The sequence below is a fragment of the Ignavibacteriales bacterium genome (genome assembly GCA_026390795.1).
Taxonomy (GTDB): domain Bacteria; phylum Bacteroidota; class Ignavibacteria; order Ignavibacteriales; family Melioribacteraceae; genus Fen-1258.
In genome coordinates this window covers 749728-865070 of sequence record JAPLFG010000003.1, presented here as the reverse complement: position 1 = coordinate 865070, position 115343 = coordinate 749728, and the positions used below count along the sequence as shown (strand labels likewise).

The window sequence follows — 115343 nt, the reverse complement described above, 5'->3', positions numbered from 1 at the left end:
GGATCAGGCAAAAAGTTGTAATCTCATCTGCGCCGTTATGCCCGCCGGCTTCAACACCTTCTCCGACTATTGCATCACATCCAACACTTTCCGCTTTGAGTGCAAACTTAACTGAAGGCACGACATGAACGACAGTAATATCATTCTTTTTTAACTCATCAATAAATTTTCCGGGATGACCCGCAGACGAAAAAACTATTTTGACATTTTCTTCAATAACAACCTTAATCAAATCAGCAGCATCACTTCGCAATAATGGAATGTTTACGCCGAAAGGTTTATTGGTTACTGCCTTACATTTCTGAATATGTTCACGCAAAAGATCAGGTTTCATCGAACCGGAACCGATCAATCCCAATCCGCCATTGTTTGATACTGCCGATGCAAGTTTCCAACCACTCACCCAAACCATTCCTGCCTGAATGATCGGATATGTAATTCCGAAAAGCTCCGTAATTCGATTTCTAACTTTCATTTTAATCCATTAAATGATTGTAAACTTTTTCAGCATACCCAAAATGGAAAATTCAAAAGTCAAAATCCAAGACATGTATTTAAAAGTTGTAAATCATGTGTATAGTTTGATAAACGTACACCTATTAATTAAATTGCCACCGCTTATTTTAATAAAGAGGAAAAGATTGAGAGCCGTCATTCCTGCAGCCGGATTTGGCACAAGATTAAAGCCGCATACATATTCACTTCCGAAAGTTCTACTCAATGTAGGCGGGAAGCCGATTCTTGGGCATATCATTGAAAAGCTGCTTGATGAAAAAATTAACAAAGCAACTTTTATAACCGGGTATTTGGGCGAGCAGATTGTTGAGTATGTTGAAAACAATTACCCTGCTCTTCAGGCCGACTTTGTACACCAAGAAGAGATGCTGGGACTTGGCCACGCGATACAGATTGCGGTTCCGACATTTAAGGGTGAAGACATTTTCATTATTCTCGGCGATACAATATTCGATGTTGATTTGAAACCCGTTCTTAAAAAAAAAGTAAGTTCACTTGGCGTAAAAACAGTTGATGATCCTTCCCGTTTTGGTGTTGCTGTTTGCGAAGACGGAAAAATTATTAGACTAGTTGAAAAACCGAAAGAATTGATTTCCAAACTTGCTCTTGTCGGTTTGTATTACATCGCGAATACAAAATTATTAGTGGACTCATTAAACGAGCTTTTTTCGAAGAATATTAAAACAAAGGACGAATACCAGCTTACGGATGCACTTCAAATTATGATAGAGAAAGGGGAACAGATTACTACATTTCCGGTTGAAGGTTGGTACGATTGCGGAAAACCCGAAACGCTCCTATCCACGAATCAATATTTATTGACTAAACGTGGAACGAATCGGATGATAGATAATGTTGTTATAAACGATCCGGTATTTATAGCCGAGAGTGCAAATGTTAAAAACTCTGTGATCGGACCATACACAACAATTTCTGAAAATTGTGAAATTTGCGACGCGATCATTCGTAACTCGATTGTTAGTCCCGGCGCAAAGATTGGGAGAGTTATTTTAGAAGACTCTATAATTGGAAGCAATGCGATTGTAAATAGTAATTATAAAAAATTGAATACCGGTGATTCATCCGAAATAGAATTTAATTAAAACTAAATAGAGGAATAAATGTCTTACCTATTTACATCCGAATCCGTTTCTGAAGGGCATCCCGATAAAGTTTGCGATGCGATTTCCGACGGTGTATTAGATGCAATCTTTACCAAAGATCCTAAAGCCCGTGTAGCGTGCGAAACCTTTGTTACTACAGGACTAGTTGTAGTAGGCGGCGAAGTTACAACAAACGCTTACGTTGACGTTCAGGAAGTTGTTAGAACTACAATTCGGAAAATTGGTTATACAAAAGCCGAATATAAATTTGATGCTGATTCATGCGGTATATTAAATGCGATCCACTCTCAATCCCCGGATATTGCAATGGGTGTTGATACCGGCGGCGCCGGCGACCAAGGAATTATGTTTGGATTTGCTTGTGATCAAACGCCGGAATATATGCCCATGCCAATAGTATATGCGCATAAACTTATGAAACGTCTTGCTGATATTCGTAAGAAAAATTTAAAATTGATGCCGTATTTAAGACCTGATTCTAAATCTCAAGTAACAATTGAATACGATGATAATCATAAACCATTACGAGTTGACGCTGTTGTTATTTCAACTCAGCATGACGGAGATGTGAGCCAGAGAAAAATTAAAGATGATGTCATTAAACACGTTATTAAAAAAGTTATACCTGGAAAATATTTAGACAGCAAAACGAAATATTTTGTAAATCCGACCGGAAGATTTGAAATTGGGGGACCTCATGGTGACAGCGGTTTGACCGGCAGAAAAATTATTGTTGATACTTACGGCGGATGGGCTCCACACGGAGGCGGCGCATTCTCCGGTAAAGATCCTTCAAAAGTTGATCGAAGCGCTACATACGCAGCCAGACATATTGCAAAGAATGTTGTTGCAGCCCGTCTTGCAAAAGAATGTCTTGTTCAAGTCGCTTATGCAATTGGTGTTGCAGAACCGGTTTCAATTTTTGTCGATACAAGGGGCACGGGAAAAATTTCCGACAAACAAATTGCGAACATGATAAAAAAAGAAGTTGATTTAACACCGCGCGGAATTATTGAGCGTCTTAAACTTCGAAGACCAATCTATCAAAAAACATCTGCGTACGGTCACTTTGGACGTAATGATAAAGATTTCACTTGGGAACAATTAGATCTTGTGCCTACGTTCAAAAAATATTTATAATAAAAAAAGGGAACAAAATGAGTCAAGCAGCGGAAACGAAGTCTTTAAATTATAAAGTAAAAGATATTTCACTGGCAGAATGGGGAAGAAAAGAAATTCAATTAGCAGAAGCAGAAATGCCGGGACTAATGTCGTTAAGAAAACAATACGGTAAAATAAAGCCTCTCAAAAATGCAAGAATTGCCGGCTGTCTCCATATGACAATTCAAACCGCAGTTCTGATAGAAACATTAATTGAACTGGGTGCTGAAGTTCAGTGGTCTTCTTGCAATATATTTTCAACTCAAGATCATGCAGCTGCCGCAATTGCCGCTGCGGGTGTTCCGGTATTTGCTTGGAAAGGAATGAGTCTTGAAGAATTTGATTGGTGCATAGAACAAACATTATTTTTTGGCGATGATAAAAAACCATTAAACATGATTCTAGATGACGGCGGTGATTTAACAAATATGGTTCTCGATAAATTTCCGGAACTTGTCGGCGGCATCAAAGGAATTTCTGAAGAGACTACAACCGGTGTTCATCGTTTATACGATAGAGTAAAAGAGGGAACTCTTCCAATTCCTGCGTTCAACGTTAATGACTCGGTTACAAAATCAAAATTTGATAACAAGTATGGCTGCCGTGAATCATTGGTTGATGCAATCCGCAGAGCAACCGATCTTATGATGGCTGGGAAAGTTGCAGTAGTTGCCGGTTATGGCGATGTTGGAAAAGGTTCCGCTCAATCATTAAGAAGTGCGGGCGTGCGCGTAATTGTTACTGAAATTGATCCGATCTGTGCTTTGCAGGCAGCGATGGATGGTTATGAGGTTAAGAAAATTAAAAATGCAATCCCGCGTGCACAATTGATTGTTACCGCTACAGGCAATGTTGATATTATTACCGAAGAACATTTCCGGTTGATGAAAGATAAAACGGTTGTTTGCAATATCGGTCATTTCGATAATGAAATTGATATGGCCTGGTTGAATGGAAATTATGGAAAGACAAAAGACACTATCAAACCGCAGGTGGATAAATACACAATTGATGGAAAAGATATAATTGTTCTAGCCGAAGGAAGATTAGTTAACCTTGGCTGTGCAACAGGTCATCCTTCTTTTGTAATGTCTAATTCATTTACAAATCAAGTCCTTGCTCAACTCGAGCTCTGGAATAATTCCGATAAGTACGAGCATAAAGTTTATATGCTTCCTAAACATCTTGATGAACAAGTTGCAAGATTGCATTTGGATAAAATAGGTGTTGAGTTAGATGTTCTGAATGAGAAGCAGGCAAACTATATTGGAGTAAAAGTTGAAGGTCCTTATAAAGCTGATTATTACAGATACTAGGAAATAGTGTAGAGATGAAAATAAAAAACCTCCGCGTGAAGCGGAGGTTTTTTTGTATTAAGTAGTAGCAAAATTCTGAGAAGCACTTGATCCTAAAAAGTATTTACCTCTCAATTTCAACAAATCAAAAAGTGCATTTAGGAGGGTGTGAATATCCGATGGTTTGCTCAAATAAATATCACAGCCTGCGTCAAGTGCATTTATTCTGTCTTTATTAAAAGCATGGGCTGTGTAGCAAATCACCGGAATCTGTGAGTAATCCGGATTGCTCTTCATCTCTCTCGTTAAGTCGAGACCGTTTTTATCTCCCTTGATAGAAATATCCATCAAGATGATATCGTATTTTTCTCTACCCATTAAATCATAGAAAGACTCAGAGGAATCACAAATATCAACTATGAAATATTTCTTGAGAAATAGTTGAAGAAATTTTTGGTTCTCGAAATCATCTTCAGTAATAAGAAGTTTCGGTTTTATGTCCGTGGTGTTCCCCATCTTTTTTCTCCATTCAAGATTACTGTGAAAGTTGTTCCGTGATTTATTTCACTTTTTACTTTTATTTTAGCTTTGTTAATATCTATAAAGCTTTTAATCATGGAAAGACCCAGACCGGTACCGTCGTAACGTCTGGTATATCCCATTTCCTCTTGAGTAAAAGGAATAAATAGCTTGTCAATATATTCTTTTGATATTCCTTTCCCCGAATCTGAAACATCAACACAAACAGATGGACCGCTCTGGTAAATGTTCACTTTGATCCATCCTTTATCTGTGTATTTAATTGCATTATCAAACAAATTCATAAAAATTTGAGCTAATGCGTAATGATCCACAATTACTGAAACTTCTTCATTGATTGAATTGGTTAATTCTAAAGAGAGATTTTTTTCTTCCGCCATCGACAAGAATTCATTTTGAAGAGTCTTCAATAGCGAATGAAGATCTACCAATTCAAAGCGGGCATCATACCTGCCGGTTTGAAGCTGGGATACATTAAGCAGAAGATCAAAAGTTCTGTAGAGACGTTTGCTGTTATTCTTCATCGAACGCAGAATATTCGTATACTCATCCTTCTTCTCATCTTTTAATTCATCTGCTAATAAATCCGAATAGCCAACTATAACATTTAAAGGAGATCGAATTTCATGAGAGATTTGTGCGAGGAAAAATTCTTTCATCCGTTTGGCGTCTTCAGCTCTTATCAATGCTTCCTTAAGATCGCGTTCGGTATTTTTTAGATCGGTAATATCACGTCCGTAAACCTGGCAGACCTGAAATTTTGAGACACCTTCAATAATGAATTGAAAATATCTTCCGCCTAAGAGTGCAGTATCGCTGATTGTAAGGTTATTTGAAATAACTTCTTTTATATCGTGATCGTTTACAAATGGGAGTACTTTTTGAGCTTGGTCTCCCACAAGATTCTTACCCGGTAAAATATTGTGTGCGGAATTGTTTGCAAGTATAATTAATCCACTCGGGTCAAATCTGAAAACCGGGTCGGGGGAAAGTGATGCGAAAAGAGCCATCAGTTCAGCTTGTTCCAGCTTTAGGTTTTTTTCTTCTTCAAGGTGCTTCTTCTTCATTGGTATAATTATATAGCGGTAATAAATAAACGTTACCGCCATAACAATTATTATCATCAATAACGAAAGCAAAAGCGGATTCTCTATACTAAACAGAGACTCCGGTTTTATCGCTTTCGGTATAGACTGAAAAGAAGAGTCCAAAGATGATCTGGACGATTGTTGTAAGTATATAAAAAGCAAAGGCATCAGCAAACCCGAATAAAAGATTTGAAAATTTTGCAATATTTGTGAATTCAAAAGAGAGAAAAACAACAAGAAACAAACTTAACCTACCAGTCGAAACATAGTTAGTAATTAAATTTTTGAGAATGATCAATGTAATGCCTACTTCCAATAATATTCGGACCAATGTTATCTCATTTCCCTTAAGATGTAATATGGTTGGTGAGAACAAAGCCGGAGTAATTAAAAGAACCCAGATCCAATACTTTCTAAGTAATTTTTTTTCGATTAATGAAAGTAGTAAACAGTAATCAAGCAAAATTGAAATTTGACTTTGCAGTGGGGATTTTAAAACAAAAAAAAACAATAAGTTGATAGGATCCATGAATGCTAAGATTAAAAAATAAAGGAAATACTTTCCTTTAAATTGTTTAAACGGCGGTAGGAGCCAGACAATTATACTTGTAAAAAACAGTACTTTCGAAACGTCAACCGTCGTCATTCGTTAGGACACCATGGTGGACAGTCCATTGCTCTTTCAAGCGTTGCATCACCATAAGATAACGAAATTACAGAAGCTCGTACTTCTACCGTAATAAGGTCTGAAGCAGTTGCAGAAGTACTCATTGTATTTGCACCTAATTCAGAAGTCCCATGCTTACCCGTTTTTTTAGCTTTTAATAAATCTCGTATCATGCTTTTACTGAACATATACATTTTTTCATCTCTACCCATATCAACACGTTCTCTGGATAAAAAGTCCCTCTTTTCGTTTCGTATAACAACCTGGTTATTTTTTACAGTTATTAAGATATAATCTTTTCCTTTATCAAGTGCGGCTTGCAAATCAGCTACGCTTATTGTAAGCGAACCGATAACTTTACCGAATAAGATATTCGCTTCTCTTTTATCGAACATTGCTCCAATTACGCCTAATTTGCCTTGTGCGTTAGAAACTGAAGAGAACAGTATTAATAGAAGTAAAAGAGGGATAAATGACAATAATAATTTTTTCATACAATCTCCTGGCTGTTATTTTTGACATTCGCCATAATTACCCAATTATAGCGTTTATAATATATAGATTTACCACCATTCAACAAATTATTTTTTAAAAAAAACCGGGAATTTGAGCTTTACAGTAGGGGCATCTATTCTCTGTCACATTATTGGTTAATATTGAGTGCCAATCCCGGGTAATTAGAGCTTTCCCGCAACTTTGGCAATACGTGGTTTGTGCTCTCTTATCATGAATGTTTCCGACATAACAATATTTAATCCCGATATTTGAAGCGATCTTTCTTGCGTTTAATAATGTTGCCGCCGGAGTATTTTTTTTTTCAATCATTTTAAAATCGGGATGGAACGCTGTGAAGTGAATCGGAACTTCATCTCCGAGATTATTTAGAATCCATTCGCACATTAATTTAGTTTCTTCTTCAGAATCGTTTTCTCCGGGAATCATTAAATTGGTTATTTCAAACCATACATTTGTTTCGTTTTTAAGCCAGACTAGAGTATCTAAAACATCGGAGAGATGTGAGAAAGTTAACTTGTGATAAAAATTTTCTGAGAATGCTTTCAGATCAACATTAGCGGCATCAATATATTTATAAACATCTTTCCGAGCTTCTTTATCAATGTAACCGGCGGTTACCATTACTGATTTAATTCCTTCTTCACGAGCAAGTTTTGAAATATCAATAACGTACTCGCCAAAAATTACCGGGTCATTATATGTGTAAGCTATTGAAGGGACTTTGTGTTTTTTAGCAAGGGCTACAACATCTTCAGGAGATGCAGTGAGTGAGCGGACACTATCCAATTTTGATTTAGAGATCGACCAGTTCTGACAGAATTTGCAGCCGAGATTACAGCCTGCAGTTCCAAAACTTAATATTTCTGTACCGGGCAGAAAATGGTTAAGAGGTTTCTTCTCAATCGGATCGATTGCAAATCCTGTAGGTTTGCCATAACCGATTGAGTAAAGTTTGCCGTCAATATTTTGGCGGATGAAACAAAAACCAGCTTGTCCTTCACCGATTGTGCAATAACGCGGGCAAAGTGTGCAAAGAATTTTTCCATTATCTGCTTCTTTCCACCAAAGTGCGGAATGATATTTTTCTGTTTGTAAATCCATAACACATCCAATCAAAAAATTCCATCAAATTACTTCGAATCGAATCCAGTTTTCACGTACATTTTTAATCTTAAGTCCGCCTTCTGTAAATATAACTAAATCGCCAGGTGCAACAATCTTTTCTTCAAGAATTTGTTTGCGGACAATCTCAGCGGCTATGTTTCTGTTGCTAATATCTTCACAATACAAAGAGAGCACTCCCCATTTTAAAGAGAGTTTATTCATTGTATCAAAACTATCCGACACGGCAATAATAATTGAGTGCGGTCTAAATTTCGAAAGACTATTTGGAGTATTCCCTTTAGCTGTAAATGCAACAATAGCCGTTGCATTAATTTGTTTGGAAATCGAACAGATTCCTTTGTTCATGGAATCGAATAGATTTGCCTCAATAAATTCGGGTTGAGCAAAATTTATTTCTCTATCAAATTCGTAAGCGCGTTCGGCGTTAAGAATTATTTCTCCCATTAATTTTACAGCTTGCATTGGAAATTTTCCGACGGATGTTTCAGCACTGAGCATTACAACATCGGTTCCATCCCAAACCGCATTCGCTACATCGGATGCTTCGGCTCTGGTCGGAACGGGATTACTCACCATCGATTCAAGCATCTGAGTCGCGGTTATAACAAGTTTTCCTAACTCGTTACATCTTTTAATAATTCTTTTTTGAATAATCGGAACATCATATGGTTTTAACTCAACACCAAGATCGCCCCTTGCAACCATTATTCCGTCAGCGGCAATTAGAATACTTTCAAAATTTGTTACTGCTTCCGGCTTTTCGATTTTTGCTATTATCGGTTTATCGAAACCGCGGTCTTTTAACCACTTCCTCAAATCATAAATATCCGATGCGTTTCTAACGAAAGAGAGAGCAATAAAATCAACACGATGCTTCAAAGCGAATTCAAGATTGACTAAATCTAGTTCGGTGACGGATGGAGAACTGAGTTTCATACCGGGAAGATTCATTCCCTTTTTGGGCTTTAAGATTCCGCCGTTAACTACTTCGCATATTACAGATGTTTTGGTTTTCGAAATAACTTTTAAATTAATCAGACCGTCATCAATTAAAATTCTATCTCCTATTTCCGCATCCGTCGGCAGTGGTAAATATGAAGTAGAAATCTTTTGCGCCGTTCCAATTACTTTTTCATTTGTTATTTCAATTTTGTTTCCGTCGAATATTTCTATCTCCGGTTTTTCTAACTCACCGATTCTAATTTTAGGTCCTTGTAAATCAATAAGAATAGGAATTGGAAGTGATTTTGAAATGCATAATTCATTTATAGAATTAAAAACCTTTTCGAAATATTCCAGATTACCGTGAGAAAAATTAAGTCTGAACGCGTTACATCCGGCATCTATTAATGCTTCTAATTTTTCCATTGAATCCGTCGCCGGTCCAATGGTAGCAAGTATTTTCGTCTTTGCGAATTTTGTTATCATTTTTTCTTTTTACTCTTGAGTGATTTTGACTCGCCGTTTTCTTTTGCGTTGGAATTATTTTTTTTCTTCTCGGCAGGACGTAATCTTTTTCTCATTGATGTAAGTTCTTTTTCAACTTCGCCAAAGACGGTATTCGGTTCATACTTACCATTCTTCAATTTTGTGCCCGCGCGAATTCCTGTTAATATTTCAACAGCTTCTTCAACTTTTCTTACGGCATAGATATGGAATTTATTTTTTTTCACCGCATCAACCACTTCATCATCGAGCATTAAATCTTTAACATTCTGTGCGGGAATTACCACGCCTTGTTTACCGGTTAATCCTTTCGATTTGCAGACATCGAAAAATCCTTCAACCTTTTCATTCACACCACCGATCGGTTGAATTTCTCCTTTTTGATTTACAGATCCCGTAATTGCAAAAGATTGCTTGAGCGGAATATTGGAAAGGGCGGAAAGAAGAGCGCAGATTTCTGTAATTGATGCGCTGTCTCCGTCAATCATTCCATATCCTTGTTCAAAAACCAAACTTGCCGTAAATGAAAGAGGAATGCGTGTACCGAAATTTTCTCTGAAGTAGCCGGAAATTATTAACACACCTTTGTTGTGAGTGTTTCCGCTTAATCCGGATTCCCGTTCAACATTTATAATATTTCCGGTACCAAGTGAAACAGACGCAGTAATTCGTGTTGGTTTTCCAAATGCAAATTTTCCGCTTTCGTAAACAGCGAGTCCATTGATTGTTCCCACACGCATTCCATCTGTATCTATGAGTATTGTTCCATCATTAATCATTTCAGAAAGTTTGGATTCATAAAGCCCGTGCCGTTCTTTTGAGGAATTGAATGCTTCATCAACATGAAAACTTGATACCATTTTTTGTTTGTTGTCGCGCGCCCAAAAACAAGCTTCGCGTACTAGATCCGCGATGTATGCAAAACGAGTAGTCAGTTTATTTTTCTCACCTGCATAACGAGCGCCATATTCAATAATTTTTGCTATTGCAGATTTATCGAACTCTAAGAGTTTTTCCATCTGAATTAATTTCTTAATGACCATCGCGTATTCGGTCATAGTAGATTCCGAACGTTTCATCTCATAATCAAAATCGGCTTTAACCTTAAAAATTTTATTAAAGTCATCTTCGTACGAAGAGAGCATTGAATAGATATAACTGTTTCCAATCAATATTACTTTTGTGTCAACGTCAATCGGTTCCGGTTTTAATATGCTGGGTGATAGTTGATAAAGATTGGCAACGTCTTGGATTTCTAATTGTCCAAATAGTAAAACGCGTTTGAGAGTTTTCCAAACGCCCGGTTCTCCAAAAGCGTCCATAGCATTGATAATTATATATCCGCCGTTCGCACGAAGTAAGGAACCGGCTTTTATTTTTGTGAAGTCTGCGTACCAGCCGCCTTTTCCGTCACTATACTTTTCAATTGTTCCGAATAAGTTATTATATGTTGGCGATGTTTCAACAATTACCGGACATTTTTTTGTACGAGAATTATCGAGTATGATATTGAGCTCGTACTCTTTCAGATAATCAATTATAACTCCGCCGTCGGCTTCCTCGCGAGCCGGTTTCTGTCCTTTAAATACATCCAGATTAATAAGAATACTTTCGTGAACCTGGTCTAAATAATCCTTAACGGAATGAATTTTATATTTCTTCTTCAATTCCTCAAGTGTGAGTGCTATAAATTCATTAACAAACTCACCCTCAAGTTTTGCTACTCTTTCTTGGAAGTCCTGTGTGAGTTTTAAACTTTCTCTGAAAACTCTCTGAAGTTCATCCTGATAAGAAGCATATTTTGTAACAATCTCTTCTGCTTTTTCTTTTGTGATTTTTTCCGTGTGAATTAGTTCATCGAGCTGTTGAACAAAAACGGGCTGTTCATCAACCAGAGCTAAGATTTCGGGACGGGCAAGTTCACCCACTTTAACTTGACCGAGAGTGAATTTATCTTTTTTAAGTTTTTCTTCGAACTCCGTCATCATCCTCTGTTGTATTTTGCCGAATTCAGAGAATATTTGTTTCTTCTGTTTCGCAAATGGCTCGGCGGAGAGCAACTGCGGAATTTTTTCTTGTAAAAATTTAATTGAGCGCGATAAATCTTTTTTGAATTTGTTCGCCTGTCCGGCTGGAAACTGCAGCAGCATTGGTCTGTCTTCATCTTTAAAATTATTTACATATGCGTAATCATAAAGATTAGAACAATCCGGTGTTATTGATTCCAGCATCTGTTTTATTGCAGTGAATTTACCCGTGCCTGAAAGACCGGTAATAAAAATATTGTAGCCTGGGCTTTTCAATTCAACACCGAGCCGTAAGGCTTTCAACGCGCGTTCCTGTCCTACTATTCCCTCGATCGGTTTAACATTTTTTGTATTCTCAAAATCAAATACATCGGTATCGCAAGTCCATTTTAATTCTTCTGATTTTAACTCGTTCAAATTGCGGGCTTTAAGAAGTGTCATAAATAATTTCCTAGAATTAGTTGATGGAAATCCGTTTCTAAAATAATATAAAATTTATGAAAGGTGTAGGGATAACGGAAACAAATTGATTCGCCAGATTAATTTGATTTTATCGTTGCTGTAAGTTCTTGTATGCAATTTGAAGTGAAAGGTTTTATGTTTAGCTAGTTGTTTTTACGAAAAACCTTTTCCCTCGCGAGATAGAGAGAAAGGGATAACTGTATTTTAAAGAAAGAAAAAATGAAATCACCTGCTGAAATTATTATTGATTCGCTTCAATCTCTTAATGAATTAAAAGCAAAAATTATTGCCGGAACACCAAGAGAAAAAATCTATGTCTCGCCGTTTGCCGGCTCATCAAGATCTCTTTTTATAAAATCAATTTCTGAAAAAGCGAAGCAGATAGTCCTTTTGTGTCCGAGCATTCAATCCGTAAATGAAACAAAAGTTGAATTGAGCATTCTTGGCTTTGAAAATCTTGTTGTTGGCATTGATGATTTGAGTGCGGAAGTATTACAAGAAAAGCTAACTGATTTAAATGTACGGCAACACTTTATATTGGTCTCAACTTACGATCTGTTGAAAATAAAATTACCGTCGAAGAACGCGATAGATAAAAACACAACAAAAATTGAAATCGGCGGCAACTTAACGTACGATGACCTCATCGATTACTTTAATACAATTAATTACAACCGCGATAAGTATGTAGAAAATCCGGGCGATTTTGCAGTGCGCGGCTCAATAATTGATTTATGGTCTTACAGCGAAAAGCAGCCATGCCGGCTTGAATACGACGGTGATTTTCTTGAATCAATTCGGCACTTCGATCCGGAAACACAGCGCTCGCTCGATAAACTTACGTCGGTTACGGTGGCAGCTTCAATTATATCCGAAGAAGAAAATTCAAGCGATATTTTTGATTATCTCGACAATCCATTCGTCTTCGCTTCCAATTATGAATTGCAAAATCTTTTTGTAGAGAAAATCTCCGATGAAGTAGAAACAATCGAAGAAGAAATTGATGAAGATCTGAAAGAAGAGCTTTACGAAAATGATGAAAGGGAAAAGAGAAAAGAAGGAAAGAAGGAAGAAAGAAAAGAAGGAAAGAATAATTTATTAGAATCATTATTCGAGAAAAACGCGCGATGGTTGATAGAAGATGCAATTGGTCAATATGATGAACGGATAGAACTTCATTTAACTGAAGCCCCGGTGGTTAATTCTAATTTTGAATTACTCCATAATTTTCTTCAAGAATACGCAAACAAAAATTATCAAGTGATTATTGCAGTTGAAAACGAACTGCAAAGCTCACGTCTATATGAACTGCTCTCGGAATTTAAACCGGCTAATGCACCGGATAACAAAGCACTTACAGAACTTTTTGAATCGGGCAAAATTAAAATTGTAGAACTTGCTGTTAAGAATGGATTTATAGCAAAGAGCAGCAATATAGTTTTATTAACCGATTATCAAATTTTTAACAAACCGTACCGGACAAAACTTTCTTCGAAAGCGAAGTATAAAAAATCACGCGTTAAAGATTTTGCGTCAATTAAGAAAGGCGATTATGTAGTTCACGTAAATTTTGGAATTGGGCAGTACGTCGGTCTTGAAACAATTAAAATTGGTGAAGTTGAACAGGAGTCAATCAAAATTTTATATGCTGAAGGCGGAGTGGTTTATGTCAATCTGAACTATCTCTCTCTTGTAAAAAAATTCTCATCACAAGATAATGCTCCGCCAAAACTTACAGTTCTCGGAGGCGGTGAGTGGAAATCCACAAAGAAAAAAGTAAAAGCGAAAATAAAAGAAGCCGCAAAAGAGCTTATTACACTTTATGCAAAACGAAAATCCGCACAGGGCTTTTCATTCAGTGCCGATTCAATTTGGCAGAAAGAACTTGAAGCGTCATTCTTTTATGAAGATACTCCGGATCAAACAAAAGTAACGGAAGAAGTAAAACGGGATATGGAAAGTGAAAATCCGATGGACCGTTTGGTATGCGGTGATGTCGGTTTTGGTAAAACAGAAATTGCAGTGCGCGCGTCGTTCAAAGCAATCAATGATGGAAAACAAGTCGCTCTTTTAGTCCCCACAACAATTCTTGCTGAGCAACATTACAACACATTTAAAGATCGGCTCACGCAATTTCCGGTTAAAGTTGAAGCTCTATCACGGTTTCAGACAAAAGCAGAGCAAAAAGAAATTTCGAAAAAACTTGAGAATGGGCAAGTTGATTTGGTAATTGGAACTCACCGGCTTCTTTCAAAAGATATTCTCTTCAAAGATTTGGGATTACTTGTCATTGATGAAGAGCATCGTTTTGGCGTGATGGCAAAAGAAAAATTGCGTTCACTAAAAGCTAATGTTGATACATTAACATTGACAGCAACGCCGATACCCCGGACCCTAAACCTTTCGCTGCTAGGCGCACGCGATCTCTCAATCATTGCAACTCCGCCGCCAAACCGCCAGTCAATCTATACTAAGGTTGATGTGTTCGATATTCACAAGGTACGGGAGTGGGTTCTGAATGAAATTAAACGTAACGGACAAATATATTTTGTTCACGACCGAGTTCAATCAATTGAAAAAATTGCTGCCTATGTTCAAAAATATATTCCGGAAATAAAAATCGGTATTGCTCACGGGCAGATGAAACCATCTGAACTAGAAAGAGTGATTCACAATTTTCTAAATAAAAATTATCACATGCTTATCTCAACAAAAATAATTGAGTCCGGACTTGATATACCGAATGTAAATACAATCATTGTTAACCGTGCGGACCGTTTTGGTCTTGCGGAACTTCATCAACTCCGCGGAAGAGTTGGGAGAAGCGACAGGCAGGCGTATGCATATTTTCTTGTTCCGTCTCTAAATTCAATTACAAAAAAAGCAGTTAAGCGTTTGCAGGCTATTGAGGAATATACAGATGTTGGCGAAGGATTTAATTTATCAATGCGTGATCTTGAAATTCGCGGAGCGGGTAATCTACTTGGAACAGAACAAAGCGGATTCATTGATTCAATCGGGTTCGATATGTACCTCAAACTTCTTGATGAAGCAGTTGAAGAATTGAAACAGGACGAGTTTAAGGAGGTCTTTAAAGATTTGCCGCGTCAGGTGGAGCGTTCCGAACCCACAATTGATACATTCTTCGAAATTGGAATTCCAAAATTATTTATGCCGGATCAAGCAGACCGGTTAAGTTTTTACACTGCACTCTTCTCAATGATAAAAATTGAAGAGCTTGACGAAATCAAAGAAGAAATGATTGACCGCTTCGGCAAGCTTCCTCCCAACATTGAACGGCTAATACTTGCGGCGACTTTAAGATTCTATGCATCCTTTGCTCTCCTTGAACGGATTATTGTTCAGTACAACCGGATCATTATTATTCTTCCTAAAAATGAAAGAGAAAATTTCTATCAGAACAGATTTGTGCCGTTGTTGACATACATCAATTCGAATTACTCAAAAGAGATTAAATTTGTTCAGGTGAAAGAAGTTCTAAAACTGGAGATGAATAACAAATTTAATTCACCGGAAGCCGCAATGAATTTCTTAATTAAATTTTGCAAAGAAGTGATCGAAGTCATTTCATAAACTTTATCAATTTATTTCTGACTATTCTTTTTTATATTAAACTAATTAATTCAGGAAAGATATATGAGACGAATGATATTCAGAACAGTGTTTGTGGTACTTGTTCTCGCATTCATTGGAATTCAATATATAGAAGTTGACCGCACTAATCCTCCGGTGAAAGCAGATCTTGAAGCTCCAATGGAAATAAAAACTATTTTTAGAACATCTTGTTATGACTGTCATTCAAATCAAACCAAGTGGCCGTGGTACAGCAAGGTCGCGCCAATTTCCTGGATGATTATAGATGATGTGAACGACGGGAGGAAACATTTAAATTTTTCTGAATGGGGAACTCTCTTAAGTGATAAACGAGAAGAGCTAAAAAAGAAAATTTGGGAAGAGATAAGCCAAGATGAAATGCCTTTGAGTAAGTATGTTTATTTACATCCGGGTGCGTCTCTGGAAATAACTCAAAAAAATTCTCTTAAGAAGTGGCTGCAAAGCGCTAATTACTGATCGTGAAAGTATCTGCCGTATATTTTTAAGTAGATCCTTCTCGAATTGTTTTTGTTGTGATTCATTAAATAAACTTAGAAAGAAAAAATGTCCCGATTAAAAATTGGAACATGCAGTTGGAAATACGATTCATGGCGCGGAATAGTTTACTCACACGAGCCTAAAATCAACTATCTCAAAGAATATTCACAGCATTTCAACACAGTTGAAATTGATCAATGGTTTTGGTCTTTGCACGGAATTAATAAGGTTACACTTCCAAAACATGACGTTGTTAAGGCATACAGAATCTCTGTACCGAATGATTTTATATTCACAATCAAAATTCCGAATAGTATTTCGTTAACCCACCTTTACAAAGCCGAAAAATCTGATTCTCTGATTCCTAATCCTCATTTTCTTTCGCATGATCTCCTTTCTGAATTTATAAATATCATCAAGCCGATGAAAGATAATCTTGGACCGTTGATGTTTCAGTTCGAGTACTTGAACAAAGATAAAATGAAATCGCAATTCGAATTCCAAGGTTTAATGCGTGAGTTTGTTAAGCAGCTTCCGGAAGGATTTGATTTTTCGATTGAGATCAGAAATCCCGACTATCTTAACGAAGACTATTTCCGTTTTATAAGGGAACATAAACTGGGGCATGTTTTTCTGCAAGGGTATTTCATGCCGTCGATATTTGATATTTACAAACGATACAAAGATTATATAAAAGATTATGTAATTATCCGGTTGCACGGAACAGACCGTCATGGAATTGAAAACCGCTCGGGCGGAGAATGGAATAAAATTCTTGATCCGAAAGATAAAGAGCTTGAACAGGTTGTCCTGATGGTTCAAGAACTTCTGGAACGGAATGTGGATGTTTATTTGAACGTGAATAATCATTATGAGGGCTCTGCGCCGTTAACAATTCAAAAAATTAATTTTCTTTTAAATAACATATAAATCGGGAGCTCAAAATGGATCATTCTCTTATCACAACAACATTCACACTTGACGGATACAGAATTGTAAAACAACTTGGTGTTGTTAAAGGAATTGTCGTACGCTCGCGTTCTGTAATTGGAACGATAGGCGCCGGATTGCAAACAATTTTTGGAGGCAACATAACGCTATTCACAGAGCTCTGCGAAAAAACGCGCTCTGATGCTTTTGAATTAATGGTTCAGCACGGACAGGCAATTGGCGCTAATGCTCTTCTTGGTGTCCGTTACGATGCAACGGAGGTTATGGGCGGCGTTACGGAAGTTTTGTGTTACGGAACTGCAGTGGTTGTAGAACGTATATAATGAGATAAAGTTCTTAATTTGCTTTTAAAAAATTGATCGGTGACTTTAAATAAAAAGCGGTTTTTCTCATATCTAAAAACCACTCTCCAATAACCGAGAAATAATTGATCGCGATTTGGGAATTCAACTAAATAACGCACATTCCTTTGGCATAGAAGTTACTCCAATATAATCAAACAGTACAATTCAAAAATTTTGAATTATTTGGTTACTTCTATTTTTCCTTTGCAATGGGAATGGTTATGGATCATGCTAACAGTAATACCAAAACTCTTTCAGAAAAAGTAAAAGAACTCACCTCTCAGTCACCAATGATTTGTTATCAATGCGGAAAATGTTCTGCCGGATGTCCGGTTAGAGACTACATGCGTGAATCGCCCAATCATGTTTTAAGATTAGTTCAACTTGGATTTGATGAAGAAGCATTGAAGTCATCAACTTATTGGCTTTGTGCCGGATGTCTAACATGCAGTTCACGCTGCCCTCAAAATTTTGATCTCGCTAAATTTATGGATGCTATGAGGCAAATTGCATTAAAAGAGGGAATTGAAATTGGCGAGAAGGACACGGTTAAATTTCATAAAGTGTTTTTGAACCAGATTAAAAATCATGGTAAGATGTTTGAGTTTGGTTTGGCGCGTGATTACAAATTGACAACGCAAAATTTTATGCAGGATGTTGATGTTGCCCCCGAAATGTTTATCAAAGGGAAAATCAGTCTATTCCCTCACAATGTGAAAGACAAAAAGGGAATAAAAAAGATATTTGATAATATAGATTAAGAGGCAGCGAGTGAAAATTGGTTATTATCCCGGATGCTCGTTATCCGGAACAGGAAAAGAGTACGGCATTTCTTTGAGTAAAGTATTTTCTCTTCTTGATGTTCAACTTGAAGAGCTTGAAGATTGGTCATGCTGCGGTGCAACATCGGCACACGCAACAAATCATCTTCTCTCGGTGGCATTGCCAGCCCGCAATTTAATTATCGCCAAGAATCAAAAACTTTCGGAAGTAGTTGCGCCATGCGCCGCTTGCTATAATAGATTGATTGTTACACAACATGATCTCGAAACAAATCCTAAACTCGAAAAAGAAATCTCCGAAGTTCTTGGTGAGAGTGTAAACAATGGAATTTCAATAATAAATATTGTTGAATTGTTTGACCGGATCGGTAAGAATAAAATTATTGAGAAAAGAAAAAATGATTTGAAAGGAATTAAGGTCGCATGTTATTATGGATGTTTACTGGTCCGCCCATTTGAAATAACTCATTTTGATGACCCCGAAAGACCGTCATCAATGGAGGCAATAATTTCTGCAACAGGCGCAGAAACTGTTGATTGGAATTTTAAAATTGAATGCTGCGGTGGTGCGCATTCCTTTGCACATAAAGAAATTGTAGTTGATCTCTCTAAAAAAATTATTGATGATGCGCGGCTTCACTGTGCGGATGTAATTGTCGTCGCTTGTCCTATGTGCCACTCTAATCTTGATATGCGCCAGCGTGCAATGAAAAATCATCAAGAGATGCCGATACTTTATCTTACAGAGTTTCTTGGATTGGCTCTTGGCATTCACCCAAAAGAACTTGGAATTGAAATGCATTTTATTTCTAGTAATACAATGCTAGAAAAAATTGGCAAGGAGTAAATAATGAGGATTGGAGTTTTCATTTGTCATTGCGGTGAGAACATCGGTAGAACAGTTGATTGTCCGGCCGTTGCTGAAGCTGCGGGAAGATTTCCCGGAGTTGCATACGCGGTAGACAATAAATATATGTGTTCAGATCCCGGGCAGAATGTTATTAAGAATGCAATCAAAGAAAAAAATCTTGATGCCGTAGTTGTCGGTTCTTGTTCACCTCATATGCATGAAAAAACTTTTCGCAAAGCTTGTGCCGATGCTGGATTAAATCCGTATCTCTTCGAAATGGCAAACTTGCGCGAGCATTGTTCATGGGTTCATGAAGATATAATTGAAGCGACTAAGAAAGCAATTGATCTCACTCGTATTGCAGTTGAAAAAGTAAAACGTAACGCCTCTCTTGAACCAATCCGGGTTCCGGTTACAAAACGTGCGCTTGTAATTGGCGGAGGAATTTCCGGAATCCAAGCGGCTCTTGATATTGCAAATGCGGGATTCGAATGTATTCTTGTTGAGAAAGAACCGTCAATTGGCGGACACATGAGCCAGCTTTCCGAAACATTTCCAACTCTCGATTGCTCTCAATGTATTCTCACACCGCGAATGGTTGAAGTTTATCAGCATCCTAAAATAAAATTACTTACTTATTCGGAAGTTGAAAAAGTTGAAGGATTTATTGGCAACTTCAAAGTAACCATTCGTAAAAAAGCACGTTCAATAGATGAAACAAAATGTAATGGCTGTGGAAATTGTGCTCAGAAATGTCCAATCAAGAAAAAAGCTTTCAATGAATTTGATGAAGGATTATCATTCCGTTCTGCAATCTATGTTCCGTTTCCGCAAGCTGTTCCAAATATTCCGGTAATTGATAGAAGCGTTTGTACATATTATCAAACCGGAAAATGCCAGCTTTGTGTTAAAGTCTGTGGCAGAGAAGCAATCATGTTTGATCAAGAAGATGCTTTTGTTACCGAAGATGTGGGTTCGATTGTGGTTGCTACGGGCTACAAACTTTATACTATAGATAAGAAACCGGATGAGAGTGCAATTAAAGGTTATGGAGAATATGGTTACGGTAAATACAAAGATGTAATTGATGGTCTGCAGTTTGAACGAATCGCAAGCGCTTCAGGACCAACATCGGGAGAAATTCAAAGACCATCCGATAAAAAAACTCCAAAGAAAATTGTTTTCATACAGTGTGTCGGCTCACGGGATGAATCAAAAGGATTTTCATACTGCAGTAAAATATGCTGTATGTATACCGCTAAACATGCAATGCTCTACAAACACAAAGTTCATGATGGTGAAGCATATGTTTTCTATATGGACATCCGCGCCGGCGGAAAAGGTTACGATGAATTTGTAAGACGAGCAATTGAGGAAGATCATGTAAAATATATCCGCGGCAGAGTAAGCCGCATCTATGAAGAGAACGGAAAATATATTGTGAAAGGGGAAGACACACTTTTAGGTAAAGCGATTACTATTGATGCAGACATGGTTGTTCTGGCTACGGCAATGATTGCGCAGCCGAACGCTACTAAGTTAGCTCAAACAATAGGAATCTCTTATGATAAATATGGTTTCTATAATGAAGCTCATCCAAAACTTAGACCGGTAGAAGTAAGTACAGCAGGAATTTTTCTTGCCGGCGCTTGTCAATCTCCAAAAGATATTCCGGAATCTGTAGCTATGGCGTCCGCTGCCGCAGCAAAGTCGTTGGTACTATTTGGTTCAGATGTTTTAGAAAGGGAACCAACCGTTGCGCGCGTGAATGAATCAGTTTGTGCGGGATGTTTTTACTGCCAAAAAGCATGTGCATATAATGCAATTGAGAAGAAGGAAATTAGAGATAGACAAGGCAACTTGATTAAAACAATCGCATATGTTAATTCCGGATTGTGTCAAGGATGCGGTACTTGCAATGCGGTATGTCCATCGAAGGCAGTTGAACTGATCGGCTTTAATGATGAACAAATTTATGCAGAGATTAATGCGTTAGGTTAGTTATGGATGCTGCTCCTTCTTAATGCAATCAGCTAACTGCAAAGTTCGCGAAGAAGGCGCAAAGAACTCTAAGGAATTGCGTTGGATGAAAATGAGTTATCAAATACTGTAAGTTGATAAATCTCAATGTAGCAATCCTAAAAAACAGTATAAGAAGAGTTGTAAATAATTTTCAATTTTTTGCGACCTTTGCGAAAACTTAGCGTTCTTTGCGGTTTTCTTTTCAACCAATAAAGAACGTGAACAATAAAAATAAAAGTGAACAGCTATGGAAGAAAAAACTTTTGAACCGAAGATTACAGCATTTGTATGTAACTGGTGCACTTATACCGGCGCCGATCTTGCAGGTACGTCTAGGTTGAAGTATGCGACTAATATTAAAATGATTCGCGTACCATGCACGGGAAGAATTGATCCGGTTTTTATAATTAAAGCATTTGAAAAAGGCGCTGATGGAGTTTTAATCTCCGGCTGTCATCCAAACGATTGTCATTATAATACCGGAAATTTTCACGCACGGCGGCGTTGGATTCTTTTTAGTCAGCTTCTTGATTTCATCGGAATCGATTCATCGCGTTTGCATTTCTCCTGGGTTTCCGCATCAGAAGGGAAAAAGTTTGTTGACGTTGTTACTGAAGTAACAAATAAAATAAAAGAGAAAGGACCGTTTGTAAAATATGCCAAGATAAATGAGGAGTTTGTGATTCATGAATGAACTTAGAGAAAAAGCAAAAGAACTATTACAAGCAGGCACAGTAAAAGTAATTATCGGTTTTATTGAAAGCACAAATGGGACAAAACCATTCATCGCACGAACAGTTGAAGATGCAGACAAACTTGTGTTCAATAACTTTTGCGTGAACAATCTTGCAGTTTATCTTACTCGAAAAGAATATAAAAACAAAGGAACTATCGGAATAGTTGCCAAGGGCTGTGATGTAAAAGCTATAGTTCAACTCATCCAGGAAAATCAAATTAATAAAGATGATATCTATATTATTGGTATGAACTGTAACGGAGTTGTTTCGGAATTGGGAAATGAATTTAACGCCGAAACAATCGCAACTAAATGCTTGCGTTGCAGCGTCCGTACGCCACACCTTCATCATACATTACTCGGCAAGTTGGAAGATTTGCCTAAACGGGAAGACCGTAATTTTGAGACGATGCAAAAACTTGAAGCAATGACACCGGAAGAGAGATGGGATTTTTGGGAAGCGGAATTTGATAAATGCGTTAAATGTTATGCATGCCGTCAAGCTTGCCCTCTCTGTTATTGCGAAAGATGCATAGCAGATAAATCTCAACCACGATGGATCGAAAGCAGCGCCCATACGCGCGGAAATTTTTCTTGGAATATAATTCGAGCTTTTCATCTTGCAGGAAGATGCATCGGCTGCAACGAATGCGAAAGAGCATGCCCAGCGGAAATTCCGCTCTCACTTCTCAATAGAAAAATGGGAATGGTCGCCAAAAAGGAATTTGATTATACGGCGGGAATCGGTTTGGATACGCCGACACTCGTTGGAACATATAATATTAATGATAGAGAAGATTTTATAAAGTGACGAAGTCATCCCTGAAATCGAATGCTGAGTATGTCGAAGCATCGGGGGAAGGATCTGCAAATAAAATTTTTTGGATTCTTCGTCGTCCTAATAGAACTTCTCAGAATGACAAGGAGAAACTGTGGAAGAAAAGTTAATCAGCCACCAAAATTTAATTTCACTTGTGAGTGATCTGATAAAAGCTAATCACTTTGTTATCGGACAAGATGAGAAGTCTATCGGCTGGAAAAGACTTGCTGATGCTAATGAAATGAAAATCAATTACTCAGGTGTTCCATCAAACGTTTCATATAAAGAATTTATTTTTACCAAAACCGAACCGATCTTCTATTTCAAAAACAAAAAGGATGATTACGATCTCGTTGAACCGATACCAGATAACCAGAAAATAATTTTCATAGGTGCAAAACCATGTGATGCCCGCTCAATTGATATTATGAGCAAAGTTTTTAACTGGGATTACAAAGACAAATTTTTCAATCAGCGTGCGGATCGTTCGATTGTAATTGGCGTAGCGTGTAATTATCAAGATGAATTCTGTTTCTGTACTTCTGTAGGTTTAAGTCCAACAACAGAAAGTGGTTCGGATATTTTTCTAGTTCCTCTTGATGAAAATAAATATGGTTTGAGAATTATCAGCGACAAGGGGAAAGAATTCATTAAGCCGTATGAAAAATATTTGAACGATGGGAATTCTGAATTATCAAATGAAACACTTTCTAAGATTAAAAATCCCGAGGAAAGATTTGAAAGCGGAAATGTAAAAGAATGGATAACCAACAATTTTGAGAACAAATTATTTGATACAATCGGCGAAACATGTTTGGGATGCGGTCAATGTGCTTTTGTGTGTCCCGTATGCCATTGCTTCGATATAGTTGATGAAGAATGCAATTACAGCTGCGGGCGCAGAATGAAAAATTGGGATGCTTGTCAGTTCGGATTGTTCACGCTTCACGGATCCGGGCACAACCCGCGTGATAATCAAGGTAAACGGTATCGTCAACGAGTAGCTCACAAATTCAAATACTACCAAGATAAATTTGATGAAATACTTTGCACCGGATGCGGGCGATGTAGCCGCGGATGCCCTGTTGGAATTGATATTGCCGAAGTGGCAAGTGAAATAAATTTATTAGCAATGAATAAATAAACATTGTCCTATTGAGCGAGTGAAATATCCCTTAAGAAATAGTTTGGAGATTCTTTTTCCTCTCTAACGCTCGTCATCAGAATGACATAAAAGGAAATAATATGTGTGACTCAAATATTTACAAACCGGAACTGATGGAAATTACAGACATCATTGAAGAGACTTCAGATACAAAAACTTTCCGGTTGAAATTCAAAGACGAAGAGATTGCTAAAAATTTTAATTTCAAAGCGGGACAATTTGGCGAGTATTCTGTTTTTGGAGAAGGCGAATCAACATTTTGCATCGCCTCATCACCAACCCGCTCGCAATATATTGAGTGTTCATTCAAACAAATTGGGAAAGTCACTACAGCGTTAACAAGATTAAGCGTTGGTGATACAATCGGATTCCGCGGTCCTTATGGAAATTTCTTTCCTGTTGATGAGATGAAAGGGAAAAATGTTTTATTCATCGCCGGCGGAATCGGATTAGCACCGGTTAGGTGTGTGATATGGAATGTTCTGGATTTGCGAAACGAATTTAAAGATGTGACAATTGTCTATGGCGCACGTTCGTATAAAGATCTTGTTTACAAACGCGAACTAAAAGAATGGAAAAGCAGAACAGATATTAAAACAGTTGTTACTCTTGATCCCGGCGGAGAAGTTCCGGATTGGGATGGAGAAATTGGTTTTGTTCCCGCGATTGTTGAGAAGACCGCGCCTAAAGCAGAAAATACTGTTGCTATTGTTTGCGGTCCTCCGATAATGATAAAATTTACAATCCCGGTTCTGCAGAAACTCGGTTTCAAAGAAGAAAATATTATTACCACTCTAGAAAACAGAATGAAATGCGGACTAGGAAAATGCGGGCGGTGTAACGTCGGAAATGTTTACGTCTGCAAAGACGGTCCGGTATTCACATATGCTCAAATGAAAGAATTGCCTCAAGAATATTGATTAGAAAATTTCCGGTTTTTAAAACCGGAATTAAATCATTTATGATACTCCGCACAAAGTTTTATTCAAACTTTCCCCAAAAGTTTCGATAATCAAAGAAAAAGAAATTGCTAATGAAGCCTATTGATAATTCAATATCGATACTAAATATTTTTGATGAAAATCTTAAAAATGTAAAAAAAGCGAATCTAAATTCTCAATCGAAAGATTCAGTCGAGATTTCGAATACTGCCAAAGTTTACGACCGGATTGATAAATTTTTAAATTTGGGTAGACCGGACAGATTAGATGTAACGGACTTAAATGATGCAGAGAAAGAAGAATTTTTAAAGATGCTGGCTAATCTTTTAAAGCACGGAATAATTGGTTATGAAATACTGGATGTAAATGGAAAACCGGAAAAACATTTTATAGTTAATCAAATTGGAGACGAACGGATTTACGGAGCCAAACTTTACAAGAAAAATGGTTTCTACAAAAATTAGATAACAAGATTTACAAGTGTACCATGTTTCTTTGGGATACCGATTTGGTAGGTCGTATTAATTCTTTCCCGCCACCGGTCAATTGAATTCATTAATTTATTTTTTTTACCGGTGTCAGATTTCCGATCATTTATAACAATATAATATCCTTGTCCTTCAGATGAATTGCGGACTTTTTCGTAATCGTCAGTTTCAGTTAACTCAATGATATCATCAGAACTCTTCTCGTAATTGATCCTCTCTTTTTTTTGGGTTTCGTTAAATGTTTTAGTTGTATCAAACAATTTGGAGGTCGGAGTGTTTTGCTGCAAACGATAATTATAATCTTGAATTGTTTGATTCTGATCCGGTTTTTCTGAAACGATCCTATTTTTTACATCCTGAGCAGAGGATTCAAGAATTGTTTTTTTATCCAGATCAAATTTTAAAGAATTATTCTTACGGATGCCGTTAACACCTGCAATAATACTCGGGGTATTAAGAAAAGGGGAATTCGTATTTATTGAGTTAGAAATCATACATTCCAATAATTACTTATTCATAATAAGGCGAATTTTATATTAATTCAAATGATTTTTTGAATATGTGAGCTAAACCAATATTTGACGGTATTGTTTGGAAAATAGTTAAATTACTCAAGTATTTACGATAACTATGGAGAACTTTGTTGAATTCTTCCACGACAGCTTCCAAGGAAAAAAAATCAATCGCATTGACTTCTGTTATTGCCGCCGTTTTTCTTACCGGGTTCAAACTCATTATTGGATTTCTCACCGGAAGTCTTGGTATACTCTCTGAGGCACTACATTCAGCTTTGGACTTAGTGGCAGCAGTTATAACATTTTTTGCCGTAAAATTTTCCGATACACCGCCGGATGAAGATCATAACTTCGGACATGGAAAAATTGAAAACTATTCTGCACTAGTAGAAACATTGCTCCTTGTAATTACGTGTGTTTGGATTATCTATGAAGCTGTGAGAAGACTAGTTTCGCATGACGTTAAAATAGAAGTGACCATCTGGAGTTTTTTAGTTATAGTCACATCGATCGTTATTGATTTTTCCCGCTCGCGTGCGCTTTATCGAGTGGCTAAAAAACATGACAGCCAGGCTCTTGAAGCTGATGCATTGCATTTTTCAACTGATATCTGGAGTTCATCCGTTGTCTTAATCGGCTTAATCGGAGTTTCATTCAATTTTCAATATGCCGATCCAATTGCTGCATTGATTGTTGCAATAATTGTCCTCAGTGTAAGTTATCGTCTTGGCAAAAGATCATTCGATGCGCTTGTTGATAGGGCGCCGAAAGGTCTGCATGAAAGAGTAGAAGAAATTGTGAAAGAAATTCTAGAAGTAAAACAATTCCATGATTTAAAAGTACGCGAATCCGGACCCAATAAATTTGTTGAGTTAAACATTCATGTTGATCAAAATATGACGATTAATCAAGCACACGAAATTTCCCACCGCGTTGAAGAAGCAATAAGTAATAAAATAAAAAATGTCAAAGTGATGATTCACGCCGAACCGGAAAGCCATTAATAATTTTTTAGATTTATTGAACTTAGCTTATTAAGAGCACGTTAATTATTTGAGATATATCCTTAAGCAAGTGTAGGATAGTATTCTATCAACAGAATTCTTAAATTAATTATATCTTTTAAGTGGTTTGAAATTATATCTCTTATATCATTAGAAAAGAATTAAAGGAATTATAATGGACGAATTACATAATAACGGTTATGCTGAACTTGATGAAATCGAAGTCCGTGAATGGTTGGAATCTTTAGAAGCCGTTTTGCAATCCGGCGGACCGGAAAAAGTTAGAGCGCTCTTACATGATCTTGATACTTACGCTCACCAAGCGGGCGTTGATCTTCCATTCACAGCCAATACACCTTACATAAATACAATCCCGAAAGAAAAACAGCCACCGTTTCCCGGCGGAAGAGAAATGGAACGCCGTATCAAAAGTTTGGTTCGATGGAACGCAATGGCAATGGTTGTTCGTGCTAATAAAGAAGAAGCAGGAATCGGCGGACATATTTCAACTTATGCATCCGCCGCCACTCTGTATGAAATTGGTTTTAATCATTTTTTCAGAGGTAAGGACGAAAACCATGAGGCGGATATAATTTATTTTCAAGGTCATGCTTCACCCGGCATTTACGCGCGGGCATATCTTGAAGGAAGAATTTCGAAAGAACAATTGGAAAATTTTAGACGTGAACTCAAACCGGGCGGCGGACTTTCATCTTATCCACATCCTTGGCTTATGCCGGAATTCTGGCAGTTCCCAACTGTATCTATGGGACTCGGTCCACTTCAGGCAATTTATCAAGCGCGGTTCAACCGTTATTTAGAAGATCGGGGATTGAAGAAAGTAAGCGATCAAAAAGTATGGGCGTTTCTTGGTGATGGAGAAACAGATGAGCCGGAAGCGCTTGGTGCCATATCACTAGCGGCACGTGAGAAACTCGACAATTTAATTTTTGTTATAAACTGTAATTTGCAAAGACTTGATGGTCCCGTTCGTGGAAACGGAAATATTGTTCAAGAGCTTGAAGCAAATTTCCGCGGCGCAGGCTGGAATGTTATAAAAGTTATTTGGGGAAGTGATTGGGATCCTCTATTCAAAGCCGATAAAACCGGATTGCTTATTAAAAGGATGCAGGAAACACTCGATGGTGAATCTCAAAATCATGTTGTGAGAGGCGGAAAATATATCCGCGAACAATTTTTTGGTAAATATCCCGAACTTCTTAAACTGGTTGAAAAATATTCCGATGAACAGCTTGAAAAAATGAAACGCGGCGGGCACGATCCTGAAAAAGTTTATGCTGCATTCAAAGAAGCAGTTGAACACAAAGGCGCACCTACCGTTATTCTTGCAAAGACGGTAAAGGGTTACGGATTAGGAGAAGCCGGTGAAGGAAAAAACGTTACTCACTCGCAAAAAAAATTAAATGAAGATGAACTAAAAGAATTTAGATCGCGCTTTTCAATACCAATAAGCGATGACGAAATTGCAAATGCACCGTTTTTCCGTCCTGCAGATGATTCCCCTGAGATTAGATATTTACAGGAAAGAAGAAAAGTACTTGGCGGTTATGTTCCTACACGAACTGTCAACGGTCCTCCTTTTAAAACTCCTTCTGAAGAAATATTTGAAGAATTTTATTTGGGAACTGAGGGTCGCGAAGTTTCAACAACGATGGTATATGTAAAAATTCTTGCTAAACTTTTACGTGATAAAGAAATTGGGCCTTTGATTGTTCCAATCGTTCCGGATGAAGCCCGCACATTTGGCATGGAATCTTTATTTAGACAAGTCGGAATTTATTCGCACCCCGGTCAGTTATACGAACCGGTTGACCGCGATAGTTTACTATATTATAAAGAAGCAAAGAATGGACAAATTCTGGAAGAAGGAATAACTGAAGCAGGCTCAATCTCGTCTTTTATTGCCGCGGGAACTTCATATTCAACACACAGAATTAATACAATACCATTCTTTACTTTTTATTCAATGTTTGGAATGCAGCGCGTTGGAGATTTTGTTTGGGCTGCAGCAGACATGAGCTGCAAAGGATTTTTATTCGGCGCTACAGCCGGAAGAACAACTCTTGCCGGCGAAGGTCTTCAGCATCAAGACGGAAATTCTCATCTCCTTGCTTATCCCGTTCCTAATCTTGTTGCTTACGATCCGGCTTTTGCATTTGAGCTTGCTGTTATTATCCGTGACGGAATTTACCGCATGTATGAAATGCAGGAGAAAGTTTTCTATTATATAACAATAATGAATGAAAATTATCCGCAGCCGCACATGCCCGAGGGAGTGAAAGATGGAATTCTAAAAGGGATGTATAAATTTAGAGCGAGTGAACAAAAAGATCAAAAAGTAAAAGCGCATTTGCTGGGCAGCGGAACAATTCTAAATGAAGTAATTAAAGCAGCTGAGATTTTAGAGAAGGATTACAAAGTAGCAACCGATATTTGGAGTGTAACTAGTTATAAAAACTTGCATTTAGATGCTCAAGAAACAGAACGATGGAATATGTTCAATCCGGATAAAGAAAGGAAACTTCCTTATATCTCCGAGATTACGAAAAATGAAAAAGGAATATTTATTGCTGCGTCGGATTATGTCCAACTTTTGGAAGACGGGATTGCCAAATGGCTGCCAGGGCCTCTTCATTCGTTAGGTACATTTGGATTTGGAAGAAGCGAAGGAAGAAAATCTTTGCGGGATTTCTTTGAGGTGGATGCAAAGCATATTGTTTATGCAACACTTTATTCTTTGATGATTGATGGAAAGATAAAACCGGATGTGGTAAAAAAAGCTCAGAAAGAATTAAATATAAATCCGGATAAAATGAATCCGGCAAAATCATGAACAACAGAACGCTGATTTTTATGATGGTTATGATTTCTTAAGATTGATATTATGATTAATCATAAGAGATCATGATGATCTCTGTTCCATTTTTATTATTAACAATATTGGGAAGAAAATGATAGTAGATTTTAAATTACCACATCTCGGCGATGGCATCCACTCTGCGGATGTAATTAAAGTTAATGTAAAAGAGGGCGAAGAGATCAAACTGGATCAAGTTGTTATTGAGATAGAAACTGATAAAGCTACTGTTGAAGTGCCGAGTGATATCGAGGGTACCGTAAAAAAAATTTATGTGAAAGAGGGGACGAAAGCAAATGTCGGAGAACCGATTATCGGGATTGAAGTTGATAGTTCGAAATCTGAGTTGAGCACTGAAAAGAAAGAGCCTAGAGGCGAGAAGCTAGAGGTCGAACCTAGATCAAACGTTCAAGAAATGAAGATTGAAGCACCAACAATAATTAGCCAATCACTAACAACAAGCATGTATGAGTTTAGAATTCCGGTACTGGGAGAGAATATTTCATCAGCTCAAATCACAAAAGTTCTGTTAAAAGTTGGCGACCATGTTGAGCAAGATCAAATTGTTCTTGAGATAGAGACAGATAAGGCAACAGTAGAAGTGCCTTTGGAAGTTAGCGGCACGGTTAAAGAAGTAAAAGTTAAAGACGGTGATAAGGTTGCGGTTGGTTCGGTTGCTTTCGTTCTTGAAACAACTGAATTGCAAATTTCAAAAGAGGAAAAATCACCAATTGCTAAAAGTCAATCACCGACTATTGAACCCACAAAAGAACCATTTCAAAAAGTAGAACATTCACACGCTCCGTCAGTTGTTACTTTACCCCGTGATATTGTTCAAGTTGTTGTACCGGCCGCTCCTTCGGTCAGAAAATTTGCTAGAGAAATAGGCGTTAACGTTCATCTTGTTAAAGGAACAGGTGCCAATGGCAGGATTTCGATTGAAGATATTAAATCGTATGCTAAATCATTGAATCAACAAATTCAGTCGGGTGTGTTTACTGGCATACCAACGGGTTTTGTTAAAGAATCACTTCCCGATTTTAAAAAATGGGGTGAAATTGAACGGCAGCCGATGAGCAATATTCGCCGTAAAACATCTGAACATCTCTCTTATGCATGGAGTACAATTCCACACGTAACTCAATTTGATAAGGCAGATATTACTGAACTGGAAAAATTTAGAAAAGAAAATGCTCAGAAAGTTGTTGATGCAGGCGGAAAACTAACTGTTACGGCGATTCTTCTTAAAGTAATTTCATCTGCAATGAAAACTTTCCCGCAGTTCAACTCAAGCGTTGATACGGAGAAGAACGAAATTGTTTATAAAAAATTTATGAATATAGGTGTGGCTGTTGATACAGACCGCGGATTGTTGGTCCCGGTAATTCGTGATGTTGATAAAAAAAATATTATCGAAATAAGTATTGAGCTTGCCGGTTTATCCAAAAAAGCGCGTGATAAAAAACTTTCACTGGAAGAAATGCAGGGCGGATGTTTTACTATAAGTAACCTTGGCGGAATCGGTGGGACATATTTTGCACCGATTATTAATTCACCCGAAGTAGCTATACTCGGCGTTTCAAAATCAGCTTATGAGCCAGTTTATATCAACGGTAAATTTGAACCGCGCTTAATGATGCCTTTATCACTTTCTTACGATCACCGGATTATCGATGGAGCCGATGGAATTAGATTTTTGAAATGGGTTGTTGATGCTCTTGAAGATCTCGCGCTTTTGTCTTTGGAAGGATGATTTTACCTGAAGAATTATGTTTTGCTGCTTTTTTTTTGACTAAAAAATTTATTTCTTATAACAATTAAATTATTACAGCAATAACTTAATCCCTCCACAAGTAAGACATCTTGAAAAAGAAACCTCTATTCACCTCGTTAAAATTTTGGCTGCCGGTATATCTAGTCTCATACTGATTCCATTCAGTCTTTTGATAAAGTGAACCATAACCAAGATAAATTACCGTACCCGGTACGTAAGTAAATGATACTAGAAAGTCTGTGAGCAATTGCCGTAAATATCTGTTGTATTCAATAACACCGCGGAAGAAAAGATGCTTGTTATGCTGATAAGTTAATCTTTCTCTAAAGATCGGATACTCAAAAATCAATTCTGAATTTGAATCTCTATAAAAATCGGAATAGATAAAACTAGAGTAGGATTCTACATTATCAGAAACTTGATAAATCATAATCGCATTAATTTGGTTGCTGTAACCCTGGAATGGCTCTTGTGAATAATAAATAGCGTTTGTTCTTTTATAACCGACTGAAAAATTAATTTTATTCGAGATCAATCCTCCAAGAACAAATTGCAAACCGCCGGTTTTAAATTTTTCTCCTCCAAAAATTTCTGTAGAATATGAGTACTTTACTTTTGCGTTATATGAACCAAGAAAAAAACCTGTTGTAGAAAAATAATTGTATGTCTCCCACAAGGAACTCGGTTTATCATTTGTCTGGGCTGAGAATGCTTCTAAATCAATTCTCTGAATGATTGAAGACTCAGGATAAATTTTTGGTCCTATTAATCCGGTTAATCCAAATATTCCGGTACGTGTTATAAATCCGGTTTCAACATTAAAATCTTCGGAGACATCTTTGAGACTGAAATCGTAAGATAGATCTCTTGAATTATGATTGTAATTAAGTCCAATTGCGTGTCCGTATTTTTTCTCTGGACCGGTTGCAAATTTTGAACTTGAGTACAAACCGTTCCATTCAATTGTACTTGCGTCTGTCAATCTTATGTTGCCGTCAATTCCTAAAACATTGTTGTTACTATTTTTTGTTTCTCTACCGGTGAAAATTCCGCCCAGATAACTGTCGCCCGATAGTGCCCGTTTAAATCTAATAATTGGAATATGTGCATAATCACCATTAACAATTGATTCATCTTGAGGAAGCTCATCCATTGCGTACATTACCGCGATTGTACTTTTTGTACTTATTTTTCCGGAAAGTTTTATACCTGTCAACGGATTGACTATTGTTCTTGTGTGAACTAATGATATGATCGGATCAACTACTGAAGATTGTGTTGCAGCAAGATTGTAAATTTCATTTCCCTCAAGAAAAAAAGGTCTCTTTTCAGGGTAGTATAAAGCATATCTAAGGTTAACATCTACTTGACCCGCATCAGCTTCAATCTGACTGAAGTCAGGGTTGTAGGTACCATCAAGAATAAGGTCCGAAGTAATTCCATATTTTGCAGTAAGACTTAATTCTCCTTTATCTTCATATTTTGCTAACTGACTTTGATCCAGCTTGTATTTTTTACTGTAGGTAAAAGCCGGAAGAATTTCTAATAGAGTTGATTTTTTTAAATCATTGTAAACTACAGGACTCATCTGTGTAAGAAATGCCATTCCTTTTGCAGGATCTAGTTCCGGATAAGAATCATGTTCCGAAAATCTACTTATATATCGTTCAAAAAAGATGGACATGGTTACCGGCGATGTTCCCGAGTAACGAATACTTTTTAACGGAATACTAATCTCGATAGTATAACCGCCAGGCACTAGTTGACCGGCACTATACCAAACATAATCGGCGCTAAAATCTTCTTGTCCGGCTGCAAAACGGCTGTCCATTTGAATCCCACGCGGATTGACATAAAAAGCATAGAGAGATTGATGATCATTGAATGAATCAAGATTTATACAAACCCAGTCATCAGACCTAATGTTATCTCTATTGCCGACACTGGATTTAATTTTTGTAGGTTCACTATCATAACAATAGAAAGCGAAGTAGAGATTCTCGCTATCATAAGCGGCGTATGCAACAGTACGTTCGGTACCATCTTTACCGTAGTCGGGTGCAAATGTTTTGAACTCGGAAACAGCTAAAGCATTCTGCCAAATTAAATCATCAAGCTTCCCGTCAACTATAGGAGGTGTGTCTGTTCTAGTTGGTTTTAATTGTTCTTGAGCTTCGATTGAATAAGTAAAAGCCAGTTGTACAAAGAATAGAATCCAATTGAGCACATGAAATTTTTTCAAATAGTCACACTGCTGTTTGTGGTTGAATGATTATTCCCAATTTTTCTTTTAATCTTGAACTTAAATTTCTCAATTTATTTTGAAATACTCTAATAAAAAGAATTAATTTTTTATCTTATTTCTAAGATAAGATTATTGACCCCTTTTTACTATTTTTGTTTAGAAATATTAATAAAATGAAAGATAACCGGTAAAAATTTATGACAATAAATACACAACTAGCAATCATTGGCGGAGGACCCGGCGGATATGCAGCAGCGTTTCTTGCTGCCGATCTTGGCATGCAAGTTACTTTAATTGATCTTGAAAAGAACCCCGGCGGTGTTTGTCTTTACAGAGGATGCATTCCTTCAAAAGCTCTTCTTCATATTGCCAAGCTTATTAAAGAAGCTGAGGAAGCAAAAAAATGGGGCATCGAATTCGGCGAACCTAAAATTGATCTTGATAAACTTCGGGATTTTAAAAATGGGGTTGTTAATAAACTAACAGGCGGATTGGGGCAGCTTTCCAAACAACGCAAAGTCAATTTCATTCAAGGGAAAGCTTCGTTCATAAACTCAAACGCATTATTGGTAAATAAAATTGATGGAACAACCGACGAAGTTCAGTACGAAAAAGTTATTCTTGCAACAGGCTCTATTCCCGCAAAAGTACCGGGACTCTCAATCGATTCCCCGCGGGTTATGGATTCAACGTCAGCACTTGAATTGAATGATATTCCAAAACGATTGCTTGTAATTGGCGGAGGGTACATCGGTTTGGAATTAAGTACCGTATATGCTGCTCTGGGAAGTAAGGTTACTGTAGTTGAAATGCTTCCGGGATTATTGCCCGGAGCGGATCGAGATTTGGTAGCTGTATTAGATAAACGTGTAAAATCAATGATGGAAAATGTTTTCACGGAAACAAAAGTTGTCGAGTTAAAAGAATCCGCCAATGGAATTACTGTAAGGTTGGAAGGCGATAAAGTAACTGAGCCTGAACAAACTTTCGATAAAGTTCTAATTTCTGTCGGGCGCAAACCCGTTACAACGGGTCTTGGATTAGAAAATACAAAAGTTAAAATTGGTGAACGCGGATTTGTAACCGTTGATAAAACTTTAAAGACTGATGACCCGAGCATTTATGCAATCGGCGATATTGTTGGTAATCCCATGCTTGCGCACAAAGCTGCTGCAGAAGGTAAAGTTGCTGTCGAAGCTATTCTTGGGCACAAAGTCGCATTCGAACCAAATGCAATCCCTGCGGTTGTATTTACGGATCCGGAACTTGCATGGACCGGTATAACCGAAATTGAAGCTCGCGAAAAAGGAATTAAAGTTGAAGTCGCTAAATTTCCATGGGGTGCAAGCGGACGCGCAACTACATTGGATAGAAACGATGGAATGACTAAGTTAATCATCGAACCCGGAACAGAAAGAATTCTGGGCGTTGGAATTGTTGGTGTTGGAGCCGGTGATATGATTGCTGAGGGAACATTAGCAATTGAAATGGGCGCGGTTGTAAAAGATTTGGAATTGACAATTCATCCGCATCCAACATTATCTGAAACTATGATGGCTGCAGCGGAAGTATTTTATGGTCATGCTACGGATATGTACCGACCTAAAAGAAAGTAATTACTAAAAATTTTGGCTAAAACTTTGAAAACAAAATTTATACTTGCAATTTTTTTCTTGATCACAATTCGAATCTCGGCTCAAAATTATAATTGGGTTAAGCATGATTCTCTTGTTAAAACCGGAATAAATCAAATCTACGGTATCGAATTCGATAAAGCTGAAAAAACTTTCGACGTTGTAGTTAAAGAATATTCAACGCATCCTTCCGGAAAATTTTTTAAGGCAATGATTACTTGGTGGCGCATTCTGCTTGATATTGATAATGAAAGTTTGGATGAGAAATTTTTTAATCAGCTCGATGAATTAATTGACATGTGCGACGATATATTAGATAAGAATGAAAAAAATGTTGATGCAATGTTTTTCAAAGGTGGCGCACTTGGATTTCGCGGACAATTACGCGCCATACGGGAAAGCTGGTTCAAAGCCGCGCTTGACGGCAAAGATGGTTTGGGTTTAGTGTTTAAGTCTTACGAACTAAATCCAAAAAATGTTGATGTTCAGCTTGGTTTTGGTATATATCATTATTACGCCGATGTAATTCCCGGCCGCTATCCGGCTGTTAAACCGTTTATGGTATTCTTTCCGAAAGGAGATCGACTTAAAGGTTTGAAAGAACTTGAAAACGTCGCATGGAACGGAAGATATACCAGAATTGAATCTCGAAACTTTTTAATGAAATTAAATTTTCAGTTCGAAGAAAACATGGATGAATCAAGAAAGTGGGCAAAAATTTTGCTTAATGATTATCCGAACAATCCGTATTTTCAAAAATATTACGGTCTTACTTTTATTAAAGAGAATAATTATCATGAAGCAGCTAAAACATTTCATGATATTTATAATAAAGCCGGACACGGTATGCCTGGTTACAACAAACGATTTGATAGAGAAGCTTCTTATTATATCGGAATGGATTTTAAGCTGAAAGAAAAAGTTGATTCAGCCGCGTTTTATTTTGAAAAATCGGAAAAACTTTCCCGTGAAATGGACAAAGCAAAAGAATCCGGTTTTTTAATCAACACAGTTTTTTATCTTGGAATGTTATATGACCAGATGGGCAAGAGAGACAAAGCAATTGCTTATTACAAAGAGACGCTGGAATTAAAAGACCGTAATGATTCTCATAAATTTGCAGAGCAGTATTTAAAAACACCTTATAAAAGATAATTTAGAATTGCGAATTATCTATGCTGAATTAAATTTTCAATTATCAATTCGCAATTATCAATTGCATCTACAAACTTGTTGAAATTCCGAATCTGTGCAGTGCGCCAACAGAACCAAGCGATGAGAAGGAATAATCAACATTGTATTTATTTACAATGAATCCTAAACCGACACTAAATCCAGCCAGTCCGGCGCTTGTTGAACCGAGTTTCATCTCTTTTCTTTTTTCGTTATCGTAACCCAGACGCAGTTTTAAATTTTGTCCAACCCGTAATTCTCCGCCAAGTGTAATCTGTTTGAAACGTTCAAAGAAATTATCATATCTTTCATTTAAACGGTTGAACGACCAGAAAAATGTGAACGGAAGTTTCTCTAATCCTTTTGAAAAGCCGAGACGAATATCAAGTGGTAAATCTTCCTTTGTGTTAAAGTAATTTGAGATCTGTGAACCAAGATTCAGTACCGAAAAACCAAAATTCCATCTTAATTCCGGAATTGCATAATGTAAACCGAGATCAATAGCCGCGGCAGATGAAGAATAACTTTCAATTGATGAGTAAAGGAATTTTATATTAGCACCATAATAGAAATTTTTATCAAGCTGATTTCCATATCCAATAATAAACGCAATATCGCCGGCGCCAAAATTACCAAGCTTCATTCCATTTTCGTCTGCTCTGGTGAATGAACCGTAATTGATATATTGAATACCTGCAGCAAATCTGCCGATTCCTTCAATCTCTTTTGAGAAAGAAATACTTGCAGAATTAATATCCATCAAATGTTTTAAGAAAGAAAAAGAAACCGGTGTTCCGGTTAATAAATTTATTCCGGCAGGATTATAAAAGATTACATTTGGATCATCTCCGTTTGCTACATAACTGCCGGCAACGGCTGCTGCTCGCGGACTAGCATCTAAATGGAGAAAATCGAAAGATGACTGTGCGGATAAAATAGTTGATAACAATACAACACAAATTATTGCCCGAATGAAATGTTTATGCATAATTCTCTCAAATTGACGAGCGATTTTAAAGATTATTGACTATAAAGGCAAGGTAATACGAAACATCTTCTAGAATGATTTCTTTTGGGAACACCAATGAATTTGTTATTGTTAGAAATGTGTACAATCCGACCTTGACGGAAGGATTCTTTCACTATAAATTTCATTAGAAATAATTAGGAGTTTTGTATGAACGGTTTTAAGACTGTCATTTTGATGACTGTAATGATGGTATTGTTTATTCTTGTCGGAAGTCTTATTGGCGGCGAATCGGGTATGATGATTGCATTTGTAATCTCATTAGCAATGAATTTCGGTTCGTATTGGTTTTCGGACAAAATTGTTTTAAAAATGTACCGAGCTCAAGAAGTTACGCGCGAGCAATATCCGCAGCTTTATGATTCAGTTGAGAATTTAGCAACTCAAGCAGGCCTGCCGGTTCCAAAAGTCTACATTATGGAGAACCCGGCCCCTAATGCTTTTGCAACCGGGCGAAATCCGGAACACAGCGCGGTAGCAGTTACAACAGGTATTATGAAAATTCTTAACAAGGAAGAGCTTGAAGGAGTGATTGCACACGAATTAACACACGTTAAAAATAGAGATATACTTGTCGGCACTATAGCGGCAACTCTTGTTGGAACAATTACATTTATTGCGCGCATGGCTGGATGGGCGGCAATGTTTAGCAGCGGAAGAGGTGAAAGAGATAGAGGAAATATTTTTTCGGATTTAGCTCTGATGATTATCGCTCCGATTGCTGCGTTATTAATCCAGATGGCAATCTCAAGATCGCGCGAATATATGGCTGATGAAGGAAGTGCGCAAATTTCGGGTAAACCGCTCGCACTAGCATCAGCACTCAACAAATTGGAACGTGGAAATGAGCTTATTCCGATGACTAATGCAGGCACTTCATCTGCACACATGTTTATCGTTAATCCGTTAAACGGAAAATCTTTGATGAAACTATTTTCAACTCACCCGCCGATTGAACAGAGAATTGAACGGCTTCAAGAAATTGCCGCCGGAAGAAGATAGAATAAAATTTTATTCGAATTTAGAATGTAATGCCGGACATGTTCCGGCATCTGTTCTAAATAAATGAATACCCGATTTAGATTGGATAGCATTTTTTCCAACGCATCAAACAATTTTCTAATTGAAATTACTTTGACTAATCTCTAATTTGAAAACGGTACTAACAAAATTCATGTGATTAATTGAAAACAAAATTCTCCGCCGTTTCTATTTTATTTTTTATTCCTATTTTATTTCTGAATGCACAAACACAGAATAATATCGATGTAATTTATAATTTAATTGAACGCTCGGTTGCACAAGCCGATTCACTACTCGGAGGAAAACAAGCAATAAATTTATCTGTAACTACTGCGGCTCCGCTTGAAATTCTAAAACCCAAAGTGCTTCAGTTATTCAGTAATCGGGGTTACTTACTTACAGCGTCAGGTGCCGAATCTGCAATTCCTGTTAATTATACTATCACTTCTGCAACCGTTGAATACAATAATTCTTTTACCAATGGATTCTTTGGCAATATTGGACTTGAAAGAAAATTGACGTTAAAAGGGTCTTTCAATGTTGTGGAGTCTGGTCAAATCATAAAACCGGTTGAGTTTACAGAAAGTGTTACAGATACTGTAAAACTAGATGAGATTTCAAACCTTGAAAATAAGTCTATTCCATTCACCCAGGGGCAAATTCCATCAGAGCCGCTGCTTTCAACTTTTTGGGAACCGATTATTGTTGTTGGAACTCTAATCGTTACAGTTATTTTGCTTTTTACGGTCAGAAGCAAATAACTACAATTAGCTATTTTACAGCTACCCTATTTTGTTTATTTTTACATCGTCTTAAAAAGCGAGGAAACTGTTTTGCACAATCGAAAAATAATTATTTCTGTTTTAATAGGACTAATATTTGTTTACGCATGTTCCAGTTCTGTTGATACAAGCAAATTCAATGCAGAAGATTACTACAACTATGCCTATAAACTTTATACGCAAGAAGATTATGAAGAAGCAATTTCAAATTTTCAAAATTTTCTGCTGCAGTATTCAGGCAGCGCATATAATGATGATGCTCAATTCTATTTAGGAATGACTTATCATAAAAGGAAACAATTTCTTCTTGCTGCCTATGAATTCAGCAAACTGATCAAAAATATTCCGGCAAGTCCTTTTGTACCTGAAGCGCAATATATGCTGGCTGAATCGTATTTTCAGCTTTCGCCGCCTTATCAGCTAGATCAGGCTTACACCAAAAAAGCTATTGAAGAATTTCAAGCGTTCATAGATTTCTTTCCGGCAAATCCAAAAGTGGAAGAAGCTGAAAGTAAAATACAATCACTCACTGAAAAACTTGCAGAAAAAGATTATATGAGCGGGATGATTTATCAAAAGATGGAATACGAAAGAGCTGCAATGAAATCTTACGCTATGGTTGCGGAAACTTATCATGATACCAAATTTGCACCGCTCGCTCTTTACAACAAAATATTATTGGAAGTAAAGAAAAATATGAATAACGAAGCGGTCGCAGATGTTAATTTATTCTTGAGCCGCTATCCAAATGATTCTAATGCAAAAGAACTTCAATCTATAGAGTCGAAGCTTTCGGGTAGTAAATGAACTTTGAAAGAAGAAAAAAGAAAGTAAGCGAATCAATTGTTACGATGACGGAACTCGTTTTGCCGCACTACACAAATCAGCTTGGCAATTTGTTGGGCGGTCAATTGATGCACTGGATTGACATATGCGCCGCTTTAGCGTCGGCTAAACATTCACAGCGAATTTGCGTTACTGCTTCGGTTGATAGAATTGATTTTCATCATCCGATTAAACTTGGCAATGTTGTAACATTGATCGCATCTGTAAATCGTGCATTCAGAACTTCGATGGAAGTCGGGGTAACAGTTTTTGCGGAATCTCATATTGAAGGTACGCGTATTCTTACGAATACGGCATATTTAACTTTTGTTAGCGTAGATGAAAACGGAAAACCGGTTGATACAAATGAAATTGTTCCGGAAACAGATGATGAAAAAAGAAGATTTGAAGAAGCACTTCAACGAAGAAAAAACCGCCTCGGTAACTGAAAAAGTATTTATTGTTTCAGTTTTTATTTCCTTCCTTTATCTGTCAAGCATATCAGCACAAATTCCAATTAATGGTTTTTGCAGATATAGAGAATTTGCTGCAAAAATTAATTATTCAAAAATTTTGCCGATTGATTACAATTCGGATGGCTATAGAGATTTGCTGATTTATAATCAATCAAACAATAAATACGCTACTCTCATTTCGGATCCAAAATCAAATTTTGGTAATGCTTCAGAAAAATTTTCTTCATTCTCCCTTGAAAGTATTCACCCTTTCGGCAGCGGAACTTCAGAAAAGAGATTTTTAATCGCTTCACCTAAAACTAGACAAGTTGCTCTTGCTGCATTTTCTAAAAATGGTATGATGTTCTCTTCAAGCAAAATAAAATTTCAAGGTTTTCCTTCAACCATAGACGTTAGCGATATTGAAGGTGACGGAAAACCGGAAGGACTTGTATGCGGCAGCACACTTGATGGATTATATTTGCTGCATGAAAAAAACAGAACATTAAAGGAAACTAAAATAATTGAGGGGAAAGCTTTTTCTTCTGCAAGTTTCATAGATCTCGATTATGATTCATTCGTTGATATTGCCGCGATAGACCAGTTGTCAAACTCAATAATTCTTTACTATAATGATAAATCCGGAAATTTCAGAGAATTGCGATCAATTGGTCTATATGAGGATGTTTGTGAATTCAAAACATCCGATTTAAATTCCGATGGTTTCACCGATCTAATCTATGTTCGAGGCAATCGGTTTGAAGTTCTTCTTGGCGATTCTGTTTCATCATTTCAGAAAAAAATATTTATTGATAATCCGGTTAAACCCGATAAATATTCGATACTTGATTTTAACGGTGATGGTTTTAATGATATTGCCTTTATAAATATTAAAACCGGTTCGCTTTATATCTCTTTTGCACAAGGAACAAATAAATTTTATCCGCCTGTTTTATATATGAAGAAAAACGGTTTAACTGATATCTCCGCATACATAGATAGGGCAGGTAAAAAATTGGTAGTGCTTAGTTCAGACGGTAAAGTATATCTAATCAATACAATTGGTCTTGAAGATTCATTATTTTCAATAACTGCCGGCAACAATCCTATAGATCCGCATACTTTCGATTTTATGAATGATGGTTTTCAAGATTTCTGTTTTATAGATGAAGGCGAACAATCATTAAAATTATTTATGAGCGAGCGTAGAAATTTATTTAGGATCTACTTTTCAATTCCTTTGGCGGTTAACAGCTCAAATATTTTGGTTGATGACTTCCAACCGAAAATAAAAACGTTTTACTGTTATTCTAAAGGCGGACGTACTTTAGAAATAATTAAAATGAATTTTGAAAGCAATAAATACACTAAGCTTGATCTATATACTGATAAACCAATCGAAGACATGAAGTTAAGTCAAGATAGGCTGAAAGACCGGCAGACTCTTTATATTCTCTGCAAGGAAGGAAATGACCTTTTCTTGGAAAATTTTGAAATCAGAAATTTTCGAACAGCATCTTCGGCTATTTATCCGATTGGTTCAAACATAGATAAAGCCTGGCTCTCGTTCGGGGTTTACAGAGACATCTACACACTCTCGAGATACAACAATAAAGTCACTCTGAATAAAATTGTTTTTGATAAAAAAATTATTGAAAGAAAAACTCTGCTAAGTTTTGATATAACTTCCAACGATAAGTTGAGCTACAATCTTATCTGCTTTAAGGAAGCACTTATTCGATTTAAACCGGCAGCAGCCATAATAACGGTAAACAATAAATCAACTCTATATTATATCATAAATGATCGGGTTACAAAATACCCGTTGAAAAATCCGGCTGCACAAAATACATTGCTGAAGTATTCTTTAAATGAAAATAGCGATGAACCGACTATTTATTACAACGATTTGAAGAGAAATAAACTGCACGGCATTACAATACAAAATTCAAATGGCGCCTCAGCGGATAAGGAATTGATTGAATTCAATGAGGCCAATAATTATCTTGTTACAAGATTATATGGAATAAAGACATTTTTAATTTACTCGAACATTTTACAGAACACATTATCTTTCGAAAAGCTCTGATGAAGAAATTTTCACTCCTTCTCTTTTTTATCCCTGTTCTGATTACATCCGCGCAGAATTTGGACTCATTGTATAATAGATTTATGCAAGTTAAAGGTATTACACAAAGTATCAATCAACAGACCGTCTCCACACAAAATGAACCGATCAAATGTTCTTTCGGAATTGTGGCCCAAGTAAGACTTAATTACGATAAATTTACTGCATTACAGAAAAAATCGATCAGCAAACTGCTTGATAGACCTTTAACCGATACAAGTTTTGTGTCTCCTAAAAATAAATTCCGCATTCATTTTAATAAAGCAGGAAATGATGTACCGGGTTATGATCTGAACGAATTAGCCAAAGCTGCTGATTCTTCCTACAATTACGAAGTCAATATTCTTGGTTATCTGCTCCCGCCAAAAGATTCTGGTAAAGGAGGGGATGATCTTTATGATATTTATATTCAAAATCTTGCAAGTGATTATGGTTATACACAACCTGAAGATCAAATTACTAACCTTACTTACACAAGTTATATGGTAATAGATAATGATTATTCTGGGAATAATTATTACACGCATGGTATAAATGGCGGACGCGTAACTGTTGCACACGAATTTCACCATGCAATTCAGATTGGCAATTACGGTTTTTTCGATAAAGATGTATTCTATCATGAGATAACATCAACCGCTATGGAAGAGTTTGTCTTTAATGATATCAATGATTATTACTTTTATATAGATTCGTATTTTAGAAATCCACAACGCACATTTTCCGCTAACGACGGTTACAATCTTGCAATATGGAATATATTTTTGCGCGATCGGTTTGGCGTTAATATCATAAAGAGAATCTGGGAATTGATGAGGGGAGAACGGGCATTAAAAGCAATTGCCGATGCTATTATAGAATCGGGCTCAACATTCAAAGCAGAATTTAATACTTTCGGTTTGTGGACATACTTTACTGATACCCGCGCAGTACCGAATAAATATTTTAAAGAAGCTTCCAATTATCATAACCTTATTACTCCGTTAATGGTTACCGATTTTACAAATACCCCTTCATCAATAAACGTCACTTCGGAAGCAGTCTCGAATAATTTTTTACAATTCAATGATAATACTACAAGTACGGGTAGTGTGTTGGTTTCGCTGATAAGCAATTGCGATATAAACGGTGGTATCACTTCACCGGTTACAAGCACATCTTTTGTTTATACACTTTCTTCGCAGCCGATAAACAATGGGAAAAAAATTATTGACGGATACTACTCCAAGCTTGAAAGTCAAAACGGGTTTCTTTTTTCCGAATCGAATATTTTGAATGATGTACCTATAAGTGAAGGGCAAATTTCAACCGAAGAGATTGATTATCCGTTTCCTCAGCCATTTCGATATTCCACAAACTCACTCATTTATTTTCCGACCTCTAGCAGCGAAAATGGAATTGCTGAACTTTATATTTATTCTGTTGATATGACTTTGGTTTATTCAATTACTAAACGTATTCTTGTCTCCGATAAAATTGTGATTAGCTGGGATGCTCATGATAAAAACGGCAATAAACTTGCCACCGAAGTTTATATTTATGTTACTAAATCGGGCGACAAAATTAAAAAAGGAAAATTCGTAATTTATAATGATTGATTATACAGTTGAGCTAAATAATCTTATCAAATTCTTCGGAAGAAGATTGATCTTCGACGGAATCAATTTTTCTTTTTCATCTCGAAATGTTTACGGAATTTCAGGTCCGAACGGATCTGGGAAGTCGACACTTGTTAAAATAATTGCCGATTTGATCTCGTCAACCCGGGGTAAAGTAGTTCATAAATACGGTGAAAAAATTATTGAGCCGGAAGATCTTCACAATTTTCTTGGCTTTGTATCGCCTTATCTTTTCCTATATGATGAGTTTACCGCAGAGGAAAACTTGATTTACTCGGCTAATATTCGCGGAATAAAATTCAACAAAGAGCGATCCGATTATTTTTTTGGTGCACTAAACCTTTTTGAAAGAAGAAACGATTTAGTGCGCGGGTATTCATCCGGAATGAAGCAGAGATTAAAATTTATTTTTGCACTTTTACATGAGCCGCAGTTAATAATTTTAGATGAACCCACATCAAACCTTGATAATTCCGGTAAAGAAATTGTATATAAGATTATTAAGGAAGAATCAAAAAAGAATCTAATTGTAATTGCATCAAACGAAGATTCAGATCTTGAACTATGCACTGAAGTTATTGACCTGGAAAAATTTAAGAAGCAGACGGGCAAATGAAAGCATTCGCACTATTCAAAAAAGATTGGCAATCGGAACTGCGTACACGTTATGCAATTAATGCTCTCGCTATGTTTATTCTTGTTACAATCAGTGTTATAATGTTTTCAATCGGTAATGAAAAGATTACAGAATATTTAACAGGCGGTTTGTTGTGGGTTGTGATATTTTTCTCTGCAATGTCCGGTCTTTCCCGTGCGTTTGTCTCGGAAGAAGAGCGGGGAACATCAATGACGCTCCATCTTCTCGCTTCTCCTTCAACAATATTTTCCGGTAAACTTATTTTTAATCTCTTATTAGTCTTCTTGATGAATTTTGTCATCACATTTCTTTTTTCAATTCTCTTCACATCATTTATCATAAAAAATATTTCACTCTTTGCTATTGCATTTCTGTTTGGAAATATCGGCATCGCCATTTCATCTACTATTATAGCGGCAATAATTTCCAAAGCAAGTTCCAAGGGAACTCTTTACCCGGTACTTTCATTTCCAATTCTTTTGCCTCTTATTTTAACTCTGCTTGAATTAACAAAATTCGCCATGGATGGAAATTCAGTCAGCGGGTCGCTGGTGGAAATCCTAGTCTTGATCTGTTACGATGTAATAATGGGGACGGCTTCTTACCTTTTATTCGAGTTTATCTGGAAAGAATAGAATAATCCTTACAATCAAGCGTTCCGTAAATCAATATGCAGTTTTGAATTGTCTTCTCTGTATAAAGTAAAGAAAATAGCAATCAAAATTTCGAATGCCCCAGTAGCGACGAAATAAATTGCACCAGTTTGAAGAGAAATTAATACTGCCGACGTTTTTAAAATAATTGAAATTTCTTCTAACAAAAGAAAAAGATGAAAAACATTTACTTTGCCGCTGTTTGCTATAAACATAAAAGTTCTTTTGATAAAGAAATATGTAATTATTATGTGACCCAATATCATTAAAGAAAAATAAAAACGATGATCAGAGAAAAATGAGAAGAGGCATAATGATAAAACTACGACAATCAAAATTCTGATAGACTTTTTATTTTTGAAAGGCCATAAAACAGAAAGCATTAGTAAAAAATTTGAAAGGATGTATACCGGATTATTAGATGTAAACATAATTAGTGGACGAATTATTAATACTACTGGATCTGTCAATGCAAATACAAAGAAATACCAGAACAATTTCGTTTTATATTGCTTTATTGCTGGGAATATCCAGAAAAAGATCGAAAGATAAATAACGATATTGTTAATTTTCATGAGTCTTCTCAAGCGTTCCGTAAATCAATTTGCAGTTTTGTATTGTCTTCTTTGTATATAGTAAAGAAGATAGCAATCAAAATTTCGAAAGTCCCTGTAGCGAAGAAATAAATTGTACCGGTTTTGAGTGATATTAATAATGCCACTAATTTCAAAATTATTGAAATCTCCTCTAACAAAAGAAACAGCTGAAAGAAATTTACTTTGCCGCTGTTAGCAGAGAAAATGAACGTTCTTTTTATGAAGAAATAAGAAATAATTAAATGAATCAATAGATGAAGATAAATCGAGAAAAACTTCACTTCAGTAAACGAAACTAATAAAAGTAATAAAATCGCAGCAGTTAAAATTCTTATCGACTTTTTATTCTTGAAAGGCCATAAAACAGAAAGCATAAGTAAAAAATTAAAAATTGGATACAGATAAATATGGGTAAAATGCATAACTATTGCATTCAGTGGATCCATGAATGCAAAAACAAGAAAATACCAGAACAATTCCGTTTTATATTGTCTTACAGCCGGGAAAATCCAGAAAAACATTGAGAGATATAAAAGTATATATTGAATTTTCATGAGTGTTCTCAGGCGCTTCGTAAATCAATATGCAGTTTTGGATTGTCTTCTCTGTATAGAGTAAAAAATATAGCAATCAAAATTTCGAATGCAGTTGTAGTATAGGAATAGACTGGCCCAGTTTCTACTGATATTAATGAAGCTGATATTTTTAAAATAATCGAAATTTCTTCTAACAAAAGAAAAAGATGAAAGATATTTACTTTACCACAATTTGCAGTAAACGAAAAAGTTCTTTTGATGAAGAAATAAACAATAATTGTATGAATCGAGATCGTTAATGTTAGATAGAAAATTCTGTCAGAAAAGTATGAATATAGTACTAATGATAAAACCACTGCAATCAAAATTCTGATCGACTTTTTGTACTTAAATGACCATAAGACAGAAAGCATGAGTAAAAAAGTAAAAAGAAGTTCTATTCTGGTATGCTTAATGTTCGAAATTATTATTATTGTGATAGGGTCCATCATCGCATAAATTAGAAAGTACAAAAACAAATTTGTTTTAAATTGTTTAACAGCGGGGAAAATCCAGAAAAACATTGAGAGGCTTACAATTACAAAATAGATTGTCATAAGCGGTTTTCTTATTCTTCAAACAATTTGTTTATCATAGAGTAACGAACCGCATATGAAATCAATTCGGGGAGCGATTTAATTTGAAGACGCTGCATTATACGCGAGCGGTAGTAATCAATAGTTTTCTTGCTCACCTTGAATTGGTCGGCAATCTCCTGGCTTGTCATTCCTTTGCTTATATATTCCAAAATATTTCTGTCTTTCATGTTGAGTTGATTAAAACTTTCCAGATCGGTAGAAACAAGCATTCTATATTTCTTTTCCAGTTCTATTATTTTTTCTTCGTTAAGTGTAACGCCAAAGTACCGTTTGTTTGAGTAAACAATCTTAATCGCATGAATTAACTCTCCCTTCATGGTATTCTTACTCAACAAACCTTTTGCGCCACTCTTTAATGCGTAAAAAACATATTCATCGCTGTCATACATTGACAGCATAAGCGCTTTAACATCTTCATGCTTTTTCTTAATTGTTTTGATAGCTTCAATTCCGTTTATTCCGGGCATGGAGATATCAACAAGTATCACATCGGGATTAACCTCTGAATATTTCTCAATTAGGTCGTTACCGTTTTCCACTTCGGAAACAATAAGAATTTCTTCAACATCCTCTAACAGCGATATTATTCCGCTGCGAAAGAGTTTATGATCATCTGCTATTATAATGCGTATTGGTTTTGATTCTGCCATATTAAGTCGTTCCTCATAGGAATTTCAATTACAATCAATGTTCCGCTTTCGGGGGATGATTCAATTTTCAACTGACCTTGATATGATTCAACCCTTTCTCTCATATTAATTAATCCCAGACCGTGTAAAGTATTTTTTCTAGAGTTAACTTCTTCAACATCAAATCCTTTGCCGTTATCCGATATGATCAATCTTAAAGATTGCATTGAGATAACCAATTGAATGCTGAAATTTGTTGCTTTCGAGTATTTCAAAATGTTTGTTATAGATTCTTGAACAATTCTGTACAGGTAAATTTCTAATTTGCTTTCTAAACGATATTCTCCTCCGACAACATTCACTTCGGCAACTAAGCCGGTTTCTGTAACGACTCTGTCAACGAGGTATTTCAAAGCAAATCCAAGTCCCATTTCCTCTAACATCTTTGGCTTTAAATCGTAAGAAATAGTTTTCAATTCAAGAATCGTATCCTCCAAAGTATCTACAATACTTTGGTAGTTCATTCTCTGTGCCGGGCTGGTATCTTTTTCGCTCAGTCTAAGTAATTTTATTCTTAACATTGATAAGCTTTGTCCAATCCCATCATGAAGTCCGCTGGCAATTCTCTGTCTTTCTTTCTCAATTAAATTTTGAAGATGGTCCGATAAATCGCGCAATTTATTTTGCGACTCTATTAATTTTTCCTGATAGGTTTTAATATCCGTTATATCGTGGAAATAGATATGGGTAATATCCAAACTCGGTTCACTTCTATAAAGTACTGAGAAAATTCTATTATCGATTGTATATGTTAAAAGATTACTCTGGTTTTCATTTAAATTGGAACCGGGAACGAAATTAACGAAAGGAAGAACATCATTTACTTTTTTCCCCTTCAATTCAAAAGTTGATAAGACCTTCTGTGCAGCTTTATTTGTCTCAATAATTGTTCCTGTCGAATCGATTCTTATTAACGGGTCAGGATCTAATTGGGCAAATAATGCCATTAATTTTGCGGACTGGAGTTCAATATTCTCTTTTTCAATTTTGTATTTAGAAATTGAAGGATTGATCAAATATTTATAAACGAAAAATATCAAACTAAAAAAAGCTACTACAATGATGATAGAAAGGTAGATTGGGTTAGCGGGGTCGAATAATGACTTGATTAGATCGTTAAGACTCATATAACACTTTGTTAATTTTAAGATAAATCTCAACGATAAAGGCCATAACAACTATTTCCTTCCCTAATAAGGTCACACTATTCTTTTTATTGGCATGAATAATTTCTTCTCAAATATAAATTATTCTCACTAAAAGTAAATGTCTATTATTAAAACTCACCAAATATACAAATCCTGTTAATTTCGATGATAGTTTAGTTGGTTTATTAGTTTCCTATTATGTAAATTTACTTTTGAGAGCAGGTTTGCATTATAAATCATTTGCATTTCATAGTGTATATTTGCGCTGCAAGTTAATTCATTTTGTTGAAAATTCATTTAGGGTTTTTAGTGATCTATTGGGATGTAAACCCCGACATTTTTTCAATTGGCCCCATCACTATTAGATGGTACGGTCTTTTTTTCGCAATGTCTTTCCTGGTCGGCTATCAAATAATGCTCGTCATATTCAATAAAGAGAAGAAAAGTGAGCAGGATCTAAATGACTTGGTTTGGATAATGATTCTTGGAACTGTACTTGGTGCCCGAATTGGGCATTGTTTCTTCTATAACCCATCATATTATCTTAAACATCCGGAAGAAATTCTGCAAATTTGGAAAGGCGGACTAGCAAGTCACGGCGCGGCGATTGGAATTATGATAGCCATTTATTTTTACGTTAGAAAAAGAAAAGAAATGACTTATCTATGGATTTTCGACCGCGTAGTAATTACGGTTGCCTTGGCTGGATTCTTTATACGAATGGGTAATCTTTTTAACTCGGAAATAATTGGTAAACCAACAAATTCCACTTGGGGATTTGTATTTACTTCAGTTGACATGATACCTCGTCATCCAGCACAACTCTATGAATCAATCGCATATCTATTCATCTTTTTCTTTCTGTTTTGGTATTATTTCCATAAGGAAGGAAAATTTAAGCCGGGATTACTTTTCGGGTTATTTCTTGTTCTGATTTTTTCATTTAGATTTTTTGTCGAATTTTTTAAAGAAGATCAATCGCCATTCGAAGCCGGAATGTTCCTTAACATGGGCCAACTTCTTAGTATTCCTCTAGTTATCTTAGGAATTTATCTTCTCTTACGAAAAGAGAAAAAAGTAATTAGAATTCAATAACACATTGAAAGTTTGATATGAACAATAAATTATCCGTTAAACGGATCGCTCTTTTTTTTATTCTCCCATTATTTATTTTATTTACCGCTTCAACACAGAAAAAAAACTATAATCCAGAAGCCGATACACTTCGATTTGCCGGTGAAAATCATCTGCGCAATATCCGTCAGTTAACTTTTGGCGGTAACAATGCGGAGGCATATTGGAGTTTTGACAGCAAACAGTTAACGTTTCAGAGCGATTGGAAAGAAATTAACAGCCAGCCGTGCGATCAAATTTTCAAAATGAACATTGACGGCTCTTCGCTCGAAAACGGAAAACATTATATGCTTGTTTCAACCGGGGAAGGGAGAACTACTTGCAGTTACTTTTTAAAAGATGGAAGAATTATTTACTCCTCCACACATGCTGCCGATGATAAATGTCCGGAATCAAAAATGTTTTCCGGTGGAAGATATGTTTGGCCAATTTATAAGACCTACGATATTTATATGGCAAATAAAGATGGCTCTAATCCAAAAGTTTTAATAGGCGGCGAAGGTTATGACGCTGAAGCGACTGTTTCTCCCAATGGTAAATATATTATTTTTACTTCCACTCGATCCGGCGATTTAGAATTATGGCGTTATGAAATTAAAACTAAAAAATATTTACAGCTTACAAATACACTTGGTTATGATGGCGGCGCTTTCTTTTCGAGAGATTCGAAACATATAGTTTGGCGTGCAAGTCGCCCGCAAGGTCAAGAAGCAGAAACTTACAAGAAACTTCTCGCGGATGGTTATGTTGAACCGAAAGAGTTAAATATTTTTATGGCGGATATCGACGGAAAAAACGTTAAACAAGTAACTAATCTGCCGGGAGCTAATTGGGCACCGTTTTTTCATCCTGACGGCAAAAGAATATTGTTCTGCTCAAATCATCATACACTTGATAAGGGCGGACGAATTTTTGATGTGTTTATGATAAATATTGACGGAACCGGTCTAGAGAAAATTACAAACTCAGAAACATTTGACGCATTCCCAATGTTTTCTTATGACGGTAAAAAATTGGTTTTTTGTTCGAATAGACAATCGGATAGAAAGCCGACACACGATACGAACGTATTTGTTGCCGATTGGATTGAAAATCCTGAAGAGGTTGATCTTAATTTTAAATCACTAAAATAAATTCGCTGCCGATTGGCGGTAATAAGATATGACTGAAAAAGAGTTTGCACAAAGCTGGATTGACATTGTAAAAAAGGAACTGAAATCATTTCCTGATGATTTTCTTAAGGATACTGAATGTGAGGTTATTTCATTACCGGGAAAACTGTTATTTCTTCCCCCTCCTTTTTTCAATAACTATCAAATAACCGATGAAACAGGAGAAACATATATTTCAACGGACGATCATTTCAAAGCAAAATATATTCTTTATGGAAACAGAACAAAACCGGCTAATCTAAAATTACCGCTAAGGGATCTTCATATTTATGAAACTGTACGCGACTATGAAAAACATTTGGACTCATTTCTGAAGGATATGGAAAAAGATTTCAAGCAAACATTTCCTAATTCAAAAGGTTTCAAACGTATTTCACTTCAGGTTTTTAATTCATTAAATCTTACGCGTTTATAACTTGATCGAACTAAGCAGCAACATTACAAATTATATTCTTGATCATTTTGGCAAAACCTATCTTAACCGCTATACAGAATATCACAGCAGCGCTTATAAACCATATCTAAGAATTTCACCATTTGCCGATAAAGAGAATCTGATTGAGCAATTGGAAAGATATGGTATTACACTTGAATCGATCAAGAATCTTACAAGCGCATACCGTATCGTTTCCGGTAGTGATGTTGTAAGCAAAACGTTGGAGTTTATTCTAGGTAAATATTATATCCAAAGTTTATCATCAATGATACCAGCACTGGTCTTAAATCCGCGTGAAAATGAAGCTGTTTTAGATTTGTGTGCGGCACCCGGTTCAAAGACAACACAACTTGCTGAATTGATGAACAACAGAGGAACTCTTATTGCAAATGAAATATCTACTGAACGATTGAAGAGTTTAGTTTTTAATGTAGATAAAATGAGTCTTGTTAATGTTGGAATTCTACACGGCAAAGGGGAATTATTAAGCCGGCAATTTGAAAACCGGTTCGATAAAATTTTAGTTGATGCACCATGCAGCGCTTTAGGCATTACACAAAAAAAGGGAGAAGTTAGCAATTGGTGGGATATCCGCAAAGCTGAAGCTATGTCCGATCAACAATTACGTCTTCTTATCTCAGCTATTAAAATGTGCAAAGTAGGCGGTGAAATTGTTTATTCAACATGCACATTAACACTTGAGGAAAATGAATTTGTTATCAATAAAGTTTTGAATAAATATCCTGTTGAGTTAGCCGAAATAGAATTGCCGGTCAGGAGTCAACCTGGATTTACAACTTATGGTCGCGATGTGCTCAGTTCCAATCTTAAAAAAACTCATCGTATACTGCCGTGGGAAATAAACAGCGAAGGTTTCTTTTTAGCTAAGCTGATTAAAACAGATAATACAGAACCGGTTGAGAGATCATCATATCAGGAAAGAAAACTTGAACTTATAAAATCAACAAGTGGAAAAATTAGAAAATATCTAGATGGACTTTCGAATTACTATGGAATTTTTCCAAGCATATTCGACTCGTACAAATTTCTAATAAAGAACAATGATATACACTTTGTAGATGCGAATTGGTATAGTGAACATCTTGAGTCATTTAACCGGATAGGAACACGACTTGGTACAATTGATAAAAGAGAAAACTTGCAACTCAATCCGTTAGCTGCACAGGTACTGGGCAAAGAAATAACTAAAAACATCATTGAGATTGAAAGCATTGCCGAACTTGATATTTATTTCAGCGGCGGAATTATAAAAAAATATTTTGAAACCGGCGGGCAGCGAGTTGTGAAGTTCGGCAATTATCTTCTTGGAACAGCGGTAGCATCAAAAGAAGGATTGAAGAGTCAATTTCCGCGGGCGTTCAGAACGCAACAAATAATTCTACCGCATTAAAAAGCCCGCTTGTGCGGGCTCAAATTAAATTTAATAAACCAATTACACATCGAAGTATTGCTCAAATTCAAACGGTGTTGGGCGTAAAGCTGCCGGTTTAATTTCTTTCTCAATTTTATATTTTATCCAAGTGTTGATAACGTCTTCTGTAAATACATCGCCTTTTAATAAGAATTCATGATCGGCGGCTAATGCTTTGAGCGCGTGTCCAAGTGATTCCGGAGTTGAAGGAACATCTTTTAATTCTTCGGGAGACATATCATAAATATCTTTATCAAGCGGCTCGCCCGGATCAATTCTGTTTTGGATTCCATCAAGCCCAGCCATTAAAATTGCCGAGAAAGCTAGATAAGGATTTGCGGCGGGATCAGGGCAACGAAATTCAATACGTTTTGCTTTAGGAGAATTCCCGAAAGGGATACGGACCGATGCACTTCGGTTGTTTGATGAATATGCAAGATTAACTGGAGCTTCAAAACCAGGTACTAAACGCTTGTAAGAATTTGTGGTTGGATTTGTAATTGAGAGAAGAGCCGGTGCATGCCGTAAAATTCCACCTATAAAATAAAGAGCCATATCACTTAATCCCGCGTAGCCGCCTCCTGCAAAAAGAGGTTTTCCTTTCATCCATAAACTGGTATGAACATGCATACCGCTTCCGTTATCGCCGAAGATTGGCTTCGGCATATATGTTACTGTCTTGCCGTTTTGTTTTGCGGTATTCTTAACTACGTATTTGAACATCAGTAATTGATCGGCTGCAGTTAGTAGCGGTTTGAATTTCATATCTATTTCACATTGACCTCCACTTGCAACTTCATGATGCTGAGCTTCAACTTCAATTCCTAAATTTTCTAAGTTCAAAACCATATCATTGCGAAGATCCATCAATTGATCTGTTGGCGGAACAGGAAAATATCCTTCTTTGTAACGGGGCTTATAACCCAAGTTCGGATTTTCTTCGCGACCACTATTCCATCTTCCTTCAACCGAATCAACAGAATAAAAAGAAAAATTTGGACCGGAATCGAATCGAACATCATCTAATATAAAAAATTCAGCTTCCGGGCCGAAATATGCAGTGTCTGCAATTCCTGTAGATTTTAAATACGCTTCTGCCTTTTGAGCGATATTCCTTGGACAGCGTGAGTATTTCTCTTTAGTCGCCGGTTCAAATACATCGCAGACGAGAGAGATGGTTGGTGCCTTTACAAATGGATCCAAAAACATTGTACCGGCATCAGGAATGATAAGCATATCGCTTTCATTGATTGCTTTCCATCCGCGGATTGAAGATCCATCAAACCCGAACCCGTCTTCGAATGAGTCTTCATTAAACTGACTTACCGGAACAGTAAAATGCTGCCACTGTCCGGGGAAATCCATGAACTTGAAATCTATGAACTGAATTTTGTTCTCCTTAATAAAAGCAAGAACATTTTGTTCAGGAGAAGATACCTTTGCCATTATGACTCCTTTTTAGTTTGTAAATGTAAACTCGTAGTTTCCTTTATTGAGGATAAAACAAAACTTGTTATTGTTCTTGTAACACCGGGCCATGATTGAATCTTGCTTAAAAGTGTTTCCAAATCTTTTGTCTCTTTTGCAACTATCTTTAAAATATGAGAACCCTCTCCTAGAATTGAATGGCATTCTAAAATTTCCGGAGACTTTTTAACATGCTCGGAAAATTTTTCATAGCTTTTAGAAGAATCCATGATAACAGATACGAACGCCATTATATCATATCCAAATGTGTGACGGTTTAATTTTGTATAGTAACCTTCGATCACTTTATGGTCTTCTAATTTTCTTAATCGCTCACTTAAAGAGGGAATTGATAATCCGACAGCATCGGCAAGTTCGTTACGTTTTGTTCTTCCGTTCTCTTGGAGTTTTTTAAGAATTGTGATATCTAAGTCATCTAGCATAAAACCACTTATTTAATTAGGAGAATGTCTAAATTTGACTGAAAAAATAAGGTAGAATTTGTAAAAAAGCAAGCTGCCCTCTGTGTTTAATTATTGCCTTGTCTGCGAGTGCTTCTTTTTCTTAATTAGCAAACAACAAATAAGGATTATACAGATGCGAAGAATTTCCCAACTTGGATTTCTATTATTATTTTTTCAAACTCATCTATACTTTGCGCAAGTTGATCCTAAAATCTCCTCAGTAATCAATCAAGTCAACATAGATTCGCTTTACGAAAATCTTAAAGAACTAACAGGAGACAAACCGGTAAAAATTCCAAACGGGAACGTATTTATTTACTCGAGAGCTAACGCAGATATAGGAAATGTTTATGCTGAAGAATATTTACAAGACAGATTTAAAAAATATGGCTTAACAACATCATTACAGAGATTCGATGGAGGTGGAGCAAATATAATAGGAATTCAAAAAGGAGTTATCAAACCGAATCAACAAATAATTATTTGTGCACATTTTGATGATAGACCTTATCAAAGTTTCGCACCGGGAGCAGACGATAACGGCAGCGGCACTTCAGCTGTACTGGAAGCAGCGAGAATTCTTTCAAAGTATAAAACAGATTACACAATAATATATGCCCTATGGGATAATGAGGAAATTGGTTTATTAGGCAGTGGGTATTATGCCCGGCAAGCATCTTCTAGGAATGACAGCATTATTGCCGTAATAAATATGGATATGATTGGATGGGATGGCAACAACGATAATTTAGCTGAAATACATACAAAGAGTATAAGTAACTCAAATCTTATTGCCGGAAATCTTTTAAGAATAAATTTCGATTATGATATAGGACTTAAATTTGCTTTAATTGAGCCGGGCTCCACATCAAGTGATCACTCTTCATTTTGGAATTATAATTATTCTGCGGTATTACTTATCGAAGGATATTTTAGTCAAGATTTTAACCCAAGATATCACACAACGTTTGATAACATTTCATTTATTAATAAACCATATTTCGAAAAATGTGCAAAAACCGCGATAGGCACATTGGCGTATTATGCTAAGATACAAACACTTACGTCTGTAAAACCAAATATGCCTTTAGTATATGAGTTATTTCAAAATTATCCCAACCCGTTTAATCCTTCAACAATAATTAAATACAATATTGAGAAAGAAGCTCATGTTAAACTAATTGTTTACGATGTTCTGGGAAAAGAAATTGAAAGAATTGTAGATCAAGTTCAAAAACCTAATGCATATGAAGTGAAATTTGATGCAAAAAAATGGTTCCCCAGCGGAGTATATTTTTATGTTCTTAACACAAACGAATATTCAAGCGTCCGGAAAATGATATTGGTGAAATAAATATTTCCTGTGATTTTTTTATGAATATTTACAACTGACAAAAAATTGAAGATTAGCAATTTCAGCTTTTGAGATTTACTCCCTTCAGCGTTGTTGAATAGCCCTTCTTAAATGTTTATCTTTAACTCTAAATTTAGATCTGGAGAGAAATTAAGTTTATGAAGTTTAATAAAAGAACACATACCTGCGGAGAATTAAGAGAAAAGAACGTTGGTCAAAATGTTGTACTAAACGGCTGGGTTGCTATACGTCGTGATCTTGGAGGAGTAATTTTTATTGAGGTGCGAGACCGTCATGGAATAACTCAAGTTGTTTTTGAACCAAATTATAATTTAGAATCGCATGAACAGGGCAAAAAATTACGCAATGAGTATGTAATTTCTATAGAAGGAAAAGTTAGAAAACGCCCGGAAGGAACAGAAAACATTTCATTACCTACCGGATTAATTGACGTTATGGTTGATAAACTGATAATTCTTAACCAGGCTGAAACCCCGCCATTTCCAATAGAAGACGGGATTGATGCTCATGAAGATTTACGATTAAAGTACCGGTATTTAGACCTCCGAAGAAATGAAATGCAAAAGAATTTATTGCTTCGGCATCAGATGTATCAAATCACCAGAAAATACTTTGATGCGAATGGGTTTGTTGAAGTTGAAACTCCAATTTTAATGAAGAGTACACCAGAGGGCGCACGAGATTTTTTAGTCCCGAGCCGAATGCATAAAGGAAAATTTTATGCTCTTCCTCAATCTCCGCAGACGTATAAGCAAATTTTAATGGTTGCAGGATTGGACAGATACTTCCAAATTGTAAAATGTTTTCGTGATGAAGATTTAAGAGCCGACCGCCAATACGAATTTACACAGATTGATGTGGAAATGTCATTTGTTGATGTGGAAGATATATTTGAAATAGTCGAAGGATTGATGAGAGACTTTTTTAAAGAAGTCTTGAATCAAGAATTTGTTTCTCCAATTCCGCGTCTTAGTTTTGATGAAGCAATGGAAAAATATGGCAGCGATAAACCGGACCTTCGTTTTGCACTCGAAATGGTTACACTTAATGATGTTTTTGCAAAATCTGATTTCAGAGTTTTCAAAGATGCAGTTGCAAATGGCGGTATTATCACTGCTCTACTTGCCAAAGGATGCGGAGACTATACTAGAAATCAGTTGGATGTCCTTACTGACTTTGTAAAAAAACTTGGTGCAGGTGGTTTAATCTGGATGCGTGTAAAAGAAAATGATCTTGATGCACCAATCTCAAAATTTTTATCGGATGAAGAGAAACAAAATATTATAAAAAAAATGAATGCGCAGTCTGGAGATCTTTTATTTATTCTAGCGGGTCCTAAACTCAAGACGCTCGCATTAATGGGTGCTTTACGATTAGAAATGGCAAAGCGAATGAATTTAATATTAACTGATGCAAAGCCGTCGCTTCTCTGGGTTACAGATTTTCCATTGTTCGAGTGGGATGAAGAAACAAAACGTTTATACGCAATGCACCATCCTTTTACTTCGCCAAGAATTGAAGATATTCCTCTGATGGATACTAATCCGTCACTTGTTAAAGCAAGAGCTTATGATTTAGTTATGAATGGGAATGAAATCGCCGGCGGCAGTATTAGAATTCATGATTCAAGTTTACAGTCGAAGATGTTTAATGCTTTGGGGATTACCGAAGAAGAAGCCCAGGAAAAATTTGGATTTTTAATGGGTGCTTTTAAATATGGCGCTCCACCGCACGGGGGCATTGCCTTCGGTTTTGATCGGTTAGCTATGTTATTTGCCGGACGCTCCTCAATAAGAGATGTAATTGCTTTCCCAAAAACTTCCAGCGGTATCTCTCTTATGGACGAATCACCTTCAAAAGTCGATGATTCACAATTAACCGAGTTACATATCCGCATTAAATAGTCTCACATTCTGGGATTGTACTTCCCCTATTTTACAGGTAAGTTCTACCCAAGGGACAAGACCATCCAATTTGTCAAAGATTTTCCTTTGCATTAATAGTTTTGTTTTTTATATTATTTTCAAAGAAAATATGAAATATCTGGTAGACTAAATTTGGTCTGAATATTGAGTGTATAGTATTGAAATAATAAGCTTAGACTTGAGATAATCGGAAAAAATTACCAGTTCACAGTTTTCTTGGAGATGTTTTGTGGGTCAACAACAATTATTACTACTTGTACTCGGTGTTATTGTAATTGGTATAGCAGTCGTAGTTGCTATTAGTGTATTTACTGCAAGTGCTATGGAGTCAAACAGAGAAGCGGTAATAATAGATCTAACGAACATTGCTTTAACGGCGCAACAATACTATAGAAAAGCAGCAATATTAACTGGCGGCTCAAATTCATTTACTGGTTGGACTGTTCCACCAGCTCTAGTGCAAACATTAAATATGGGTACACCAGTAAATGTTACAATTGCAGCACAGTCGGTTAGTCTAGTTGGATTAGGTACGGAGATAGGTAAAGATGGTTCAACTGTTGTCGGAGTGACAATGGTTGTTGGACCGAATGCAATTATTTCAACGACAGTTAATAATTAATGTTTAAGTTTTGCTAAAAGATAAAATAGAAACAATACATTTTATAAAAATTGTGGCACAGTAAATGGTATATAGAAAAAAAATTATTGTTGCAGTTGCTCAAAATAAGGAAGGTACAAAAACAAATTAATTATGTGTCTATTTTCTTTTAACTAATTAACAACAAAAAAGAGGAGTTCAAAAATGGGTCAACAACAATTATTACTCATCGTTCTTGGCGTTATCATTGTAGGTATCGCTGTTGTAGTTGGTATCAATGTGTTCACCGCGAGTGCTGCTTCATCCAACCGAGATGCAGTTATTGCCGATTTAACTACAATCGGATCAATGGCACAAGGTTATTACAGAAAACCAACAGCTCTAGGTGGTGGAAATAATACATTCACCAATTGGGTTGTACCGCAACAATTACAAACTACTTCAAACATGAGTGCCGCTGTTGCCGCAACCGTTGCAGCTCAACAAGTAACTCTAGTCGGTACTGGAACAGAAACCGGTAATGATGGTGCAGCCAAGGTTAAGGCTACAATGACTGTGACACCTACTAATATGACGACAGTCGTTAATAATTAATTTTTAACTGGAATTTTCTTAAATTGAAAGCCGATAGAACATAAATCTATCGGCTTTCTCATTTAATTAAGAATTATGCAATGATCGAAACTAGATTTACTGCGCAAAAACCTAACGGTCAAATAATAAGCGGAAGCTTTAGCGAGCCGTCATTTGGTGAGGCGAAAAAAAAGATTCAAAAACTTGCCGAAAAAAATCAGCTTAAAATTCAAAAAATTGAAAAAAGAGTAGGTTACGTTTATAAAATTAAACGCGGTAAGGAAAAACCGATAACCGGGGAACAGAGAGCCTACAATAAAGATGAGGTTGTAAACGCATTACGTAAACTTGGTTATGAAGTAATTTCAGTCAATAGAAAATATTTGGAATTTAATTTCAAACCACCTCAGCAGGATATTGTTTCATTTGTAAAAATAAGTGCCGAATTGTTAGAGCAAAAACTCCCTTATAGTGAAATTCTAACTTTACTTATAAATGATACTTCAAACAAATCTCTTAAAGAAGCATTAAAACAAATCAACAATGAACTTAAAAAAGGTGCGGATAGCGAGACTACTTTTTTACGTTATCAATCGGTGTTTGGAAAATTTACAGCATATATGCTTGGACTTGCATCAAAGAGTGGTAACATGTCGGAAATTTATAAAGCAACCGCAAAATTTTTAGAAAGACAACAAGAATTTAAAAAAAACTTGCGAAGCGCTCTAATCACTCCTATGGTAACTCTGTTTGTGCTTTTTCTAGCTGTACTTTTTTATGTCGGGTATATTTTTCCGGCAACAGCAAAATTGTTTGTAAAGTTTGATATACCGCTTCCGCCAATGACAGCGGCTACATTGAAGATAAGTAACTTTCTTATGGGAAATGGTCTTTTAGTCGCCATTGTTTGTATAGCTCCGCCGATTATACTTTGGCAATTTGGTAAGACAAAAAAAGGTAGATTATTTTTTGACCGCTATATGCTCAAACTTCCGGTAATGGGCTCGTTAATTCATAAAACATGTATTGAAGTTTTCTGTCGAGTATTTTATACTCTCTATAGCGGCTCAGCTGAAAGTATAGAGCCGATTCGAATTGCCGCCGAAGCTACCGGAAACGTTTACTTTGAACAACAAATTAAAAATGTTGCAATTCCTCTTATGATTAAAAAAGGAGTTGGAATTACAGAATCATTCGAAGCTTGCGGCGTGTTTACAGAAACGGCATTATCAAGATTTCACTCGGGTGAAGAAACCGGTACAATAAAAAATACCGCTTTCCAGCTTGCAAATTATTATGAAAGCGAAACAGTATTTAGATTAAAAAATGTTATAGAACTTATACAAGTTGGAATTGCGATGGTTATTATGATAGTGATGATTGGACTTACTCTTGTATCGGCCGAAACAGCAACTATTAATCCAAAATCACCATCAATGAAATAAAAATATTAAGGAAGAATCAACAATGATAGATGCTCAGCTTGAGATGACTGATAAGATTGGTTACCTTCTCTTAAAGAAAGGAATAATTGATCACTCCATATTAGAACAATCACTCAAAATTAAAGACGCGGATCAAACAAAGCTGAAGAGAAACCTTGCTCAGATCCTGGTTGATGAATTCAAATTTGATCACGATATTATTTTTAGAGAAGTAGCGGTACTATATGCTTTTAAAGAACTTAATGTTCGTCCGGAAGAACTTTCGGATGAACGTATAGCAGAAATAAAAAACTTGATGACGCGTCAGGGTGATGATGTAAAAAAAATGCTTCTTACACACAGGGTAATTCCATTCAAATATGACGATAAAATTAAAGATAAGTTAATTCTAGCAGCCGTGGACCCCACAGACAGAAATCTTGCTAAAGTTGCCTATACACTAAACGTAAAAAAATATGAAATAAATTATCTTCGAAAACGAGATTACGATAAACTTGTTTCAATTCTGGCCCCAACCGAAAATGAATATTTAAGAATGATTCAGGAAGCGGGGGAAGAGATTCAAGTGGTTCAGGATGAAGCCTCGGTTAATGAAGAAGAACTTGATGCTGAAATTAATAAAAGCGCACTTGTTAACCTTGTTGAAGCAGCATTGGTTGAGGGAACCCGTAAAGGAGTCAGCGATATTCATTTAATTCCCAAATCAGGCAATAAAACTGAAATTCATTTTCGTCTTGATGGAAAATTAATGCTTTGGCATACTCAAGAAGGAACCTTGCCGGAAGCTGTTATGGCTGTTGTAAAAGATCGGTCCAAAGGTCTTGACCGATTTGAACGGGAACGAGCTCAAGACGGTTTTATTCAGCGCGAAATAGATGGACATATAATTCGTTACAGAGTTTCTGTATTACCAATGGTCGGAACAGAATTAAAAAACAAATTTGAGAGCATTGTAATAAGAATTCTTGACGATCGAAAAGTAATACGTGATTTAGGCAAACTTGGTCTTACCGGTTATGCGCACACTGCTTTTGCTAAAGCAATCAATCTACCTCAAGGAATGATTATTTTGACCGGCCCAACTGGAAGCGGAAAATCAACCACTCTTGTTGCCGCGTTATATCAAGTTATTACACCTGAAAAAAATATTCTTACGGTTGAAGATCCGGTTGAATATGTTATTGAAGGCGCCAGACAGTTAAAGATCGGTTATAAAATGAATTTTGAACAAGCAATCAGATCAATTCTTCGTCACGATCCAGACATTGTTCTGGTTGGTGAAATGCGCGATAAAGAAACAGCTGAGACAGCTATAAAGCTTGCAAACACCGGACATTTAACATTTTCAACATTGCACACTAACGATGCGCCAAGCGCAGTTGCACGTTTATTTAAAATGGGAGTAGAACCGTTTTTAATTGCTTACGCGATTAATATTATTGTGGCACAACGTCTCATAAGAAAACTATGTGAAAACTGTAAGAAGAAAGTTGCAAACCTAGAAGAACACATTCTTCCTTCCGGTCTAGATATTAAAGAATGGACCGGTTACGAAATTTTCGAAGCGGGTAGTTGCGAGAGATGTAATCACACGGGATATAAAGGTAGAATGGCAATTCATGAAGCGCTCTATTTCACAAAAGAAATTAGAAAGGCGATTGTTAGTTCTGGAGAAGATGTTGATGAAGAAGCTATTAGAAATCAAGCCAGACTAGATGGAACAATGAGTTTGAGAGATTCCGGCTTTGAAAAAGTTAAACTTGGCTTAACTTCAATTCAGGAAGTGATCGGCGCGACAATGGAAGACTAATTTTACAATGCTTATTATATTTAAATAAAGTATTTTATACTATGCTTTTCACCAATTAAGACGGTTATTCTTGATGATTGCAGACGCAAAACAAATCCTCACAGCATTTACCACAAAAATTCCTACAACTGTCCTAGGTCCGGAACGTGTTCGATATATTATTGAGCATATAAACGAACTTCAAGTTGAACATAAAATGCAGTTGCTTAACTTGATTAATAATATACTGGGAACAATGATTGACCGTCAAGCATCCGATATCGAAATCGGCGGATACGGAGCACAAAATTTTGTATGGATGAGGATCTTTGGCAAAAAAGAACGTGCTAGCGATCTTCCCCAGTTTTCAGAAGATGAAGCTTCGACACTAATCATTGCGCTATTGAACAAAACCCAATGCGAAATGCTTCTGTCTGAAAGAAATTTGGATTTTAGCTATTCTTTCAAGTATGATAAAGTGCAAGCAGTAGTTCGTTTTCGTGCCGATGCTTATTTTGATCTTGATAGTGTGGCTTTAAATATGCGTTATATTCAAGCCAGAATTCGTCCTATCGAATCTCTCGATTTTCACCCGTTCGCAATTAAAATGATGAGCCACAATTATATAAAATTTGGGCTATCATTAATAACCGGAATTACGGGTTCCGGTAAATCGGCAACACTTGATGCGATTATAGATTATCATAACGATTCTGACCCATGTCATATAGTTGTTATTGCTTCTCCGGTTGAGTTTGTCCATAAATCCCGAGTCTCAATTATTAAACATCGCGAAGTTGGAAGAGATGTAATATCATTCAAAGAGGGAGTAATACAATCATTGCGACAAGACCCGGACATAATTGTAATTGGAGAAATGCGTGATCCGGAGACAATTTTATCAGCTCTGGAGGTTACAGACACTGGTCATAAAGTTTTTTCAACACTTCATACCTCTTCGGCGACTGAATCAATTGATAGAATAGTTGCAGAAATACATCCAAATGAGCAGGAAAGAGTGAGAAATAGACTAGCGGATGTCTTAATATCGGTCGTTTCTCAAAAATTGGTGCCGAGTTTAGATGGCAAACGTGTGCTTGCAAAAGAGGTTCTAATAGTTACTCCTTCTGTTAAAGCGGCAATAAAGAACAATAATACGAGTGAAATTTACATGATGATCAATCAAGGCGCCCCTCAAGGCATGATTACGATGGAACAAGATTTGCTACGTTTGTATGCAGAAAGAAAGATTTCTAAGGAAAATGCCGTGTCTTACGCTAATAATAAGACCAGAATCTTGCAATTGATGAAAGGATAATTTGAAACAGGTTGTTTGTCTATATTGCGAAGGAACCGATGCAAAACTTGCTGTTTTATCCAAAGATAATAACGGTGTCAAGGTTCATCGCGTATCATCCTTAACCGTTTCCCGATCAATTCTTTCTTCTTCAAAGAAGGAAGTAATGGTTGAATTGGAAAATAAGGTAATGGATACCGATTTATCCTTCGACAACCTCGATTCAGTGAGTACTGTAGATTCACAATCTCACGAAAGTTCAGACGTTGAAATGCTTGATGCCGCGCTGCACGATTTGAAATTACGTAATATGCTTTTCATTCCGATTGTAACCGAACCGATAGTAAACTATCATTCATACGATGGACCGCGCAATCAAAACAAGAAGAAATTAATACAATCGGTTATTAGTGATCTTCAAGTAACAAAAGGAATTACGGTTACAGAAGATTTAGTTGATATTACTGAAATGAATGAAAAATCAATGCTCGGGGTTTTTCTTGAAGGGGATATGCCTTGTGTTGATTTGATTGGTCAGCTTGCAAATTTTAATAAGCGACGTTATCTGAAAATTCCTACAATAAAAACAGCTGAACTTTCTCTTACGTATTATGTTTCAAAATCAACAAAATTTTTCCCGGAAGATAATTCGCTCATTGTTTACATTGGAAAAGAATATAGTAAACTTATTTTTCTAGAAGGACAAAAATTAAAACATATCGGTTCACCGCTAGACATCGGTACAAAAAATCTTCATACGTATGATGTTTATTTTTCAAAAATTCTTCTTGAAATGGAAAACGGCGGTATTTCTAAACTCGATAACATTATTTTATGCGGAGAAGACAGATCTGAAAATTTAATCCTTTCCTTTTACGGTACGTTTCCGGAAGCAAATGTATCGGAACTAAAATTTGAAAACTTCGATTCAACAGAACTCAACGAAGAAGACCAGAAAAATCTCGCTTTGTTTGCAATTCCAATTTCAGCCGGGATTGAATATTTCGATGAATTGGATAAGACGCACGTAGGTGTAAATTTTCTACCAAAATATATTCAAGAGAATCAAAAGTTTTTACAATTCGGATGGCATAGCTACGCATTAATGCCTTTCTTATTCGGCGCCGCGTTTTTCTTTACTTTCAAAACTCTATCCAATTTTAGAGATATAAAGGAATTGGATTTTGAAATTAACCGTCTTAATCAGAGACAAATACAGAATCAGGCTCTTGTACAAGAAATCACTCCACTCGAAACCCGAATAAATAGTTTTGATGCCACACAAAAAATTATCGACGACGCTAGTGAAGGAGCCGGCCTGTGGAACTCATCGCTTGGAAAAATTTCAGATTTTGCCGAAACAAGAAGAAATTTTTGGGTTAGTAAAATAGAACCGGTTTCTAGAGACGAAATTAAACTTACAGGTTATTCATTATCCAGAAGTGTGCTTACCGAATTTGCTGGTATTAACAAATCGTCACTTCTCAAAAACATTAATTTCGAACCGTTAAGAGAAAAGAGCGCTTTCTCATACACAATTAACTTAAGATTACAAAACGATTCAACGAAGACTCAATGAGCAGCAAAGTTAAAAATACAATCATCATTCTGATAATTTTCATTATCATTGGTTTGAGCAGTGTTGCTTTTAACTTTGTTTATCAAAAAGCTAAAATAAGCGAGAAGCAGAAAAAAATTAAAGACCTAAAACTTTATCAACTTGATACGGAATCCTTAAATCTTCAGCTTGCATTGCTAACTAAACGTGTTGCAGAACTCGATTCTATCTTGGCTAATAGAAAATACAATATTCCGTTTAATGTATCTCAGGCTTCTTTCTTCGATTTTGTAAATCAAGTCAGCTATGGTTTCTCAAGCAATTCATATGTAAATATTGAGTTCAATGAAACAGAGACAGCTACTAATTACAATATTTATCATTACACTTTGAATGGAGTTGCTGAATTTAACGATCTTATAAGATTAATTTATGCTATTGAAGAGAGTAAGCAGTTAAAGAAAATTGAAGCCGTTTCATTATCTAACAACGTCAAAGTAGATGCGGACGGAACTCCGCATTATTTGGTTAAGTATGAATTTAAAGCCAAAACTTATTTCTCATCGGACAATAGATTTTTTGTGAAGGATCTTAAAGAAAATTCTATTGTACCCAACCCAGCTTACGATTTTTTCTATCCGTTAATCCGGAACGAAATACCTGCTAACCAAGACAACCTGTTGGATGTTCAATCTGCGCAGCTTTTAGCGTTAATTCCTGACGGAGCTTTTCTGGTTGATGCTAGCGGAAATACTTACCTGCTATGGGAAGGAGATAAAGTTTATTTGGGATATCTTACTAACATAAATTATCAGAACACCGAAGTGAATTTCGTCCTGAATAAGGGCGGCATCATCGAGAATGTTACTTTGAAACTTGAAAAAGAAAAAAAACTGAGTAAATAAAATGAAAAAGCTATTTATAATTTTGTTTTTATCCGGGTTAACATTTAGTGTCAATGCGCAGGTTGATCTGAAAGAAAAATTAAAAGGTGCGGTAAACCCGGAGGAACTTGTTTCTCTTTCCGAAACAATTACATTCGATCAGGCTATCCAGGTTCTCAGCAAGGTAAGTGAAAAATTAACGGGCAAGAGAATCGTTACTACTGTTACTCTAACAACTCCCATTGGAATTGAAATTGATAAATGGCCTTATAAAAGAGCGCTCTTTGTAATTGTCCAATATAACAATCTAATTGTCGAAGAAACGGAATCTACATTGATTGTTAAAAAGAAAGACGAATCAAAAGCTACATTGGCAAAAGATGCTTACGCACCTATAGATGAAAGGGAAGTTAAAATTTCCGCCGTACTTTTTGAAGCTAATATTGATGATCTGCGTGAAAGAGGAATTAACTGGGAATTTCTTCTTTCACAATCCGGTCTTTCAATCGGGACTAAAATAATTACGCTTCAAGAACAGCAGCAACAGCAAACAGCAGCTAACACCGGTCAAACGCAGGTAATTCAAAAACCTCCAACGTATGAAATTAATAACAGCACAAATTTTACTGCTGGTAAATGGGATGGAACCGCTACAGGGTTGTTCAGATTTTTTGAAACTGAGAACTTAGGCCAAATTATTGCCCGCCCAATAATTACAGCAAGAGACGGTGTTGAAGGAACAACTCAAATTGGAAATGACTTCTCAATTAAAGAAAGAGATTTTGCCGGAAATCTTCTCGATAAATTTTATCCGACCGGAACCATAATTAAAGTTACGCCTCATATTTTTAACGAAGAAGGGATAACATACGTTCTTCTCAAATTAAATATTGAACGCAGCAGTGTGGTTTCAAGAGATGCTCTTAGTACAAACGTAAGTAAAAATGTAGTTACAACAGATGTTCTCCTTTTAGATAAAGAAGAAACTGCCATCGGCGGCTTGTTCGAAAATCAAGAAATTTCAGTCCGTAGAGGGATTCCATTTTTGAAAGATCTTCCTTGGTGGGTTTTGGGTATACGTTACTTAGCCGGATACGACTCCAAAGAAACTATTAGAAAAGAAGTAATTATGCTGATAAAGGCGGAATTGCTTCCTTCTCTTAAAGATAGAATTCAAAAACTTAAAGACGATTCTGCATTGCGTGATATAAGGCAGGAGAATTTTGATAAGATGGACAAATACAAAAAACTGTTAGAGAAAAAAGAAGAACAAAAATAATTTTTGAGAGAGCCGATAGAAAAATATACACGCAGTATTAGACCGACTTAATAAATGCATTCCATCTTCGGATGATATTGAATTTTCAAAGTATCATTAAAAATTAGTTTTCCTTCCGCTTTCTTATTTAGTAATACTGGAGGTCCTTCGGTTAATGAAACTTAATTACCGTTTAATATTGATTACTCTTCTGATTGTTTTATTTATTTCGGTTATTTCAACTTTTATATTCTATTCGTTAGCCGGTCGTCTCTTAATGCAGCAGCAATCCAAGAATATTCTTAACTCAGCTAATGATTTTGCGTTTGTTTTCCAAAATGAGATTAGTAATGTAGAAGAGGATTTTAAAAAAATTGCACCGAGGATAAACAACTTTGATCAAATCAATCTGGATTCTACAGCAATTGACTTCTGCTTCACACTTGTAAACGATTCGATTATTAATGCACACGAATTCAAAATTAAAACAAAGTCATATCTTAATATCAGATCATCATCTTTCCGTCAATTCTTTTCGGATAATCCGAATGTTGTTTTAAGATATGCCCAATTTCCAAACGGCCGGACTATTTATTACGGTAATCAAATATCAACAGATTTCCTTAACCGAATCTCGCAAAAAATTCGGGCTGAGGTTGCACTTGTTATAAATGATTCTCCAATTGAAATTTCCAACCCAGATAAAAATCAGGTTAATCTTCTTTCGGTTATAAATGCTGTCCGGGAGTTAAAATTTAAAAACAGTTTTGATCTTTATTTTAATGAATATGAAAATGCTGATTTTTACTCCGTTTTATACTTGCCAAAATATTTTCTCACACCTGGCGCCAAAATAAATTTTGTTGTTTTCAATGTATTTAAAGAAGGAGTAGAATTTCGAAATACATTACGGATTGTTATGGTTATAATTGTAATTGCCGGAAGTGCAATTACATTTCTCATAGTCTTGGGCTTTACTATTAGATTGAGAAAACAAATTTCTCTGCTGAGTGAGGCTACTGAGATAACAGGAAAAGGAAATCTGGATCACCGGGTTAAAATAATTACACACGATGAAGTCGGCAGACTTGGCGAAACATTTAATAAAATGCTCGATGAACTTGTGCGGAATAAAAAAAATGAAAAGGAATATTCCGAATTCATTGCCCTCATTAATCAAAATCCAACAATGAAAGAAATCTCGGATGCCGCACTTTCCAAAATTATTAAATCAACCGGATTGACTTTTGGGGTTTTATACATTGTCGAAAATAAATTACTTCGAATAATTTCTTCATTCGGTGTAAGCAAAAATATTATTGAGTTGACACAAAATGCTGATCTTTACAGCAATGCAATAGATAAAAAAGAGAAGGTCGAATTTCATTTTAATGATAACTTCCCGGAAATAAAAACCGGCATTGCTACAATTAAAATAAAATATCTAACGATTTACCCTATTGTGTACAATAAAGAAACAATCGCGGTGTTGGAACTTGCTTCGGAATCGGCACCGCATGAAGAAGTAATGAATTACATCTCTATCATTCATGAACAGCTTGCGATAGGACTTACAAACGCTAAATCTTTTGAACAGCTCGAAAATTTTGTAAATGAATTAAAAAAATTGAATGAGGAATATCAGAAACAGAACGAGCATATAATTGAGCAAAACAGCCAGCTTAAAGCCCTTCACAGCGAACTTAAAGAGAAAGCCGGTGAATTAGAGAAACAAAGAGCTAAAGCTGTTGAGTTGACAAGAGTGAAGTCGGATTTTCTAGCAAGCATGTCGCATGAACTGCGTACACCGCTAATCTCAATTCTAGGTTTAACTGAATTATTAATTAAGGACACACTTGTTGCTGCAAGGACTAAAGACCGTTTAAATATTGTTCACCGCAATGGTGAAAAACTTCTCGGTCTAATCAATAATATTCTGGAATTCTCAAAATTTGAATCGGGTAAAATTGAAATTAAGAAAGAAAGTTTCTTACTAAGTGACCTTCTAAAAGAAATCAATCCCAATATTCAACATCTCACGTCGGAGAAAAATCTCCAATTTATTCTGGAGATTCAGAATAATACAAATGCATTGATTAGTTCTGACAAAGGTAAGCTGGAACAAATACTTCTCAATTTACTCGTCAATGCAGTTAAGTTTACCGAAACAGGGTTCGTCAAATTATCAGTAAATATTAACGATCTAAAGGATATTGAATTTATAGTTACAGATACCGGAATTGGAATTACCGAAGAACAGCAAGAACTAATATTCGGCGAGTTCAAGCAAGTTGATAGTAGCACGGCAAGGAAATATGGAGGTGCGGGTTTAGGACTGGCTATTTGTAAAAAATATATTGAATTATTCGGAAGTGCTCTAAAATTAAAAAGTGAAATTGGGAAAGGATCGAGATTCTCGTTTACATTATCGGATTCTGTTTTGGACGTTTTTGATGCAACAGATCATAAATTTTTGACTCTTGCTGAAGACATAATTGATAATGCTGAAGCAGAATCGATATTAATTATTAACGCCAATACAGATTCATTAAAACTAATTGGTGATTATCTTGCCTCTTACAATTATAGAATTATCACTACATCAAACAGCAAGGACGGCATCCGTCTTGCAATGGAAAAAAGTCCAATTGCAATAGTTTTAGATCCTCTAATCCACGATCAGAATATTTGGAATATTATATCGGAACTAAAAACCAATCTATCAACAAGCAATATTCCAATCATTCTTACAATGATTATAGAAGAAGCCAAAGTCGGATGGGAACCGGAAATATTTGATTTTATTTCTTTCGAAACGGAACGCAATGAATTTGAGAATATAATTAGAGAAGTTGAATCACATTTTGATCAACCAATCCAGAAAATTGTTATTCTTGAGAAAAATGATATTTCCTATAAAAAACTTGTTAATACTTTTAGCGATAAGTATGAATTTATATTGCTGAATTCTGCGGATGCGGTTAAACAAAAAGTTAAAGAAAATAGTCCACAGTTAATCTTAATTGATATGGAATCGTTTAATACCGAAGCACTGCAGATAAGTTATGAACTTTCCCGACAAAGGGTTACAAAAAATATACCGATTGTTTTCAAACTTCCACATGAATTTAACGACGAACTTAGCAAATCGCTCAATACGAAATTGAGAGAAATAACGTTGAAAATAAAGGCTCATCCGCTGGATGTTTTAAAAGTATTGCGCGACAGATTAAAAATTGATGATAATATAACGAACAAAAAAATTAACTTAATAGAAGAGCCACTTCAGAAGAACACCCCGTCTCAATCTGTTAAGAGTATTGAGCAGAATGAAAAAAACAAACCGACTGTTCTGATTGTGGATGACGATAATGATGCGCTTTTTACTATTGGAGAATTTGTAAAAGAACTAAACTGCGATACTATCTTTGCTCACAATGGAATGGAATGTTTGTTAACTCTTAATCATATTCAACCAGACCTAATATTTCTAGATATAATGATGCCGCAAATGGATGGCTTTGAAACCATCAAGCGTATTCGCGCCGAAGAGAGATTCGCTCAAATTCCAGTTATTGCCTTAACAGCATATGCAATGCTTGATAATAAAAATATAATTGAAAAAAATGGTTTTAATGATCTGGTGACAAAACCAATAAATTCGAAAATACTTTCAGCAAAGATGAATAAATTTCTCCTTTCTAAAATTGACAGATAATAGATGAAAAAAATATTAATAATAGACGATTACCCGGATAATGTATTTCTTCTTCAAGATAGACTAGAGAAAGAAGGATTTGAAGTTATAAAAGCATATCATGGTGAAACGGGAATTCAGAAAGCAGTGGAAGAAAAACCGGATTTAATTCTTTTGGATATTATGATGCCGGATATATCAGGCTTTGATGTTTGTAAAATATTGACCACAAATCAAGAAACAAAATTAATACCGATAATTCTTCTTACCGCTTTAACCGAGGCAGATAGTCTTAAACAGGGTCTGCTTGCCGGCGCATTCGATTATATTAAAAAACCTTTTAACAGAACAGAGCTAATTGCCAGAATAAATTCTGCGCTTCGTTTCAGTGAAACAAATAAAATTCTTCTTGAAGTGGAGAAAATAAAAACTTACGCCGCAACAGTCGTTACAGCCAATCACGAAATAAAACAACCTCTCACGTTAATCAATTTATCTACTGCGGCAATCCGGCGGGAAATATCTAAACCCGATTTTTCCAGTGAAGTAATTTTGAAGAGAATTGAATTTATTGAAAATGCTGCCAAAGATATTATCAATGTATTGGATAAACTTGGCTCAATAAAGAAACCTGTAATTACTCCTTATGTTAATGATCTCAATATTATAGATTTGAAAGCAGATGAAGGAAAGTTACCCAATTAATTCGCGGACTAGCGAAAGTAATTCTTCGAAGTTATAAGGTTTGTTAATGACTTTGTTAACATTTTCGATTTCAATCTTGACATTATCCACCGGAGAACCGGAAGCGAGAATAACCGGTAAATTATAGTTCGCAGCAGCAATTTCTTGCAGACATTCTATTCCATCCATCTCCGGCATTTTTCTATCAATGATCAATAAATCCGGCATTCTAGCTTTTAATGTTTCAAGAACTTCTTTTCCGTTAGATGAAGTAAGTACCGTGTAATTATATGATTGAAGAAGTTCCGCAAGAAGCTCCCGCAATATATCTTCATCTTCAGCAATCAATATTGTTTTGCCGCTGTCGTTTATAAGCGGTGTGGCTGTATGCGCCGCTTCCAACGTAATTATAAACTCAGTTCCATTTCCCGGTTCACTCAAAACAGAGATGGTTCCGCCGTAATTTTCAATTATTTTTTTTACAATTGATAAACCTATACCTGATGCTGTCTTCTTGCTCTTGGTTGAAAAATCTTCATCAAAAACTAATGGAAGAATTTCTTTTTCAATTCCTTTCCCGCTGTCTTTAATTCGCAGTTCGACTCTTGCACCATCATCTATATTCGATGTGGTAAATAAAATAACTCCGGTAGATTCGATAGATTCAATTGAATTTGTAAGCAAATTTAAAATAACCCGGTAATAATCTGAATATTTTCCAAGCACAAGTTTCAGATTTGGTTCGAGAAAAAGTTTAAAATCAATTTTCCCCTTTTGCTGAATTATAACTGAACGTACTATGTCGCTTACTATCGAGTTAATATTAATTCTTCTCTGATTGTTCTTTTTCGATTTATTGTCAAAGTTATCTCCAATCATCTCGGAAGCAAGATAAGTTCCGGCTTCAATACTGTTTAGGATGGGAAGAAGATCCGATGAGCTTGAAACTTTCCTTTTAAGTAGATCAATGCTGTTGAGAATGCGTGTAAAAATATTATTCAAATCGTGTGCAAGATGTTTTGTGGATAAATCGGCGCTCATTCTATTTTAAATTATACTTTAGAATTTTCGAATAGAGGGTCTTTTGGCTTATATCAAGCGCCCGTGCTGTATTTTCACGGTTCCAATCATTTTGATCTAGTGCCAATTTAATGTGAATTCGCTCAACTTCTTCCATAGACTTTATTGTGCCGTCGTCTTTTGTGAAGTTGGAAAAGTCGAAATCGGCTGTCGGCATATTTAAATCTTTCGGCAGAATAGTTTCGGACTCCGAAAATATTATTGCTCTTTCAATCATATGTTCAAGTTCTCTTACATTACCCGGAAAGTTGTAGCGTTGTAATTCAACTTTTGCCTCTTGCGAGAGTTTTTTTACTGCTCTAACCGGAGATTTTTTCTGCAAAAAATATTCTGATAGAAGCAGTACGTCGCCGTTACGGTCGCGTAGCGGGGGAATTGTTAACGTAATAACATTCAATCTGAATAATAGATCACGGCGGAAATTTTTTCTCTCGGCTTCTTCCATCAAGTTTTTATTTGTCGCACCTATAACCCGAACCGATGAAGAAAGATTTGTAACGCCACCAACTCTTCTGAATTCTCCGTTTTCAAGAAATCGTAAAAGTTTAGGTTGAAGAGCCAAACTCAACTCTCCAATCTCATCAAGAAATAAAGAACCGCCGTTTGCGATTTCAACAAGACCTTGCTTCGAACTTTTTGCATCAGTAAATGCGCCCTTTTCATATCCGAAAAGTTCACTCTCAATCAATTGATCGGGAAGCGAGGCGCAGTTGATTGCAACAAATGGTTTATCGGCACGGTTAGAATTTTTATGAACAAATTCCGCGAATAATTCTTTCCCGGTTCCGGTCTCGCCTTCAAGTAAAATATTTGATTCCGATTTAGCTGCACGCTCCGCTAATTTCAATATGGTTTTAATCTTTTCGCTTTCACCAATAATTGTATTGGGCGGTGTTTGACTAATCTTAGAAGTTAGAATTTTATTTTTTATAAGAAGGTCTTTGTATCCGAGTGCGCGTTCAATTGTAACGCAAAGTTGACCGAATTCATACGGCTTGGTAATAAAATCATACGCACCTTGTTTGATGCAGTCGATCGCCGTGCGGATATCGGATTTTGCAGTAAGGACAATTACTTGTAAAGACGGATAATTATCTTTTACATGTGCTAAAACTTTTTCACCGTGAATTTCTCTCATCTCAAGATCGAGAAGAAGAACATCATAGTACCGTTTTTTCAGATTTTCGATAGCATCTTTACCGTCATAAACGACATCAACGGAATACCCCTCGTTTACCAGTTCTTCTTTAAGAAGGTAACAGAGGGTTTCATCGTCATCTGCTATAAGTATTCTCGAATCTTTCATTTACAAGTGATTTTACGTGCCAATAATATATAAAAAAAGAGCGAGAAAAATAATTATTGAAATCATTTATAACATGCTTTGGAAATTAGTCGTGAGAGGATTATATTTACGCCCGCAAATTTTATTGATGGGGGCGCGTAGCTCAGTGGTAGAGCAACACCCTTTTAAGGTGAAGGTCGGTGGTTCGAGCCCACCCGTGCTCACAAAAAACCCAATATGAATAATATTGGGTTTTTTATTTTTAAAGAAAACTAAATTAGATAAGGTTTTTACTGCATGTTGTGATAGACCGATTGAACGTCATCATCTTCTTCAAGAGCTTCAATCAATTCTTGAACTTCCTTTTTTTGCTCTTCGTTTAACTCTTTGTAATTGACCGGCAGATACTGAAGTTCTGTGGCCTTGATCTCAATATTTCTTTCTTCAAGTGCTTTTTGCATTGATCCATATTCTTGAAACGGCGCATAAATATAAATGAACTCATCGTCATTTGAAAATTCATCAAGTCCAGAGTCGATCAAATCTAATTCTAAATTATCTAAGTCCATTTCTGCAGTTTTTGTAGCTTTGAATAATCCTTTTCTTTCGAACATGAAAGCAATTGAACCTGTAGTGCCTAAAGAGCCTTCATATTTTTTGAAGATATGGCGGACGTTCGCGACCGTTCTTGTCGGGTTATCGGTTGCGCATTCGACCACGACACCAATTCCGTTAGGACCGTATCCTTCATAAATAATTTCTACATAACCGGAGGTATCTTTCGAAGAAGCTCTTTTAATTGCGGCTTCTACTTTATCTTTAGGCATGTTAACGCTTTTCGCGTTCTGCATGGCTATTCTTAATTTAGAATTTGATTTTTGATCAGGTCCGCCTGCTTTTACAGCAATCTCAATCTCTTTTCTAACTCTATTAAAAGCCTTAGACATTCTTGCGTAACGTGCAAACATCACATGCTTTCTTGTTTCAAAAATTCTTCCCATTTTCTACTCAGTTTTGGTTAAATAAATTTTTCTATTTTTCGGTGGACAAATTTACAAATTCATTTTCAATATTTGGAGATCAAAATAGATCTACTTTTCAGTTAAAATCTTGAGATTACTCCAAAATCATATAAAAAATAATACTCTTATTGACAAAGCCGGATTTCTGTTATACATTTGCAGCCAAGATGACTAACGAAAAAAACATAACAACTTTAAATTGGTGGTGGTGGAGAAATATTTCTCTGCTATCCTAATGCTTTAAATAAACTTTAACAACAAGCCGTGGATGGTAGACCGTTCACGGCTTTTTTGTATCCAGCCGTGAACTTCCATTCAGCGGCTTTTTTATTTTATATATAACAGGAGGTTCACATGTCAAGCAACAAAATTATTTTTCTCGATCAGTCTCAAATGCCCACTCACTACTATAATATCTTAGCTGATTTTCCTATTCCGATGGACCCGCCGCTTCATCCCGGTACAAAGCAACCGATAGGTCCGCAAGATTTATCAGCAATATTTCCAATGGAATTGATCAAGCAGGAAGTTTCTCAAGAACGCTTTATAGAAATTCCGGATGAAGTAAGAGATCTTTATAAATTAAGTAGACCAACACCTTTAATCCGTGCAAGCAATCTTGAAAAAGTTTTGGATACTCCTGCTAAAATTTATTTTAAGTATGAGGGCGCAAACCCAACAGGAAGTCATAAAACTAATACTTCATATGCACAGGCGTACTACAACAAACAAGCTGGAATAAAAAAACTTGTAACAGAAACCGGGGCGGGTCAGTGGGGAAGTGCACTAGCAATGGCTTGTAAACATTTCGATATGGAGTGTGAAGTATTTATGGTGAAGGTAAGCTTCGATCAGAAGCCGTACCGCAAGACTTTTATGAAGTTGTTTGGTGCTGAAGTGCATGCAAGTCCTTCAAATCTAACTAATGCGGGAAGAAATGTCCTTAACAGCGACCCTGACTCTCCTGGATCGCTTGGGATAGCAATAAGCGAGGCGATTGAAGTTGCCGTACAACGTGAAGATACAAATTATAGTTTAGGAAGCGTGTTGAATCATGTTTTACTGCATCAGACCATTATTGGAGAAGAGGCGCGCATCCAAATGGAGATGGCTGATGTTTATCCCGATATTGTAATTGGCTGCCTTGGGGGTGGAAGTAATTTTGCGGGCATTGCATTTCCATTCTTACGTGATAAACTTTCCGGCGCAAAAAAAAATCTGCAAGTAATTTCCGTTGAACCTTCATCATGTCCATCACTAACAGAAGGCAAATATGAATATGATTTTGGAGATGAAGCCGGAATGACGCCATTAATGAAAATGTACACTCTAGGTCATAATTTTATACCACCAAAAATTCATGCCGGAGGATTGCGGTATCATGGTGCGGCACCCTCTGTTTCTTTACTTTATAATATTGGCGTGATCAATGCAAGAGCCTACGACCAAATGGAAGTTTTTCAAGCGGCACAATTATTTGCCCAAGCTGAAGGGATTGTTCCTGCTCCGGAAAGTTCTCATGCAATCAAAGAGGCAATCGTTCAAGCGCTGCGGTGCAATGAAACAGGTGAGATGAAAACAATTCTGTTTAATCTTTCAGGTAATGGATTTTTAGATTTAGGTTCGTATGAGATGTATTTAGAAAATCAACTGGAGAATTATACTAATGAAACAAATTATGCTAAAGTTGCAACAGGATGATTTTAATTTTAGAAGAGGCGGGCAGTTCCCGTCTCTTCTCTTTCAATAAACAATTTAGTTCTTCACTTTTATTTGAAGCAACTTCTTAACAGTGTCCAAATTTTTCTTATTCTTTACATCAATTCTTAAGCCTGTGCCTTCGGCATATTTCTTTGTGTTCTTAATCTCCTCAATTATTTCTTTTGGGAGATTGCTCTGTAGAATTTCACTAACGGCGTTATCACCAAATACTAACCCTATTCTAAAATATTTTGAATGAGGGATAAAGAACAATAAATTTCTTTTTTTTAGAAACAATTTTTGCAGCCAGCCGCTCTTAGCTCCGTAATATTTCCACTCGGTCACCGCAGAACCAAATTTTGTCTCAACATACTTTATTAGATCAATCCATAATTTGTAACTGGCACCTAGAACAGATTTGAGTTCGTCTTCGGTTGGTTGTTTCAATTTGTACGTAAAAATTTTGTTTTCCATTTAATTTTCCGTTAAAAGCTTTCAGCAAAATAAAATAAGATTTATAAATAAGAAAAAATCATTAGAGAGAAGAAATTTTCCCAACTTTACAAAATTTGCTAAAGCAATTATGCTTCATTAACTTTTCACACAAAATAAAATAAATACTAAAAAGCATGGATTCAGTTTTTCAAATATTTTTAGGAAGTCTTCTACTAAGTTTAGTTCACGCTTCGATTCCAAGCCATTGGCTTCCTTTAATTGCAATCGGCAAGGCTGAGAAGTGGACCGACAAAGAGACGGTAACCGTAACAGCTATTACCGGCGCATCGCATACAATCAGTACGGTAATTATAGGAATTATTGTTGGATTGGTTGGTTACAAGCTTTCAGAATCGTATCACTATATAACCCATATTGTCGCGCCGACAATTTTGATTATTCTTGGTCTCATCTATTTGTATTTGGAATACCGTCACAGTTTAATAAGAACCGCTCATCAACATCATCACATTCATGTAGATGAAATAATTGAAAAACGGAAAAGCAAAAAGTCAATTGTTCTTACATTGAGTATCGCAATGTTCTTTTCACCGTGTTTGGAAATAGAAGTATACTATTTCACGGCGAGCCGTTTAGGTTGGCTGGGTATTGGAATTGTTTCGGTGGTCTATTTTTTTGTTACTGTTCTTGGAATGATGTTTCTTGTTCACTTTGCATCAAAAGGAGTCCGTAAGCTCGACTGGCATTTTCTGGAACATCACGATAAACTAATAAGCGGAATCGTACTCGTGCTTGTTGGTGTGCTTGCATTTTTTGTGGAATACTAAAGACTACTTTTATTTAGCCAACATTCTATGCAAAGTGAGGAATCCGAAATCAATGATTCTAGACTCCTCATTTTGTACAGAAAAACAAAATTTAATTTACTCCAATCTCTTTCAATAAATTATCTGCACCGCCGATTTTATCCATCACCCATAAAACGTAACGTATATCAACGCCAATCGAACGGCTGTAAGATTCATTCCAGGCAAAGTCATTTATTGTGGCTTCAAAAGCACGGTCAAAGTTAACGCCTATTAAATTCCCATAAGCATCAAGGACCGGGCTGCCGGAATTGCCGCCTGTGGTATCCATATTGTAAAGCATTCCCACCGGAAGTTTACCCGTTTTCTTGCTGACATATTTTCCGAAATCTTTTTTAGCATATGCAGCGCGGAGTTTATCTGGAATTACAAACTCTTGATCACCCGACGCATTTTTTTCAATTACACCCTCAATTGAAGTGAACGGTTCCATATAAATTGCATCAGCCGGATTGTACCCTTTAATGTATCCGTACGTAAGCCGTAGTGTACTATTTGCATCTGGAATAAAGTTGGTTTTTTTCCATTCCATTTTTACATCAACTAGATCGCCGTAAAGTTTGTTAAGTTTTCCCTCGTTTTTTTGACTCTCTTTGTCGCTGGCTTGAGACTGCATTTTTATTTTCTTTGCAAAAATAAAGAGCGGGTCCTGCATTGCCGCAATTTCTGCCGGTGATTTTTTTAAAAGTGAATCAAAAAATTCATTCTCACGGATCTTTGAATTTGTTATGTAATTGGAAATAAAATCTTGAAAAGTTTCTTCCGGATGAATTCCATTCCCTTCCAATAATTCATCAACAGCCGCTATACGTGATGATTCCTTGAAGTTGTTTGCATCCATTAACATTCTATTAAGCATTGCTTCTTCAAAGTCGGTATTGTAATTCTGTTTTAAATATTCTATTCTGCTTAAAGTCTGATTAATATTATTTTCTTGATATGCTGGATTTCTTTCCATATCCGGTTTCCGTATTTCTTCCGAATAAGTAAGAACAAAGTTTGCCAAGGAAAGCGTTGTTGAAAAAGAATTGATTTGCCGCAGCCACAAATCCGCTTTTGCGTTTTGATTTACTAATTCAAATACATTATGAATTTCTTCCATCAAATTGCCGTATTTTGTTTTTAGTTTCGAATCGGAATTGATGAATTGCTGAAGCTGTTTTTCTTCTTCCTGTTTCTGTGCAATGAGATTTATCTTTTTCAGTCCTTTAATCTTTCCTTGATAATTTTTCATTGTGTTGGCTAAACCTTTAATTCGACTTGCAAAAGCAAGTGTTAGTTCTTTGTTGTCCGCACTGATTTCCTGCATTGTTTCAATTGCATACTGGTATAGGTCTGAAATGTAAGGCAGTAAATAATCAAGCTGATATTTCATATACTGCGATGGGCGGTGGCGGAAAGTTCTTCCCGGATAACCGAGCTGAAAAACAAAATCTCCCGCTTCAACTCCATTTGGGTTGATCTTTAAAAACTTTCTTGGTTTGAACGGAACATTCTCTTTAGAGTATGTTGCTGCTTTGCCATCTGGTGCAACATAGGCACGCATGATTGAAAAATCGCCGGTGTGGCGCGGCCAAATCCAATTATCTGTTTCACCGCCAAAATTACCAATTGATTGAGGCGGGGCAAACACAAGCCGTACATCACGAATTATGCGGTACTTAAATAACACATAAGTTTTTCCGGCAAACATTTCCGACACATCTGCTATGATAGATTCCTTTTCATCTGTAGCTGCATCTGAAAGTTCTTTGCTCTTTTGCGCTATCATTTTAGTCCGTTCTACGGGATCGGAAATATTTTTGATAGCACCAAGAATTGCGTCGGAAACATCTAGATATGATTCGGTGATCTTGCAAATATAGCCTTGCGAAGGGATCTCTTCGGATGGAGTTTTAGCGTAGAAACCGTTTTCAAGATAATTTTTTTCTACCGTACTTGCGCGTGTGATTGCGCCGAATGCACAATGATGATTTGTAATGATCAATCCATTTTCAGAAATAAATGATCCGGTACATCCGCTTAGCTGCACGAGCGCATCAACAAGGCTAACTCCGTCTGGATTATAAACTTCTTTCGTTTCAATTTTTAAACCGGCCTTTTGTAAATCAATTTTATCAATTTCGCTCAAGGGATACATTCCTTCTTCAGGAGAGGCCGGGATCATCCCCAAAATAAATGTAAGTGAAAAAGTAATTGTAAATAGTTTTAAAAATTTGGATAGCCAACTACTTCGTAGCATAAATTCTCCTAGATAGGTTGGTTCAAAAATAATATTATGTTGAAGAATAACGAAATTAAAGAAAGCGGTATTCTGTTCTTTTGAAGAACTGAATTCTTTCCACATTCAATAATTCAAAAAAAATTTTGCTCTTTATTTTGGGTATTGGGGCAAGCGTATTGTAAAAATTGTTTTCATTGAATCGTTGGAGACAAAGCTGACTTTCCCTTTAAGATATTGTTCAACAATCAGTTTAACACTGTAAAGTCCAATACCTCTTCCTTTGCTTTGTTTTGTACTGAATGATCTCTGGAAAAGCTGTAGTTGAATCCTGTTTGGGATCACTTTTTCATTGTAAATATTGAACAGAATATCTGGGGAATCTAAAGACGCTGAAATTCTAATAAGATCATTTTTCTCCGATGCCTCCAGTGAATTTTTGAAAAGGTTGCCAAGCGATCGAATCAGCAATGTTGAATCTGTAAAAAAGTTTACATCTTCCTCTTGTTCTTCAATCGATAAAATTTTGCCCTTTGACAGTTCATGATTTTTGTAGAGATCATAAACGTCATTCAGAGTTTCATTTATAGTTGTTTTCCTAAATGCCGGTATTAGAACCCCATCCTCTGCGCTTCTCAATTCTCTTTGAAATATTATTTCATTAATTAATTGTCTTGAGGTATCCTTCAATACCGACGTAAACTCGGTCTTGTCTTCTTCATTATCGACATCATGCAGCAACTCTGCAAGTCCGTTTACCGCTCCGGCAGTATTTAATATATCGTGGAAAAAAATTCTTTCGAGTGCTTCACGCCGTTTTTCGTTTGAAATATCCCTAATCGCAACCATCGAGTAATGCGAATTGAAAATCTCTATCTGTTGAGTACGAACTAAAAGATCATAGGAAATATTTGAACCGTTTGAATCAACAGTTAATCTGCATTCCTCTTCTGTTGTTTGTTGAGAATTGTTCGAAATTTTTATTCCTTTTGCCACACCGCATTCCGAACAGAATTTTGTTGTCCCGCAACCGGGAAGATTATCATGAATATGTATGCAGTTAATTGCTTCGCCAAATCTTTTACCAAAAATGCTTTGATAATTTTGCGAATTAAATCCTTTTAATGCTTTTGAATTCAATGTAATAATCTGCCGGTTCTTATTTATTATAAAAGCAATTTCTGGAAAACCATCAAGTAACTGTTTTACAATCGGATTATTCTCAAATAGACTAATCTCTTTTTGAATTTCTTCCTGTGTACTTCTTTCCGGAGAATCAAAAAATGTTTTATGTAGTGAATCGGAATTAGATTCATTATTCAAAGTAATATCTCCCGCCTATGGCGATATCCAGATGCAATGATGTTTCCGGGAATAAATTAAATACCGGTGCTATTTCTATAAATGTATCAATCGGCAATGATTCCGGTAACCAGAGTAAACCAATTACACCTCGTGCGCCCAGAGTGTTGCCGTCCTTATTTCCAAAATGAATTCTTGCGCCGAATCCATAATAAATCGGGAAGCGGTACGGTGATTTTATTTTATCGTAAATATGAAAAAGATAATCTCCGTGTAGCGAAAAAGTTTTATTAGGATGAACAAAAGAGTACGCTAAACCAAAATCAAATGCATGCTCGTCGCTCACCCAATATTTTCCGCTAAATCCTGTTGGTTCACCAAGCATAACTCCCAATCCAAATTTCCTTGCTTGTGAAAAATTATTTATTGATGTTAAAGAAACAATCAACAAGACTGCAAGTAAGAACTTACCGGCTTTCACTTAATACCTCTGATTTTTTTACTAAGCTAAATACGCAAATCAGATTAAAAATTAAAGTCAAAATGGCGATCGATTATAAACAGTTTCTTCTAATATTATTATCGAATATTATTAAATTTGATTTAGAGATCATTCAAAAGAGGCTTAGATGAAAGAAGCATCGAACAATTCAGCAATTAATACCTTACTTCAAGAGAATTCTGATTCCTTTGTTTATGCCAAAAAAAAGACGGCAATAATCTTATCTGCAGGTCACGGCAAACGGATAAAGTCTCAAACTTCTAAAATGCTTCATAAAATTTGGGAAATTCCAACCGTAGAAAGAGTTTGTAACTCTTGCCAAAAAGCTTTAGCGGATTCGAATATCATAATCGTTGTTGGTATTAAAGCCGAAGAAGTTGTCAAAACAGTCGGTAAGAAAAAATCAGTTTCGTTCGCTCTTCAAGAAGATCAGAAAGGTACAGGCCATGCAGTTCAAGTCGCTCTGGAAAATATTACTGACAAAACTTACGATGGAACTGTCTACATTTTTCCTGGAGATATGGGTTTGATTGATGAAGAGACAATTCATTTTTTCAAAGAGAAGTTCGAGAAATCCAATGCTGATATGATGGTTTTAACCGGAATTTATGATGGTCCCGTTGAAGATAATTATTATGGAAGAATTTTGAGAGTTCCGGAGAATGATTTGAAAAGTCGTTCCAAGAAAGAGAGCGGCAAGGTAATTGAAATTCTTGAATATAAAGAAATACTCAATCTTGACGAGAAGGAAAAATACAGTGCTGAATACCATAACAGAAATTTTAAATTCTCACGAAAAACTTTATTGGAAAACTGCGAGTTTAATTCAGGTGTATATGCATTCAAATTTAAGCCGTTAGCCGAACTAATTCAAAAAATCGGAAGCAATAATGTTCAGAATGAAATTTATCTAACAGACCTTATTGGGCTCTTCAACAAAAACGGATATACAGTTGAAGCGGTCAGTCCAAAAAATCAGTATGTTCTGATGGGCTTCAATAATAAATCTGTGCTTAAAGAAATGGATGCAATTGCGCGAAAGCTGGTATATGAAAAAGTGAAAGATATTGTAATGATTGATGATCCGGATGATTTCTTCATTGAAGAAAATGTTGTGGAAGAAATTATGGAAATGGATAAACATGGATTACCGCTTGAAATCCGGATTGGTAAAGGTGTATTTATCGGCAAGGGTGTTAAGCTAAATTATAATCTGTCTTTCGGTAAAAATACTTTTATAGAAGGGGACATTCAGTTTGGTAAAAAAAATACTATAGGAGATAACTCACATATTTCATGTTTCTATGGTCAAAGAATTAATGTCGGTGATAATGTAGAAATATTTGGCGGCAGCATTATAAAAGGGAATGTTAATATTGGAGCCGAATCAAGAATAGAAAGTGGTGTTAGAATAACAGGGAGCGATCAGCTTCCATGCATAATTGGTTCACACGTTATAATTAAAGGAATAACTTACATCTTCGGATCTCGAATTAACGAGAATATATTTATCGAACATTCGGTCTTAATGAAAAAAGATATTGTAAAACCGGCAGGAGTAAAAGCAGATATCTATCACGTAAGATTTTATTTACCGGAAGCAGAAGGCACCGACGCCGTGAAAGATTTATAAAAAGAAAAAGGCAATCCGGTAAATTGAATTGCCCGCTAACTCAAATTCAAATCACAAAAAATTATTTAACGGCAGTTAATTTATTTACGTGTTTAGTAAGAGCGGATTTTCTTCTGGCAACAGTATTTTTATGCATTCTTCCTTTAGAAACTGTCTTATCAAGAAATGCAACTGTTTCCGTTAATAATGTTTGAGCTTTAACCGGATCTTTTTCATCCACTACTTTTTTGGTAAGTGTTTTTACTTTAGATAGAGCTGTTTTATTTCTTTCAGCTCTTTTTTTGGTCGATCGTACTCTTTTTTTTGCTGATTTGTGCTGCGCCATTAATAAAACCTTATTTTGTTAAAAAACGTGCGTAAATATAGTATACGATGGCTTACAAATCAAACTGAAGTGCGATATTAACTTTATTCTCAAACCGGTTGTTATTATCTTTGCGCCTCTTTGAAAGGCATTATATCTATTTATGATTAAGATAAACGAAATATATTACTCAATTCAAGGCGAAAGCTCCAAATCGGGGCTTCCTACGGTCTTTGTAAGGTTAACTTATTGCAACCTTCGCTGCTCGTATTGCGACTCGGAATACGCATTCCACGACGGTACAGAGATGACGATTAGTTCTATCATAGATGAAGTAAAAAAATATAACTGCAATTTAGTCGAAATTACAGGCGGAGAACCGTTATTTCAGAATGAAGCTCTTGATTTGATGAAACAATTATGCGAGGCCGGATTTGAAGTAATGCTCGAAACAGGCGGAAGCCTTCCAATAAAAGAGATTGATAAACGGGTAATGATAATTATGGATTTAAAATGCCCGTCGAGTAATATGATGAAAAAAAATCTCTACGAGAATGTGGATTTTATTAAACCAACAGATGAAATTAAATTTGTGGTCGGAAGTCGTGAAGATTATGATTGGTCCAAAGAAATTATATGTAAATACCAATTGCTTGAAAAATGTACAATCTTGTTCTCTGTGGTTTTCGGGCGGCTTGAACCTGTAAAACTTGTTGAATGGATTCTGCAGGATGAAGCATGGTCTTTAGTTCCTCCGGGAAAAATTAGATATCAATTGCAGATACATAAATATATTTGGGAACCAACAACTAAAGGCGTTTGATGAAAATTGCAAAAGAATTTCATTGGGAAATGGGGCACCGTCTTCCTTTTCATTTAGGTAAATGTAAAAACCTGCACGGGCATTCTTATAAATGTATGGTTGAACTAACCGGAGATCCGGATTCTAACGGAATGGTTATTGATTATTTTGACGTAAAGAAAATTATCGGTCCTATAATTGAAGAACTTGATCATTCATTTATGGTTTCTAAGAATGATAAAGAAGTAATTGAAGCTCTCCAGAAATTGAACTCTCAAATGGTTGTTGTTCATTTTGAAACTACCGCAGAAAATATTTGTCTCTATCTTCTGGATAAAATTAAATCATCTAATCTCCCCAAGAATATTCATTCAATAAAAGTACGCGTTTTTGAAACTGAGAATACTTATGCGGAAGAGGAAACAAGAATATAACTTCGATTACAGCAAATCAAAACCAAATCGATTTGCAAAAACAGAAAAACAAGTTATTGTTCAAATTGATGATGACGTAGCAAAAGTATTTTCGTCATCGGAAGAAGTTAATAATGCGCTTCGCGCGCTAATTCGTATTTATCCGCCAAAAAGAAAAAAATCTAAAATTAATTCTTAAACTTTTTCACTTCGTTCAAAATACTCGGTAGAATCTCTCCCGATTTCCCATAGATTGAATAATCAGCAAAGCGTGACATTTCCGTTGGCTCTAAATTTATTTCGACAATGTAGGAGCCGGCCTGCTTTGCCGTTATTGGAATATATGCTGCAGGATAAACTACTGCTGATGTGCCAACAACAAAACAGATATCGCTCCACTCAGCGGCTTTTTCGCCTTCGCTGAATTCATCCTGAGGAAGCATTTCTCCGAACCAAACTACGTCTGGACGAACCAGTCCGCCGCACTTAGAACATTTTGGTGCTGTGCCGGGTAATTCAATTTCAAGAGAATTATAAAATGTGTGACAATTGATACAGAAATTTCTTTCGATATTGCCGTGAAGCTCAAAAATATTTTTGGAACCGGCACGGCGGTGAAGGTTATCAATGTTTTGTGTTACGACCGAGACATCAAAATAATTCTCAAATTCTGCGATGGCAATATGTCCGGCATTCGGTTGAGCTTTGTTAACGATATCTCTTCTGTGCTGATACCATTCCCAGACTAAATCCGGGTTACGCATAAAAGCATCGAAGTTTGCAAGCTCTTCGGGTTTCATCTTATTCCAGATTCCATCTTTACCGCGGAATATTGGAATTCCGCTTTCCGCGGAGATTCCGGCACCTGTAAAAAAGACGATCCTTTTTGCCGAGCTTAGCTTAGCAATGAATTCCGGTTTGAATTCCATAAGAGTATTATTTATTCTGAATCTTAAGAATAGTTGTGAAGATTTTAGAATGAGATTCTTCGCCCTCCGCGTTAGGCGGAGGACTCAGAATGACATAGAAAAAAAATTATTCGTCTTTTATGTCGTTCAAAAGTTTTTTCGCTTCTGCTAATCTTTTCTCATCATCTTGATGCTGAAATTTACAGGTAAGAGCTTTGTTCAACATTTCGCGAGCCGTTTTATAATCATCCTCACGGATAAGTGAGAGTGCATAATCAACATAGAACATCATATAGCCGGGATAAATTTCAATTGCTTTTTTGTATTCTTTTAAAGCTATTTCATTATCTGCCCAGCCTAATCCGAGAATAGAGCGTGCAGGTTTCCATTTTTCGCTTGTCTTTGCATGTGTTCTTGCCAATACATAATGGGCAACCCCTTGAATAAAATTACCGCCGTTACCAAGCTGAATTGATTTTTCAACATCAGCTCTTACACTATTTACAACACCCGCAACGGAAAATACACCTTTAAATAAAGCAATTTTTCCATTCGCAATTGCACGGCGCAATAATCCTCCAGCCTGATCAGGCTGTAGTTTGACGGATTTATCGGCATAGTCAAGAGCTTTTTGAAAGACTGCAAGTTGTGCGTCTTCTTGCTCGCTTGTACTTGCGGGCATTTTATCGGCTATATCTACATAAGTACGTGATAAGTGCCAGAGAACTTCATAATTATTTGGTTCTATTTTTTCGGCTTTCTTAAAAGCATCGAGAGCTTTTTCGTTATTAAATTCTTTATAATATTTCTCCCCTTCATCCATCAGAGCATCGAGTGATTGTGAATATACTCTCCCAAAAGATGTTAAAATAAAGACGATTAGTAAAATGAAAGATTTGTTTGTTCTTTCCATAATGCATTCCTCAATTAGTGGATGATTGATTTACTTTTATTCTGCTTTATCTGAGTTATTATCCGGAATGAATAAAGAAGTTTCTGCAAGAGGAAGAAATCTTGTCCACCTGCCTCCTTTATTCTTATCTGCTTCGATTGCATACTTATAAGCATTAGTCTTTGCGCTGAGTTCATCTGCCTGATAAAGAGCGATTGCTTCTAAAGTTTTCGGTTCAACAGGAGATGCAAATTCCAACTTTCCTTGATGACTTAAAACTAAATGTATCAAATGAGTTTTTAATTCTTCCGGAAAGTCTGGTATTGATGAAGCGGTTTTTTCAACTGTAAGTGCGCCGATCATAATATGTCCGATCAACTTACCCTTATCCGAATAATCGAAAACAGAATCGTAAGTAAGTTCTTCCGTCTTACCGAAATCATGAAGCAGTGCGCCGGAGATTAATAGATCATGGTTAAGATCGGAATGAATTGAACACATCAGTTTGCAAATGCGGACAATCTCTAACGTATGTTCCAGCAATCCGTGAATATAAGCATGATGCCATCCTTTACCGGCAGGTGTGCGGCAATATTTATCAAGATTTTCTCCGGAGAGAATTGTTCTTAAAAGTTTATTCAAATATTGGTTTTTAACGGAATCGATTACTTGATTCAGTTCATCCATCATTTCATCAAGCGGGCGGCGAGATCTTGGCAAAAAATCTTCCGGTAGTACATTATCACTTTCCTGTGCCGGACGAATTTTTTCGATTTTAATTTGAGGAGCGCCGTTAAAATCTTCTATCAATCCGGCAACTTTTACAACAGTACCCTCTTTTAATTTTTTGGAATATTCTTCGGCGTTGTCCCATACTTTAGATGGAAGTGCGGCAGATTTGTCCCGCAATTCCAAATTGAGAAATAACTTTCCGTTTTTAGATGTTTTAACTTCACATTTACTGACTATAAGAAAAATTAGAAGTTCGTCACCGATAGAAAATTCATTAAGCGCTTTTTGATCTAACATATTGAAGGTATGTCCTTTGTTCTATTTCAATTTACTAAAAAATACGGGGAAGGAGAAAATTACTTTAAAGAAATTTTAGCACACTTTCGTTTGGTAGCCGGACCATAACAGAACATCGCAGCAGCTCAACTGAGACTGCAAGCCATTTATCTTCCTGTGTACTAGTTACAACTCCAATTACATCTTTGAACGGACCATCAATTATTTTTACTTTTGTGCCGACTTCAATCTTATTGCTTACAAACACTTCGGGAGAATCAAATAATATTCTTTTGATATTTGCAATTTCCCATTCCGGAATTATTGAAGGTTTACCATCAAAAAAAACAGTTTTCACAATTGCCTTTTGAGAAACTGCCAGCATCCTATTTCTTTCAGAAACGTGAATAAAAATGTAGCCACGGAAGAGCGGTTCCGTAATTTTTTTCTTCCGATCACTCCATTTTTTCATTACCGTAATTGTAGGAAGATAATACTCAATTGAAACGCTTTCCAGCTGAATTGCAGCTTTGAATTCCTGACGTGGTTTTGTATAAAGTGCGAGCCAATGTTTTACAGTAATGTCGTTCACTGAAGCCATTTTAACCTGTCTAATCAGAAAGTGATGATTGTGATTTTTGTTAGAAAAGACATTCTCTGATCTGGCTCACCAACAAATCATGTTCTACCGGTTTAGATATTATTCTATCAACACCAAGACGTAAATATTTTTTGGAAATCTCATCGTTAAGTTTAGCGGAGACAACAATAATTGGAACCGTTCTATTCGCTTCTTTTTTCTGGATCGCCTCAACCAATTGAATTCCGTTCATCAGCGGCATGTCATGATCGGTAATAATTATTGTAGGAAGCAGATCCCTGTACATTCCAATTGCCTCGTAACCGTTATCTGCAAATTTTACATCGAAATTTGGAAGAGCCTGTTCAATAATTTTTTTGTAAAGCGTTCTAATACTCTTGTCGTCTTCAACTAACAAAACAAGGTTTTTAGCTTCGGGAACCGTGCAATGGAACTCGCTTCCTTCTCCAACTTGAGAATAAAACCAAACCTGTCCACCGTGTTTTTCAATTATTTCTTTGACTAATGTTAATCCAAGCCCGCTCCCTTTTTCTCCGTTCGTTCCAACGAGAGAAAACTTTTGATCTATCTTGAAAAGTTTCGTCTGATTCTCTTCCGAAATTCCGAGTCCTTCATCGCGGACGACAATTTCAATCATGCCTTCTTTAAATCTGCTTGCCGAGAGATGAACTTCTTTCCCTTCCGGAGTAAACTTGATTGCATTTGTCGCTAAATTTACAATGGCTTGGCTTATCAATCGTTCGTCTGCGTTTATATGAAGATCCGAAGGAATGTCTATCTTAACATCAATATTTTTTCTGACTGCGTCACCTGTAAGCGGTGTAACCGCGGTCGAAACAACAGCTTTAACATTTAGGCGAACCGGGTCAACTTTTATTCTGCCGGTTTGTAGACGCGACCAATCTAGAAGACAATTAATCAGGTTAAGCTGGGATTTTGATGCATCATAAATATACCGGATATATTCGTTCCGCTCATCTTCAGAAACATCCTGTTCGTTCAAAAGAATTTCTGAAAAGCCAAGAAGCGTAGTAAATGGAGCGCGAAGATCATGCGACACAATAGAAATAAATTTATCTTTCGATACATTCAGCTCTTTAAGAGAATCGCAAGATTTCTGAAGTTCAGCTTCATTAAGCTTAATATCGGAAATATCTAGGACTGTGCTTTTTTTCTGAATTATATCTGTTCCGGTTTCAGCGCGAACTACGGTCAAAAATTCCTTTACCCAAACTTGTTTACCGGATTTGGAATTAATTCTGTATGTGAACTCAAGTGAATCTTTTACGGTATCGTTCTCGAATTCAAGCAGATTCTTTTTAACGTCACTTAAATCTTCTTCATAAATAATCGAGTAGTGGTTTTCCGGTAGACTATTTATTTCGGCGGGTGTGTAACCGGTAATTTTTTCAACGGAATCTGATACAAAACTTTCCGCAGAACCGTTAAGATATTTTATCGAAAAAAAAATATTACTAAATCTGCTGTTGAATTCTTTCAAGGCATCAAAATTAATTTTATCTTTCTCCATACCCTTCGATATTCAATGAAAAGTGGATCAAATATAATAAAATAATTTTTAATACAGCATATGAGACTATTTAAGTGTGAATGAGAAACTAATTTAATTATTACAGTGTTTAGCGGACATTGAAAAAAAATAAATGGAAGATATGAAATACCTACACCTCTTAATTTTTATGATGTTACTTGGAATAACTTTATCTGCTCAAAATCTGAAAGGAACCATCTCTGGAAAAGTTGTAGATGAAGTCACAAACGAACCTATTCCCGGAGTTAATATTGTGATAGTTGGTTCTGAAAAAGGAGCGGCGGCTGATCTAAATGGAGAATTTATAATTTCTAATTTGGATGCCGGAATCTATCAAGTCCGTGTTTCAGCTCTCGGTTATAGTACGATAATTAAATCCGATGTAATTGTGAATAACGCTAAACCAACAAGTCTTTTGCTTAAAATGGTAAGCACTTTGATTGAATTGGAAGGAGTTACAGTCAGTTCCGGTTATTTTGAAATGGATCCAAGTGAAATTGGAAGTGTTGCTAATTTGAGTTATGAAGAGATACGAAGGGCGCCGGGAGGATTTGAAGATGTCGTTCGCGCGCTCTCAGTTTTGCCGGGTGTTGCTCAGACTAGCGCGGGAAGGAATGATCTAATTGTACGCGGTGGGGCACCGTCGGAAAATCTTTATCTTGTTGATGGATTCATTGTGCCGAATATAAATCACTTTGGAAGCCAGGGAGCCACCGGAGGACCACTTAGTTTTATCAATTTGGATTTTGTGCGTGAGACAAGTTTCTCGAGCGGAGGATTTTCTTCTCTTTACGGTGATAAGCTCTCATCAGTTTTAACAATTGATTTGAGAGAGGGAAGAAAAGACCGTCTAGGAGGCAAAGGGACTATATCTGCGTCTCAGTTTGGACTGAATCTGGAAGGACCGCTTGGTAAAAAAGGAAATTTTATTTTTTCTGCGAGGCGAAGTTATCTCGATTTTATTTTTAACGCTGCCGGATTCAATTTTGTACCGGAGTATTATGATGCTTTAACTAAGTTCAGTTATGACCTTGATGCCAAAAACCGTTTCTCGTATTTGTTCATCGGTGCGTTTGATAAAGTAAAATTTAACAACAAAGATTCGGAAGACTTGTATGAGAATTCCAGAATTCTCGCATCAAATCAAAACTCATATATAACGGGATTATCATATCGTCATCTGTTCGAAAAAGGATTTTTCAACATTAGTCTAAGCAGAAATTTTACTGACTTCGATTCTTCTCAACGCGATACTCTCCTTAATCCAATTTTTCTTAATAAATCGCGGGAAGGTGAGAATGAATTGAAAGGAGATATCATTTACAAACTTTCTACAAATTCTGAATTGAATTTCGGACTTTCCGCCAAGCTAATTAAATTTTCCGCCGATATTAAACTTCCAAATTTCATAACAACATTCGGTGAGAAACTTAATATAACTTCCCTCAATTCCGCAAAAAACTTTACAAAGTTTGGAATCTACTCACAGTATTCGAATACAATGTTTGATAGGTTACGAATAAGTTTTGGTGGAAGAGGGGATTACTTCAGCGGAATTAATGTAACCTTTTATTTCAGTCCCAGATTATCAACTGCATTCATGCTAAATGAAATATCTTCCATAAATTTCAGTGCGGGAATTTATCATCAGAGTCCTTCATACATCTGGCTAATAGCAGATGAATCGAACAGAAACTTAAAAGCTGTGCGTGTTAATCAGTTTGTGCTGGGATATGAAAGAAGATTGAGAGATGATCTCCGGATGAAGGTGGAAAGTTTTTATAAAAATTATGAAAATTACCCGGCGAGTGTTTTACGCCCATACCTTGTATTAGCCAATACCGGCGCGGGTTATGGCGGCGGCGATGAAAACTTTGCATCCTTTGGTCTTGAACCGCTCGTGAGCGCTGGAATTGGAGATGTTCACGGAATCGAATTTTCTCTTCAAAAAAAATCTTCCGATACTCCTAATTATGGAATATTGAGCGTTACGTGGAGTGAATCTAATTTTACCGGGCTTGACGGAGTAAAACGAGCCGGCAGTTATAGCCAGAATTGGATTGTGAATTTAACCGGCGGTTATATTTTTAATAAAAATTGGGAAGCGTCTTTCAAGTTTAGATTTGCAACAGGTAATCCTTATACACCATTCAATGATGATGGAACTCAGAGCGTGGCAAACTACAATAGTTCCCGATTCAAACCTGTTCACTCTTTAGATTTGCGGGTTGACCGGCGTTGGGATTTTGACGACTGGGCATTGATAACATATTTGGATATTCAGAATATCTACAACAATAAGAACACAAATACTATTCGATGGGATTACCGTAATGGAAAAATTGATGATCAATCATCAATCGGTCTATTGCCGTCAATCGGTGTGAGCATGGAATTTTAATTCTCATCTTCCTTGATTGTTCTTGTTGGTATTCCAAGTTCATCCATTTTCCTATAGAGAGAAGAAAGACCAATATCTAAAGCCTTTGCCGCTTCTTCTTTGTTGTAATTATATTTTTTGATTGTCTTTAATATATGTTCTTTTTCAAAATCTTTAATGGCGTCTTTCAACAGATCGGGAAAATTATCTTGAACTTCTTTCCCTCGGAAATGTTCGGCAAGATCGTCAATAGTTATATAATCCTTCGAAGCAAAAATCATTGCGCGTTCAATAACATTTTCCAACTCTCTAACACCACCGCGCCAATCATGGGCTAAAAGTATTTTCATGGTTTCGTTATCAACGCCGATTATTTTTTTCCCCATCTCTTTCGAGAATTTATCTATAAAGAAGTTAATTAGTAGAGGAATGTCTTCAGAACGCTCATTCAATGTCGGCAGCTTTATCTCAATTACATTCAGTCTATAATAAAGATCTTCACGAAATTCGTTTGTCTTTGTTTTTTCGTAAAGATCTTGATTGGATGCAGCTATTATTCTCACATCAGTACTAACTGCTTTCACACCGCCCACCGGAATAAACTCCCGGTCTTCAATTGCACGTAAAAGTTTTACTTGAAGATTTATAGGCAGTTCTCCAATTTCATCAAGAAAGAGTGTTCCGCCATCGGCAACTTTAAATAGTCCGACTTTATCATCCGACGCACCGGTGAAAGATCCTTTTTTGTGTCCAAACAATTCGCTTTCGATTAGATTTTCCGAAATTGCACCGCAGTTAATTGGAAGAAAAATCTTGTCTTTGCGTAGACTATTGTAGTGAATTGCTTTGGCTACAAGTTCTTTACCGGTTCCGCTTTTTCCAAAAATCAAAACATTACTGTTTGTCGGTGCAACCTGGGAAATGACATCAAAAATTTTTTTCATCGGTTCACTTTTGCCGATCAGATTAGTAAAGCCTGAATCGGAAGAAATTCTTTGGCGCAATGATTTATTTTCTGCCGCAAGTTTTTTATACTCTATTAATCTTTTTACTCTGATGATTACGTCTTCAAACTCAACCGGCTTGATTAAATAATCAAATGCGCCGTTTCGAAGTGCGTCAATTGCTGTTTTAACCGATGCATAAGCAGTCATTATAATAAAGAATGTCTCCGGTGAAATTTTGGACGCAGATTCCAAAAGCTGCATACCGTCCAGCTTCGGCATCTTTATATCAGAGATGACAACGTCGTAATCATTTTCTTTAATTTTTAGAAGTGCTTCTTCGCCGTCGCCTGCGGAATCGGTAGCAAACCCTTCTTCGGCTAAAACCATTTTAAGTGAATCCCGGATTGATTTCTCATCATCAACAATCAAAATTTTTGCTGGCATTATTTCTCCGTCAATTATTATCTATTGGAAGTGTAATTATGAACATACTTCCTTCTTTTAATTTGCTTTTAGCTTTAATCTCGCCGTTGAATCGCCTGATTATTCCATAGCTAACGGAGAGACCGAGACCAGTTCCTTTTCCGACTTCCTTTGTGGTAAAGAATGGATCAAAAATCTGGGCTAATGTTGTTTCCTCCATTCCGCAGCCGTCATCATTTATTTCTATATAAACATTTTTATTATCAAAATCAGATTTTAACATAATTGTTCCGTTGCCTTCAATCGCATCCAGAGCATTGATGAGTATGTTGATGAATACCTGAAGAAGTTGATCTGCCGCTACGCGCACTGCAGGCAGAGCATTTTTTAAATCCGTTTCGAAATTTACTTTGCGGATTCGTTTATCATACTTGACAATTCCAAGCGCTGTCTTCAAAACATCTGTTATGTCTTGAACAGCAGTCTCATAACTTGGAGGACGGGAGAAATCCACAAGCTCCCTAACAATCTTCGTAATACGGTCTATATTTTCTTTTATGTTAACAAGCTGCTCACTTATAAATTGGTCTTGACTTCTGCGTTGTAAAATTTGAACAAGAGAAGAAATAGAAGTAAGAGGATTGCCTATTTCATGAGCTACGCCGGCAGCAAGTTGACCTATTACGGCAAGTTTTTCTGATTGATCGATCTGCGCCTGCAGACGCTTAAACTCAGTATAATCCTTAAATATAATCGACCTGCCTTTATATTCTCCGTTACTGCTGTGTAATTGAGAAACACTTAGCCTGACGGTTATTATCTCACCGTTTTTTTTCTTTCGCTCAGATTCAATAATGCTGGTATAACCGATTTTTTTTGCATCTTCCTTAATTCTGGTTAACTCTTTAATATATTTTTCCCCGTCCGGAAAGAGAAGGGAAGAAGGCTTACCGAGAACTTCATCTTCCGTGTATCCGAATATTTTTTCCGCACCTTTGTTCCATGTAATAAATTTCTCGTTTTGATCAACCATCATAATTGCTTGATCGGAAGAATGGAGAATATTTTTTAAGTACTGTTGATTTAATTCAAGTCTTGAAGCAAGCCGGTCTCTGCTCAATTCCAATTCTTTCAGTTTTGTTTCTTGATAAAGAATTGAATACCGGGCGTATATTTGTTCTATCAACTCGTCAAAAAATCCAAGAAGAATTACCGGATCGGTATTCCCCATTGCGTCATTTTCAACAAAATTAAAAACTGCAAACCTTCCTTGGCTAAAAAGCTGGCTTACTTCAAGCAAATTTAGATTCGCTTCCGAAAACAATGTATATGTATCTACAAGAAATTGATCGGCGGATTTATAATCGCCGGTCTCAATAACTTCTATAAATGTAGTGATACTGCTTTCTGCGAATGTATGAAGTTGCTGTTCAGAAAGTTTACCGCTGCAAAGTGGTAAAAGTTTTATCTTCCAGTTCTCTGCTATTGTATCAAAATGTTTTCTTAAAAGCTCAAGTAATAATTTTTTCATCAATGTATTTAATAATGAAAGGAAATATTTTTTTAATTAAACGCTTCGAAAAATAAAGAAAGCAAGTTTAGAATGAAAGATGATTAAGTTTTTACTCCGGCTTTGTCCACATTGTGGAACCGGTAATTTTCCGTTTATGTATAAGAAACAGTTTCATTATCTTTGAACAAACAGAGAGAGACAGATATGAAAAAAATTATTTTTGCCATTTTAACGACGATTTTATTTTCTTCCATTTCATTTGCATCGGAAGAAATTGTTGTAAAACCATCCCTTTCTAATGTAAAAGTCTTTTTGAGAGGAGCACAGTTGAGTTATTCGGTAAAAGCAAAAATTGAGAAGGGTATGAATGATATTGTCCTAACCGGATTGGCTTCGAACATTGATCAAAATAGTATCAATGTTTCGGCAAGAGGAGACGCTATTATCATGTCGGTCGTTCAACGGTTTGATTATCTGGGACAAGCTGAAAAAACACCGCAGATAAAAAAGCTTGAGGATTCTCTCGAAGTGCAGAATAAATTACTCTCAACTAATCAAATTGAAAATGATGTTCTTAAATCTGAAATTGAACTGATCCTTGCCAATAAAAATATTGGGAATGAAAAAATTGGCGTTTCAATTGCGGAATTACAAAAGATGGGTGAATATTACCATAAACGGTTAACAGAAATAAAAAATAAAATGTATGAAGTCTCTTTGAGTATCAAAAAAAATCAAAAAAATATTGAGAGAATACAAAATCAGTTAAACGAATTGAATAATCAGTTGAACAAGCCGGTAAATGAAATTGTTGTATCTGTTTCTGGCAAGACTGCCGGAATGATTGAGTTGAATCTTTCATATCTAATCTATGATGCTGGTTGGCAACCAGTTTATGATGTGCGTCTTGATAAAATAGATTCTCCGGCGCAGCTGAGTTACAAAGCAAATGTTTGGCAGAACTGTGGTATTGATTGGAAAGATGTTGATGTTATTCTTTCTACAAGAAATCCGAATGTGAATAATAATAAACCGGAATTAAATCCTTGGTTCATTGATTTTGAACGTCCGGTGGTCTATAGAGAAATGATGAAAGCCGGTGCGGCAAGACCTTTAAGCACAGGCAATGCTCAGCTCTCTCAAGATTTAAAAATAGAAGCACCGTCCGAAACAATGGCAAATTATATTGATGTTGTAGAGACTCAACTTTCCGTAGAATTTACACCAACGATTAAGTATTCAATTCCATCGGACAGCAAACCGCATTCAGTTACACTTCAAGAATTTACAGTTCCGGCAAAGTATGAATATTACGCGGCTCCCAAACTTGATAATAATGCATTTCTTGTTGCGAGGTTAACTGATTGGAGTAACTATAATTTATTATCCGGTTTGGCAAATGTATATTTTGAGAATTCATACGTAGGACAATCGCACATCAATCCAACAACTACAAATGATACGCTTACAATTTCTCTCGGACGCGATCAAAATATTTCCGTTTCCCGCGAAGTATTAAAAGATTATTCAGAAGATAAATTCTTAAGCAGTAATGTTGAAAGAACATTTGCTTTCGAAATCAAAGTTAGAAATAATAAGACGGGGACCGCAAAAATTTTAGTTGAAGATCAAATCCCAATCTCGAAGCATGAAGATATAGTAGTAAATCTATTAGATTCATCGGGTGCTATCTATGATTCAGAATCAGGTAAATTGGAATGGATGATTGATGTTGACGGTGGAAAATCTGTTGCGAAGAAATTAGTCTACTCTGTAAAATTTCCAAGGGATAAGAATATACAAGGATTGTAAAATTTCTGTCACTCTGAACGAAGTGAAGAGTCTCATTGAAAGCAAGATTCTTCACTTCATTCAGAATAGCTTAACTGCTTTTCTTAAAACTTCTAAACGCAAAAATAAATTGTTTGAAAAAATTATCCGGGAAATATGTTTTCAAACCATATTCTGAAGCTCGTTCTTCCGGGAAAAAACTGGTTTCAAAAAGCCAATCCCAAAATGCAAATTTTGTCGCAAAGTTTCGGTTGCGTCCTTTGCCGGTTGTGTGATGAATCCTATGCATCTCCGGACCATTAATAATTTTTTGCAGCCAGCCGGTTCTCACGCTCAAATTAGAATGAATATACATTCCCCACACTGCACTTATTACGCCCTTGTAGGCGATTACTTCCGGCGGTGAACCAAGCAGTACTATGGGAAGAAATTCAATTGTTTGATTGATCAAAATTTCGAATGCATGAGAACGGGAACCTGAAAGCCAATCAACTTTTTTTGTTGAATGATGCGCTTCGTGCAATCGCCATAAATATTTGTTACTGTGCTGCCACCTGTGCATCCAGTAGATATAAAAATCATGGGTGATAGTGAAAAATATTAATTGTAGCCAAACCGGTACATGACTAAAAATCTGAAGACGCGAGAAACCGGCTGTACCGTCTATCGTTCTAATTATGAATGTGAATATTATTATTCCGAGAATGTAACTCTGTGCAATAGTATAAAGAGCCAGATCGTTAAAAAAACCTTCTCGTAATATTTTCTGCCCCTTGTTGTAAGGGAAAATCCGTTCAAGAATTATAAACAAAAGAGCTGCGGAGATAATCACCGAGTATGAAATAATTTCAAACGGTTGAAAGCTTGCTAATAAATTGCGAATCATAATCTAAGCGGTAATGTTGGGTTTTACTCTTCTAAGTTTTTCAATACTGTGGTACTCACTCTCGTAAACTTGTTTTATACCGTTACCGAGTGCTTTTTCAACATCGCGTATATCCTGAACCATCTTCAGCATTCCATTAATTTCAACCGAGGCGGCTTGATCGGTTCCCCACATTGCCCGGTCAAGTGTAATGTGTCTTTCGATGAATGATGCGCCGAGTGCTACGGCAGCTAAAGTTGGAGCTAAACCGGTTTCATGTCCTGAATAACCAATCGGTGCCTCCGGAAATTTTTCTTTATATGTTTTAATCATATTAAGGTTCAGCTCTTCCGGATTACACGGATAATTAGATGTGGCTTGAGCTATAAGCAAATTATCTGTTCCTAAAATTTGTATAGCGTCTTCAATCTCTCCCATTGTTGACATACCCGTTGAAAGAATAACCGGTCTTCCAGCAGCTTTAATTTTGTTCAATAGTCTATGGTCTGTTAAACATGCCGATGCAACTTTGTGCATCACTGGTTTGAATTTTTCCAGAAAGCTTAATGCCTCTTCATCCCATGGTGAGGCAAACCAATTAATTCCCTTCTGTTTGCAGTAGTCGTCTATTTCTAAATATTCTTCAAAGCCGAACTCGACTTTACGGCGGTATTCGATGTAAGTTATTCTTCCCCATGGAGTGTCTCGTTCCATATCCCATTGATTTTTAGGAACGCAGAGTTCTGGTGTCCGTTTCTGAAATTTAACTGCATCACAACCGGCAAATAGAGCGCCATCAATTAATTTTTTTGCCAATTCGATTGATCCGTTATGATTGATCCCGATTTCCGCGATGATGTAAACCGGTTCTCCCTCACCTATAATCTTATTGCCGACTTTAATTTTGTTAAGCTTCATTCGCTCCCTTTCTTTTTTGTTTTTGCCTCGATGATTAATTCGGCGATATCGCGAAAAGCACCATAACCACCTTTGCTTTCTACTATCAGATCTACAACATCTTTAGCAAACTTTGTTGCATCTTTAGGACAAGCGGATAAACCAACTCTTTTCAAAATTGCGATATCGTTTGTATCATCTCCTATAAAAGCAATTTCTTCCGGCTTTAGATTTTTTCTTGATAGAATATTTTCCAGAGTTTTCTCTTTTTCATAAACGCCCATGTGCAGTTCATCAATCTTTAATTTCTCCGCTCTGGTCTTAACTATTAATGTGTCTTCACGGGTTATTATTCCGGTTTCAACATTAACAAGTTTTTTCAAGCGCTCAACTCCCATCCCATCACGTATAGAATATCGTTTCATTAATTCACCCTGTGTCGAATAATAGACTCCAGTGTCGGTAAGAACGCCGTCAACATCGGTCAAAAGCAATTTTATTTTAGAAGCGCGTTTCAGTAGCTGGTTCTTTGATAATTTTTTTTTCATGAAAGGCCATTCAATAGTTTTTATAATCTTTCCTTTTTTCTTCTTTCCTTTTTTCTTCTTTCCTTCTTTTCTTTATTCCTTTATTTCATAACTTCACCAACACGTCCATCCGCCATCCACAATAAGATTGGCGCCGGTCATGTAACTTGATGCATCGCTTGCAAGAAAGATTAACGCACCTTTATAATCTGATGGATCAGCCATTCTCCCCAAAGGAGTCTTAACTGAATATTTTTCAATAAAAAACTGATCCTGATTATTTTCCACACCGCCTGGAGTCAAAGTATTAACACGTACTCCTTCTTTTCCCCAATAAGCAGCAAGATATTTAGTAAACATAATCACTGCACCTTTTGTTGCGGAATAAGCCGGCGGTTTAAAGAATGACTGAGTTCCGTCTTCTTTAATGTAAAGAGATTGGTCCGGCGCAGTAATACCGTATGTTGAAGCGATATTAATTATGCTTCCCGATTTCTGCTTCGCCATCTCACTTCCTAATATTTGAGAACATAAAAATACACCGGTCAAGTTCACATCGATTGATTTTTGCCACAGTTCTAAAGGATAATTCTCAAACTTAGATTGTTCGCTTGCAGCTTTTGGATTTTCGAACATATCATTAATTGCCGCATTGTTTACCAGTATGTCTATGTGCCCGAACTTTTCCAAAATTTTATCACGCAGATTTTTTATTGATTCCGGTTTGGTAACATCAAGTGAAACACCGATCGATTCCGTTGAAAGAGTTTGAGCAAATTCAGAACTCATTACTTCATCAATATCCGCTACTACAACATTAGCACCTGCTTCGCTTAATGCTTTGCAATGTTCCTTACCGATCAAGCCCAGCGCACCTGTAACAATTGCAATTTTATTTTTTAATGAAAACATTTCCATTTAATTATCCAAAATTCAGTTACTAATTTTATGGCAGTAAACAAATCTTAAATCTCATTTCTACCAAGCATATCCTTTGTCGAATCTTACGGCCGGCACATTTCCATCATACGAATTAAATGAGTCTTTCGAATTGGAAAGAAAGTAATGATCAATTCCAATTCCTAATCCCATCGCAAATTCGTCGCCGGGAAACCATTGCCATCCAATCAATACTCCTATAGAAAATGCTTGCGCGTTTGAACTAGAGCCGGATGTGGATAAAGTATTGAAGGATATATTTGGTGCAACGTAAAATCCTTTTAACGCTTTCTTTGAAGGATGTATTCTCAGCTCGGCATTAATTCCAAATCCGTTAATATCTTTTAGGGTTGGTAACTGAAATCCACCACCTATAACAATTGAATTATCAATTTTATGAAAGTAACTCAAGTTGTAAAAGAGGAAAAACTTTAACGGATTGATAATAAGCATATTTGAACGTGGGGTTATATCTTCACTCTTAGCAACAATTACTGCTTCGGTAGTATCTTTTTTCCCTTTAGAGTCAGTTGTAATTCTTTTCTCTGTTGTTTTTTCTTGCGCGAAAAAAATCTGAGAAACACATAAAAAGCTTACAGTAAAAATTAAGATTCTCATGTACACTATTGCCCTCCGGATTAAATGAATCTAAATCATCAGGTTCAGTCAATTGAAAATATTCCCCTACAAATAAAATATCCAATTAAAAATTGTGAAATTATTTTTTCACCGGCTTCATATTGAAGTTATCAACTTTTCTGAACACTGGTTGAACCGGTTCGCCTCGTAACATCTCTCTTAAATTATTTTTTTGTACTGCATTTTTCAAAACAGTAAGTGATTCTTCTAGTGCTTGAAGTGTGTATTCGACATCGGCGTCGCTATGAGAAAATGACATATTATGAAATCCTTGCCATAGAATGCCTCGTTTAATCATCTCCTGCTGCATCAAAGATTTTTGAACTAGCGGATTACCTGCTTTCTCATCAAAAGTCGCCATCGAACGCCAATTGTACCCAATCGCTTTTGTGTAATCCATTCCAAATCTTTGAACGATTTCATTGTAACCGTCTTTTAATTTTTGTCCTTGTGTGTTCAAAAATTTCGGAACATTTTTGTCGCGCAATTCTTCAATGGTTGCTTTTGTCGCCGCAAGGGAAAGTGCTTCGCCGCCGAATGTTGTATAAAAGAAAATATCTTCATCGGCAAGATCCATTATTTTTCTTTTACCCGTAAGAATTGAAATCGGCATTCCGTTTGCAACTGCTTTCGAGTATGTTGCCAGATCCGGAGTGATTCCAAAATATTCCTGAGCACCGCCAAGCGCCATTCGGAATCCAGTCCACATCTCATCAAAAATTAAGACCACATTCTTTTCTTTACAGAGATCTGCAAGCTTGTTAAGAAAATTATCTTTCGGTTCTGTAAAAACAACAGGCTCAAGTATTACCGCGGCAACATCGTCGTCAATAGAATTTTTTACAGAATCAATATCGTTATAATTGAATGTATAAGAAGTTGCCTGAACTGCTTCGGGAATTCCATGATTACGAGCAGTGACCGCAATATACCAATCGTGCCAGCCATGATAACCGCAGCATAAAATTTTATTTTTACCCGTATAAGCACGAGCAATCCGAACAGCCGCGCTCGTTGCATCGGCTCCGGTTTTACTGTACCGAACAGCTTCCGCATTCGGTACAATCTCTCTAATCATTTCCGCAACTTCTACTTCAAGCGGGTGCATCATCGAAAAAGTAATTCCGTCCTCTAATTGTTTTTTAATTGCGTCATCAACTTTTTGATAAGCATAACCAAGCGAAAGTGGACCGACACCCATCATGTAATCGATATATTCGTTGCCGTCAACATCCCACACATGCGAACCTTTACCTTTAACTAAATATTTCGGCGCTATTCCCTTTACCCATTGTCCCGGTCCTTTTGCCAAGGTTTGTGTAACAGATGGAATTAATCCAAGCGCACGATTGTAAAGTTCATCGGATTTTGAGATGTTCGGAAAATTATTGTTCAATGAAATTTTGTTAGGCATTATTTCCTCTTTATGGAACGCAGACTACTAAGATCGTTTATGATGTTTTATGATTTATCATAGCATATCATAATGATCATAAAAATCAGTGTTCTATTTTAAGTTTATTAAAAATTTTATTTGCAATCTGTTGAGCAGTAAATCCTTCAAACTCAAGAACGTCATTCAGCAATGCAGGTTTAAACCATTTGTTCATCAAAGCAAAGGGAAGAACGTTAGCAGTTTTTTTATTCCGTAATAGAACTTCCGCAAGAATTGTATATAGTCCGCCGGTTATAAAATGATCCTCCAAGGTTACTATCAACTTACATTCAGCAACAGCTTTTAAAACTGTTTCTTCATCAATAGGTTTTGGAGTGCGAATATTTATTAAACGTACAGAAACACCTTTTGATTCCAAAATTTCTTTGGCTTTAAATGCTTCACCGAATAAAAATCCATAAACAAGAATTGCCACATCAGTTCCTTCGCCGAAAACTTCGGCTTTACCTAATTCAAATTTGCTGTGTTCTACAAGAGCTTTTGTGGGATTGTACCTGATATAAAATGGTGCGGAATGAGTGAAAACACTTTTCAAACCTTTCAGCATATCTTCTTCATCGGCCGGACAAAAGACATTCATCGGAGGAATTCCGCGCATGATCGAAACATCTTCCAATGCCTGATGAGTAGGGCCATTCCCATCGGATAAAAATCCCGGTACGGCGCCGACAATTTTTACAGGAAGATTACCAATACCAATATCAGTGCGGATAAATTCAAAGGCACGCATTGTTAAAAATGTAGCAAGCGCATGCACAATCGGTATTCTTCCGCGTAATGCCAACCCCGCAGACATTCCGATCATCGTTTGTTCAGTTATACCGGTATCGATAAAATTATTTTTGATCAAAGGCGGAAGATTTCTGAATGCCGCCCTGTTTTCTGATGTCATAATCATGTAACGGTCATCTTTATTTATTAGATCGAGTACAATATCTGCATATGTCATTTTCATCTCGCCACAATTGTTTCTGAAGTTAATTTAGTTTTTTTAGCACCGTGCAGTTCTTTAAGAAGTTGTTCAATTTCTTCTTCTTTGAAATTTACAAACCAGCGGTCGGCGCGTTTTTCGATGCTTGGTAATCCTTTCCCCCGTATAGTTTCGGCTATTACTACCGAGACTTTTCCTTTTTCAAACGGAAATTCTTTAAATATCTCATCTATCTTTTCAAAATTATGCCCATTAACTTTTTTGGCTTTGCATCCGAATGCTTCAAATTTCTTTGCGAGCGGTTTTAAAGGAATCAAATCTTCCGTTTGTATGTTAGCCTGAAATTGATTTCGATCAACAACGATCATCAAATTATCCAATTTATAAGCTGAGGCGACTAGCAGCGCTTCCCACATAGAACCTTCATTAAGCTCGCCATCACCGACAACCACTACAACTTTATTTTTCTGTTTGCGAAGTTTGCAATCTAGCGCAACACCCATCGCGACAGAAAGATTATGTCCAAGTGAACCCGAGTGAAATTCGATACCGGGAATATTTCTATTAGGGTGCCAGTAGATAAAATCGTTTGTCTTCAAATGATTCTTCAACCGTTCTTCACTCAGCCAGCCAAGTTCAACGTAAGTACCATAAAGCGCTGGCACATCATGTCCTTTTGATAAGAAAAAATAATCTCGGTTTGGGTCTTTCAAGTTCTCTTTAGAAATATTCAGAAATTCCTTGTAGAGGTAGACGATCAAATCCGCGCAGGAAAGAGAAGCGCCTATAAAACATCCCCCGTTTCCGCTCAAACGGATAATATGTTCACGAACTTTAAGTGAAGTTTGTTTCAGTTCCAGTAATTTTTGTTTTTTCATTTTTGTGAGCTTTTGTTTTTGAATTCGTCTATGTGTTTAAGTTCATCCAGATAATTTTCATACCAGTATTTGCCAATGTATTTTTGGTTGATAGAGGCAATCTCCGGTTTTCGCTTAAGCAAATCTAATATTTCGTTAAGACTAAAAGTAGGGTTGTTTGGATAAAGTTCTTCATAAATTTTTTTTATCAGGTGATAATCTTCCTCGAAATCAATTGTCCATCGTTGAGAAGTAGAATAATCCAAACCGGTTTCCCATTCAATGTTTGCTATGCGGAATTTATCCGGATTCTCCCAGATATATGGAGTTGTGTGTTCGCGCTCGAAATTTTTATCCGCTTCTTTCCAAGTTTTTTCAAGAGTTTCGAATGAAATTACTTCTACATCATTGCCGTCGGGGTAGGTTGCCGGATGAAGATTACTGACGAAATTATATTTGTCTGAATTGTTGATATAAAACTGCAAAACTTTGTCAATCACTTTCGGATCAATCAAAGGGCAATCAGAAGGAATTTTCACTACGGCATCGGCGCCGAATTTTTTGCCGGCTTGATAATGCCGATCGAGCAAATCGGTTAAATGTCCCCGGAAACATTTGATTTTTTCTTGACCGCACAATTTTTCAATTTCATCGTCATCTTTATTAATTGATGTAGCAACAACAATTTCTCCAGCAAATTCTGAAGCGGCTACTCGTTCAATCATTCTTACCAAAAGCGGTTTACCGAGAATTGGCAACAATACCTTGCCGGGTAATCTGGTTGAAGACATTCGCGCTTGTATTATAGTTACGATTTTCATTTTTTAAAATTGCTTTGATTTCTATTTTGGTTTATCATTTTCTTGCTCTTCCATTTTCCTAACTTTTTGTTCAACCATCTGTTCAATAGCAGCTTTCTTTTCTTTATTATAAAACTCGTAAGTCGAAGCGAACATTGAGGATGTTAAACTTCCGCCGTGTTTTCTGATTCTTTGAGCCACTCGAATGAATAAATAAATTACTGCCGCTAATACAAGTGCTGCGGCAAGTAGGTTTAACGAATCGTTGTCCATCTATTTTGTTTTTAAAAATTAAGTTGCCAAACTATCAAATTTCAGATGAATTTCTTCCAAACCAGCATTTGGAAAATTGACTAAATATTTTCCTATTAACGCTATTTTTTGAGCTGAGGTTCCGTTGTTCTGAAGCGGCAAAAGTTTTCTCAGTCCATCAATATCATAATAAGAATAGACTTCTTTGCAAAAGAAAATTCCAACATATACCGTAGAGGAAAATTGTGTAATCAATGCTGCACAGTTGGCAATCATATAGTTAATATTTCCGTTTGAATATATCAGTGCTCCGGGTGCATACCTATTTATTTCGTTTGTTGCGCGTTCAATATTCTCGTTAGGGTGCAATTTGAAAATAAGTTGTCTGCCGTTGGCAATCTTAACACAATTTTTAATTATTTTTTTCCTGTTTTCAATTTTGTAAGTTTCGCGCGCATCGGATGTTGCCACTAGAACAAAATCTTTGTGCGGGAAATCGCTTTTGGCATATTGTTGTAAGTTATCAAAATTTGGAATTCCTGTAACAATAATTTTTTCTGCTTTGACTCCTTTGCGGATGAAGAAATCTTTGTAACCACTAGAAGCCACGCAGAAAAGGGTATATTTATTTGATATTCCCATAACTGAAGTGCTTGCGAGCCAGCGGGTAAGTTTAAGATACTTGACCAAATAAAACAACAATGTTTCCGGATCGGTCATTCCCTCTTGAACAAGAATCACTTTCTTTTTGCGGATATTCTTTGGGATTATCAGATCAGCGCAAGTATACACTAAATCGTAATTATTTCTCGCACCGCGGTAATCTATCAGGAGATTATTTTGATTTAAATACTTTTCAGTGTTCCATCTAAAAGTACCATTTAGAATGGAAAATTTTAAATAACCTTTGTTCACAAGAAACTTAATATATCCGTCACCGTAATAGGGTGTAAAAAAACAATCATAATCTTCCAGATGTTTAGAAATCTGATGCATCATGGAAGTCTGGTTAATTGAACCGCAAATAAAAAGAATTTTTTTCTTGGCCATAAAATGAAATATTTATTCTATTTCAAATTTAGGTATTTCTTTTCTAAAATTAATGAAACCTTTGAACAGTTTTGAAGAATGAACTCTAGTAACCATTATCATGTTTAATAAATTATTCGAGAGATTAAATGAACAAATCAAACCCTTCATTGATGGTTTATGGTGCAAACGGATATTCCGCCAAACTCATAATTGAAGAACTCCTTTCGCGGAAAATCCAGCCGGTAATTGCCGGAAGGAATGAAATTGCATTGAAACACCTTGCCCAGAAATATAATTGCGAATACAAAGTGTTTGATCTTAATAACGAAGATATGGTTGATGCCGGGCTCAGAGAAATTCATACAGTAATAAATTGTGCCGGTCCATTTATACAAACAGCCAAAGATTTAATGGAAGCATGCTTGCGTACGAAAACAAATTATCTTGATATCACCGGCGAAATGCCGGTTATGCATCTCGCATTTGCGCTTGATGACAAAGCTAAAAAAAATGGAATTGTTATTTTACCAAGTGTAGGTTTCGATATTATTCCAACCGATTGTCTTGCCAAACGATTGAGTGAAAGAATGCCCGATGCAACTCATCTTAAACTCGGATTCAAAAATAAAGGCGGAAAAATTTCACGCGGAACATTACTTACTTCACTCGGGTTTCTTGGCAGATCCGGAAGAATTAGACGCGATGGTAAATTAATTGAATCTGAAATTGGCGAGTTTTATGTAAATCTCAAATTGGAAAATTTTTCATTTGCCGGTATCTCAATTCCATGGGGAGATGTCTACTCATCTTACCATTCAACAAAAATTCCGAATGTGGAAGTTTATCTTGCAATGTCTGGTTTTACTATAGAGTTCAGAAAGTTATTTTTATTTCTCCTGAAGATTTTGAAAAATAAATCCGTGAAAAAATTAGTTAGTGTTTACATCAAGAAAAATTTAACCGGACCGAATAAAGCCGAACGTGATTCTGCAGAAACATTCGTATGGGGACGAGTCGAAAATGCAAAAGGGGAGATGATCGAAGAAGTTTATCAAGTATTGGAAGGTTATAATTTAACTGCAAAAGGAGCGGCAGAGTGCGCTATACGAATTTTGAAAAATGAAATTCAATCCGGGTCTTACACTCCATCTCTTGCGTTCGGAAGTAAGTTCATGGATTTGTTTGTTATTCAAAAGATTGTATAAATGAGGATTTGAACCCTTCTAAACAATTAAGATCCTTTTTAATCTCATTAACTACTTTACTAATGCGCCATCTTTATATTCAACTTCCCGAATAACCTTACCGCTCAAATCGTATGAATAACATTTTCCGTTCAGTAAATTATTTTTGTAAACGGAAAAATCAGAGACGCTTCCGTCGGGATAATAATATTTGGAAATTCCATCTTTCAAACCATCCCGGTAATCAGTCTCGGCAGAAAGCTTGCCGTTTTTTAAAAAGAATTTTATGGTGCCGTTCAGTTTATTATTCCGGTAAATCTGCTCTGATTCAACTTCCCCGGTTGGGAAAAATGTTTTCGCGCTTCCATCAAGAATATCATCAGCATAATTCTGTTCAGCTATTTTAACTCCATCTTTATTGAACTTAGTTGATAGTCCATTTCTCTTTCCTGTATTGAAATTTGCAAGTTCGGAAAGTGTGCCGCCGTCATGATAAAATTTATTCTCACCCTCAATCAGTCCACTCTTATAATCTAACTCTGCTTTCAAAAAACCGCTGACATAATATTCTTTTATTAAACCGTCTAATTTTCCGTCGCGGAAATTTACATGTCGTCTCATTGTTCCTTCATCATAGTACTCATCAAAATTCTCTTCAACTTTTCCTACTTTAGCTCCGTAATCATATCGTTCGCGTTTAATGATTTGCCCGTTCTCGTATGTATCAATGACTTTAATTTTACCATCGGGATAGTAGAAATATGATGTTCCATCCAGCTGATCATTCTTATATTTTGCTTCGAGTGCAAGCGTTCCAAAATCTGTATAGACTTTACTAATCCCCTCAAGCTTATCGTTTATATAATTTCGTTCAACCTCAATTTTACCATTCTCAAAAAATATTTTTGAAATTCCGTTTAGTTTGCCGCTGCTGTAATTCCAAATTGCTTCTAGTTTACCGCTTTTGTAATAAGTCTGACTTGGTCCTTCTTGAATATTATTCACATAAACCGGTTCCGCCCAAAGTTCGCCGCTTTCATAATACCATTTCGATTTTCCTTCAAGGTTCCCGTTCCGGTAATTCCATTCCATACTCTTTGTTCCATCTTCAAAGTACCAAGTAGATATTCCTTCTTCTACTCCGTTTTCAAAATTCCATTCTTTCCAAAGTTTACCGGTTTCGTAATATTCTTTGTACACTCCGTTGCGCAATCCGTTAACGTATGTACCTTCCGATTTCAGCTTTTTATCGGCATAATATTCTTTTCTAATTTCCGATTGTTGTCCCGATATATTATTTAAGGACACAAGGAACAAAACAATGAAGAAGGTGTAATGATGTTTTTTGGTCAACAGTTATTCTCTTTTTACTTTAAGCGAAATTAAACACAAAATAGTTAATGTGAAATGGAGAAGAGTTGATTAAATTTGTTCATTGAAAAGGAGAGGGATTATGTTTACTACTAAAGTGAAAGTTTATTTCTACGATGCCGACCCTGCCGGTATTATTTTCTATGCAAGTTTATTCAAATTTGTTCACGCCGCGTACGAAGATTTTTTAAGAAGCTTACATACTGAAAGAGATTATTTCTTTGATAAAGATTTCATTCTGCCGATCATCCATGCTGAGGCTGATTATGTTAGGCCTATTAAGGTCGGCGATGAACTTCGAGTTGATGTAGTTGTCAGTCTATTGAAAAATTCATCTTTTGAATTGAGTTACAAATTTTATAAAACAGATGGACAGTTTACGGCCATAGCCAAAACCGTGCATGTATGCGTTCTTAAAGAAGCATTTAAGAAAATAGAATTGCCTAAAGAATTTTATGAAAAAATGAAGACTAATCTAAGTTAAGCTGTTTTAGAATAACTGAGCGTATTACTTTTCCCATTTCGTGTCGTGGAATTTTATCTATTAAAAAAAAACGTTTCGGAATTTTAAATCCGGCAATTTTCGTTTTCAGATATTCTTTTATCTCATCTTCAGCGTAATTGTCAGATACTATTACCGCGCAAACTATTTGTCCCCAGTTCTTGTCTTGAAGTCCAAAGACAAACGCGTCTTTAACTGTCGGATAGGTTTTAATTACGGTCTCGACTTCATATGCACTGACATTTTCTCCCCCGGTGATTATTAAATCTTCCCGCCTCGTTTCTACAAAGAGAAATCCTTTTTCATCCATCCATCCGAAATCACCGGTATAAAACCAGCCGTCCCGAATTCTTTCTTTTGTCAGTTCATAATCGTTATGATATTCCTTAAATAATGAACCGGCTGAAACAATAATTTCCCCGACTTCTCCAATACCAGCCGGATCATCCGAACTCAAACTTTTGATTTTAATTTTATTATTTTCCAAAACTTTGCCTGCTGAATCCGGTTTCTCTTTTAAAACATTCGTTGGTAAAGTTGTAACCATTGAGCAAGTTTCCGTTGAACCGTAAACTTTGATAATTGGCCAGCCCTTATCATAAGCTTTTAATATAAATTCTTTTTCTGATGGCCCGCCGCCCAAAAAAACAAATTTCAAATTAGTGCTTGGACGAATATTTTCATCTAATAATCGAGCCAATGTTGTTGGAACAATTGAAATATGAGTCGGCAGAGATTCTTGAATTATTCGGATGATGTTTTTATAATCAAGTGAAACCGGGAATGCAATTGAAGAACCGGTAATGAGGGCGCGGACGAGAATCATGAATCCGCCGATATGATAAAGTGGAAGGGAAGCGAGCCAAATATCGTTGCCGGTTAAATGAGCATAGGAATCAATTGCCCTAACACTTTCAAATAAAGATTCGAATGTATGAACGACGGCTTTCGGCTTTCCTGTGCTTCCGGAAGTGAACATTATTAAAGCGGAATTTATAATTGAGAATTTATAATTGAGAATTTCACTACGATTATTGCGTGTTTCATTTCTTGGAATTTTCGAGAAGTGAATTTTGTTCTGAAAATTTATTTGCGAAAATTGTTTTGACAAATTTTCATCAATCAAAAGCCATTTAATGTTGGCTTGTTCTATCTGTATTTCCAGCTCTTCCGGTAATAGACGTGTATTAAGCGGAATCGGAACGGCGCCGATAAACCAAAGAGCATTTATGACTACATAAAATTTGTAACGGTGATCAAATAAAATCCCGACATGATCATTTTTTTGAATCCCTTTGCTTATAAAAAAGTCTGCATCATTTAAACACTCATCGACTAAATCTTGATAAGTGATTATTCTATCTGATGTAATTACGGTTTTCTTGTTAGGTTGTTTGACGGACTTCTCAATAAGCCAATGCTGTTCATTGTTAACCGAAATCATAAGCGTGATAAATCAAATTGTGGCGGATACTTCTCTATATTAAAATTAATTTTTCCGTTTTTCACTTCGTATGGATCTTTACAAATATCTTTTTCAAAATTTTTTGAAGTATCAAGTCCGTGAGCAAATGAATGATCAGTTATAGCCGCAAGAAGAACTAAGGCGCTTTTTCCAACCGCACTTTCGAACGAGGATGAGATAATAATATTTTTATTTTTTCTTCCGGCTTCTTTGATGAGCAAGAATGAAGAAATTATTCCGCCCAGTATCATTGGTTTTAAAACTATGAATTCAATATTGCTATCATTAATTATCTTTTTAGCATCATTTATCGAAAGGATCGATTCATCAATGGCTATTTGAATAGGCGAAGTGTCCGATAGTTGATTTAATATTTCCAAATTCGCGCAAGGTTCTTCGATGTATTGAATGTTAAACTGCGAAATTTGATTGAGATATTCATTTACCATTTCTCTCGGCCACTTTCCGTTAGCATCTATTCTAATCTTAAGTAATTCGCCAAATTTTTCTCTCACGTTTTTTAGAAGATTAAAATCATCTTCGAAATTATTTCTACCTACTTTTAACTTGATCGTACCGTATCCGTTTTGAATTTCCCCTTCAATTTTTGTTAAAATATTATTCGCATCATCTAATCCGAGAATTGCATTCACTTCTATAACAGAATTTATATTTCCAAATGCTCCTGAAATAAAACTTTTATTACGTTTAACGCAAAGACCTACAATTGCTTGTTCGAGTGCAAAGACAATAGAGGGAACAAGTTTAAATTCTGAGAGCAGATTTGAGATTGAAGTAAGATTCTCTTCGACACTAAAACCAATAATTTGATGTCGAAGCCCTTTTAAAATTCTTTCGACATCACCAATATTTTCAATACTGAATCCGGGAAGAGGAGAAGCTTCACCAAATGCCGAATTACCAAGTTCGTCATATATCGAAATTATAAATCCATTACGTTCGTTAATTACTTTATTGGATGTCAGAAATGGAGTTTTGAAATTGAGGGAGAATGGAAAGTATTTAAATTCTTTAATAGTCATAAAAGAATTCCGGCTGCAAAGAGCAAACCGTAGAGTGCTGAAAGTTTTGCCGTTAGTTCAAGTGTCTTGTTCAATTCCCGTCCTCGCAATGTATAAATCATCCTTATGAGTTTAATTGCAAGAGGGAAACTTAAAAGCGGCAGAAAAACAAAAATTTCTTTCTTGAAGGTAAAGTAGACGATAAATAGTATTGCATATGATACTAACATAAAGAATAAATATTGGATCCGTCCAAACCGTTCTCCAAAAATAACAATGAGAGTTCTCTTCCCGTTTGAACGATCTTCTTCCCGGTCACGATAATTATTTACAACTAGAATATTTGTTATTAGCGCGCCTACCGGAACTGACGACCAGAAAACCATCGGTGTAATTTGATTAGCTTGAACGTAATACGTTCCTATAGTTCCTACAAATCCAAAAAATATAAAAACTGCAATGTCGCCTAGACCATTGTAAGCTAATGGATACGGACCGGCAGTATATGCAATACCGGCAAGTATGGAAAATATTCCGATGAAGAGAATGAACATTCCGCCTAAATAAACGAGATATAAACCAAGTAAAAAGCTAATTCCAAATGTTAAATAAATTCCCATTTTCATTTCTTGTTTGGAAATTAATCCGGATGCAATTACTCTAAGAGGACCGATGCGATCTTTTTTATCAGTTCCGTGAAGAAAATCGAAAAGATCATTAACAAAATTTGTCCCAACTTGAATTAATAAAGAGCAGATTAGAGCAAGCAAGGCAGCAAAAGGATTAAACACGCCGTCACGTACAGCTATTGAAGAACCGATGATTACAGGTACAACGGCAGCAGCTAAAGTTCTTGGACGGCTCGCAAGAATCCATGCATCTAATTTGGAAATAGTTTTTGTTTCTGAATTAATCATTAAAATACGATATCATTATTAAAACTCTCAGTGAAAAATCTTTGCAAGTTTATCCCGTAAGTTTTCCTTTCCGAAATTAAGATCGGAACTGTAATGCAGTTTTATGGAACCCTTGGAAATTTTTTGAAATCCGGTTTGCGTTTTTCGTTATATGCGTTTTTACCTTCTTGTGCTTCTTCACTCATATAATAAAGAAGTGTTGCATTGCCGGCAAGTTCCTGAATTCCGGCTTGTCCGTCAAGCTCTGCGTTGAAAGCAGATTTTATTAAGCGTATTGAAAGAGGGCTCATTTCTAAAATTTCTTTTGCCCACTGAATGCCCTCAGCTTCAAGCTGATTAAGAGGAACTACTTTATTTACCAATCCCATTGTCAGCGCTTCTTCCGCATTATATTGACGGCAGAGAAACCAAATTTCTCTAGCTTTCTTTTGACCAACAATTCTTGCTAAATAACTTGAACCAAATCCACCATCAAAACTGCCAACCTTTGGACCTGTTTGACCGAAGATGGCATTCTCTGCTGCAATTGTTAAATCACATACAACGTGAAGCACGTGCCCGCCTCCGATTGCATAGCCGGCAACTAATGCAATTACAGGTTTGGGGATACTCCGGATTTGTTTTTGTACATCGAGTATATTCAAACGAGGGACACCATCTTTACCTACATAACCTTTATCACCTCGGGTCGATTGATCGCCGCCGGAACAGAATGCATATTTCCCGTCTTTAGCTGGACCTTTGCCGGTTAATAATATTACTCCGATATTTGAATCCTCGCGTGCATCGGCAAATGCATCAAAAAGTTCGAGTGTAGTTTCAGGACGGAATGCATTTCTCTTTTCTGGACGGTTAATTGTAATTTTTGCAATTCCATCCACCTTTTCATAAATGATGTCTGAATAATCTTTAGCTTTTATCCAATCTAATTTCATTTCTTCCTTTCAATAGTATCTAAAAAATCCAGAACTAATTTAGTAAAAACCTCCGGCTTTTCTATGTGCACATTATGACCGCAATCCAAAATTGCTTTGTGTTCGGCAGCCGGAAATTTAGATTTCATCGCTTTGTTAATTTTTGTGTATTTTTTATCCAACTCGCCGCTGATAAGTAAAACCGGAAAATTAAGTGAATTGAGTCTGTCCCAATAACTCATCATCAATCCGGTACTGAAATTTAAAAGAGAGTTAGCTAAACCGGTTGAATTATTCTCCAATCTTTTTTTCTTAATTTTTTCGAAATTCGGCAATTTCTTTAATGATTGAAACAGCGGAGTTTCAAACCAGAAACTAATAAACGATTCAACACCTTCATTTTTTATTTTTTCCGCTAAGAGAAAATCAAATTCAACCCGTTCTTTTTTCAAGCAAATATCTTCAATGCCCGGGTTGGCGCTTTCAAAAATAGCGGCTTTAATTTGTTGAGTATGTTTTAAGCAATACGAAAGAGCGACACGTCCGCCCATTGAATACCCGGTAAGAATTATATTCTGAAAATTTAGTTGTGAAAAAATCGAATTGAGTTGATGTACAATTGCCGTACAAGTATAAAACTTTGAATCAAATGGAGAACCCGATTTGCCATGCCCTACAAGGTCAATTGCAACGGGTAATAAATTATCCGGAAGCTTACTGAAAAGAAATTGCCAATCGCTTGAATCACCGGTAAAACCGTGGAGAAAAACAATTGGCGTTTTGTCTCTATTTAAATCGGATTCGTTTAAGAGAAGGTTAAAC

At 36.2% G+C, this 115343-nt stretch carries 104 protein-coding genes and 1 tRNA gene (2 of these 105 only partly in view); 55 read left to right on the top strand and 50 right to left on the bottom strand.

The genetic code is table 11. The features are described 5' to 3' along the window. A protein-coding gene (locus NTX65_07410) for a nitronate monooxygenase (GenBank protein MCX6169148.1) crosses the window boundary here: on the bottom strand, positions 1-475 show its 5' portion. Its footprint begins 473 nt before the window's first position; only the first 475 of its 948 coding nucleotides appear in the window; the start codon lies at positions 473-475; the stop codon falls past the left edge of the window. Between the two features lie 166 nt (positions 476-641). On the opposite strand from NTX65_07410, the gene NTX65_07405 reads away from it, so the two are divergent. The 3 genes from NTX65_07405 to ahcY are packed head-to-tail and all read left to right on the top strand — an operon-like array spanning position 642 to position 4117. Then, positions 642-1619: a sugar phosphate nucleotidyltransferase gene (locus NTX65_07405; protein MCX6169147.1), complete on the top strand. Its 978-nt coding sequence runs from the start codon at positions 642-644 to the stop codon at positions 1617-1619. Between the two features lie 18 nt (positions 1620-1637). Beyond that, the gene (metK, locus tag NTX65_07400; protein ID MCX6169146.1) at positions 1638-2780 is read left to right on the top strand and encodes a methionine adenosyltransferase; all 1143 of its coding nucleotides are present in this window, start codon (positions 1638-1640) and stop codon (positions 2778-2780) included. Between the two features lie 17 nt (positions 2781-2797). Then, positions 2798-4117 carry an adenosylhomocysteinase gene (ahcY, locus tag NTX65_07395; GenBank protein MCX6169145.1) on the top strand — a complete coding sequence of 440 codons (1320 nt, stop codon included), beginning with the start codon at positions 2798-2800 and terminating at the stop codon, positions 4115-4117. Positions 4118-4174: 57 nt separating this feature from the next. Here the strand turns inward: ahcY and NTX65_07390 are convergent, their stop codons facing one another. From NTX65_07390 to NTX65_07360, 7 genes are all read right to left on the bottom strand, one after another. Continuing rightward, the gene (locus NTX65_07390; GenBank protein MCX6169144.1) at positions 4175-4612 is read right to left on the bottom strand and encodes a response regulator; all 438 of its coding nucleotides are present in this window, start codon (positions 4610-4612) and stop codon (positions 4175-4177) included. Next, entirely contained in the window at positions 4591-5745 is a 1155-nt protein-coding gene (locus NTX65_07385; GenBank protein ID MCX6169143.1) for a HAMP domain-containing sensor histidine kinase, read from the bottom strand. The genes NTX65_07390 and NTX65_07385 overlap by 22 nt, the downstream gene beginning before the upstream one ends. Positions 5746-5791: 46 nt before the next feature. Beyond that, the gene (locus tag NTX65_07380) at positions 5792-6370 is read right to left on the bottom strand and encodes a hypothetical protein (GenBank protein ID MCX6169142.1); all 579 of its coding nucleotides are present in this window, start codon (positions 6368-6370) and stop codon (positions 5792-5794) included. Further along, on the bottom strand, positions 6367-6885 hold the full coding sequence (locus NTX65_07375) for a hypothetical protein (protein ID MCX6169141.1): 519 nt from the start codon (positions 6883-6885) through the stop codon (positions 6367-6369). The genes NTX65_07380 and NTX65_07375 overlap by 4 nt, the downstream gene beginning before the upstream one ends. 94 nt (positions 6886-6979) lie before the next feature. Then, positions 6980-8008 (bottom strand): AmmeMemoRadiSam system radical SAM enzyme, encoded by a 1029-nt coding sequence (amrS, locus tag NTX65_07370; GenBank protein MCX6169140.1) that lies wholly within the window; start codon positions 8006-8008, stop codon positions 6980-6982. A 24-nt stretch (positions 8009-8032) separates the two neighbouring features. Beyond that, entirely contained in the window at positions 8033-9460 is a 1428-nt protein-coding gene (gene pyk, locus NTX65_07365) for a pyruvate kinase (protein MCX6169139.1), read from the bottom strand. Next, a complete protein-coding gene (locus NTX65_07360) occupies positions 9457-11946 on the bottom strand; it encodes an ATP-binding protein (protein MCX6169138.1) in 2490 nt (829 codons plus the stop codon). The genes pyk and NTX65_07360 overlap by 4 nt, the downstream gene beginning before the upstream one ends. A gap of 240 nt (positions 11947-12186) precedes the next feature. Between NTX65_07360 and mfd the strand changes: the two genes are divergently transcribed. From mfd to NTX65_07300, 12 genes are all read left to right on the top strand, one after another. Then, on the top strand, positions 12187-15561 hold the full coding sequence (gene mfd, locus NTX65_07355; GenBank protein ID MCX6169137.1) for a transcription-repair coupling factor: 3375 nt from the start codon (positions 12187-12189) through the stop codon (positions 15559-15561). A gap of 63 nt (positions 15562-15624) precedes the next feature. Then, positions 15625-16059, top strand: a complete 435-nt coding sequence (locus NTX65_07350; protein MCX6169136.1) for a heme-binding domain-containing protein — start codon at positions 15625-15627, stop codon at positions 16057-16059. Between the two features lie 87 nt (positions 16060-16146). After that, positions 16147-17010 carry a DUF72 domain-containing protein gene (locus NTX65_07345; GenBank protein ID MCX6169135.1) on the top strand — a complete coding sequence of 288 codons (864 nt, stop codon included), beginning with the start codon at positions 16147-16149 and terminating at the stop codon, positions 17008-17010. Positions 17011-17024: 14 nt separating this feature from the next. After that, the gene (locus tag NTX65_07340; protein ID MCX6169134.1) at positions 17025-17354 is read left to right on the top strand and encodes a YbjQ family protein; all 330 of its coding nucleotides are present in this window, start codon (positions 17025-17027) and stop codon (positions 17352-17354) included. A gap of 242 nt (positions 17355-17596) precedes the next feature. Next, positions 17597-18136 (top strand): 4Fe-4S dicluster domain-containing protein, encoded by a 540-nt coding sequence (locus tag NTX65_07335; protein ID MCX6169133.1) that lies wholly within the window; start codon positions 17597-17599, stop codon positions 18134-18136. 10 nt (positions 18137-18146) lie between these two features. Continuing rightward, on the top strand, positions 18147-19004 hold the full coding sequence (locus tag NTX65_07330) for a CoB--CoM heterodisulfide reductase iron-sulfur subunit B family protein (protein MCX6169132.1): 858 nt from the start codon (positions 18147-18149) through the stop codon (positions 19002-19004). Next, a complete protein-coding gene (locus tag NTX65_07325) occupies positions 19005-21008 on the top strand; it encodes a CoB--CoM heterodisulfide reductase iron-sulfur subunit A family protein (protein MCX6169131.1) in 2004 nt (667 codons plus the stop codon). Positions 21009-21276: 268 nt separating this feature from the next. Continuing rightward, the gene (locus tag NTX65_07320) at positions 21277-21723 is read left to right on the top strand and encodes a hydrogenase iron-sulfur subunit (protein ID MCX6169130.1); all 447 of its coding nucleotides are present in this window, start codon (positions 21277-21279) and stop codon (positions 21721-21723) included. Then, positions 21716-22576, top strand: a complete 861-nt coding sequence (locus NTX65_07315; GenBank protein MCX6169129.1) for a 4Fe-4S dicluster domain-containing protein — start codon at positions 21716-21718, stop codon at positions 22574-22576. Before NTX65_07320 ends, NTX65_07315 begins: the two co-directional genes overlap by 8 nt. Positions 22577-22697: 121 nt before the next feature. Continuing rightward, complete coding sequence (locus NTX65_07310) at positions 22698-23729, top strand: 4Fe-4S dicluster domain-containing protein (GenBank protein MCX6169128.1); 1032 nt, start codon at positions 22698-22700, stop codon at positions 23727-23729. A 101-nt stretch (positions 23730-23830) separates the two neighbouring features. Beyond that, positions 23831-24670, top strand: coding sequence for an FAD/NAD(P)-binding protein (locus NTX65_07305; GenBank protein MCX6169127.1), 840 nt, complete (start codon positions 23831-23833; stop codon positions 24668-24670). Between the two features lie 113 nt (positions 24671-24783). Then, complete coding sequence (locus tag NTX65_07300) at positions 24784-25155, top strand: hypothetical protein (GenBank protein MCX6169126.1); 372 nt, start codon at positions 24784-24786, stop codon at positions 25153-25155. On the opposite strand, the gene NTX65_07295 is transcribed toward NTX65_07300, so the two are convergent. Further along, positions 25152-25673: a hypothetical protein gene (locus tag NTX65_07295; GenBank protein MCX6169125.1), complete on the bottom strand. Its 522-nt coding sequence runs from the start codon at positions 25671-25673 to the stop codon at positions 25152-25154. The genes NTX65_07300 and NTX65_07295 overlap by 4 nt on opposite strands. A gap of 149 nt (positions 25674-25822) precedes the next feature. Here NTX65_07295 and NTX65_07290 point away from each other — a divergent pair, with 149 nt between their 5' ends. The 3 genes from NTX65_07290 (at position 25823) to NTX65_07280 (ending at position 31329) form a co-directional block, all read left to right on the top strand. Beyond that, a complete protein-coding gene (locus NTX65_07290) occupies positions 25823-26698 on the top strand; it encodes a cation diffusion facilitator family transporter (GenBank protein MCX6169124.1) in 876 nt (291 codons plus the stop codon). A gap of 175 nt (positions 26699-26873) precedes the next feature. Further along, positions 26874-29552 (top strand): pyruvate dehydrogenase (acetyl-transferring), homodimeric type, encoded by a 2679-nt coding sequence (aceE, locus tag NTX65_07285; protein ID MCX6169123.1) that lies wholly within the window; start codon positions 26874-26876, stop codon positions 29550-29552. Between the two features lie 118 nt (positions 29553-29670). Further along, positions 29671-31329, top strand: coding sequence for a 2-oxo acid dehydrogenase subunit E2 (locus NTX65_07280; GenBank protein ID MCX6169122.1), 1659 nt, complete (start codon positions 29671-29673; stop codon positions 31327-31329). A gap of 85 nt (positions 31330-31414) precedes the next feature. Here the strand turns inward: NTX65_07280 and NTX65_07275 are convergent, their stop codons facing one another. Further along, positions 31415-33592, bottom strand: coding sequence for a DUF5916 domain-containing protein (locus NTX65_07275; GenBank protein MCX6169121.1), 2178 nt, complete (start codon positions 33590-33592; stop codon positions 31415-31417). Between the two features lie 200 nt (positions 33593-33792). On the opposite strand from NTX65_07275, the gene lpdA reads away from it, so the two are divergent. Together lpdA and NTX65_07265 are read left to right on the top strand one after the other, a co-directional pair. Next, positions 33793-35211: a dihydrolipoyl dehydrogenase gene (lpdA, locus tag NTX65_07270; protein MCX6169120.1), complete on the top strand. Its 1419-nt coding sequence runs from the start codon at positions 33793-33795 to the stop codon at positions 35209-35211. 24 nt (positions 35212-35235) lie between these two features. Next, positions 35236-36384 (top strand): tetratricopeptide repeat protein, encoded by a 1149-nt coding sequence (locus NTX65_07265; GenBank protein MCX6169119.1) that lies wholly within the window; start codon positions 35236-35238, stop codon positions 36382-36384. 67 nt (positions 36385-36451) lie between these two features. Here the strand turns inward: NTX65_07265 and porQ are convergent, their stop codons facing one another. Further along, a complete protein-coding gene (gene porQ, locus NTX65_07260; GenBank protein ID MCX6169118.1) occupies positions 36452-37390 on the bottom strand; it encodes a type IX secretion system protein PorQ in 939 nt (312 codons plus the stop codon). A 189-nt stretch (positions 37391-37579) separates the two neighbouring features. Here porQ and htpX point away from each other — a divergent pair, with 189 nt between their 5' ends. From htpX to NTX65_07220, 8 genes are all read left to right on the top strand, one after another. Further along, positions 37580-38431, top strand: coding sequence for a zinc metalloprotease HtpX (gene htpX / locus NTX65_07255; protein MCX6169117.1), 852 nt, complete (start codon positions 37580-37582; stop codon positions 38429-38431). A gap of 182 nt (positions 38432-38613) precedes the next feature. Continuing rightward, positions 38614-39213: a hypothetical protein gene (locus NTX65_07250; GenBank protein ID MCX6169116.1), complete on the top strand. Its 600-nt coding sequence runs from the start codon at positions 38614-38616 to the stop codon at positions 39211-39213. 72 nt (positions 39214-39285) lie between these two features. Next, entirely contained in the window at positions 39286-40041 is a 756-nt protein-coding gene (gene bamD / locus NTX65_07245) for an outer membrane protein assembly factor BamD (GenBank protein MCX6169115.1), read from the top strand. After that, positions 40038-40508, top strand: coding sequence for an acyl-CoA thioesterase (locus NTX65_07240; GenBank protein ID MCX6169114.1), 471 nt, complete (start codon positions 40038-40040; stop codon positions 40506-40508). The genes bamD and NTX65_07240 overlap by 4 nt, the downstream gene beginning before the upstream one ends. Continuing rightward, the gene (locus NTX65_07235) at positions 40447-42603 is read left to right on the top strand and encodes a VCBS repeat-containing protein (GenBank protein MCX6169113.1); all 2157 of its coding nucleotides are present in this window, start codon (positions 40447-40449) and stop codon (positions 42601-42603) included. The genes NTX65_07240 and NTX65_07235 overlap by 62 nt, the downstream gene beginning before the upstream one ends. Continuing rightward, complete coding sequence (locus tag NTX65_07230; GenBank protein MCX6169112.1) at positions 42603-44240, top strand: hypothetical protein; 1638 nt, start codon at positions 42603-42605, stop codon at positions 44238-44240. The genes NTX65_07235 and NTX65_07230 overlap by 1 nt, the downstream gene beginning before the upstream one ends. Beyond that, on the top strand, positions 44233-44877 hold the full coding sequence (locus NTX65_07225; GenBank protein MCX6169111.1) for an ABC transporter ATP-binding protein: 645 nt from the start codon (positions 44233-44235) through the stop codon (positions 44875-44877). Before NTX65_07230 ends, NTX65_07225 begins: the two co-directional genes overlap by 8 nt. Next, positions 44874-45533: a heme exporter protein CcmB gene (locus tag NTX65_07220; protein ID MCX6169110.1), complete on the top strand. Its 660-nt coding sequence runs from the start codon at positions 44874-44876 to the stop codon at positions 45531-45533. The genes NTX65_07225 and NTX65_07220 overlap by 4 nt, the downstream gene beginning before the upstream one ends. A gap of 14 nt (positions 45534-45547) precedes the next feature. Here the strand turns inward: NTX65_07220 and NTX65_07215 are convergent, their stop codons facing one another. From NTX65_07215 to NTX65_07195, 5 genes are read right to left on the bottom strand one after another with little or no spacing between them, the layout of a single operon-like run. Then, positions 45548-46126 carry a hypothetical protein gene (locus NTX65_07215; GenBank protein MCX6169109.1) on the bottom strand — a complete coding sequence of 193 codons (579 nt, stop codon included), beginning with the start codon at positions 46124-46126 and terminating at the stop codon, positions 45548-45550. An 8-nt stretch (positions 46127-46134) separates the two neighbouring features. Beyond that, positions 46135-46701: a hypothetical protein gene (locus tag NTX65_07210; protein MCX6169108.1), complete on the bottom strand. Its 567-nt coding sequence runs from the start codon at positions 46699-46701 to the stop codon at positions 46135-46137. A gap of 8 nt (positions 46702-46709) precedes the next feature. Continuing rightward, positions 46710-47279: a hypothetical protein gene (locus NTX65_07205; GenBank protein MCX6169107.1), complete on the bottom strand. Its 570-nt coding sequence runs from the start codon at positions 47277-47279 to the stop codon at positions 46710-46712. A gap of 11 nt (positions 47280-47290) precedes the next feature. After that, positions 47291-47971: a response regulator transcription factor gene (locus NTX65_07200; protein ID MCX6169106.1), complete on the bottom strand. Its 681-nt coding sequence runs from the start codon at positions 47969-47971 to the stop codon at positions 47291-47293. Continuing rightward, positions 47941-49137, bottom strand: coding sequence for a sensor histidine kinase (locus NTX65_07195; GenBank protein ID MCX6169105.1), 1197 nt, complete (start codon positions 49135-49137; stop codon positions 47941-47943). Before NTX65_07195 ends, NTX65_07200 begins: the two co-directional genes overlap by 31 nt. 330 nt (positions 49138-49467) lie before the next feature. On the opposite strand from NTX65_07195, the gene lgt reads away from it, so the two are divergent. From lgt to NTX65_07175, 4 genes are read left to right on the top strand one after another with little or no spacing between them, the layout of a single operon-like run. Next, positions 49468-50253 (top strand): prolipoprotein diacylglyceryl transferase, encoded by a 786-nt coding sequence (gene lgt, locus NTX65_07190; GenBank protein MCX6169104.1) that lies wholly within the window; start codon positions 49468-49470, stop codon positions 50251-50253. Between the two features lie 17 nt (positions 50254-50270). Then, complete coding sequence (locus tag NTX65_07185; GenBank protein MCX6169103.1) at positions 50271-51425, top strand: hypothetical protein; 1155 nt, start codon at positions 50271-50273, stop codon at positions 51423-51425. Between the two features lie 28 nt (positions 51426-51453). Then, positions 51454-51879 carry a hypothetical protein gene (locus NTX65_07180; protein MCX6169102.1) on the top strand — a complete coding sequence of 142 codons (426 nt, stop codon included), beginning with the start codon at positions 51454-51456 and terminating at the stop codon, positions 51877-51879. 1 nt (position 51880) lies between these two features. After that, positions 51881-53311 (top strand): RsmB/NOP family class I SAM-dependent RNA methyltransferase, encoded by a 1431-nt coding sequence (locus tag NTX65_07175; protein ID MCX6169101.1) that lies wholly within the window; start codon positions 51881-51883, stop codon positions 53309-53311. A gap of 42 nt (positions 53312-53353) precedes the next feature. Here the strand turns inward: NTX65_07175 and glnA are convergent, their stop codons facing one another. Together glnA and NTX65_07165 are read right to left on the bottom strand one after the other, a co-directional pair. Then, positions 53354-54778: a type I glutamate--ammonia ligase gene (gene glnA / locus NTX65_07170; GenBank protein ID MCX6169100.1), complete on the bottom strand. Its 1425-nt coding sequence runs from the start codon at positions 54776-54778 to the stop codon at positions 53354-53356. Continuing rightward, positions 54778-55242, bottom strand: a complete 465-nt coding sequence (locus NTX65_07165) for an Lrp/AsnC family transcriptional regulator (protein ID MCX6169099.1) — start codon at positions 55240-55242, stop codon at positions 54778-54780. Before NTX65_07165 ends, glnA begins: the two co-directional genes overlap by 1 nt. A gap of 154 nt (positions 55243-55396) precedes the next feature. Here NTX65_07165 and NTX65_07160 point away from each other — a divergent pair, with 154 nt between their 5' ends. The 12 genes from NTX65_07160 to NTX65_07105 all read left to right on the top strand — a co-directional run bounded on the left by NTX65_07160 (position 55397) and on the right by NTX65_07105 (position 72370). Continuing rightward, complete coding sequence (locus NTX65_07160) at positions 55397-56617, top strand: M28 family peptidase (protein MCX6169098.1); 1221 nt, start codon at positions 55397-55399, stop codon at positions 56615-56617. Positions 56618-56775: 158 nt separating this feature from the next. Beyond that, positions 56776-58542: an aspartate--tRNA ligase gene (aspS, locus tag NTX65_07155; protein MCX6169097.1), complete on the top strand. Its 1767-nt coding sequence runs from the start codon at positions 56776-56778 to the stop codon at positions 58540-58542. A gap of 343 nt (positions 58543-58885) precedes the next feature. Next, the gene (locus NTX65_07150; GenBank protein ID MCX6169096.1) at positions 58886-59185 is read left to right on the top strand and encodes a hypothetical protein; all 300 of its coding nucleotides are present in this window, start codon (positions 58886-58888) and stop codon (positions 59183-59185) included. Positions 59186-59368: 183 nt separating this feature from the next. Further along, the gene (locus NTX65_07145; GenBank protein MCX6169095.1) at positions 59369-59758 is read left to right on the top strand and encodes a hypothetical protein; all 390 of its coding nucleotides are present in this window, start codon (positions 59369-59371) and stop codon (positions 59756-59758) included. 80 nt (positions 59759-59838) lie between these two features. Then, positions 59839-61182 carry a type II secretion system F family protein gene (locus NTX65_07140; GenBank protein ID MCX6169094.1) on the top strand — a complete coding sequence of 448 codons (1344 nt, stop codon included), beginning with the start codon at positions 59839-59841 and terminating at the stop codon, positions 61180-61182. A 22-nt stretch (positions 61183-61204) separates the two neighbouring features. Then, on the top strand, positions 61205-62992 hold the full coding sequence (locus NTX65_07135) for a GspE/PulE family protein (protein ID MCX6169093.1): 1788 nt from the start codon (positions 61205-61207) through the stop codon (positions 62990-62992). A 73-nt stretch (positions 62993-63065) separates the two neighbouring features. Next, positions 63066-64289, top strand: a complete 1224-nt coding sequence (locus tag NTX65_07130; protein ID MCX6169092.1) for a PilT/PilU family type 4a pilus ATPase — start codon at positions 63066-63068, stop codon at positions 64287-64289. A gap of 1 nt (position 64290) precedes the next feature. Continuing rightward, positions 64291-65847, top strand: a complete 1557-nt coding sequence (locus tag NTX65_07125; GenBank protein MCX6169091.1) for a hypothetical protein — start codon at positions 64291-64293, stop codon at positions 65845-65847. Then, entirely contained in the window at positions 65844-66731 is an 888-nt protein-coding gene (locus tag NTX65_07120; protein ID MCX6169090.1) for a hypothetical protein, read from the top strand. The genes NTX65_07125 and NTX65_07120 overlap by 4 nt, the downstream gene beginning before the upstream one ends. A gap of 1 nt (position 66732) precedes the next feature. Continuing rightward, on the top strand, positions 66733-67989 hold the full coding sequence (locus tag NTX65_07115) for a hypothetical protein (GenBank protein ID MCX6169089.1): 1257 nt from the start codon (positions 66733-66735) through the stop codon (positions 67987-67989). A 154-nt stretch (positions 67990-68143) separates the two neighbouring features. After that, on the top strand, positions 68144-71686 hold the full coding sequence (locus NTX65_07110; GenBank protein MCX6169088.1) for a response regulator: 3543 nt from the start codon (positions 68144-68146) through the stop codon (positions 71684-71686). A gap of 3 nt (positions 71687-71689) precedes the next feature. Beyond that, positions 71690-72370: a response regulator gene (locus NTX65_07105; GenBank protein ID MCX6169087.1), complete on the top strand. Its 681-nt coding sequence runs from the start codon at positions 71690-71692 to the stop codon at positions 72368-72370. On the opposite strand, the gene NTX65_07100 is transcribed toward NTX65_07105, so the two are convergent. After that, a complete protein-coding gene (locus tag NTX65_07100; GenBank protein MCX6169086.1) occupies positions 72359-73390 on the bottom strand; it encodes a response regulator in 1032 nt (343 codons plus the stop codon). The genes NTX65_07105 and NTX65_07100 overlap by 12 nt on opposite strands. Before the next feature lies 1 nt (position 73391). Further along, on the bottom strand, positions 73392-74735 hold the full coding sequence (locus NTX65_07095) for a sigma-54 dependent transcriptional regulator (protein MCX6169085.1): 1344 nt from the start codon (positions 74733-74735) through the stop codon (positions 73392-73394). A gap of 131 nt (positions 74736-74866) precedes the next feature. Here NTX65_07095 and NTX65_07090 point away from each other — a divergent pair. Beyond that, a tRNA-Lys gene (locus NTX65_07090) sits at positions 74867-74938 on the top strand. A 66-nt stretch (positions 74939-75004) separates the two neighbouring features. Here NTX65_07090 and NTX65_07085 read toward each other — a convergent pair. Further along, a complete protein-coding gene (locus NTX65_07085; protein ID MCX6169084.1) occupies positions 75005-75715 on the bottom strand; it encodes a YebC/PmpR family DNA-binding transcriptional regulator in 711 nt (236 codons plus the stop codon). Positions 75716-76090: 375 nt separating this feature from the next. Here NTX65_07085 and NTX65_07080 point away from each other — a divergent pair, with 375 nt between their 5' ends. Continuing rightward, positions 76091-77437, top strand: coding sequence for a TrpB-like pyridoxal phosphate-dependent enzyme (locus NTX65_07080; GenBank protein ID MCX6169083.1), 1347 nt, complete (start codon positions 76091-76093; stop codon positions 77435-77437). A gap of 54 nt (positions 77438-77491) precedes the next feature. Here NTX65_07080 and NTX65_07075 read toward each other — a convergent pair whose 3' ends face one another. Beyond that, positions 77492-77911 (bottom strand): DUF3788 domain-containing protein, encoded by a 420-nt coding sequence (locus NTX65_07075; protein ID MCX6169082.1) that lies wholly within the window; start codon positions 77909-77911, stop codon positions 77492-77494. A gap of 155 nt (positions 77912-78066) precedes the next feature. Here NTX65_07075 and NTX65_07070 point away from each other — a divergent pair, with 155 nt between their 5' ends. Next, positions 78067-78720: a sulfite exporter TauE/SafE family protein gene (locus NTX65_07070; protein MCX6169081.1), complete on the top strand. Its 654-nt coding sequence runs from the start codon at positions 78067-78069 to the stop codon at positions 78718-78720. Between the two features lie 91 nt (positions 78721-78811). Here the strand turns inward: NTX65_07070 and NTX65_07065 are convergent, their stop codons facing one another. The 3 genes from NTX65_07065 to NTX65_07055 all read right to left on the bottom strand — a co-directional run bounded on the left by NTX65_07065 (position 78812) and on the right by NTX65_07055 (position 82763). Continuing rightward, positions 78812-81001, bottom strand: coding sequence for a S46 family peptidase (locus NTX65_07065; protein MCX6169080.1), 2190 nt, complete (start codon positions 80999-81001; stop codon positions 78812-78814). 132 nt (positions 81002-81133) lie between these two features. Beyond that, a complete protein-coding gene (locus NTX65_07060) occupies positions 81134-82303 on the bottom strand; it encodes a HAMP domain-containing sensor histidine kinase (protein MCX6169079.1) in 1170 nt (389 codons plus the stop codon). Beyond that, a complete protein-coding gene (locus NTX65_07055; protein MCX6169078.1) occupies positions 82296-82763 on the bottom strand; it encodes a hypothetical protein in 468 nt (155 codons plus the stop codon). The genes NTX65_07060 and NTX65_07055 overlap by 8 nt, the downstream gene beginning before the upstream one ends. 148 nt (positions 82764-82911) lie before the next feature. On the opposite strand from NTX65_07055, the gene NTX65_07050 reads away from it, so the two are divergent. Next, positions 82912-84417 (top strand): NTP transferase domain-containing protein, encoded by a 1506-nt coding sequence (locus NTX65_07050; GenBank protein ID MCX6169077.1) that lies wholly within the window; start codon positions 82912-82914, stop codon positions 84415-84417. Positions 84418-84478: 61 nt separating this feature from the next. Here NTX65_07050 and rpsT read toward each other — a convergent pair whose 3' ends face one another. Beyond that, positions 84479-84742 (bottom strand): 30S ribosomal protein S20, encoded by a 264-nt coding sequence (rpsT, locus tag NTX65_07045; GenBank protein MCX6169076.1) that lies wholly within the window; start codon positions 84740-84742, stop codon positions 84479-84481. 142 nt (positions 84743-84884) lie between these two features. Here rpsT and NTX65_07040 point away from each other — a divergent pair, with 142 nt between their 5' ends. From NTX65_07040 to NTX65_07030, 3 genes are read left to right on the top strand one after another with little or no spacing between them, the layout of a single operon-like run. Continuing rightward, positions 84885-85544: a radical SAM protein gene (locus NTX65_07040; protein ID MCX6169075.1), complete on the top strand. Its 660-nt coding sequence runs from the start codon at positions 84885-84887 to the stop codon at positions 85542-85544. After that, positions 85544-85957 (top strand): 6-carboxytetrahydropterin synthase, encoded by a 414-nt coding sequence (locus NTX65_07035; protein ID MCX6169074.1) that lies wholly within the window; start codon positions 85544-85546, stop codon positions 85955-85957. The genes NTX65_07040 and NTX65_07035 overlap by 1 nt, the downstream gene beginning before the upstream one ends. Further along, positions 85932-86135: a hypothetical protein gene (locus tag NTX65_07030; GenBank protein ID MCX6169073.1), complete on the top strand. Its 204-nt coding sequence runs from the start codon at positions 85932-85934 to the stop codon at positions 86133-86135. The genes NTX65_07035 and NTX65_07030 overlap by 26 nt, the downstream gene beginning before the upstream one ends. On the opposite strand, the gene NTX65_07025 is transcribed toward NTX65_07030, so the two are convergent. From NTX65_07025 to NTX65_07005, 5 genes are all read right to left on the bottom strand, one after another. After that, positions 86125-86865 (bottom strand): NAD-dependent deacylase, encoded by a 741-nt coding sequence (locus NTX65_07025; protein ID MCX6169072.1) that lies wholly within the window; start codon positions 86863-86865, stop codon positions 86125-86127. The genes NTX65_07030 and NTX65_07025 overlap by 11 nt on opposite strands. A gap of 106 nt (positions 86866-86971) precedes the next feature. Then, positions 86972-87757 (bottom strand): hypothetical protein, encoded by a 786-nt coding sequence (locus NTX65_07020; protein ID MCX6169071.1) that lies wholly within the window; start codon positions 87755-87757, stop codon positions 86972-86974. A 36-nt stretch (positions 87758-87793) separates the two neighbouring features. Continuing rightward, the gene (locus NTX65_07015; protein MCX6169070.1) at positions 87794-88765 is read right to left on the bottom strand and encodes an HD domain-containing protein; all 972 of its coding nucleotides are present in this window, start codon (positions 88763-88765) and stop codon (positions 87794-87796) included. Positions 88766-88829: 64 nt separating this feature from the next. Beyond that, positions 88830-89345 (bottom strand): UpxY family transcription antiterminator, encoded by a 516-nt coding sequence (locus tag NTX65_07010; protein MCX6169069.1) that lies wholly within the window; start codon positions 89343-89345, stop codon positions 88830-88832. A 40-nt stretch (positions 89346-89385) separates the two neighbouring features. Then, positions 89386-90876, bottom strand: coding sequence for a response regulator (locus tag NTX65_07005; GenBank protein MCX6169068.1), 1491 nt, complete (start codon positions 90874-90876; stop codon positions 89386-89388). A gap of 142 nt (positions 90877-91018) precedes the next feature. Between NTX65_07005 and NTX65_07000 the strand changes: the two genes are divergently transcribed. Next, entirely contained in the window at positions 91019-93298 is a 2280-nt protein-coding gene (locus NTX65_07000; protein MCX6169067.1) for a TonB-dependent receptor, read from the top strand. On the opposite strand, the gene NTX65_06995 is transcribed toward NTX65_07000, so the two are convergent. Next, the gene (locus NTX65_06995) at positions 93295-94668 is read right to left on the bottom strand and encodes a sigma-54 dependent transcriptional regulator (GenBank protein MCX6169066.1); all 1374 of its coding nucleotides are present in this window, start codon (positions 94666-94668) and stop codon (positions 93295-93297) included. The genes NTX65_07000 and NTX65_06995 overlap by 4 nt on opposite strands. A 10-nt stretch (positions 94669-94678) precedes the next feature. Then, positions 94679-96178, bottom strand: a complete 1500-nt coding sequence (locus tag NTX65_06990; protein MCX6169065.1) for a PAS domain S-box protein — start codon at positions 96176-96178, stop codon at positions 94679-94681. Between the two features lie 186 nt (positions 96179-96364). On the opposite strand from NTX65_06990, the gene NTX65_06985 reads away from it, so the two are divergent. Continuing rightward, positions 96365-97972: a DUF4139 domain-containing protein gene (locus tag NTX65_06985; GenBank protein ID MCX6169064.1), complete on the top strand. Its 1608-nt coding sequence runs from the start codon at positions 96365-96367 to the stop codon at positions 97970-97972. A gap of 70 nt (positions 97973-98042) precedes the next feature. Here the strand turns inward: NTX65_06985 and NTX65_06980 are convergent, their stop codons facing one another. The 11 genes from NTX65_06980 to NTX65_06930 all read right to left on the bottom strand — a co-directional run bounded on the left by NTX65_06980 (position 98043) and on the right by NTX65_06930 (position 107164). Next, positions 98043-98837, bottom strand: a complete 795-nt coding sequence (locus NTX65_06980) for a sterol desaturase family protein (GenBank protein MCX6169063.1) — start codon at positions 98835-98837, stop codon at positions 98043-98045. Positions 98838-98840: 3 nt separating this feature from the next. After that, positions 98841-99734 carry an N-acetylneuraminate synthase family protein gene (locus NTX65_06975; GenBank protein MCX6169062.1) on the bottom strand — a complete coding sequence of 298 codons (894 nt, stop codon included), beginning with the start codon at positions 99732-99734 and terminating at the stop codon, positions 98841-98843. Continuing rightward, positions 99731-100261, bottom strand: a complete 531-nt coding sequence (locus NTX65_06970; GenBank protein MCX6169061.1) for an HAD-IIIA family hydrolase — start codon at positions 100259-100261, stop codon at positions 99731-99733. Before NTX65_06970 ends, NTX65_06975 begins: the two co-directional genes overlap by 4 nt. A gap of 93 nt (positions 100262-100354) precedes the next feature. Continuing rightward, positions 100355-101158, bottom strand: coding sequence for an SDR family oxidoreductase (locus NTX65_06965; GenBank protein ID MCX6169060.1), 804 nt, complete (start codon positions 101156-101158; stop codon positions 100355-100357). A gap of 60 nt (positions 101159-101218) precedes the next feature. Further along, positions 101219-101803 (bottom strand): hypothetical protein, encoded by a 585-nt coding sequence (locus NTX65_06960; GenBank protein MCX6169059.1) that lies wholly within the window; start codon positions 101801-101803, stop codon positions 101219-101221. Between the two features lie 94 nt (positions 101804-101897). Continuing rightward, positions 101898-103232: an aminotransferase class III-fold pyridoxal phosphate-dependent enzyme gene (locus NTX65_06955; GenBank protein MCX6169058.1), complete on the bottom strand. Its 1335-nt coding sequence runs from the start codon at positions 103230-103232 to the stop codon at positions 101898-101900. Between the two features lie 85 nt (positions 103233-103317). Next, positions 103318-104229, bottom strand: coding sequence for a hypothetical protein (locus tag NTX65_06950; GenBank protein MCX6169057.1), 912 nt, complete (start codon positions 104227-104229; stop codon positions 103318-103320). After that, positions 104226-105083 (bottom strand): thiamine pyrophosphate-dependent enzyme, encoded by an 858-nt coding sequence (locus tag NTX65_06945; protein MCX6169056.1) that lies wholly within the window; start codon positions 105081-105083, stop codon positions 104226-104228. The genes NTX65_06950 and NTX65_06945 overlap by 4 nt, the downstream gene beginning before the upstream one ends. Further along, on the bottom strand, positions 105080-105883 hold the full coding sequence (locus tag NTX65_06940; GenBank protein ID MCX6169055.1) for a glycosyltransferase family protein: 804 nt from the start codon (positions 105881-105883) through the stop codon (positions 105080-105082). The genes NTX65_06945 and NTX65_06940 overlap by 4 nt, the downstream gene beginning before the upstream one ends. Before the next feature lie 21 nt (positions 105884-105904). Beyond that, the gene (locus NTX65_06935; protein ID MCX6169054.1) at positions 105905-106135 is read right to left on the bottom strand and encodes a hypothetical protein; all 231 of its coding nucleotides are present in this window, start codon (positions 106133-106135) and stop codon (positions 105905-105907) included. Between the two features lie 18 nt (positions 106136-106153). Beyond that, a complete protein-coding gene (locus NTX65_06930) occupies positions 106154-107164 on the bottom strand; it encodes a hypothetical protein (protein MCX6169053.1) in 1011 nt (336 codons plus the stop codon). Between the two features lie 128 nt (positions 107165-107292). Here NTX65_06930 and NTX65_06925 point away from each other — a divergent pair, with 128 nt between their 5' ends. After that, positions 107293-108351 carry a saccharopine dehydrogenase NADP-binding domain-containing protein gene (locus tag NTX65_06925; GenBank protein MCX6169052.1) on the top strand — a complete coding sequence of 353 codons (1059 nt, stop codon included), beginning with the start codon at positions 107293-107295 and terminating at the stop codon, positions 108349-108351. Positions 108352-108402: 51 nt separating this feature from the next. Here the strand turns inward: NTX65_06925 and NTX65_06920 are convergent, their stop codons facing one another. Beyond that, positions 108403-109683: a toxin-antitoxin system YwqK family antitoxin gene (locus NTX65_06920; GenBank protein ID MCX6169051.1), complete on the bottom strand. Its 1281-nt coding sequence runs from the start codon at positions 109681-109683 to the stop codon at positions 108403-108405. Positions 109684-109783: 100 nt separating this feature from the next. On the opposite strand from NTX65_06920, the gene NTX65_06915 reads away from it, so the two are divergent. Beyond that, a complete protein-coding gene (locus NTX65_06915) occupies positions 109784-110185 on the top strand; it encodes a thioesterase family protein (protein MCX6169050.1) in 402 nt (133 codons plus the stop codon). On the opposite strand, the gene menE is transcribed toward NTX65_06915, so the two are convergent. The 5 genes from menE to menH all read right to left on the bottom strand — a co-directional run. Then, positions 110172-111647 (bottom strand): o-succinylbenzoate--CoA ligase, encoded by a 1476-nt coding sequence (gene menE, locus NTX65_06910; protein MCX6169049.1) that lies wholly within the window; start codon positions 111645-111647, stop codon positions 110172-110174. The genes NTX65_06915 and menE overlap by 14 nt on opposite strands. Beyond that, positions 111644-112711: an o-succinylbenzoate synthase gene (menC, locus tag NTX65_06905; GenBank protein ID MCX6169048.1), complete on the bottom strand. Its 1068-nt coding sequence runs from the start codon at positions 112709-112711 to the stop codon at positions 111644-111646. Before menC ends, menE begins: the two co-directional genes overlap by 4 nt. Further along, a complete protein-coding gene (locus NTX65_06900; protein MCX6169047.1) occupies positions 112708-113607 on the bottom strand; it encodes a 1,4-dihydroxy-2-naphthoate polyprenyltransferase in 900 nt (299 codons plus the stop codon). The genes menC and NTX65_06900 overlap by 4 nt, the downstream gene beginning before the upstream one ends. A 101-nt stretch (positions 113608-113708) precedes the next feature. Further along, a complete protein-coding gene (menB, locus tag NTX65_06895; GenBank protein MCX6169046.1) occupies positions 113709-114542 on the bottom strand; it encodes a 1,4-dihydroxy-2-naphthoyl-CoA synthase in 834 nt (277 codons plus the stop codon). Further along, positions 114539-115343, bottom strand: partial view of a 2-succinyl-6-hydroxy-2,4-cyclohexadiene-1-carboxylate synthase gene (gene menH, locus NTX65_06890; GenBank protein MCX6169045.1) — the 3' portion only. It continues 26 nt past the right edge of the window; 805 of the gene's 831 nt are visible here — the last part of the coding sequence; its start codon lies beyond the right edge, outside the window — the gene reads right to left on this strand; the stop codon is at positions 114539-114541. The genes menB and menH overlap by 4 nt, the downstream gene beginning before the upstream one ends.

What these genes read in the sequence shown, in the direction of transcription:
- metK (MCX6169146.1), top strand. Translation starts at nt 1,638, where the DNA reads ATGTCTTACCTATTTACATCCGAATCCGTTTCTGAAGGGCATCCCGAT.
- ahcY (MCX6169145.1), top strand. Translation starts at nt 2,798, where the DNA reads ATGAGTCAAGCAGCGGAAACGAAGTCTTTAAATTATAAAGTAAAAGAT.
- NTX65_07390 (MCX6169144.1), bottom strand. Translation starts at nt 4,612, where the DNA reads ATGGGGAACACCACGGACATAAAACCGAAACTTCTTATTACTGAAGAT.
- NTX65_07385 (MCX6169143.1), bottom strand. Translation starts at nt 5,745, where the DNA reads ATGGCGGTAACGTTTATTTATTACCGCTATATAATTATACCAATGAAG.
- NTX65_07380 (MCX6169142.1), bottom strand. Translation starts at nt 6,370, where the DNA reads ATGACGACGGTTGACGTTTCGAAAGTACTGTTTTTTACAAGTATAATT.
- NTX65_07375 (MCX6169141.1), bottom strand. Translation starts at nt 6,885, where the DNA reads ATGAAAAAATTATTATTGTCATTTATCCCTCTTTTACTTCTATTAATA.
- amrS (MCX6169140.1), bottom strand. Translation starts at nt 8,008, where the DNA reads ATGGATTTACAAACAGAAAAATATCATTCCGCACTTTGGTGGAAAGAA.
- pyk (MCX6169139.1), bottom strand. Translation starts at nt 9,460, where the DNA reads ATGATAACAAAATTCGCAAAGACGAAAATACTTGCTACCATTGGACCG.
- NTX65_07360 (MCX6169138.1), bottom strand. Translation starts at nt 11,946, where the DNA reads ATGACACTTCTTAAAGCCCGCAATTTGAACGAGTTAAAATCAGAAGAA.
- mfd (MCX6169137.1), top strand. Translation starts at nt 12,187, where the DNA reads ATGAAATCACCTGCTGAAATTATTATTGATTCGCTTCAATCTCTTAAT.
- NTX65_07350 (MCX6169136.1), top strand. Translation starts at nt 15,625, where the DNA reads ATGAGACGAATGATATTCAGAACAGTGTTTGTGGTACTTGTTCTCGCA.
- NTX65_07345 (MCX6169135.1), top strand. Translation starts at nt 16,147, where the DNA reads ATGTCCCGATTAAAAATTGGAACATGCAGTTGGAAATACGATTCATGG.
- NTX65_07340 (MCX6169134.1), top strand. Translation starts at nt 17,025, where the DNA reads ATGGATCATTCTCTTATCACAACAACATTCACACTTGACGGATACAGA.
- NTX65_07335 (MCX6169133.1), top strand. Translation starts at nt 17,597, where the DNA reads ATGGATCATGCTAACAGTAATACCAAAACTCTTTCAGAAAAAGTAAAA.
- NTX65_07320 (MCX6169130.1), top strand. Translation starts at nt 21,277, where the DNA reads ATGGAAGAAAAAACTTTTGAACCGAAGATTACAGCATTTGTATGTAAC.
- NTX65_07315 (MCX6169129.1), top strand. Translation starts at nt 21,716, where the DNA reads ATGAATGAACTTAGAGAAAAAGCAAAAGAACTATTACAAGCAGGCACA.
- NTX65_07305 (MCX6169127.1), top strand. Translation starts at nt 23,831, where the DNA reads ATGTGTGACTCAAATATTTACAAACCGGAACTGATGGAAATTACAGAC.
- NTX65_07300 (MCX6169126.1), top strand. Translation starts at nt 24,784, where the DNA reads ATGAAGCCTATTGATAATTCAATATCGATACTAAATATTTTTGATGAA.
- NTX65_07295 (MCX6169125.1), bottom strand. Translation starts at nt 25,673, where the DNA reads ATGATTTCTAACTCAATAAATACGAATTCCCCTTTTCTTAATACCCCG.
- aceE (MCX6169123.1), top strand. Translation starts at nt 26,874, where the DNA reads ATGGACGAATTACATAATAACGGTTATGCTGAACTTGATGAAATCGAA.
- NTX65_07280 (MCX6169122.1), top strand. Translation starts at nt 29,671, where the DNA reads ATGATAGTAGATTTTAAATTACCACATCTCGGCGATGGCATCCACTCT.
- lpdA (MCX6169120.1), top strand. Translation starts at nt 33,793, where the DNA reads ATGACAATAAATACACAACTAGCAATCATTGGCGGAGGACCCGGCGGA.
- porQ (MCX6169118.1), bottom strand. Translation starts at nt 37,390, where the DNA reads ATGCATAAACATTTCATTCGGGCAATAATTTGTGTTGTATTGTTATCA.
- htpX (MCX6169117.1), top strand. Translation starts at nt 37,580, where the DNA reads ATGAACGGTTTTAAGACTGTCATTTTGATGACTGTAATGATGGTATTG.
- NTX65_07240 (MCX6169114.1), top strand. Translation starts at nt 40,038, where the DNA reads ATGAACTTTGAAAGAAGAAAAAAGAAAGTAAGCGAATCAATTGTTACG.
- NTX65_07235 (MCX6169113.1), top strand. Translation starts at nt 40,447, where the DNA reads ATGATGAAAAAAGAAGATTTGAAGAAGCACTTCAACGAAGAAAAAACC.
- NTX65_07230 (MCX6169112.1), top strand. Translation starts at nt 42,603, where the DNA reads ATGAAGAAATTTTCACTCCTTCTCTTTTTTATCCCTGTTCTGATTACA.
- NTX65_07225 (MCX6169111.1), top strand. Translation starts at nt 44,233, where the DNA reads ATGATTGATTATACAGTTGAGCTAAATAATCTTATCAAATTCTTCGGA.
- NTX65_07220 (MCX6169110.1), top strand. Translation starts at nt 44,874, where the DNA reads ATGAAAGCATTCGCACTATTCAAAAAAGATTGGCAATCGGAACTGCGT.
- NTX65_07215 (MCX6169109.1), bottom strand. Translation starts at nt 46,126, where the DNA reads ATGAAAATTAACAATATCGTTATTTATCTTTCGATCTTTTTCTGGATA.
- NTX65_07210 (MCX6169108.1), bottom strand. Translation starts at nt 46,701, where the DNA reads ATGAAAATTCAATATATACTTTTATATCTCTCAATGTTTTTCTGGATT.
- NTX65_07205 (MCX6169107.1), bottom strand. Translation starts at nt 47,279, where the DNA reads ATGACAATCTATTTTGTAATTGTAAGCCTCTCAATGTTTTTCTGGATT.
- NTX65_07200 (MCX6169106.1), bottom strand. Translation starts at nt 47,971, where the DNA reads ATGGCAGAATCAAAACCAATACGCATTATAATAGCAGATGATCATAAA.
- NTX65_07195 (MCX6169105.1), bottom strand. Translation starts at nt 49,137, where the DNA reads ATGAGTCTTAACGATCTAATCAAGTCATTATTCGACCCCGCTAACCCA.
- NTX65_07185 (MCX6169103.1), top strand. Translation starts at nt 50,271, where the DNA reads ATGAACAATAAATTATCCGTTAAACGGATCGCTCTTTTTTTTATTCTC.
- NTX65_07180 (MCX6169102.1), top strand. Translation starts at nt 51,454, where the DNA reads ATGACTGAAAAAGAGTTTGCACAAAGCTGGATTGACATTGTAAAAAAG.
- glnA (MCX6169100.1), bottom strand. Translation starts at nt 54,778, where the DNA reads ATGGCAAAGGTATCTTCTCCTGAACAAAATGTTCTTGCTTTTATTAAG.
- NTX65_07165 (MCX6169099.1), bottom strand. Translation starts at nt 55,242, where the DNA reads ATGCTAGATGACTTAGATATCACAATTCTTAAAAAACTCCAAGAGAAC.
- NTX65_07160 (MCX6169098.1), top strand. Translation starts at nt 55,397, where the DNA reads ATGCGAAGAATTTCCCAACTTGGATTTCTATTATTATTTTTTCAAACT.
- aspS (MCX6169097.1), top strand. Translation starts at nt 56,776, where the DNA reads ATGAAGTTTAATAAAAGAACACATACCTGCGGAGAATTAAGAGAAAAG.
- NTX65_07150 (MCX6169096.1), top strand. Translation starts at nt 58,886, where the DNA reads ATGGAGTCAAACAGAGAAGCGGTAATAATAGATCTAACGAACATTGCT.
- NTX65_07145 (MCX6169095.1), top strand. Translation starts at nt 59,369, where the DNA reads ATGGGTCAACAACAATTATTACTCATCGTTCTTGGCGTTATCATTGTA.
- NTX65_07140 (MCX6169094.1), top strand. Translation starts at nt 59,839, where the DNA reads ATGATCGAAACTAGATTTACTGCGCAAAAACCTAACGGTCAAATAATA.
- NTX65_07135 (MCX6169093.1), top strand. Translation starts at nt 61,205, where the DNA reads ATGATAGATGCTCAGCTTGAGATGACTGATAAGATTGGTTACCTTCTC.
- NTX65_07130 (MCX6169092.1), top strand. Translation starts at nt 63,066, where the DNA reads ATGATTGCAGACGCAAAACAAATCCTCACAGCATTTACCACAAAAATT.
- NTX65_07120 (MCX6169090.1), top strand. Translation starts at nt 65,844, where the DNA reads ATGAGCAGCAAAGTTAAAAATACAATCATCATTCTGATAATTTTCATT.
- NTX65_07115 (MCX6169089.1), top strand. Translation starts at nt 66,733, where the DNA reads ATGAAAAAGCTATTTATAATTTTGTTTTTATCCGGGTTAACATTTAGT.
- NTX65_07110 (MCX6169088.1), top strand. Translation starts at nt 68,144, where the DNA reads ATGAAACTTAATTACCGTTTAATATTGATTACTCTTCTGATTGTTTTA.
- NTX65_07105 (MCX6169087.1), top strand. Translation starts at nt 71,690, where the DNA reads ATGAAAAAAATATTAATAATAGACGATTACCCGGATAATGTATTTCTT.
- NTX65_07100 (MCX6169086.1), bottom strand. Translation starts at nt 73,390, where the DNA reads ATGAGCGCCGATTTATCCACAAAACATCTTGCACACGATTTGAATAAT.
- NTX65_07095 (MCX6169085.1), bottom strand. Translation starts at nt 74,735, where the DNA reads ATGAAAGATTCGAGAATACTTATAGCAGATGACGATGAAACCCTCTGT.
- NTX65_07085 (MCX6169084.1), bottom strand. Translation starts at nt 75,715, where the DNA reads ATGGGAAGAATTTTTGAAACAAGAAAGCATGTGATGTTTGCACGTTAC.
- NTX65_07080 (MCX6169083.1), top strand. Translation starts at nt 76,091, where the DNA reads ATGTCAAGCAACAAAATTATTTTTCTCGATCAGTCTCAAATGCCCACT.
- NTX65_07075 (MCX6169082.1), bottom strand. Translation starts at nt 77,911, where the DNA reads ATGGAAAACAAAATTTTTACGTACAAATTGAAACAACCAACCGAAGAC.
- NTX65_07070 (MCX6169081.1), top strand. Translation starts at nt 78,067, where the DNA reads ATGGATTCAGTTTTTCAAATATTTTTAGGAAGTCTTCTACTAAGTTTA.
- NTX65_07065 (MCX6169080.1), bottom strand. Translation starts at nt 81,001, where the DNA reads ATGCTACGAAGTAGTTGGCTATCCAAATTTTTAAAACTATTTACAATT.
- NTX65_07050 (MCX6169077.1), top strand. Translation starts at nt 82,912, where the DNA reads ATGAAAGAAGCATCGAACAATTCAGCAATTAATACCTTACTTCAAGAG.
- rpsT (MCX6169076.1), bottom strand. Translation starts at nt 84,742, where the DNA reads ATGGCGCAGCACAAATCAGCAAAAAAAAGAGTACGATCGACCAAAAAA.
- NTX65_07040 (MCX6169075.1), top strand. Translation starts at nt 84,885, where the DNA reads ATGATTAAGATAAACGAAATATATTACTCAATTCAAGGCGAAAGCTCC.
- NTX65_07035 (MCX6169074.1), top strand. Translation starts at nt 85,544, where the DNA reads ATGAAAATTGCAAAAGAATTTCATTGGGAAATGGGGCACCGTCTTCCT.
- NTX65_07030 (MCX6169073.1), top strand. Translation starts at nt 85,932, where the DNA reads ATGCGGAAGAGGAAACAAGAATATAACTTCGATTACAGCAAATCAAAA.
- NTX65_07025 (MCX6169072.1), bottom strand. Translation starts at nt 86,865, where the DNA reads ATGGAATTCAAACCGGAATTCATTGCTAAGCTAAGCTCGGCAAAAAGG.
- NTX65_07020 (MCX6169071.1), bottom strand. Translation starts at nt 87,757, where the DNA reads ATGGAAAGAACAAACAAATCTTTCATTTTACTAATCGTCTTTATTTTA.
- NTX65_07015 (MCX6169070.1), bottom strand. Translation starts at nt 88,765, where the DNA reads ATGTTAGATCAAAAAGCGCTTAATGAATTTTCTATCGGTGACGAACTT.
- NTX65_07010 (MCX6169069.1), bottom strand. Translation starts at nt 89,345, where the DNA reads ATGGCTTCAGTGAACGACATTACTGTAAAACATTGGCTCGCACTTTAT.
- NTX65_07005 (MCX6169068.1), bottom strand. Translation starts at nt 90,876, where the DNA reads ATGGAGAAAGATAAAATTAATTTTGATGCCTTGAAAGAATTCAACAGC.
- NTX65_07000 (MCX6169067.1), top strand. Translation starts at nt 91,019, where the DNA reads ATGAAATACCTACACCTCTTAATTTTTATGATGTTACTTGGAATAACT.
- NTX65_06995 (MCX6169066.1), bottom strand. Translation starts at nt 94,668, where the DNA reads ATGCCAGCAAAAATTTTGATTGTTGATGATGAGAAATCAATCCGGGAT.
- NTX65_06990 (MCX6169065.1), bottom strand. Translation starts at nt 96,178, where the DNA reads ATGAAAAAATTATTACTTGAGCTTTTAAGAAAACATTTTGATACAATA.
- NTX65_06985 (MCX6169064.1), top strand. Translation starts at nt 96,365, where the DNA reads ATGAAAAAAATTATTTTTGCCATTTTAACGACGATTTTATTTTCTTCC.
- NTX65_06980 (MCX6169063.1), bottom strand. Translation starts at nt 98,837, where the DNA reads ATGATTCGCAATTTATTAGCAAGCTTTCAACCGTTTGAAATTATTTCA.
- NTX65_06975 (MCX6169062.1), bottom strand. Translation starts at nt 99,734, where the DNA reads ATGAAGCTTAACAAAATTAAAGTCGGCAATAAGATTATAGGTGAGGGA.
- NTX65_06970 (MCX6169061.1), bottom strand. Translation starts at nt 100,261, where the DNA reads ATGAAAAAAAAATTATCAAAGAACCAGCTACTGAAACGCGCTTCTAAA.
- NTX65_06965 (MCX6169060.1), bottom strand. Translation starts at nt 101,158, where the DNA reads ATGGAAATGTTTTCATTAAAAAATAAAATTGCAATTGTTACAGGTGCG.
- NTX65_06955 (MCX6169058.1), bottom strand. Translation starts at nt 103,232, where the DNA reads ATGCCTAACAAAATTTCATTGAACAATAATTTTCCGAACATCTCAAAA.
- NTX65_06950 (MCX6169057.1), bottom strand. Translation starts at nt 104,229, where the DNA reads ATGAAAATGACATATGCAGATATTGTACTCGATCTAATAAATAAAGAT.
- NTX65_06945 (MCX6169056.1), bottom strand. Translation starts at nt 105,083, where the DNA reads ATGAAAAAACAAAAATTACTGGAACTGAAACAAACTTCACTTAAAGTT.
- NTX65_06940 (MCX6169055.1), bottom strand. Translation starts at nt 105,883, where the DNA reads ATGAAAATCGTAACTATAATACAAGCGCGAATGTCTTCAACCAGATTA.
- NTX65_06935 (MCX6169054.1), bottom strand. Translation starts at nt 106,135, where the DNA reads ATGGACAACGATTCGTTAAACCTACTTGCCGCAGCACTTGTATTAGCG.
- NTX65_06930 (MCX6169053.1), bottom strand. Translation starts at nt 107,164, where the DNA reads ATGGCCAAGAAAAAAATTCTTTTTATTTGCGGTTCAATTAACCAGACT.
- NTX65_06925 (MCX6169052.1), top strand. Translation starts at nt 107,293, where the DNA reads ATGAACAAATCAAACCCTTCATTGATGGTTTATGGTGCAAACGGATAT.
- NTX65_06915 (MCX6169050.1), top strand. Translation starts at nt 109,784, where the DNA reads ATGTTTACTACTAAAGTGAAAGTTTATTTCTACGATGCCGACCCTGCC.
- menE (MCX6169049.1), bottom strand. Translation starts at nt 111,647, where the DNA reads ATGATTTCGGTTAACAATGAACAGCATTGGCTTATTGAGAAGTCCGTC.
- menC (MCX6169048.1), bottom strand. Translation starts at nt 112,711, where the DNA reads ATGACTATTAAAGAATTTAAATACTTTCCATTCTCCCTCAATTTCAAA.
- NTX65_06900 (MCX6169047.1), bottom strand. Translation starts at nt 113,607, where the DNA reads ATGATTAATTCAGAAACAAAAACTATTTCCAAATTAGATGCATGGATT.
- menB (MCX6169046.1), bottom strand. Translation starts at nt 114,542, where the DNA reads ATGAAATTAGATTGGATAAAAGCTAAAGATTATTCAGACATCATTTAT.